Genomic DNA, 110213 nt, shown 5'->3' on the forward strand with positions numbered 1-110213 from the left:
CGATGCGCAGCACCTGCAGACCCTCAAACTGCTCGAAGACCTGCGCATTTACCAAGTCGAGCTGGAGCTGCAAAACGAAGAGCTGCGCGCCGCCCAGCAAGATGCTGAACTGGCGCGCAAGCGTTACCAATATTTGTTTGATCAGCTGCCGCTGGCCGCCCTGGTGGTGGACGGGCAAGGCGTGGTGGACGAGTGCAACCCCTTGGCGGATGCCCTGCTGGGCGAACGCAAAAAATTTGTCCATGCCGACATGCGGCTGTGGAGCCTGTTGACGGGCAAAGACCGCTCAAGGGTCAGTCAGGCCTTGCGCAGTGTGGCCGCAGGCGAAACCCTGGTGATACCGCAGGTGCACCACAAGACGGCGCAGGGCCAGGTCTTGAGTTTTGATGTGCACCTGATTGGTTTGTCGATTGACTACAAGCTTGAGCGCCGGGTGCTGATGCTGTGGGCCGACCGCAGTGCCGAGCTGGCGCGCCAGGCCGACCAGCAGTTTTATACGCTGCTGCTCGATGCCAGCGACGCCTTCATGTATGCCACCGACACCCAGGGCAAGATGCTGCTGGCCAACCACGCCTTGCTGAACTTTGTCGGGCGCAGCCGCGAGCAGGTGGTGGGGCAGCCACGCGAGAGCTTTTTGCCCCTGCGCGATGCCATTTTGCACGCCGAGGCTGACCAAAAAGTGCTGCACAGCAAGCAGGCCATCACCGTGGAAGAGCAAGTGCACGGCGCGCACGAGCGCATGGATTTTTTAACCCGCAAGTTTCCGTTGCGCAACCTGCAAGGCGAGGTCTATGGCGTGGGCGGCATCTCAACCGACATCACCGCCCTGAAAGACCAGCAGCGCCAAATGCTGCTCAGCGAAGCGGTGTTTCAAAACTCTGCCGAAGCCATCATCATCACCGATGCCAGCACCCGCATCTTGCGCGTCAACCCGGCGTTTACCCGGCTGACCGGTTTCTCGGCCGAAGCCGTGCTGGGGCAAAAGACCAATGTGCTCAAGTCTGGGCGGCAAGATGCGGCGTTTTACACCGCCATGTGGCAAGCCATCACCCAAACGGGCACCTGGTCGGGCGAGCTCAACAACCGCCGCTCAGACGGCCGCTACTGCACCGTGTGGAGCACCATCAACGCGGTGCGTGATGCAGAAGGCAATGTGTTGAACTACATTGCCGTGCAAGCCGATGTGACCCCGCTGCACAACGCCAAAATGGCCTTGGTGCACCAGGCCTCTTATGACAGCTTGACCGGCCTGCCCAACCGATCTTTGTTCAACGACCGCATGGCGCAGCTGATGAGCGCCAGCCTGCGCCACAACAGTTCTTTTGCTTTGCTGTTTGTTGACCTGGACCGCTTCAAGGAAGTCAATGACACACTCGGGCACCAAGTGGGCGACCAGCTGCTGCGCGAAGTGGCGCACCGACTGCAGTTGAGCGTGCGCGCCGAAGACACGGTGGCGCGCATTGGTGGCGACGAGTTTGTGCTGCTGCTGCCCGGCAGCGACGTCCCCGGTGCGCAAGCGGTGGCGGCCAATGTGCTGACCAAACTGCGCGAACCCATGCAACTGCAAGACAGTGTCAGCTACCGCCCCATGGCCAGCGTCGGGTTAGCCCTTTACCCGCAAGACGGCCAAACCCCCGACGCGCTGCTGCGCTGTGCCGACCTGGCCATGTACGACGCCAAAATTGAGGGTCGCAACCGCTTTGCGGTCTACACGCCTGAGCTCAGCCGCGTCAATGACAAGCGCTTTGCCATCCAGACCGAACTGGCACAAGCCATAGAGCAGCAACAACTGCGGGTGTACTTTCAGCCCAAATGCCGCTTGAGCGACGGCGCGCTGCAGGGCGCCGAGGCGCTGGTGCGCTGGCAGCGCCCGGGCAACGGCTTGGTGCTGCCTGGCGAGTTCATTGGTGTGGCAGAAAAAACGGGCTTGCTGGTGGCGCTGGACCATTGGGTGATGAACGATGCGCTGCGCCAGCTTGGCAGCTGGCTGGCCAGTGGCCAATGGCAACCGGGCTGGCGCTTGTCCATCAACCAAAATGTGGCTGATTTAAAGCACCCCCGCATGCTGGAAAACCTGCAGCAGCAGCTCAACCAGCACCGCGTGCCTGCCAGCGCGCTGGAGCTAGAGCTGACCGAAGACGCTTTGCTGGAACACACCCCTGAGCAGCTGGCGCAGCTGGCAGACATTCAGCGCCTGGGCGTGTCGGTGTCGATAGACGACTTTGGCACCGGTTACTCCAGCCTGGCTTATTTGCGGCAACTGCCGGTGTCGGTCATCAAAATTGACCAAAGCTTTGTCAAAGGCATGCTGACCCATGAAAACGATGCGGTGCTGGTGCAAACCATTGTCGACATGGCACACAACCTGGGGCACACGCTGGTGGCAGAAGGCATAGAGCAAGAGACTCAGCGCCAACACCTGGCTGGCCTGGGTGTGGAGCTGGGGCAAGGCTTTTTGTTTGACCCGGCACTGGACGCCCAAGCCTTTGCCCAGCGTTGGTTGACGGCCTCCCAACCCTCTTGAAAGTTCAGAGTGTTTTTGGCCTCTAGCGCATGTCAAATAAGCGTGAGTAGCTCTTTATAAGATAGCGTTGTGGCGCCTATTGCGCCAGGCGTGCGGCACGGCTGGCCAGCTCTTGCGCCAGTTGCGCTTTGGCCTGCGGGTAAATCAGCGTTTCTTCGAGCACGATGTGGTCGTGGCACAGGCTCACAAACACCTCTGCGTTGTGCTTGAGCTCGGTTGGGTCAGCCCAGTCTTCGCCCTGCGCCAGGGCGCGCAGCAGGGGCGCCAGCTCCAGCCAGTTTTGCTCAATCCAGCCATGGTCTTGGCGCAACACCTGCACCGCTTGCACCAGCTCGGCATCGCCACTGAGCAGCAGTTTGGGGAACACATGGCGCTCTTCGTCGGCATGGTGGGCACGCGCGGTGTCTGAAAAAAAGGCCTCAATGGTTTTGGCTTTTTGGCGGCAGTGGGCGCTGCAGTCATCGCTTTCAAGGCGCTCCAGCAGGTCAGCCAAGGCTGCCAAGTGCTCGTGAATTTGCTGGTGGCAGGCGTCCAGCGCTTTGAAGGGGTCAGCAGTCGGGGCAGTGTTCACAGGGGTTCTCCTTGGTGTGCAACAGGGGCAGGCATCAAAGCATTTTGGCGGCGACAAATCGGTTTGATTTGCGCCAGATCAAGAAGGCCGTGCAAAGCCTCGGCGTAGGATGCCCCTCACCTGCGGTGCTCAAACCGATGACCCAGCAGGATGAGGAGACAAACTTGCAACCCACCCAAACCTCGAACCCAACCTATTTTCACAAGGTTGTGGACTGCCAATGGGCCTGCCCGGCCCACACCCCCGTGCCCGAATACATCCGCCTGATTGGTCAGGGTCGCTACAGCGATGCCTACATGATCAACTGGGTCAGCAATGTGTTTCCAGGTGTGCTGGGGCGCACCTGCGACCGCCCTTGCGAGCCCGCCTGCCGGCGTGGCCGGGTCGAAGAAAACAACGGCGCCAAGCCCGAACCGGTGGCCATTTGCCGCCTCAAGCGTGTGGCGGCTGATTTCAAAGACGACATCTCGGCGCGCATGCCCGCCATGGCGCCGCCCAACGGCAAAAAAGTGGCCTGCGTGGGCGCGGGTCCGGCCTCTCTCACCGTGGCGCGTGACCTGGTGCCGTGTGGTTATGCCGTCACCGTGTTTGAAGGCGAGTCCAAAGCCGGTGGCTTTGTGCGCACCCAAATCCCCAAGTTCCGCCTGCCGGAGTCGGTGCTGGACGAGGAAACCAATCAGATTTTGAAGCTGGGCGTGAACTTCCAGTCTGGCAAACGCATTGAGTCCATGAAAGCGCTGCTGGCGCAGGGTTTTGATGCCATTTTTGTGGGCAGTGGCGCACCACGTGGGCGCGACCTGGTGCTGCCCGGGCGCAAAGAAGCGGCGGCGCACATCCACATTGGCATTGACTGGCTGATGTCGGTGTCGTTTGGCCACATCTCTACCACCGCCGAGCGCGTGATTGTGCTGGGCGGCGGCAACACTGCCATGGACTGCTGCCGCAGCGCCCGGCGCATGGGTGGCAAAGACGTGAAAGTGATCGTGCGCAGCGGCTTCGAGGAAATGAAAGCCTCGCCCTGGGAAAAAGAAGACGCTGCCCACGAAGGCATCCCGATTCTGAACTACCACGTGCCCAAATCTTTTGAGCACACCGACGGCAAGTTGACCGGCATGACCTTTGAGCTGGTTCGCGCTGAGTACGATGCCAAGGGCAAACGCAGCTTGGTGCCCACCGGTGAACCCGACGTGTTGGTGCCTTGCGACGAGGTGCTGATTGCCGTGGGGCAAGAAAACTCGTTCCACTGGATCGAGCGCGACCTGGGCATTGAATTCGACAAATGGGGCTTGCCGGTTTTGAAAGAAGGCGCGTTCCAGTCCACTTTGCCGCAAGTCTTTTTTGGCGGCGACGCCGCTTACGGCCCCAAAAACATCATCACCGCAGTGGCGCACGGCCATGAAGCGGCGGTGTCGATTGACCGGCTGCTCAACGCTGAAGACGTGACCCAGCGCCCTGCGCCGACCACCAACCTGATGTCGCAAAAAATGGGCATTCACGAGTGGAGCTACAAAAACGCCGTCTCTAACGACCTGCGCTCCAAAGTGCCCTGGACCAGCGCCGAAAAAGCCCTGGCCAGCATCAAGGTTGAAGTGGAACTGGGCTTTGATGCCGCCACCGCTTTCAAAGAAGCCAGCCGCTGCCTGAACTGCGACGTGCAAACCGTGTTCAAAGACAAGCTGTGCATTGAGTGCGATGCCTGCGTGGACATTTGCCCGATGGATTGCATCACCTTCACCGACAACGGCGAAGAGGCTGATTTGCGCACCCGACTCAAAGCCCCGGCCACCCACACCGCGCAAGACCTGTATGTGTCTGACGGTCTGAAAACCGGCCGCGTCATGGTGAAAGACGAAGATGTGTGCCTGCACTGCGGCTTTTGCGCCGAGCGCTGCCCCACCGGCGCCTGGGACATGCAGAAATTCCGCTTGGACACCACGCAAGCCGGCCCGCGTGCACGCGACACCCGCAGCAGCGCTGCCCAACTCAAAACCCCGGAGGCCGCATGAAACGCATTGAAGCCGTGAACGATTTCGTCATCAAGTTTGCCAACATCAACGGCTCTGGCTCGGCCAGCGCCAACGAGCTGTTTGCCAAAGCGGTGATGCGCATGGGCGTGCCGGTGAGCCCGCGCAACATTTTCCCCAGCAACATCCAGGGTCTGCCCACTTGGTACGAAGCCCGGGTGTGCGAAAAAGGCTACCACGGCAGGCGTGGCGGGGTCGACATGATGGTGGCCATGAACCCGCAAACCTGGGATGCCGATGTGGCCGAGATTGAGCCTGGTGGTTACCTGTTTTATGACAGCACACGGCCGATTCCTGAGAACAAGTTCCGCAAAGATGTGACCGTGATTGGCGTGCCCCTGACCGAAATCACCAACACCACTTACACCGACCCACGTCAGCGCCAGCTGTTCAAAAACATCATTTACGTGGGTGCGCTCTCCCTGCTGCTGGACCTGGACGCCAGCGTGTTTGAGAAGCTGTTTGCCGAGCAATTCAAGGGCAAAGAGCGCTTGCTGGCCTCTAACCTGCAAGCCATCAACCTCGGGCGTGATTACGTCAAGCAGCACCTGGCTTACCCACTGGGGCTGACCGTGCGCCAGTCTGACAAGGTGGGCGACCAGATTTTTACCGACGGCAACAGCGCGCTGGCGCTGGGTTGCATTTATGGCGGTGCCACGGTGGCGGCCTGGTACCCGATTACCCCGTCGTCTTCCGTGCCAGAAAACTTTCAAAAATACTGCGACAAGTTTCGGGTGGATGAAAGCACCGGCCAGCACCGCTTTGCCATCGTGCAGGCCGAAGACGAGCTGGCCTCCATTGGCATGGCCATTGGCGCCGGCTGGAACGGCGCACGGGCGTTTACCGCCACTTCGGGCGCGGGTATTTCGCTGATGACCGAGTTTTTGGGGCTGGCTTACTTTGCTGAGATTCCGGTGACCCTCATCAACGTGCAGCGTGGTGGCCCCAGCACCGGCATGCCCACCCGCACCCAGCAGGCAGACCTGCTGGCCTGCGCCTACGCCTCGCATGGCGACACCAAGCATGTGATGCTGTTCCCGCAAGACCCGCATGAGTGTTTTGAGCACGCCGCCGCCGCGCTGGACTTGGCGGACCGGCTGCAAACCCCAGTGTTTGTGATGAGCGACCTTGACATTGGCATGAACCAGCGCCTGTGCAAACCCTTTGTGTGGGACGACGCGCGTGACTACGACCGCGGCAAGGTCATGACCGCCGCTGACCTGGACGCCGGCAAAGACTTTGGCCGCTACAACGACGTGGATGGCGACGGCATTGGCTGGCGCACCTACCCCGGCACACACCCCAGCAAGGGCAGCTTTTTCACCCGTGGCACGTCCAAAGACGCCTATGCGCGTTATTCAGAGCGTGGGCCAGACTATGTGTACAACATGGAGCGGCTGCTGAAAAAGTTCAAAACCGCCGCCACGCTGGTGCCCCAGCCCATCATTCACATGGCGCCGCAAGACACCCGCCTGGGCGTGATCTACTTTGGCTCTACCACCCCCGCCATGCGCGAAGCGCTGGATGTGCTGGAGGCTGACGGCGTGCATCTGGATGCCCTGCGCTTGCTGGCGTTTCCGTTCCCGGCCTCGGTGGAGGCCTTCCTGGCGGCGCACGACACGGTGTTTGTGGTGGAGCAAAACCGCGATGCCCAAATGCGCACCCTGCTGGTCACCGAGCTTGATGCCAACCCCAAACAACTGGTCAAAGTGCTGCACTACGACGGCACGCCCATCACCGCGCGCTTCATCGTCAGCGCCATTGCCGCCAAGCTGGCGCTTTTGAAGGAGACTGTATGACCTACCTTGCCAAACCCCGGCTGCACCACCCCACGCTGACGCAAAACAAGGTGGGCTACACCCGGCGCGACTACGAAGGCCCGGTCTCTACGCTGTGCGCCGGTTGTGGCCACGACAGCATCAGCGCCGCCATCATCCAGGCCTGCTGGGAGCTTGACATTGAGCCGCACCGCGTGGCCAAGATGTCTGGCATTGGTTGCAGCTCCAAAGCGCCCACCTACTTTTTAGGCGCCTCACACGGCTTTAACACCGTGCACGGGCGCATGCCCAGCGTGCTCACCGGGGCGAACCTGGCCAACCGCGAGCTGATGTATTTGGGGGTGTCGGGCGACGGCGACTCGGCCTCGATTGGTCTGGGGCAGTTTGCCAACGCCATGCGCCGCGGCGTCAACATGGCTTACATCGTGATGAACAACGGCGTCTATGGCCTGACCAAAGGGCAGTTTTCGCCCACCGCAGACCGTGGCTCCAAAAGCAAAAAAGGCGCCATCAACACCGACAGCCCGGTCGACCTGGTGGGCATTGCACTGCAACTGGGCGCCACCTATGTGGCGCGCAGTTTCTCGGGCGACAAAGCGCAGCTGGTGCCGCTCATCAAAGGCGCGCTGGCGCATGGCGGCGCGGCGTTCATAGACGTGATCAGCCCTTGTGTCACCTTCAACAACCACGGCGGCAGCACCAAGAGTTATGAATACATCCGCCAGCACGACGAGGCGGTGAGCGTGATTGACTTTGTGGCGCCTGGCTGCGAAATCACCACCAGTTACGCGCCTGGTGAAGTGGTGGAAGTGGCGCAGCATGACGGCTCGGTCTTGCGCATGCGCAAGCTGCACACTGACTACGACCCGACCGACCGTTACGCCGCGATGAGCTACATGAATGCGCACGCCGCGCGCGGCGAAGTGGTGACCGGCTTGCTCTACCTGGACCCGCTGCCCACCGACTTGCACACCTCGCTCAACACCTGCGCCCAGCCGCTCAACAGCCTGGGTGTGCAGCAGTTGTGCCCAGGCTCAAAAGCGCTCGACAAGATCAACGCGGCACTGCGTTAAGTTATACGTCAAAATGGCCTCTAGCGCTTATGAATAGAGCGTGAGTAGCTATTGTTTTTAAGCTAAACCCACAGGAGCACAGCATGACCGAACGCACCGTATTTCAATCCATGGCGCAGCGCCACGTGGTCAGCGTGCAACCCAGCGCCACGGTTTACACCGCAGCTTGTGTGATGACGCGTGCCAACTGCGGCAGCGTGCTGGTGATTGATGCCAACACCACCTTGCTTGGCATCGTCACCGAGCGCGATTTGATGACCCGGGTGATCGCCAAAGCGCAAGACCCAGCCACGCTCACCGTGGCTGACATCATGACGCGCAACCCGATTTGCGTGCCGCCCGAGACCAAAGTGACTGATGCGGTGCTGATCATGATTGAGCGCGGTTTCAGACACTTGCCCATCGTGACCGATGCCAAGAAGATTCTGGGCGTGTTCTCGGTGCGCGATGCCATGCCCAAAGAAGTGCAAGCCGCGCAAGGCTTGGCAGAATTTCACGAGCAAGTGAACGACGCACTGGGGTGAGGGTGCAATTCAAGCTGATGTGCTGCGAGTCTTACGCCCTCTCCCTTTGGGAGAGGGCAGGGGTGAGGGCTCCCCGCAACAAAGTGACACCAACATCCGCCCTCACCCTAACCCTCTCCCAAGGGGAGAGGGAATAAGTCAATGATTTTGTGATGTTTACACCATGTTTGTGAGAATTTTCGCGTACATGGTGAAAGAGATCACTGGGTCAGTGCCACAGCGGTTATCGAAGGGCTTGAGGCTCGGCCCGAATGCGGCGCACGGCGGCGCTGACATGCGGGTCGGTGACGCCGGGGGCGGTGGTGGCGCTCATCGCGTTGCGCGCCATGCGCTCCAGCGTTTGCGCCTGCGGCGTGAGCGGGCCGAAAAAATAGGGGGTGTCGCCCAAGGCAATCAGCAGCGTGGGGAAGTCTTCCACATCCAGTGGGTGCAGCAAGGCTTCGTCGTCTTCAATGTCAATCCAGACAAAACGTGCGTCTGGGTGGCTGGCTGTGAGGGTGGCTTGCACCTGCTCAAAGCGGCTGCGGTAGTCGGTGCACACATTGCACCACGCCGCACACAGGCAAGCCACCAGCAGGGGTGGGGTGGGCTCAATCGCCAAAGCAAATCCCCAGGTCGCGCCCGGTTTGCAGGGCATCGCTGCCCATGGGCACGTTGCGAATATGGCCGGCCACTTCTTCCAGTGCCACATAGTCCACGCCGTTCACGCCCAGCGACACCATCACGCCGCTGTGGCCGGCGTCCAGCGCGCGCACGGCAGCAGCGCCAAAGCGCAGTGCGGCCAAGCGGTCAAACGCGGTGGGGCTGCCCCCGCGCAGCAAATGCCCCAGCACCACCACGCGGGCTTCTTTGCCGGTTTCTCTGGCCAGCGCCTCGGCCACGCGTTCGCCCATGCCGCCCAGGCGCTCGGCGTGCCCCACTTCGGCGGCGGCCAGCAGCTCGCGGTGGCCGTCGCGGGCTTGCGCGCCTTCGGCCACCACCACGATGGAGTAAAGGTGGCCGTTGGCCTCGCGGGCGCGGATTTTGGCCGCCACTTTGTCAATGTCAAAGCCAATCTCGGGGATCAAAATGGCATGCGCATTGCCGGCAATGCCGGCGTGCAAGGCAATCCAGCCGGCGTAGCGCCCCATGACCTCGACCACCAGCACGCGCTGATGGCTCTCGGCGGTGCTGTGCAGGCGGTCCAGGCATTCAGTGGCAAAGCCCACAGCGGTATCAAAACCAAAGGTGGTGAAGGTTTTGTCGAGGTCATTGTCTATGGTCTTGGGCACGCCCACCACGCGCAGGCCTTTTTGGTGCAGGGCGTCGGCAATGGTCAGTGAGCCGTCGCCGCCAATCGACACCAGCGCGTCAATTTCATGGGTAGCAAAGTAGGTGATGATTTCGTCCGAGCGGTCAATTTCGCGCACGCTGCCGTCGGGCATGTTGACCGGAAAATGCAGCGGGTTGCCTTTGTTGGTGGTGCCCAAGATGGTGCCGCCCAGGTGGCCAATGCCGCGCACCCGGTCGCGCGTGAGGCGCATCACACCGCCTTCGGTGTAACGCTCGGGGAACAAGATGCCGTTGAAGCCATCGCGGATGCCAAAGCAGTCCCAGCCACGGTTGTCGGCGGCCATCATCACCGACTGGATGACCGCGTTCAGGCCAGGCGCGTCGCCCCCGCCGGTGTTGACTGCAATGCGTTTGATGGGGTGGGTCATGGTGGCTTCCTTTATTCAATAATAATAGCTGCTTACGCTTGTTTTATAAGCGCTACAGGTCGATTTTAGGCTTGTGATTTGGGTTCCAGCTGGCCCAGCTTGTGGGCCAGCTCCACAGCCGAGCTGACCCCCATTTTCTCGAAAATGTTGGCACGGTGAAACTCTACCGTGCGCGGGGTGATGCCCAGGTGGTCGGCAATGTTTTTGTTGTAGTGGCCGCGAATCAGCTCGTCGAGCACCTCGCGCTCGCGCGGGCTCAGTGAGGCCAGTGCCAGCCGCAGGCGGCGGGTTTGCGCGTCATCTTGCTGAGCGGCGTGGGCCGCAGCCAGGGCTTGCTGCACGCGGTCAACCAGCTCGTTGTCTTGAAACGGTTTTTCTAAAAAGTCCCAGGCACCTTGTTTGACCGCCGCCGCTGCGGTGCCCACATCACCATGGCCGGTTAAAAACAGCACCGGCCAGGGGCAGCCCAGCGCTTTGAGCTGCTCAAAGGTGACGCTGCCTGAGAGCGGTGCCATGCGCATGTCAAGCAGCACCACGGCGCTTTCCCACTGGCCTTGCAGGGCGCGCGCAGCGTCCAGAAACGCCTGGCCTCCGTCCCAGGTGGCGGCCTTGAAACCACGCGAGTCAAACAGCCAGGCCAGGCCGTCGCGAATGTCGGGGTCGTCGTCCACAATGTGTACGCGTGGTGAGGTCATGCAAGCTCCGCTGGGGTGGGGGGTTCAGACAAGGGCAGCCGCACCGTGAAGCGGGCGCCGCCCAGCACCGGGTCGCGGCTGACTTCAATGCGGCCGTGGTGGGCTTCCACAATCGACCTGCAAATGGCCAGTCCCATGCCCATGCCGCCTTCTTTGCGGCTGACAAAGGCGTTGAAGATGGTGGCCTGGGCTTCTTCGCTGACACCTGGCCCGGTGTCGGCCACTGTCAGCTCGGCCATGCCAAGCGCCGCATCCAGCCGCAAGCCCACCCACACTTGCGCCCGCTGCGCCCCTTGGGGCGCCCAGTCTTGCGCGTTGCTCACCAGGTTGTTCACCAAGTGCTCCAGCAACAGCTCGTCGGCATCAATCCAGACGGCGTGGGTGGGCAGCGCCCAGGCGGGGGGTAGTGCGGCGTCTTCGGCCAGCAGCACCAGCACCCGCTGCACGCAGGCCACCAGGTCAAGCCGCTGGCGCGACAACTCGCGCCGGCGGGCAAAGGCGTTGACCCGCTTGATGATGCCGCCCGCGCGCTCGGCCAGCCGCGCCATGCGCTCGACCACCGGCAGCAGGTCGGGCAGGGTGATGTTGCCGGTGTGCAGCCGGTTGAGCAGGCCGTTGGCAAAGCTGCTTAACGCGCCCAGCGGTTGATTGAGTTCATGCGCCAGGGTGGAGGCCACCTCGCCCACCGCCACCAGACGGCCAGAGGCCTCCAGCTTTTCTTGCTGTTGCGCGGCCATGCGCTGGGCGCGCTTGCGCTCGCTGATGTCAAGCACCGAGCTCATCCAGCCCATTTGCTCGCCCGTGGCCGAGTTCAGCGGGGCTTCGTGAATGAGCACGTCAACCAGCTGGCCGCTGCGGTGCTGAAACTGCACCTCCAGCCCCTCGCCACGGGTGCCTTGCGTCATCAGCCCTTGGTGGATTTTGTCGAGCAGGTCGCGCTGGTCGGCTGGCCAGTAAGGGAACGGTGTGGCGCAGCCAATGAGCTCTGCCGCGCTGTAGCCCACCATGCGACAAAAGGCAGTGTTGACATACAAAATCTTGCCGCTCAGGTCCCAGGCACGCAGGCCAATGGTGACCGAGTTTTCCATGGCGGTGCGCAGTGCCACCTGGGTTTGCAACAGCGCTTGCACCTGCTGGCGCTTGGAGAAATCGCGCCGCAGTGCGTACAGGCTGACCAGCATGCCCGCCAAAAACAGCAGCGCCACCAAGAAAAATATGCGCGGCACGGTGGTTGGCTGGGCTTGGGTGAGCGCCACCTGCACAAACAAGTCAACGCCCGGCAAGTTCAGCCCCACGCGGTAAGCGCTGTCGGGCTGCGCCGTGGCCTCGTCGGTGAGCAACTGCACGCTGTGGTCTTGGGTAAACCAGCCTGGCACCAGGGCCGCCAGCGCCTGCTTGACCGCCACCGCCACCAGGTAATTGCCGGCAAACTGGCCCCGCTCAAACAAGGGCACGGCCAGCCAGATCACGTCGCTGGCGCTGCCGTCTGCCTGCCGCATCAAGCCGGCGTAGGCGGCGCGGCGCAGCCCCTGGCTGGTGCTTTGCATCAGCGCCAAGGCCTGCGCGTTGTCTGGGTGGGCGGCCCAGTCTTGCGGCCAGCGCGCCGGGGCGGTGCGTGCCTCAGAGGCGGTTTGAGCGGGTGCGGGGTTCAAGGGCGCAGCAGGCAGCCAGCCGCTTGCCAGCACCACCCCGGGCGCACGCCACAGCAAACCGGCTTTCAAGTCAGCCTCGGCCAGCGGCGCGGGGCTGCTGGCCGGCGCTTGTTGCACCGCCTGGCGTGCCAGCAGCAGCAAGTCGTCTTCCAGCCGGCGAAAGTGGAATTGCACGCTTTGCTCCAGCCACTGCGCGTCTGCGGCGCGGCGCCGGGCCGCCTCTTCCTGCTCAAAATTGTTCAGGTACAGCAGCAGCGTGACCACCGAGCCCAGCAACAGCGCCAACAAGCCCAGCAGCCAGCCCAAGGCGCGCCGGTTGCGCGCACCATGGCGCCCGGCCGACTGGTGCAGCAACGCAAAGTCGAGCGTGTGGTCTACCGCGGCGGGGGCAAGTGGCATGTCAGGGGGGTGTGCGCAAAATGGGCATCATAGCGAGATGGTGTACCATTAAGCGCACCCTGTTTAACCACCTGAAGGAGTTAACCCATGCGCATTCGCAGTCTTTTTTTGATTTTGCTGTTGACCCTGATTGGCGCCTTTACCGCGTTGAACTGGACGGCTTTTTTGACCAACACATCGCTGTCGTTTGGCGTGACCACTTTGCAAGCCCCGCTGGGGTTGATCATGCTGGGGCTGATGATGTTTGTGGTGGCGTATTTGCTGGTGTATGTGCTGTATTTGCAGTCCACCGCTTTGTTTGATGGCCGCCGCAACGCCAAAGAATTGCAAACCAACCGTGAACTGGCTGACAAGGCCGAGGCTTCGCGTTTTACCGAGTTGCGTGGTTTTCTGGAAACTGGCTTGAAACAGCAAGCAGACCAAAACCTGGCCACGCAGCAAGCCGTGCTGGCGCGCCTGGATGCGCTTGAGAAACACCTGCAAACCAGCCTGGAGCAGTCAGCCAATTCGCTCAGCGCCTGTGTGGGTGAGCTGGAAGACCGCTTGCTGCCCGGCGCGGCTCAGCCTGAGCGCCTGCGTTAAGGCACAGCGCCAAGCGAATCATGCCCCGCTGGGCTGCCCACCCACTGCCACGGCGCAGCCTGCTCAAGGCCGGTGCCGCTGGGCTAGCCCTGCCAACGGCGGCATGGAGCCAGCACAAGCCCGACATCACCCTGCGCTTTTCGCATGTGGTGGCCGAAGAAACCCCCAAGGGGCTGGCCGCAGAGCGTTTCAAGGTGTTGGTGGCACAGCGCAGTGGCGGGCGCGTTGGCGTGCAGGTTTACCCCAACGCGCAGTTGTATGGCGACCACGACGAAATGCGGGCGCTGCAGCTCGGCGCGGTCGACCTGGTGGCACCGTCGTTGTCCAAATTTGGGCGCATTGGGTTGCCCGAGTTTGAGCTGTTTGACTTGCCTTTTTTGTTTGACGATCTGGCCGCCGTGCGCCGCATCACGCAAGGCGCGTTGGGGCAAAAACTGCTCAAGGGCTTGACCCACCAAGGGCTAGAGGGGCTGGGTTTCTTTGACAACGGCTTCAAGCAAATGAGCGCTAACCGCCCGCTGCTGGAGCCCAAAGACTTTGTCGGTCTGCGCATGCGGGTGCAGGCCTCGCGCGTGATTGCGGCGCAAATGCGGGCGCTGGGCGCTGTTCCGGTCACGCTGGCCTTTAGCGAAACGCGCCAGGCCTTGGCCAGCGGTGTGGTGGATGGCACCGAGAACCCGATTTCCAATTTTTGGACGCAGGCCATGCACGAGGTGCAGACCGATGTGAGCCTGACCGACCATGGCTACCTGGGCTACGCGGTGGTCACCAACCAGCGCTTTTGGCAAAGCCTGCAGCGCGCTGACCGCGAGTTGATTGCCCAAGCGCTGCAAGAAGCACTGGCGTTTGCCAACCAAATTGCCGACACGCAAAACGACCAGGCGCTGCAAGCCTTGCGCCAGGCGGGCAACATCAATGTCCATCAGCTCACCACTGTGCAGCGAAATCGTTTGCGTCTGGCGGTGCAGCCAGTGCAACAAGCTTTTGTAAATCGCATGGGGTCTGGGTGGACGCAAGCGCTGCAAATGGCCATGCGCGAGTCCAGAAATTGACGTGACCAAGCACAGGGTTAACCCTAGCTGTTGAAGGCCACAGTTGCGTGAAAACTGCAGCGCCTTTAACCTTGGGTTGCTTCGTTTTTCATTCTTAATTATGAGGAGACATCTATGAAATTGAAATTTGTCCTGGCTGCTGCTTTGTTGGCCGTTGGTTTGAGCGCAACTGCTCAAACCATCATCAAGTTCAGCCACGTTGTTGCTGCAGACACGCCCAAGGGAAAAGCCTCGGTATTTTTCGCCCAAAAGGCGGCCGAACTGACCAAGGGCAAGGTCAAGGTTGAGGTCTATGCCAACAGTGCCCTGTACAAAGACAAGGAAGAAATGGAAGCGCTGCAAATCGGCTCGGTGCAAATGCTGGCTCCGTCGCTGGCCAAATTCGGCCCCTTGGGCGTGAAAGACTTTGAAGCCTTTGACTTGCCCTTCATGTTCGACAGCTATGCCGAACTGCACAAAGTGACGCAAGGCCCTGAAGGCGCTGCGCTGCTGGCCAAACTGGAGCCTAAAGGCATCAAGGGTCTGGCTTATTGGGACAATGGCTTCAAGTCGTTCTCAGCCAATTCGCCACTGAAGGCACCGGCTGATTTCAAGGGTAAGAAATTCCGCATCCAGTCGTCCAAGGTGCTTGAAGAGCAAATCCGCTCAGTGGGTGGCATTCCACAGGTGATGGCGTTCTCTGAGGTTTACCAAGCATTGCAAACCGGCGTGGTTGACGGCACCGAAAACCCGATCAGCAACTTTTACACCCAGAAAATGCACGAAGTGCAAAAACACATGACCCTGACCGACCACGGTTACCTGGGTTACGCGGTGATCACCAACAAGAAGTTCTGGGACGGTCTGCCCGCCGACGTGCGTGGCCAACTCGAACAGGCCATGAAAGAGGCCACCGTTTACGCCAACCAGATTGCCAAGGAAGAAAATGACAAGTCACTGGAAGGTGTGAAGAAGAGCGGCAAGACCACCGTCTACACCCCTACTGCCGAGGAACGCCTGGCTCTGAAAAAAGCCATGGCTCCCGTGCACCTGAAAATGGCAGACCGCATTGGCAAGGGCACGCTGCAGCAGTTCTACAAGGCCACCGGCTTCGATCCGGCCAAGCTGTAATCCAGACCCACGCATCCACCCCGGTCGAACCCGTATCGACTGGGGTTTTTGTTGTGCATCCCTTTTTGTAAAAGCATTATTCACTCAGATTTTTGAGGCAAACCTCCCATGAAAATTCTTGATCACCTGGAAGAATGGCTGATCACCTTCCTGATGGGAGGTGCCACACTCATCATCTTTGTTGCGGTGGTGCACCGCTATGCCGCCGGGCTGCCCATCCCCGGCGTACAAGACTGGCTGCTGGCTCTTAACCTGGGCTGGGCGCAAGAGCTGTGCATCATCATGTTTGTATGGATGTGCAAATTCGGCGCAGCCTACGGGGTGCGCACTGGCATTCACGTCGGGGTGGACGTGATGATCAACCGCCTAGACGACAAAATGCGCAGCAAATTCGTCATCATCGGCCTGGCCGCTGGTGCCCTGTTTACCGGCATAGTGGCCACCCTGGCCGCAGGTTTTGTTTGGGAGAACGGCGCTCACCACTGGTGGTTGAGCCTGCTGGGCATGGACGTGGGCGACCTGCCTGAAGGCCCCACCACACCTGACCTGGAGTGGCCCACCTGGATGGTCTACAGCGCCGTGCCGCTGGGCTCCACGCTGATGTGCTTTCGCTTTCTGCAAGTGTTGGTGACCTTCATCAAAACCGGCACCCTGCCACACCATGACCACGGCCATGTGGATGGTCTGGAAGAAGAGGTTGCCAAATGAACGCCGCAATTATTTTTATCCTGTTGCTGGTGCTCATGCTCACCGGCATGCCGGTGTCGATCTCGCTCGGCCTGACAGTGCTGACCTTTCTGTTTGGTTTTACCCAGGTGCCGCTGGAGTCGGTGGCTTTGAAGCTGTTCACCGGCATTGAGAAGTTTGAGATCATGGCGATCCCGTTCTTCATTCTGGCGGGTAACTTTTTAACCCACGGCGGTGTGGCGCGGCGAATGATCAACTTTGCCTCCAGCATGGTCGGTCACTGGTATGGCGGCTTGGGTCTGTCTGGGGTGCTGGGTTGCGCTTTGTTTGCGGCAGTGTCTGGCTCCAGTCCGGCCACGGTGGTGGCGATTGGCTCGATTTTGTTGCCAGCCATGACCAAGGCGGGTTTTCCCAAGAGCTTCGGCGCTGGTGTCATCACCACCTCGGGTGCGCTGGGCATTTTGATTCCGCCCTCGATTGTGATGGTGATGTATTCGGTGGCCACCAACACAAGCGTGGGTGCGCTGTTCATGGCTGGGGTCATTCCCGGCCTGGTGCTGGCCGGCGTGCTGGGCGGTGTCACGTTTTACCGTGCCCGCAAGTTCAACTACCCGCGTCTGCCCAAGGCCAGCTGGGCTGAACGGCTGCGCACCTTCAAGGCCTCGGCCTGGGGGCTGCTGCTGATCGTGATCGTGATGGGCGGCATTTATTCCGGCATGTTCACGCCCACCGAAGCCGCGGCGATGAGTGCGGTGTATGCCTTCATCGTGGCGGTGTTTGTCTATAAGGACATGGGTCTGAAAGACGTGCCGCGCGTGCTGCTGAGCTCGGCCAACATGAGCGCCATGCTGCTGTACATCATCACCAACGCGGTGTTATTCAGCTTCATCATGACCAACGAGAACATTCCGCAGGCACTGGCCGACTGGATGCTCGGTCACGGCCTGGGCATGGTGACCTTCTTGCTGGCGTGCAACGTGATCTTGCTGCTGGCGGGCAACTTCATGGAGCCTTCCAGCATCGTGCTGATTTTTGCGCCAATCTTGTTTCCGGTGGCGATCAAGCTGGGCATTGATCCGGTGCATTTTGGCATCATGATGGTGGTGAACATGGAAGTGGGCATGTGCCACCCGCCGGTGGGGCTGAACCTGTATGTGGCCAGCGGCATCACCAAGATGGGTATCACTGAGCTGACGGTGGCGGTGTGGCCGTGGTTGCTGGCGATGCTGGCCTTTTTGATGCTGGTGACGTATTACCCGCCCTTGAGCCTGTGGTTCCCGCGCATGTTGGGGATGTTGTAGTGACACATTGCCTGACATGATTTTTGGCAAGGCGCTGTAGCTACGCGGGTCAAACCCCGGCTCTCGCAAAAATGCCCGGCTTGTTCCGGGCATTTTTATAAGCCAAATCAACCTCTAGAGCTTATGAATAGAGCGTAAGCAGCTCTTTAATCAATAGCGTCAAACTTCTGTGACATAGGGGTTGGTGCGGCGCTCGCGGCCAAACGTGCTCTCGGGGCCATGGCCGGGGATGAACACGGTGTCGTCGCCCATGGGCCAGAGGCGGGTTTTGATGCTGGTCATCAAATCGGCATGGTTGCCTTGTGGGAAATCAGTGCGCCCCACCGAGCCAGCAAACAGCACGTCGCCGACAAAGGCACGCTTGGCCTCGGGCGAATAAAACACCACATGCCCCGGCGTGTGCCCCGGGCAATGGCGCACTTGCAGCGTGCAGTGGCCCACTGTGACGGTGTCGCCGTCCACCAACCAGCGGGTCGGTTTGAACAACAAGGCCGGTGGAAAACCAAACATCTGGCTTTGCTGCGGCAGGCCGTCAATCCAGAATTGGTCTGCTGTGTGCGGCCCGATGATGGGCAGCCCCAGCTTTTGCGCCAATTCACCGGCTGCACCAGCGTGGTCGATGTGGGCGTGGGTCAGCCAGATCTGCCCCAGCGTCAAGCCCCGGCGCTTGACTTCAGCCAGCAGCACATCCAGGTCGCCGCCGGGGTCAATCACCGCCGCCTGCAGCGTTTGGCTGCACCACACCAGCGAACAGTTTTGGGCGAACGGGGTAACGGGGACGGTGAGGTAATGGAACATGGCAAATGTGCTGGTTGATGTGCGGAGCGCGTATTTTGCATGGTGGTGCAAGCCACAAGACCGCGCAGCAGCAGAAACGGTGATCGCGCCTCAGCCAAAGCTAAAGGCCGACAGGGTGGTCTCCAGCACCCGATCTGAGAATATTTTTCGCCCCACATCAAGACCGGCGGCACCCGCCACAGCCATCAGAGGAATCAGGTGTTCTTCGGCACGTGCCGGGTGGCATTGCCGGGCGCCGGGCGCTTGCTCCCAGTGGGTCAGAAGTTGGTCACGCTCTGGTGGGTTGGATGCAACTGCATGGGTCAGCCATGCGTCAAAGGCATCAGAGATGGGTCCAAAGGCCGGATTGCCATAAGCCCGCATGTTGTGAAAGCTCATGCCGCTGCCAATGAGCAGCACATCCTGATCGCGCAAGGTTTCCAGCGCCCGGCCAGCTGCCAAGTGCTGCGCTGGGTCTAGCGAGGTGTGCAATGAGAGTTGCACCACCGGAATGTGGGCTTCTGGAAAGATCAGTTTGAGCGGAATGAACACGCCGTGATCAAAGCCACGCTGGCTGTTCTGGGCACTGGCAATGCCAGCGGCGTTCAAGGTCTTGACGATTTGATTAGCCAGCGCTGGCGCACCGGCAGCGGGGTACTTGAGTTCATAGGTGTGGGGCGGGAAACCGTGGTAGTCATAAATGAGTTCCGGCTGTGACCCGCTGGTCACGGTAAATCGCGGCGCTAGCCAATGCGCTGACACCACCACGATGGCTTGAGGCGTCCGCGGCAAGGTTGAGGCCAAACGCTTCAAAAAATCCGCCATGGCGTGCCACGCGTCGGGTGGGCTCCAGTCCATAAAGAAACAGGGGCCACCCCCGTGCGGGATGAACCAGGTTGGCATTCTTGCGCTGGTGTGGGTGGGCGTAGGCGTGTTTGGCATCGGGCTGCTTTCTTTGCATTGACATGTTAGTCGCAGGGGGGCCAGCGTGACCAGTGCGGTGTTGGCAAAGCATCTGGCGTGGTCCATTTAACCATGCAAAAAATGCATCTAAATCCTTATAATGCATGGATGATTGATCGCAAGTTGTTCCCTTTCATTCAAACGGCACTGTCAGATTACCCCGCGGTGGTCTTGCTGGGTGCGCGCCAGGTGGGCAAGACCACGCTGGCTCGGTGCATTGGGGACGCACGCGGCGCGATTTACCTGGACATCGAACGCCCCAGTGACCGGCAGAAACTCACCGACTCCGAAGCCTATCTGTCGCTGCACAGCCAGCGGTTGGTGATCCTGGACGAAGTGCAGCACATGCCAGAGCTCTTTCCTGTGCTGCGCAGTTTGATCGACGAAGGCCGTCGTGCCGGGCAAACCACGGGACGTTTCCTGCTGCTGGGCTCAGCCACCGGCGAACTGCTGCGCCAGTCGGGCGAAAGCCTGGCCGGACGGGTGGCCTACCTGGAGTTGCCGCCGCTGCAAGCGCTGGAATTGGCGCAAGATCAGCAAAACACCTTGTGGCTGCGCGGCGGGTTCCCCAACAGCCTGCTGGCCAGCGCTGATGACAAGAGCGTGGACTGGCGGCACAACCTGATCAACACCTACCTGGAGCGCGAACTGCCCAGCTACGGCGCGCGCTTACCCGCACAAACACTGCGCCGCCTTTGGACCATGCTGGCGCACTTGCAGGGCGGCTTGCTCGATGTGTCACAGCTCGCCAAAGGCCTGATGATTGACGCCAAAACCGTGCATCGCTACCTGGACATGCTGGCCGACCTGATGCTGATGCGCAAATTACCACCCTGGCACAGCAACCTGGGCAAACGCCTGGTCAAGTCGCCCAAAGTCTATGTGCGCGACAGCGGTGTGTTGCACGCCTTGCTTGGGCTTGACTCACACGACGCCCTGCTGTCGCACCCGGTGGTGGGTAACAGTTGGGAAGGCTTCGTGATTGAAACCCTGCTCAATGCTGCGCCACGCAACGCCCATTGCGGGTTCTACCGCAGCAGCAACGGTGCCGAGATTGACCTGCTGATGGATACCCCTGGCCTGGGTCTGATGGCCATTGAAGTGAAGAAAGGCAGCAACGCCAAACCGCGCCGTGGTTTTTACAGCGCCTGCGAAGATTTGAAACCCGACCACAAATTTTTGGTGCATGGCGGCGCAGACGGTGAGCCTTACCCGGTTGGGGATGGGGTGATGGCGGTGGGCTTGCGACACCTAGCATTTCGCTTGGCACAAAATTTAGCAATTCAGCCTTGACGTTGACAACACTCTAGCGCTTATCAAATAAGCGTGAGGCACTCCTTTTAAAGGAGCAAATCAATGGCCTGGATCGACTCAATGAGGGTTTTCCCGAAAACGTTGGGGCACATAATGAATTTCTGGCTGTGGCAGCGGCGTTGGCTCAAGCGCTGCGCTGCAGGTTTGGTTCAACTTTTTGGAGTTTTCATGTTTCCTGAATACCGTGCACTCATCACCCAGCTCAAAACCAGCGACGCCCATTTTCACAGCCTGTTTCAGCAGCACAACACGCTCGACCAGCAGGTCAAACGCATGGCTTCGCGCACCGAGCCCAGCACGCCAGCAGAAATTGAAACCCTGAAAAAAGAAAAACTGCGCCTGAAAGACGCCATGTATGTGATCTTGCAAAAAGCCTCACAAAGCGAATGAACGCGTTGCCGGTGGGTGTTTGAGGTTTGTCTTAAGCTGACGCACAAGTGAATTTGAGCTGGGCCCGGCCCAGTTAAAAAAGTCACAGCGTTTTTCTTGAAGGACATCCACATGACCACGGTATACGACTTTGAAGCTTTGGGGATTGACGGCCAAACAGTGGCGCTGAAAGCCTACACAGGCCAAGTGATGTTGATTGTCAACACCGCGAGTGCCTGCGGCTTCACGCCCCAGTTTGCCGGGCTGGAGCAGCTGCACCAAGCCTATGTGGCGCAAGGCTTGGTGGTGCTGGGGTTCCCGTGCAACCAGTTTGGTGCCCAAGACCCCGGCAGCAACAGCACCATTGCCGAGTTCTGCCAGCTCAACTATGGCGTGACGTTTCCAATGATGGCCAAGGTCAATGTCAACGGCTCAGACGCTCACCCACTTTATGCCTGGTTGTGCGAGCAAGCGCCAGGTCTGCTGGGCAGCAAAGCCATCAAATGGAACTTCACCAAATTTCTGGTGGGCAAAGACGGCCAGGTGCTCAAGCGCTATGCCCCCACCGACACCCCCGAGAGCTTGCGCCAGGACATCGCTGCGGCGCTGGCGGCTTGATTTTTTTACCGGCCAGCCAGGCGCTGCGCCGCCTCGCGCAACCCGGCTTCGGTGGCTTCCCAGCCCAGACAGGCGTCGGTGATCGACACGCCGTAGCGCAGTTGCGCTGGGTCGGTGCCTAGCTTTTGGTTGCCTTCCAACAGATTTGACTCAAGCATCACGCCTTTGATGGCGCGGTTGCCGTCCACCATCTGCCCCACCACATCTTTCAGCACCAGGCTTTGCAGCGCGTGGTTTTTGCGCGAATTGCCGTGGCTGCAGTCCACCACGATGTTGACCGGTAGCTTGGCTTTGGCCAGCTCGGCAGCTGCCTCGGCCACCGCCACCGAGTCGTAATTGGGCTGCGAGCCACCGCGCAAAATCAAATGGCCATAAGCGTTGCCACGGGTTTGCGTCAAGGCCACCTGGCCGTCGCCATTGATGCCCAAAAAGGTGTGCGGCTGGGCGCTGGAAAGCATGGCGTTGAGTGCCACCTCCAAGCTGCCGTCGGTACCGTTTTTAAACCCTACCGGGCTCGACAAACCGCTGGCCATCTCGCGGTGGGTTTGGCTCTCGGTGGTGCGCGCGCCAATGGCGCTCCAGGCAATCAGGTCGCCCAGGTATTGTGGGGTGATGGGGTCAAGTGCCTCGGTGCCGCAGGGCAAGCCCATGTGATTCAGGTCAACCAACAGTTGGCGTGCCAGGTGCAGGCCTTCTTCGATGCGAAACGTGTCGTCCATGCGCGGGTCGTTGATCAGCCCTTTCCAGCCTACGGTGGTGCGTGGTTTCTCAAAGTAGACCCGCATCACAATGAACAGCGTGTCACTCAGCGCGTCGGCCAAGGCCTTGAGGCGCTGCGCGTAGTCGCGTGCAGCGGCCAGGTCGTGAATGGAGCACGGCCCCACCACCACCAGCAAGCGCGGGTCTTGCCCGTTCAAAATGCGCGCCACCGTGGCACGCGCCTGGCTCACGGTCTGGCTGGCCTGCGCCGTGGCGGGCACGGCCTCATGCAAGGCGCTGGGTGACAGCAGGGCTTGCTGTGCAACCACATTCAGGTTTTCAAAGGCGTTGGGAAAGGTCATGGTTTTGTAAGGTAAAAATGGGCTCTAGCGCTTATTCTACTTGCATGAGAAGCTATAAAAATAAGAGTTCTTAGAGGTTGTCACTGCGGGCGCTGGCCAGGCGCAATCAAGGCTTCCATCACCGCATCAGGGGCGCCACCTGTGCTGAGGTGAGTTTTATACCAAACGCTCAAAATGTTCGACACCACCGGGCCGGGGTCTTGGCACACTTTGCCAAAGTCAAGCCCGTTGAGCTGGCACACCCGCTTGACCAGGTCCATGTCGAGGTCAATGGCATCGTCGGCACAGCGGCGCAGTTTCAGGTCGGCAAAAGTGCAGCCAACAGGCAGTTTGAGGGTCAAGGGGGAAGGGCTGGTCATGAGGCAATCAAAACGGTGAAGGTGTGAAAGCCATGATTGTCGCCACGCTGCAGGGCGAGCCAGGCCAGCGCAAAGGGCTGCGATCTGGTGGCTGGGTTGCCTGTGCGAGAATGCACCTGCTTTTCAGCGTTGCGGCTGTAGCTCAGTGGATAGAGTATTGGCCTCCGAAGCCAAGGGTCGTGGGTTCGATCCCCGCCAGCCGCACCAGTCATGGGATGGTTCAGACTTGAATCCGCCCAGCTTTTCAAAGGTGTGGCTTAAGTCGTAGCATTTCGTTACGACGACATTCGCCAGCCAGTTGTTTTTCTGTGTCACATCCTTAAGGACACTCTGCACAACTCCCTGCGAGTTGTGGCAGCGCGGCCTCGGGCGGTCTGCTGCGTTGCATTTTTTGCCAATAGCTACGGCTATTGGCTGCAAAACGGCGCCTTGCATCCCATCCCGATCCGCACTACCACACTCTCGCCAGAGTTATGCAGAGTGTCCTTAAAGCAATTTTGCTAAAGCTACCAGTGCCGCGGTTTCAGCGCGCAGCACACGCGGCCCCAGTGTGGTGGGGAGAAAGCCTGTGGCTGTGGCGGCGGTTTCTTCAGCCTCAGATAAACCGCCTTCGGAGCCAGATAAAAAAACGATGTGGGTGCTGGCTGGCACTGCGCTTTCGCCAGATAGGTCGTGCACATGTGTGGTCAAGCTTTGTGCGCCTGCCCGTAATGACAAGAGAAGCTTCAAAATTTGAACATCTTTTGCACCAGGCATGGGCTCTGGAACAGTTTTTAACCACTGAGGCAAGTTCATGACTGCGTGTATGTGAGGTATCCGATTGCCACCACATTGCTCGCACGCCGCCACCGCCACGCTTTGCCAATGCACTTGCTTTTTGGAGGCGCGCTCTCCGCTCAAACGCAACACGCTGCGCTCGGTCATCAGTGGCTGGATGCTGACCACACCCAGCTCGGCGGCTTTTTCTACCAACCAATCCATACGTTCATTGGCCGGCATGCCCACTGCCAGATGGACAGCGTGTTGACTCTCCCGAGCAGTGGCAGTCCATTCACCTACCTGCACTTGCACACTGCTGCGCCCCATGTGTGTCACGCGGGCGGCGCATTCGCCATAGCACCCTTGCGCATCTGGCACACCATTGAACAAAGTGATGGCATCACCTGGCTGAAGGCGAAGCACCTGCACATGTCGTGCGGCACCTTCTGGCAAGTCCAGCAGCGCGGTGCTGACCAGCGGTGTGGGGCAATAAAAACGCGGCATGGGAAAACACAAGACCGTTAGTCGTTGAAATACCAGTAACCAGCGTTGACCCAGTCGGTCAGTTGACGGGCAAACTCGGGGTGGTTCAGCGCCGGTGCCAGCAAGTTGGCAGTGATTTCATCATGGTCACACAGCGCCATGAGGCTGGCGGCCAGGTCAGCGCCAAACGCATAGCGCTCACCGTCGACATAGCACACACCTTGATCGATGGTGGCATCCACATAAAAGCAGCGCAGGCCACCAGTGCGGATCAATGGTTGGTCTTGTAATTGCGCCAGCATGTCGGCTGTGTCGAGCGGGTCATCCAGCGCCTGCAAGTCCAGTGCGCACTTGGTGGCAGAGAAATAACTGCCGGCAAAGTCAGCCATCAGGGCTTCGTTGTCCAGCAGGTTTTGGATATTGGCACGGATCAGCGTCAGGTCGCTGGTGTCAATGCGGCCTTGCTGGTGCGCTATCGGGCGTTTGGGGTCAGCCAGCAGGGTTTTGCCCAGATCTTTGTCAATCACGTGGTCAGCCAGACCGCTGAGCATGTCGCAGCCAGACTTTGCGCGAAAACCCACCGAGAAGCTCAAAGAGCTTTCCAGAGTCACGCCGTCATGCGGAAAGCCCGGCGGGATGTACAAAATGTCACCCGGCAGCAGTTCCACATCGATGATGGCCTCAAACGGCTCGGTGTGCAGCAGCGCGGCATGTGCGGCAAACTGCTTGTGATTGCCAATGTCGCCCACACGCCAGCGTCGGCGGCCAGAGCCTTGGCAAATGAACACGTCATACAAGTCAATGTGCGGCCCGACACCGCCGCCCGGCGTGGCATAACTCACCATCACATCATCAAAGCGCCATTTAGGAATGAAGGCAAAGGGCTTGACCAGCTCAGCTACTTCTGGAGAATAGTGGTTGACAGCCTGCACCACCAGCGACCAGTCAGTTTTGCCAAAACGCTTGTACGACTCAAATGGCCCGCTTTCAGCCTGCCATTTATCGCCTTTTTTGAAGATCAAGCGCGATTGCACCGCTTCTTCCATGGCCAAGCCAGCCAGGTCATTGGCGTTGATAGGGTCTTCAAAATCTTGAAAACCTTGGCGAATCACCAGCGGCTGCTGCTGCCAATAGCAGGCCATGAAGTGTTCAAGGGAAAAGTCAGCCAGGTTGAGAGTGAGCATAAAAAAACCAGCTTTACTTGGCGACCACGCGCACCATTTCCAGGCACTTGTTGGAGTATCCCCATTCGTTGTCATACCAGCTCACCAGCTTGACAAAAGTGCCGTCCAGCGCGATGGAGGCATCGGCATCAAACACGCTGGTGCGGGTCTCGCCACGGAAATCGGTGGCCACCACTTTTTGGTCGGTGTAGCCCAGGATGCCTTTCAAGGCGCCTTCGGACTGGGCCTTGATCTCGGCGCAGATTTCGGCCATGGTGGCGCTGGTGTTGAGTTCGCAGGTCAAATCGACCACCGACACGTCACTGGTCGGCACACGGAACGACATGCCGGTGAGTTTTTTGTTCAGCGCCGGAATCACCACGCCCACCGCCTTGGCGGCGCCGGTGCTGGATGGAATGATGTTTTCAAGAATGCCGCGGCCGCCGCGCCAGTCTTTGTTGCTTGGGCCGTCCACGGTTTTTTGTGTGGCGGTAGCCGCGTGCACGGTGGTCATCAAGCCACGTTTGATGCCAAACTTGTTGTTGATCACCATCGCCAGCGGGGCCAGGCAGTTGGTGGTGCATGACGCATTGCTGATGATGGCTTGACCGGCGTAGCTGGCGCTGTTGACACCAAACACAAACATCGGGGTGTCGTCCTTGCTGGGGGCAGACATGATGACTTTTTTGGCCCCCGCGTCGATGTGCTTTTGCGCACCAGCCTTGTCCAGAAAGATGCCCGTGGATTCGATCACGATGTCGGCACCCACCTCGCTCCATTTCAGGTTGGCCGGGTCACGCTCTTGCGTCAGGCGGATTTTTTTGCCGTTGACGACCAGTGTGTTGCCTTCAACCGAGACTTCGCCCTTGAAACGGCCATGCACGCTGTCAAATTGCAGCATGTAGGCCAGGTACTCAGGCTCCAGCAGGTCATTGATACCCACTACCTCGATGTCGCTGAAATTTTGCAGGGCTGAGCGCAATACGTTGCGGCCGATGCGGCCAAAGCCGTTGATACCAATCTTGATCGTCATGAGGGGAACTCCTTAAAAAACTTGAAAAACAGAAAAATGTGCAAATGACGCAATGGTTAAAGCAGACACGTCATCGCATGGGGGTAACTTTGAGGGTGTTTCAATGCTGGCACAGGGTTCAATGCCAGCGTGACTGCTTTGCTCGGAATGAATGAACTCTTGTTGATTTTATGGCGGGCCAAAAGTGCGCTTTCAGTTACTGGACTGCTTGAGGCCTCCACCACCTGCGTCAAAGGTCAATCGTGTGATGAAACCATTAGCCATGGGCTATGCTTTGCTGCCGGCCTTAACCTGCCATCACCCAACCAGGATTTTTTCATGAGCGAACTCTTTTCTCCCCTGCACCTGCCTTCACCACGCGGCGGGTTGACGCTGCCCAATCGCCTGGTGGTGGCGCCCATGTGCCAATACCAAGCCGATGAAGGCTGTACCACCGACTGGCACCTGATGCATTGGGGCAGTTTGCTCAACAGCGGTGCCGCCATGGTGACCCTGGAGGCCACGGCAGTGCTGCCTGAAGGCCGCATCACACCACAGTGTTTGGGTTTGTGGGACGCCCGCACTGAGGCCGCGTTGGCGGCACATTTGCAGCGGGCACGCGCCTTGGCACCAGCCACCACGGTGTGCCTGCAACTGGCGCATGCAGGGCGCAAGGCCTCCAGCGCCGTGCCGTGGCAGGGTGGGCAATTGCTGTCGCCTGCGCAAGGGGGCTGGCAAACCGTGGCGCCGTCAGCCTTGCCGCATTTGCCATCAGAGTCGCCTCCGCAAGCGCTCACGGCGGCTGGCATGGCTGACATCGTGGCGGCTTTTGTGGCGGCGGCGCAGCGCGCCCAGCGCATGGGGGTTGAGGCCATTGAACTGCACTGCGCTCACGGCTATTTGCTGCACCAATTTTTGTCGCCCTTGGCCAATGTCCGCACCGATGCCTATGGCGGCAATTTTGACAACCGGGTGCGCTTTCCGCTGGAGGTATTTACGGCACTTCGGTTGGCATTTGACGGCGTGCTGGGCGTGCGTTTGTCCGCCACCGACTGGGTCGAGGGCGGTTGGGATTTGCCCCAAAGCATGGCCTTTGCCCAGCGGCTCAAGGCGGCGGGGTGTGACTTCATGCACGTGTCTTCCGCGGGGGTGTCGCCGCTGCAAAAAATCAGTTTGGGTGCAGGCTACCAAGTGCCGTTTGCGCAAGCCATCCGGCAAGCCACTGGCATGGTCACCACTGCCGTGGGCTTGATCACCGAACCCGAGCAGGCGCAAGCTGTGGTGGCCTCAGGCCAGGCTGACCTGGTGGCGTTGGCGCGGGCTTTTTTGTACCAACCGCGCTGGGGCTGGCAGGCTGCTGCGGCGCTGGGTGGTACTGTGCAAGCGCATCCGTCTTATTGGCGCTGCTTGCCACGCCAGGCGCAAAGTGCCTTTGGCCAGGTGTCTGTGAACCAGCGGTGAGTGGGTGGTGGGCATGTTTCCCAGTCAACTCAGCCTAGCGCCAGCTTGGCACCAGATTGCACCATGCGCTCAAACTCTGGCACTGTCACTGGCGGGCTGAACAGATAGCCTTGCAGTTGATCACAGCCCAAGCCGCGTAAAAACGCCATTTGCTCGGGCGTTTCCACCCCCTCGGCCACCAGCTCTTGGCGCAACTGCTTGGCCAGGGTGACGATGGCGCGGGCAATGGCACAGTCGTTTTCATCGGCGGGTACGCCAATGACAAAAGCACGGTCAATTTTGAGCGTGGTGATCGGAAATTTCTTGAGGTATGACAGGCTGGAGTAGCCCGTGCCAAAGTCGTCCATCGACAGCGCCAGCCCCATGGCCACCAGCTCGTTCATGATGCTGATCACGCCTTCTGCCCCACGCACCAGCAGGCTCTCGGTGATCTCAAGTTGCAAAAGTTTGGGCGACAACTGGTGGCGCTCAAGCACGGCCCACAGCCGCTGTGGCAACAAGCGGTCAAACTGGCGGGCAGATAAATTGACGGCAATGGGGGGCATGTGCAGCCCCGCGTCTTGCCAGGCGCGCAGCTGGCGGCAGGCCTCGTCAAGCACCCAGCTGCCAATGTCCAAAATCAGCCCGGTTTCTTCGGCCACCGGGATGAACTTGGCTGGCGACACCATGCCGTTGACCGGATGGCGCCAGCGGATCAAGGCCTCTGCGCCCACAATCTCGCCGGTGTGCAGACTCACTTTGGGCTGGTAATACAGCACCAGTTGCTGCGCCACCAGGGCGTGCCGCAGCTCGCCTTCAAGCTGCCATTTTTCTTTGGCGCGCTGGTTCATCTCGGCGCTGTAAAACAGGTAGCCAGAGGATTCTTCGGCTTTCATGCGGTTCACCGCCACATCGGCACAGCGCAGCAGTGTGGCCACGTCTTGGGCGTCGTCTGGAAACACGGCTATGCCCACGTTCACGCCCACATGCACCAGTTGGCCGGCCAGCTGAAACGCCTCATCCATGGCAGACAGCAGCTTTTTGGCCACAATGCCAGCGTGCTCGCGTTGCTCCAGGTTCAGCAACGCCACCACAAATTGGTCGGCTCCCACTTTGGCCAGCACATCGGCACTGCGCAGTGTCAGGCGAAAACGCTGGCTGATGAGTTTCAGCAACTCGTCTGCCACATCCAGCCCCAACGAGTCACTGATGGTGCTCAGGCGCTCCAAATCCACCATCAAAATCGCGCCCACCTGCTGCGTCCGTTTGGAGCTGGCCAGCGCCACCTCAGTGAGCTGAATAAAGTGGCTGCGGTTGGGCAGCCCGGTCAAGTCATCAAAATTGGCCAGCCGCACAATCCGCGCCTGCGCCTCATGCAGCACGCTGATGTCTGAAAAAATTGAAAACGCGTGGGTAATGTTTCCCGTAGCATCCCGCACCACGCTGATCGACACGTTTTGCGGAAACAGTTCGCCGTTTTTGCGCCGACCAATGATTTCCCCTTGCCAGGGCCCTGCGCCAGCCATGGAGGCGGTCACTTTGGCGCGAAACTCTGCATCGTGAACGCCTGAGCGCAGCAAGTCGGTGGTCTGACCGATGGCCTCATCAAAGCTGTAGCCGGTGATTTTGCTGAAGGCCGCGTTGACCGACACAATGTGCTCGTGCGCGTCTGTGATCAAAATGCCTTGGTCGCTGTCGTTGATGATGCGCGAATGCAGCCGCTGCAGCTCAAGGGGAGAGAGCTCTGGCGGTGTCTGGCGGGGCAGTAACTGGGCGGTCATGTCAAACCCTTTGAATGGCGGTTGTTGTCATGATAACGGGACACAGCCGCCCGCCACCCGCAGGTCAATGGCGCTATGCTTATCTACCCTGTTACACCCTAGCTGCAACCTTGTCACACCCTGCCCCACCCCCATTGCCACTGGCCAGCGCCATGCTGCTGGCTGCTGGCCGCGGCGAGCGCATGCGCCCGCTGACCGACACCTGCCCCAAGCCCTTGCTGGTGGTGCAAGGCAAGCCGCTGATGCAGTGGCACCTGGAAGCCTTGGCGCGCGCTGGCTGCCCGCGTGTGGTGGTCAACACCGCGTGGCTGGCAGACAGCATTGAGCACAAATTTAAGAGTGTTTTTGGCCTCTATAGCTTATCAAATAAGCGTGAGCAGCTATTGAATGCAGAGCATTTATTGCACCTTCACTACTCTTCTGAAGGGCGCGACTTTGGCGCAGCGCTAGAAACAGCGGGCGGCATTGCACGCGCTTTGCCGCATTTGGGCGACGTGTTTTGGCTGTTGGCGGGCGACGTGTTCACCCCTGGTTTTGACTTTGCCCCGCACGCGTTGGCGCGCTTGGCCGCCAGTGACAAACTGGCGCATCTGTGGCTGGTGCCCAACCCGCCGCACAACCCAGGGGGTGACTTTGGCTTGCAACCCAGCGCAGACGGCAGCCACGCGCTGGCACTGAACCTGCCCTTTGATAGCCGTCAAGCGCGCTACACCTATTCCACCATCGGGGTGTTTCGGCGTGCGTTGTTTGAGCCCCCTTGGTGCGACATTGCGCCAGGCAACCCGCTGGGCGTCAAAGCCCCACTGGCACCGCTGCTGCGCCGCGCCATGGACAATGCGTTGGTCACTGCCGAGCTCTACACCGGCTCCTGGACTGACGTGGGCACGCCGCAGCGCCTGGCAGAGCTCAACGCCGCTTGACCCGGTTTGAATTCATGTGAAAACACCACGGTGCCAAATCTATCGCGTGTCACTGCCCTTGTTTATCTGACTGATTTTCTGAAAGCTTTCGCCATGACCACATCTTCTGTTTACGCCCAGCGCCGTGCCCAACTGGTGCAGCACTTGGGCGCCAAAGGCATTGCCCTCATTCCCACCGCGCCAGAGCAGCAGCGCAATCGCGACTGCGACTTTCCGTACCGCCCCGACAGCTATTTTTATTACCTGTGCGGCTTCACCGAACCGCATGCCTGGCTGGTCATCACCGGCGACGGCCGCAGCACCTTGTTTTGCCAACCCAAAGACCCGCAGCGCGAAATTTGGGATGGCTACCGCCTCGGTCCAGAAGCCGCGCCCACCCAGCTGGGGCTGGATGCCGCGTTTTCTGTGGCTGACCTGGACGCCAAATTGCCCGCCCTGCTGGACGGCTGCGACGCGGTGTGGATACCGTTTGCCATCCACAAAGGGCTTGAAACCCGGCTTGAAACCTGGCTGGCCAGCCTGCGCGCCCGGGTGCGCTATGGCGCGCTGTGCCCGCAAACCCAGCGCGACCTGTGCGGTGTGCTGGACGAAATGCGCCTGGTGAAAGACCCGCACGAGCAAGCCATCTTGCGCAGTGCCGGAAAAATCAGCGCAGCGGCACACATTCGCGCCATGCAATGCTGTGCCCAGATGCTGCGCACCGGCCAAGAGGTGCGCGAATACCACCTTGAAGCAGAAATGCTGCACGAATTTCGCCGCCACGGCGCGCAGTTTCCGGCCTACGGCAGCATTGTGGCCGCCGGTGCCAATGCCTGCGTGCTGCACTACCGCGCCGACCGCGGCCGCGTGCAAAATGGCGAACTGGTGTTGATAGATGCCGCCTGCGAGCTTGACGGCTATGCCAGCGACATCACCCGCACCTTCCCCGCCAACGGCCAATTTACCGGTGCACAGCGCACGCTTTATGAACTGGTGCTGGCGGCGCAAACGGCCGCTGTGGCGGCCACCCGACCAGGTGCGCGTTTCACCGACCCGCATGAGGCAGCAGTCAGCGTGCTGGCGCAAGGCATGCTGGACGTGGGTTTGCTAGACAAAAACAAGGTTGGCAGCTTGCAAGACGTGATCGAGCAGCGCGCCTACTTTCCGTTTTACATGCACCGCACCGGCCACTGGATGGGCATGGACGTGCACGACTGCGGTGACTACACCGAGCCCAGCGAAATCGGTCAGGTCAGCCAGCGCCAAGACGCCCTGACTGGCGACACCATCAAAGACCGCCCGGCACGCATCCTGCGCCCTGGCATGGTGCTGACCATTGAGCCTGGTATTTACGTGCGCCCAGCTTACGGCGTGCCCGAAGCTTTTCACAACATCGGCATTCGCATTGAAGACGATGCCATCGTCACACCCACCGGCTGCGAGCTCATCACCCGCGACGTGCCCGTGGCCGTGGACGAGATTGAGGCCTTGATGAGAGGGTAAGGGCTTGTTGTATCTGTTGTAACGGCATGTTCCACGGTGCGCATGCAAGACACATTCAGTCACTTTTTCAGCGCGGCGTGCGCATGGACTGAGCGATGATGACTCCTTTTTTTGAAGCAAGGAGCATGTTCATGTGGACAACAAGTCAGGTCAGTTGGGTTCGGCATGGCGCTTTGTTGGTGAGTGCGCTGCTGTTGGGCGGCTGCGCCAACCTGTCGCATCGCGACCGCAACACCATCACCGGCGCCAGCATTGGTGCAGCCACGGGTGCTATTTTGACGGGCGGCAGCGCCGTGGGCACCGTGGGCGGCGGGGTACTGGGCGGCGTGATTGGGGATCGGGTTGGGCGCAAGTAAACGGGTCGCCCGATTCGCCAACTTTGAAGCTGTGGCGATGCGCAAATTGCAGCAAATTCACGCGGCCACGGTCATCGAGTTTTTGCGGGTGCCGCCTGGTAACCAACTCGAAGCCCTCAAAGGTGACCGCAAAGGCCAGCGTGCTTGGACGCATTGTTCGGCGCGACATGGCTGAAGCCGCATAAGGCCGCAGTGTTGACAGTGCAGGCCCGCTGCCGTGCGCCAGCTTATACAACGGGGGTTATGTCAAGTTGCACCCGCCGATTCCAATGCAGCGCCAGCCGATGGTCGCGAACTGCAACTTCCTGGGAAGTTCACTCTAATACGTAAGTAACGTACAATTTGTCAATGAAAGCTACTTTCGTCGAGCTACCACCTTTCGAGCGAATTCGCAAAGAATACATGGACGACGAAGCCTACAGGCTGTTTCAGCTTGAGCTGATGGACAACCCCACAGCAGGGGATGTCATAGAAGGCGCGGGTGGTTTGCGCAAACTGCGTCAAGCCGATCCGCGTCGAGGTAAAGGCAAGCGTGGTGGGTTGCGGGTGATTTACTACTTTTGGTCAGGCGGTGATCAATTTTGGCTTTTTACGGTCTACGACAAAGATCAGGCCGCCGATTTGACAACGGCACAACGCAAAGTGCTCAAACAGCTTTTGAAAAACGAGTTGACAAACCGTCAAACCCCAGGTGAAGAACAAACATGATGACTCATAAACGCGATATTTTTGCTGAGTTGACTGAAGGCTTTGAAGCCCTGAAATCGGAACGCGAGGGCAAGCTGACGTTGCGCACTTTCAAGACTGAAAGCAAGCCTGTGCCAGTGTTGTTGCCGCAAGACGTGCTTCAGGTGCGCGAACAATTGCGCTTGTCGCGACCGGTGTTTGCGCATTACCTACGCACCAACCCGCGAACGCTCGAAAACTGGGAGCAGGGCCGTGCCAAACCCAATGCTCAGGCATCGCTGTTGATACGAATGGTGGCTCAGTTCCCAGACATGGTGCAGCGATTGGCTGCGCTTTGAAGTCTCAATCCAATGCTTGGGGACATGGGTGTGTCGCCCTGTATTGAGTTGATTGGCAAATCAAAGTGACGAAAACGTATGAGTTGGTATCACCCCGCCGAACACGACTTCGTGTCACCAGCGCCAGGATGGTCAACCATTGCTTTTAATCGGCCAAACCGTCCGCCGCGTCAACAGGTTCTGGCTGGTTCTGCGGTGGAATTTGAAAATTTAAGACAAATAGAGCTCTAGACCATGTTTTATAAGCACAAGCAGCTACTATTTCGATAGTGGCTTGAGCAGCTCTTGCACATCACTTTCACTGAACAGCGGCTGTTTGCGCCCCACTGAGCCGCTGTACATGCTCTCGGCCAAAGCAGCTTTACGGTCTTGCAGCGCCAGAATGCGCTCTTCAATCGTGCCTTGTGCCACCAGTTTCACCACCCACACGCTTTGCGTTTGGCCAATGCGGTGGGCGCGGCCGGTGGCTTGGGCTTCTACCGCCGGGTTCCACCACGGGTCGTAGTGGATGACGGTGTCGGCTTGTGGCAGGTTCAGCCCCACACCACCGGCCTTCAGGCTGATCAAAAACAGCGGCACCTCGCCGCTGGTAAAGCGCTCAATGAGCGCGTCGCGTTTTTGGCTTTGGCCAGTGAGTTTGACCCATTGAATGCCACGTTTTTGCAACTCGGCCTCAATCAGCGTGAGCATGCTGGTGAATTGCGAAAACAGCAAAATGCGCCGTCCCTCGCCCAGCATTTCGGGCAGCATCTCCATCAGCTGCTCCAGCTTGGCCGAGGTCTTGACCTTTTTGGCGGCGTCAAGTTTGAGCAGATGCGGGTCGCAGCAGACTTGGCGCAGCTTCAAGAGCGCATCCAAAATGGTGATTTGCGACTTGGCCAGGCCTTTGGTGTTGAGCGCCTCGCGCACGGTTTTTTCCATGCCCAGGCGAATGGTTTCGTACAGGTCGGCCTGCTTGCCTGAGAGCTCCACACGCATCACGGTTTCCACCTTGGGTGGCAGTTCGTGCGCCACCAGCGCCTTGGTACGGCGCAGCATGAAGGGTGTGACGCGGGCGCGCAGCTGGTGCAGCGCCTCGGGGTCGCCCTGCTTTTCAATGGGGTTGCGAAACAGCTCTTGAAAGCGCTTTTGGCTGCCCAAAAAGCCCGGCATCAAAAAGTGGAACAGGCTCCAGATTTCGCCCAGGTTGTTTTCCATCGGCGTGCCTGAGAGGCACAGGCGGTGGTGGGACTTGAGCTCGCTGGCCACCTGGGCGGCGTTGGTGGCGGCGTTTTTGATGTTTTGTGCTTCATCCAACACCACCAGATGCCACTGCGCCTCTAGCCAGCGTTCGCGGTCACGGTGCAACAGGGAATAGGGGGCGATGACGATGTCGTGCTCGGCCATGGTGTCTGCCGCTTCATGGCGATCCAGGCCGTGGTGCACCAGGCTGCGCAGGCCGGGGCAAAAGCGCTCGGCCTCGCGCTTCCAGTTGCCCATCAGGCTCACTGGGGCAATGATCAGCGCCGGGTGGGTCAGGCGGCCAGCGTCTTTTTCGATCTGGATGTGGGCCAGGGTTTGCAGCGTTTTGCCCAGCCCCATGTCGTCGGCCAAGATGCCGGCCAGGCCGAATTCGCGCAAGAACTGCAGCCAGTTCACGCCGTGCTGCTGGTAGGGGCGCAGGGTGGCGTGCACGCTGCTGGGCAGCGGCACGGCGGGCAGTTCGGCGCGGCCACTTAGGCGTTGCACCAGCTCGCGAAGATGGTGCGCACCCTCCCACACCGCACCTTCGCCCAAGCTGGCGGTGGTGCGCATGGCGTCCAGGCGCGAGAGTTTCAGGCTCTCGCCGGTGAAATCATGGTCGCGGTCGCCCACCAGTTCCAGCAGGGCAGCCAGCCAGGGCAACAGGTTGTCGGTCGGCAAGCGGATGAAGCCGCCAGTGGGCGCGGGCAGGTAGACAAAAGGCGGAATGTGCGGCAGGCCGGTGGCCTCGTCGCGCGGGCTGCTGGCGGCTATTTTGATGAGTTCGGGCAAAAACGGCAAGATGTTGTGGCGCTGGCCATTGATCTCCATGCCCAGGCTGAGGTCAAACCAGGGCGAGGTGGCCTCGTCATCGCCCTGGGCTTGCAGGTTCACGGTCAAGGCTTCGCCGTGTTGAATCCAGTCTTTCAGCGCTTCGTCTTGCGTGACCTCGAAACCTGCATAGCGCAGTTCGGCATAGTCTTCGTCAGCCCAGCGCAGCCAGCGCTGTTGGTTGAGGTCTTTGTCCAGGCCAAACACCCCGTTGCCGTGTGCCACCAGGTTGAGCTCCATTAGGTGGGTGATGGCTTCAAGCTCGGCTTGTGGGTCGCGGTGCAGCAGGCAGCGGCCTTGCGCATCGTCCACCAGCACGGTGGTGCCTTGGCCGACCCACCAGCCGCGGTGGCCGGCGTAGTCAAAGCGCAGCGTGGCTTGCATCAGCCCCATGCTGGGCACGTCTGGCGCGGGCACGGGCGCCAGGTGCAGGCAGGCGCGCGGGGCGATGCCGGTCAGGGTTTTGAGCTGCTCCAGCACCGGTGGCATGGGCACGGGGCCGAGCCGCTCGACCAATTGGGCTTGGTGCGTTTTGAGGGCTTGCGCATTGAGCGGCGGGGTTTTCAGCAGCACGCCCATTTGCCCCAGGCTTATGCCTTGGACATCGGCCAAGCCGCACACGCCGTTGATGCCGTCCAGGTACAGCGGCGGGTTGTTCAGGCACAGTTTGGCAAAGGGGTGGTTCAGATCGGCGCGCAGTGTCCAGGCTGATTCAGCGTCTTTGAGTTTGGCCACTTCGTGCCATTGCCAGCGCACATTCAGCGGCTGCCCCCAGGTCACCGGGTTGCCCGGCTGGCCGTCGTTGCTGCCAGTAAACAGGCGCCCGGTGCTGGCGGCGAGTTGCAGCACCTGCAGGCCAAATTTGCCTTCCAGCGTGACGCGCGATTTGACGCCATAGCTGTAGTAGTAATTGCTGGCCACGCTGCGCATGGCGCGCATCAGCTGAATGATGTCGCGGTCGGCCTCGGTGGCCAGGTCATAGACCGGCTGGCCGCGCTCGGGGTCGAATTTAAGCTGTTTGGCCTTGGCCCAGCCGCCCACGGTTTTGGTGTATGACAGCACCACCTCCAAGGTCAGTTGCGGCGTGGCGCTTTGGGGCGAGAGCACATTGAGCAAATACAAAAATTGCTCTTGCCGCTGCACCGGGGCTTTGGTTTTGGCGGCGGGCGCGGTGTGGCTGGGGTCGAGGGTTTTGCTGCGCTGCTGCTCCAGGTCGTCGAGCCAGCGCAGCACGGTGCGCTCGGCTTCGAGTTTGGCCGCTGCCTCACGCTGGGCAATGTCGGCCAGGCGCTGTGCTTCAAGCTCTTTGGCGCTGGGTTTGCTGCTGAGGCGGACGACGGTGTTGCCCAGCATTTGCTGGCCTTTGTAGGCCGCTTTGATCATCAGCGCCACGCCGTGTTTGCATTGGTAGCCCACCGGGCAGGTGCAGTCGCTGTCCCACTCCAGCACTTTGCCACTGGCACCGCGTTTGATCTCAATCGACACCTGGTAGGGGTGGCGGGCGCTGCCTTGCACGTCGCCCATCAGCAGCCAGACGTCTTTCATGGGCTCGATGTTGAGCGAGAGCACGCGCTGGTTGCGGTAGAGCTCCAGGCCACGGGTGTAGGTGGCGGTGTCGCACTTTTGCACCAGCGTGGCGAGGTCGAGCCAGAGACTGGACTGGGCTGAATAATTAGACATCAAATTGGCCTCTAGCGCTTATGAATAAAGCGTGAGTAGCTATCAAAATTAATTTATATATTAGGCTGCGAAAAGGCATGCCCGGCCTGCTGGTCGGCGTGGTAGCTAGAGCGCACCATGGCGCCCACGGCGGCGTGGCTGAAACCCATCTCGTAGGCCTTGGCTTCAAACATCTTGAACACGTCCGGGTGCACGTAGCGTTTCACCGTCAGGTGGGAGGTAGAGGGCGCCAAATACTGGCCAATGGTCAGCATGTTGATGCCGTGCGCACGCATGTCGCGCATCACGTCAAGAATTTCGTCGTCGGTCTCACCCAGGCCGACCATCAGGCCGCTTTTGGTCGGCACATCCGGGTGTAGCGCTTTGAATTTTTGCAGCAGGTTCAGGCTGAATTGGTAATCTGAGCCAGGGCGCGCTTCCTTGTACAGGCGCGGGATGGTTTCCAGGTTGTGGTTCATCACGTCGGGCGGTGCGGCTTTGAGGATTTCAAGCGCGCGGTCGTCGCGGCCCCTGAAGTCAGGCACCAGCACCTCAATTTGCGTCTGTGGCGACTTGGCGCGAATCTGCTCGATGCATGCGACAAAGTGCCCGGCGCCGCCGTCACGCAAGTCGTCACGGTCCACGCTGGTGATCACCACGTATTTCAGTTTGAGCTGGGCAATGGTGTTGGCCAGGTTGACCGGCTCGTTGGCATCCAGCGGGTCGGGTCGGCCGTGGCCGACATCGCAAAACGGGCAGCGCCGGGTGCATTTGTCACCCATGATCATGAAGGTGGCGGTGCCGTGGCCAAAGCATTCGCCAATGTTGGGGCAGCTGGCTTCTTCGCACACGGTGACGAGTTTGTTGGCGCGCAGCACGTCTTTGATTTCATAAAAGCGCGTGGTGGGGCTGCCGGCCTTGACGCGAATCCAATCGGGCTTGCGCAGCACCTCGCCCTGTACCACTTTGACCGGAATGCGCGACAGCTTGGCGGCAGATTTTTGCTTGGCTGACGGGTTGTAGTCGGCTTGCGACTGGGCTTCGCGCACAGTGGGGTTGGCGCTTGCGGGAACGGTGGGGCTTGGGTTCATGGTGTCGGGTGCCAGGTCGGTGGAAGGGTTCAGGGGGCAAGGTAGGTGGCAAGCTTTTGGCTCAGCACCTGGGCAGCCTCGTCCCAGCTGACGGAAACGCCGATTGTAAAAAGGTCTACCGTTGTCAAGGCTTGGTAGCCGCAGGGGTTGATGCGTGAGTAAGGTTCCAGGTTCATGGCCACGTTCAGTGCCACGCCGTGGTAGGTGCAGTTGCGGCTGACTTTGATACCCAAAGCGCCAATTTTGCCCAGCCCGGTGAAGTCGGGGGTAATGGAATGCGTTGCAAGTGCTGCGGCGGAAGAATGGGGGTCAGATCCGGCCGCAGAGCGGAACGGCTCTGACCCCCATTCTGGAGCGACGTTGACTTTTCTTTGCGGCCGCTGTGGCAGCAGTGCGTGTCCGGCCGGGTCATCCAGCCGCACATAAATGCCGGGCGCACCCGCCACCCGGTGGCCGGTCACGCCAAAGTGCAGCATCGTGCGGATGACGGCTTCTTCAATCCGGTAGACGTATTCCTTGACGAAATAGCCGCGGCGTTTCAAGTCCAGCAGCGGGTAAGCCACCACTTGGCCGGGGCCGTGGTAAGTGACCTGGCCGCCCCGGTTGGTTTGCACCACGGGAATGTCGCCGGGGTTGAAAATATGCTCTTTTTTGCCAGCTAGCCCTTGTGTATAGACCGGAACATGCTCACAAATCCATAGTTCGTCAGGGGTTTCGGGGGTACGCGCTGCATTGAAAACTTGCATCGCCGCATAGGTTGGCTCATAAGCCACCAAGCGGCCTAAATCAATGGGGGTCAGAGTCGAATTGTTTTCCATGTCTATTGCGTCGAATGCGATTTAATTGGAATCTGACCCCAATTAATTTGTTCTGTAAGGCGGCTGCGCGGTTCAGTCAGTCTAGCGTGGGCATGGCTACAGCACCACTTTGACCATCGGATGCGTGGACAAGGTGCGGTAAATCTCGTCAAGTTGTACGCGGCTGGTGGCGTTGATGGTGAGGGTGACACCCAGGTATTTGCCGCCTTTGCTTTCGCGCAGCTCAATTGTGCGGGCGTCAAAAGCGGGGTCAAATTGTTCGGCAATGTGGGTGATGGCGTGCACCATGCCGTCGACCTTGAGCCCCATCACCTTGATGGGAAAAAGGCATGGATATTCGATCAAAGAAGGGGGTTCAACATGAGGCGGTTGGACTGTCATGGCAGATGACTGTGAATTGTGAAAAGCGTTAAGGGGGTTGATGTTGTTGGTTTTCTACGTATAATCGAAGGCTGAACTAGGCAAGCCAACCTGTAAAGTAGGCGTAATGTACATGGCGACAATACCACCTTCAAGAGAATGGCAAGCAGACTTTGACGATGCGTCAGATTTTGTGCCGCTGACCCGAGAGCAAGCCAATGCGCTTGCCAAAGCCCACCCAGTTGTTTCACCTTGGTGGGTTGTTTTGTGTCAGGGGGCTGTGGGCTTGGTGGCTGCTGGTGTGGCTGGGTTGCTGTTTGATGGTGTGGTTGCCAAATCAGTGGCCTGGGGTGCGTTGGCAGTGGTTGTGCCTGCGGCGTTGTTTGCGCGTGGTTTGACCGGGCAGTTTGCCCGCATCAATCCGGGTGCAGCGGTGGTGAGCTTCTTTGTGTGGGAGCTGATCAAGATTTTGGTGACGTTGAGTATGTTGTATGCGGCTCAACGTTGGGTGACACAGCTAAGTTGGCCGGCCATGCTGGTGGGCTTGGTGGTCACGCTCAAGGTGTATTGGTTGGCTTTGCTGTTTAGGCGCAAAGAGAAACCAGTTCAATTCATTCATGGCGAACATTTGCCGCACGGTAAAAGTAACTGATCAAAGAGTAACTGATGGCTGCTGAAGAAAACGCTGTAAAAGAAGTACTGACTGCTGGTGACTACATTGGTCACCATTTGCGTCATTTTCAGGCTGGTCATCAGTCTGGTGTGATTGACATGTCGGTGCTCAACCTAGACTCCATTTTTTGGTCTATCTTGCTGGGTTGCTTGGGTATGTTTGTGATGTGGCGTGTTGCCAAAAGCGTCACGGCGGGTGTGCCCGGGCGCATGCAGGCAGCAGTTGAAATTCTGTTGGAAATGGTCGATACCCAAGCCAAAGGCATCATTCACAACGCTGAGTCACGCAAGTTTGTGGGTCCTCTGGCGCTGACCGTGTTCATCTGGGTGTTTTTACTTAATTCAATGGACTTTTTGCCCGTTGATTTGCTTCCCCTGATTTGGAAAATGATTTACGGCGGCATGGGCTACGACGTTGAACACGCTTACATGCGTGTGGTGCCTACAGCAGATTTGTCCACCACGTTGGCCATGTCGTCTTCCGTCTTGTTGGTGTGCTTGTATTACAACGTCAAGATCAAGGGTGCAGGTGGCTGGGCACATGAGCTGGTCACAGCGCCCTTTGGCACCAGTAAAAATCCGATTTTTGCGTTGATATTGGGTGTGCTGAACTTCAGCATGCAAATGATTGAATTCACTGCCAAAACGGTGTCGCATGGCATGCGGTTGTTTGGCAACATGTACGCGGGTGAGTTGGTGTTCATGCTGATTGCGCTGATGGGTGCGGTTGGTTTTGGCTCCGCCACTGGCGTGGCATTGTGGTTGGGTCATGTGGTGGCGGGTACCGGTTGGGCAATTTTTCACATTTTGATTGTTGCTTTGCAGGCCTTCATTTTCATGATGTTGACCTTGGTGTATGTGGGGCAAGCCCACGACCATCACTGATAGTTTTGTAGGTTAGTTTTTTCTTTTTTCTTTTTTCTTTTCAACTTGAATCCATAGGAGCTTTAAATGGAAAACGTGCTTGGTTTGGTGGCGCTGGCTGCTGGTTTGATCATTGGTTTGGGTGCTGTCGGTGCTTGTATCGGTATTGGCATCATGGGTAGCAAATACCTCGAAGCTGCTGCTCGTCAACCTGAATTGATGAATGAATTGCAAACCAAAATGTTCTTGTTGGCTGGTTTGATTGACGCTGCGTTCCTGATTGGTGTGGGTATTGCCATGATGTTTGCGTTTGCAAACCCGTTCGTTATCCACGTAGGTTAATTTCCTTCGCCTTTCACCAATTAGAGAGGGGTTGTTGTGAGTATTAACGCAACATTCTTCGCGCAAATGGCGGTGTTTTTCATGTTGGTGGTGTTCACGATGAAATTCGTGTGGCCACCCATAGCCAAAGCACTTGACGACCGCGCTCAGAAAATCGCAGACGGCTTGGCTGCTGCAGACAAGGCCAAATCCGAACTTTCATCCGCTAACAAACGGGTTGAAGACGAACTGGTCAAGTCACGCACAGAAACCGCATCTCGTTTGGCTGATGCCGAACGGCGCGCCTTGTCCATCATTGAAGACGCAAAAGCCAAAGCCACTGAGGAAGGCAACAAAATTGTTGCTGCCGCCAAGGTTGAGGCTGATCAGCAGACCGTCAAAGCGCGTGAAGCCTTGCGTGAGCAAGTGGCCACACTCGCTGTGAAGGGCGCCGAGCAGATTCTCCGCAAGGAAGTCAATGCTGGCGTGCATGCTGATTTGCTGTCTCGTTTGAAGACCGAGCTTTAAGAGGTCGCCATGGCTGAACTTGCCACTATTGCTCGTCCCTACGCTGAGGCTTTGTTCAAAGCCAGTGCATCAGATGCAAAGTCTGTGTTGACTTGGCTTGATGAACTTGCCTGCATCACGGCACAAGTCCAGCTGCTGGAGTTTGCAGACAGCCCGCAAGCCACTGATGCGCAGGTTGAAGCAGTCATCACCGGGGTGATGAAGTCGGCGTTGAATTCACACGCTCAAAACTTCATTCAAACCGTGATTGCAAACCAGCGTCTGGCTTTTGTGCCTGAAATTGCGGTGCAGTTTCGGGCACTGGTGAACGCCAAAAGCGGCTCAAGCGATGCCGTGATTTACAGCGCTTTTCCAATGGACAGTGCTGCACTGGCAGAAGCTGAACAAGTCTTGGAAAAGCGTTTTGCACGAAAACTCAATGTGTCAGTTGAGTTGCAGCCTGAGCTCATTGGTGGCATCAAGGTGGTCGTGGGTGACGAAGTTCTTGACACATCCGTCAAGGCTCGTTTGGAACAAATGAAAATGGCACTGACGGCTTGAGGCTTTTGCCCTCAAGTCCCAGGCCTGTTTAACGAAAGAAGGAAAGAGCCATGCAACTCAATCCCGCAGAGATTTCTGAACTGATCAAGAGCCGTATTGAAGGCATGTCAGCCACAGCCGACATCCGTAATCAAGGTACCGTGGTGTCCGTGACCGACGGTATCGTCCGCATTCATGGTCTTTCAGACGTGATGCAAGGCGAAATGCTTGAATTCCCGTCAGATGCTGAAGGTCAAGCCAGCTATGGTTTGGCACTGAACCTGGAGCGTGACTCGGTCGGTGCCGTGATTTTGGGCGCATACGAGCACATCTCTGAAGGCGACACGGTCAAATGCACGGGTCGTATTCTTGAAGTGCCGGTGGGTCCCGAGCTCAAAGGCCGCGTGGTGAATGCCTTGGGTCAGCCGATTGATGGCAAAGGCCCCATCAACGCCAAGATGACCGATGTGATTGAAAAAGTGGCGCCCGGCGTGATTGCCCGCCAGTCTGTCGATCAACCCATGCAAACTGGTCTGAAGTCGATTGACTCCATGGTGCCTGTGGGTCGTGGTCAGCGCGAATTGATCATTGGCGACCGTCAAACCGGCAAAACTGCCGTAGCCATTGACGCCATCATCAATCAAAAAGGTCAAAACATGACCTGCGTGTATGTGGCGATTGGTCAAAAAGCCTCCAGCGTGAAAAACGTGGTGCGCTCGCTTGAGCAAGCCGGTGCCATGGAATACACCATTGTGGTGGCTTCTACCGCCTCTGAGTCTGCTGCCATGCAATATGTGGCTGCCTACTCTGGCTGCTCCATGGGCGAATATTTCCGTGACCGTGGCGAAGACGCATTGATCGTGTACGACGACTTGTCCAAGCAAGCCGTGGCTTACCGCCAAGTGTCTTTGCTGTTGCGTCGCCCACCAGGCCGCGAAGCTTACCCTGGCGACGTGTTCTATCTCCACAGCCGTTTGTTGGAGCGCGCCGCACGCGTGAACGCCGATTACGTGGAAGCCTTCACCAAAGGTGAAGTCAAAGGCAAAACTGGTTCGTTGACAGCTTTGCCCATCATTGAAACCCAAGCGGGTGACGTGTCAGCCTTCGTGCCTACCAACGTGATTTCAATCACCGATGGTCAAATCTTCTTGGAAACTTCATTGTTCAATGCGGGTATCCGTCCGGCCATCAACGCTGGTATTTCGGTGTCTCGCGTGGGTGGAGCAGCGCAAACCAAATTGATCAAGAACTTGTCTGGCGGTATTCGTACCGACTTGGCACAGTACCGTGAGCTGGCGGCTTTTGCTCAGTTTGCTTCTGATTTGGATGAGGCCACACGCAAGCAACTCGACCGCGGTGCACGCGTGACCGAATTGCTCAAGCAAGCCCAATACAGCCCACTGCCAATTTCCCTGATGGGTTCCACCTTGTTTGCTGTCAACAAGGGTTACCTTGATGACATCGCTGTGAACAAGGTGTTGGCGTTCGAGCATGGCTTGCACGGCTATTTGAAAGACAAGCATGCTGCTTTGTTGGCCAAGCTCGAAGCTGCACGTGCCATGGACAAGGATGCAGAAGCTGAATTGAACACTGCTGTGGCTGCCTTCAAGAAGACGTTTGCTTAAGGTCACCTCACACGATTAGGAGACTGATATGGCAACTGGCAAGGAAATACGCGGCAAGATCAAAAACTTCGAAAGCACGAAGAAGATCACCAAGGCCATGGAGATGATTTCTGTCTCCAAAATGCGTAAGGCCCAAGAGCGGATGCGTGCGGCTCGCCCGTACGCTGAAAAAGTCCGCAACATTGCGGCGCATTTGGGTCAAGCTAACCCTGAGTACGTGCATGCTTTCATGAAACCCAACGATGCCAAATCGGTGGGCATGATTGTGGTCAGCACTGACAAAGGGCTGTGCGGTGGTCTGAACACCAATGTGTTGCGTGGTGTGACCAACAAGCTGCGTGAAGTCCAGACGGCTGGCATGACCACCCAAGCGGTGGCCATCGGCAACAAAGGCTTGGGGTTTTTGAATCGCATTGGCGCCAAGGTGGTGGCTCATGTCACGCAACTGGGCGATCGTCCTCATCTTGAACGCCTGATCGGCCCCGTCAAGGTGTTATTGGATGCATATGCCAAGGGTGAAGTCAATGCGGTTTACCTGACCTACACACGCTTCATCAATACCATGAAGCAAGAAGTGGTGATGGAGCAGCTGTTGCCTTTGTCTGCGGTTGAAATGCAAGCCCAAGCCAAGGCCAGCGAACAAGCCACAGGCATCAAACATGGCTGGGACTACATCTATGAGCCAGACGCGCAAACCGTGATTGATGACCTGTTGGTTCGCTATGTAGAGGCGTTGGTTTTTCAGGCGGTGGCTGAAAACATGGCCTCCGAGCACGCAGCACGCATGGTCGCCATGAAAGCGGCCACGGACAATGCTGGCAACGTGATTGGCGAGTTGAAATTGGTCTACAACAAGACCCGTCAAGCGGCCATCACCAAAGAGTTGTCAGAAATTGTCTCTGGCGCGGCAGCCATCAGCGGCTAACCCCACGTCTTCGCACGCACACTTAAATTTACATTGGAGCAGAACCAAATGGCTCAAGATACTCAAACGAACGCAAGCGTTCAAGGCAAGATTGTTCAGTGCATTGGCGCTGTGGTCGACGTGGAGTTTCCACGTGAACACATGCCTCACATTTACGACGCCCTCAAGCTCGCAGGCTCTTCATTGACACTCGAAGTTCAGCAGCAATTGGGTGACGGCATTGTCCGCACCATTGCACTGGGTTCAAGTGATGGCTTGCGCCGTGGCTTGATGGTGTCCAACACGGGCAAGGCCATTCAAGTGCCCGTGGGTACTGCCACACTCGGTCGCATCATGGACGTGCTGGGTGCACCCATTGATGAACGCGGCCCAGTCAATGCCACTTTGCACATGCCCATTCACCGCAAAGCCCCGGTGTATGACGAGTTGAGCCCGTCACAAGAATTACTGGAAACCGGCATCAAGGTGATTGACTTGGTTTGCCCGTTCGCCAAGGGCGGCAAGGTCGGCTTGTTCGGTGGTGCCGGTGTCGGCAAGACCGTGAACATGATGGAACTGATCAACAACATCGCCAAAGCACACAGCGGTTTGTCAGTGTTTGCTGGTGTCGGTGAACGTACCCGTGAAGGCAATGACTTTTACCATGAAATGGCCGACTCTGGTGTGGTGAACCTGGAGAAACTTGAAGACTCTAAAGTGTCCATGGTTTACGGGCAGATGAATGAGCCCCCAGGTAACCGTTTGCGCGTGGCTCTGACGGGTCTGACCATTGCCGAGTCGTTCCGCGACGAAGGCAAAGACGTGCTGTTCTTTGTGGACAACATTTACCGTTACACCTTGGCCGGTACCGAAGTGTCGGCGCTGTTGGGTCGTATGCCTTCCGCCGTGGGCTACCAGCCTACCCTGGCTGAAGAAATGGGTCGTTTGCAAGAGCGTATTACATCTACCAAGGTGGGTTCCATCACCTCCATCCAAGCCGTTTACGTGCCTGCCGATGACTTGACCGACCCGTCGCCAGCCACCACCTTTGCCCACTTGGATTCCACTGTGGTGCTGAGCCGTGACATTGCCTCTCTCGGTATATACCCCGCCGTCGACCCACTGGACTCCACCAGCCGCCAGCTTGACCCGAACGTGGTGGGTCAAGACCATTACGAAACCGCCCGCGCTGTGCAAGGCACACTGCAACGCTACAAAGAGTTGCGCGACATCATTGCCATTCTCGGCATGGACGAATTGGCACCTGAAGACAAATTGACCGTGGCTCGTGCCCGCAAGATTCAACGTTTCTTGTCTCAACCGTTCCACGTGGCTGAAGTGTTTACCGGTTCACCTGGCAAATACGTTTCTTTGGCTGAAACCATTCGTGGCTTCAAGATGATCGTGGCTGGTGAGTGCGATCATTTGCCAGAACAAGCCTTCTACATGGTCGGCACCATTGACGAAGCGTTTGAAAAGGCCAAGAAAGTCTGATGGCTTTACGGGGCGGCTCGTTAGCGCTGCCCCCAACTGATTAGGAAAAAAATGAACACTATTCATGTTGATGTGGTAAGTGCCGAAGAATCCATTTTCTCGGGCGAGGCGCGTTTTGTGGCCTTGCCTGGCGAAGCCGGAGAACTGGGCATTTACCCACGCCACACACCTTTGATCACACGCATCAAAGCGGGTTCGGTACGCATTGAACAAGCGGATGGCAGTGAAGAATTTGTGTTCGTGGCGGGTGGCATTCTTGAAGTGCAACCCAACTGCGTCACCGTTTTGTCTGACACCGCCATTCGCGGCAAAGACCTTGACGATGAAAAAGCCAATGCTGCCAAGCTGGCCGCCGAAGATGCGGTTAAAAACGCCAAGACTGACCTTGACTTGGCTCGCGCCTCGTCTGAATTGGCAGTGATGGCGGCTCAAATTGCGGCTCTGCGCAAATACCGCAACAAGAAATAACCGTCAGAGCTTTGTCTCTCTCAAAAGCCAGCATTCGCTTTGTCGACTGCTGGCTTTTTTTGTGGTCATCGTTTACGGCCACATGACCCTGCACCGTCAGTTCAATATTGGCTCATTGGGTAATTCATCCGGATTGTCTTGCTGGGAGGTGATGGGGAAATAGGTGGCCAAGAGGCGGTTGACTTCCTGCAGTGCCATGTGCAGTCCTGCTTCGGGGGTGCTTGATTTGAATGCGGCACTCATGCGTGCCGACAAATTCACCCAGGTGTTGGGCGGCACTTGTCGGTTCAGCCCTCGGTCGGCCACAATTTCAAGCCGTCTTTCCACCAACAGCAGGTAAATCAACACGCCGTTGTTGTGTTCGGTGTCCCACACCTTGAGTTTGCCGAACAGGCTCAAGGCACGCTGGTGAACCATCTCGGCCACAGGAATGTCTTGCCAAAGGTAGCTGTTGGGCAGCGCAGATTCAATGTGAATGCGGATTTCCCCACTGTGCTGGGTTTCAGATTGAGCTACAGCCTCAGTCAACCTTGCCTGCGCGGCAGGTGGCAGCCATTGGCTGGCCGCATCGTCACTTTGCCAGCGGTGCTTCATCAGACGTACAAATCGCTGCCACATCACCAGTCTCCCGAGGCGCCACCGCCACCAAAATCGCCACCACCACCAGAGCTAAATCCGCCACCTGAGCCGCCGCCAAACCCACCCATGCCAGCGCCGCCGCCACCCCAGCCACCACCGTGGCCACCTCGTCCGCCCCGAGGGGGGTTAAAACTTTGAATCAAGGTGAAGATAAGCGCCAGCACCCCCGCTAGGCCAGCCAACATGAGGCTGGTGGTGAGGATCATGGTGATGAAACCCGCTACACCGCCAGTGGCCACCGCCCCCAACTTTTTCCCTAACATGTTTCGCGTGACCGCACCCACCACAGGCACGGCGATGAACATGAACACGCCCAATTGCATCCAGTCAAAGCCTGTCTCTGCCTGGTTTGCCCCTGTTGCCGCTGCTGCGGCAGGCTCAGGCAAGGCTTCACCTGCAATCAGTGCGGTCAGCCGTGCCACACCTGCTTGCAGCCCACCGGCGTAGTCAGACTGTTTGAAACGCGGCTTGATGGTGTCGTCAATGATGCGCTTGGCGGCCAAGTCGGGCACCGCACCTTCCAGGGTTTTGGCCACTTCAATGCGCAGTTTGCGATCTTGCACCGCTACCACCATCAGCACACCGTCACCCACGTCTTTGCGACCAATTTTCCAGCTGTTGGCCACACGGTTGGCATAAGCTGCAATGTCTTCCGGTAGCGTGCTGGGCACCAGCAGCAGCACTACTTGTGACCCCTTGGTCTGTTCAAAACTGGCCAAAGTGGCTTCAAGTTCAGCTACCTGGGGGGCTGTCAAAGTGCCAGAAGTGTCAACCACATGGCCGGTTAAAGCCGGCACCGCTTGTTGTGCCCAACTGTGCCCGCCCAATGACAGTGCCAGCAGCCAACCGAGCAGCTTCAAGCACCATGCTGCGCGGAGATTCATTTTTTATTGAAATCCACTACCGGCGGGGCAGAAATGGCGGCCTCGTTTTGCACCGCAAAGGCGGGCTTGGGCGCGTAACTGAACACCATGGCGGTCAAGTTGCTGGGAAAGCTGCGCGCCAGCACGTTGTAATCTTGCACCGATTGAATGTAGCGATTGCGTGCCACCGTGATGCGGTTCTCGGTGCCTTCAAGTTGCACCCGTAAATCGCTAAAGCCCTGGTTGGCTTTCAAATTGGGGTACTGCTCAGACACCATCATCAGCCGACTCAGTGCGGAGCCCAACTCGCCTTGTGCCGCCTGAAACTTGCCAAAGGCCGCGGGGTCGTTCAAGGTTTCCGGCGTGACCTGGATCGAGGTGGCTTTGGCGCGCGCCTCAATCACCTTGGTCAACGTGTCTTGTTCAAAAGCAGCTTCGCCTTTGACTGTGGCCACAATATTGGGCACCAAATCGGCGCGGCGTTGGTACTGGTTCAGCACTTCGCTCCAAGCCGACTTGGTTTGTTCGTCCAAGCGTTGAAAGTCGTTGTAGCCACAGCCTGACAACAGCACCGCGGCAAGCAGCATCAAAATCCAGCGTTTCATGAGCACCTCCAGAATAAAAACAATACGTTAGCACACGTCATGCGATCCGCCACCGGCGTTGATGTGAGCTGTCATACGGCTATTGAGGGCATGGCGCGGGCGAGTGTTTCAAATGCGGTCAAAATCAAACGCTTCTACCAGCCACACACCGCCATGTCCAAAGCCAAAAAAATTGCAGCCACCGTGGGCGGCTCAGCCGACGAAATTGAGGCAAGTTTCTACGAAGCTTTGCAAAAGGGCGACCTTGAGCGCCTGATGGCCTGTTGGGCAGACGAAGACGAAGTGGTCTGCATTCACCCTGGCGGCCCTCGCTTGGTGGGGCTGGGGGTGATTCGTGCCGCGTTTGAGTCGATGTTCAGCAACGCCAGTTTGCGCATCAGCGCCCAAGACGTGCGCAAGATTGAAGCCCTGGCCAGCAGCGTGCACAGCGTGCGTGAGCGCATTGAAATCCTCACCCCCGAAGGCCCGGTGGATGCTTTTGTGATGGCCACCAACGTCTACCACAAGACCGCCCAGGGGTGGCGCCTGGTGGCGCACCATGCCAGCCAAGGCAGCCCGCGTGAGACTGAAGACATCACCGAAAAACCGCCTGTGCTGCATTGATGGTCAAAAAATGCCTCTCGTGCCTGTCAATCAAGCGCAATCAGCTCCAAAAGTTATAGCACCTGGCTGGTTGCCAGGTGGTCATGCACAGACCATTTGGCCAGCGTTGCGGGTGCGGCACAGCTGCCCTGCAGCGCTGGCTGCCATTCGCTACGAGCGCCAGCGCTGGCCTACGCCAGATGGCGACTTTGTGGATGTGGACTGGCTCACCCTTAGCCCACGCCCCATGCAAGCGCCGCTACTGGTGCTGTTTCATGGGTTAGAGGGGTCGTCACGCAGCCACTACGCACTGGCATTTGCGCGCGTGGCGCACGATTGCGGTCTGAACTTTGCAGTGCCGCACTTTCGTGGCTGCAGTGGCCAGATCAACCTGGCCCCGCGTGCCTACCATTCCGGTGATTTTGAAGAAGTGGGGTGGCTGCTGTCGCGCTTGCGCCAGCACACGACGCGCCCTTTGTGGGTGGTGGGCGTGTCTTTGGGGGGCAACGTGCTGCTGCGCTGGGCGCAAGAGGCAGGCAGCCAAGCGCTGCAGCTTGCCAGCGCCGTTGCCAGTGTGTCCGCCCCGTTGGACTTGACGGCCAGCGGTCAGGCCATGGGGCTGGGATTTAACCGGTGGGTCTACACCCGCATGTTTTTGCGCAGCATGAAACCCAAAGCGCTGCAAAAGCTGGCGCAACACCCAGGGCTGTTTCAAGTGCAAGACTTGCTCAAGGCGCGCACGCTGTATGACTTTGACAACGTCTTCACCGCGCCACTTCATGGCTTTCAAAACACGCAAGACTATTGGCAGCGTGCATCTGCTCTGCCACACCTGCACCGGCTGCAGCTGCCCAGCCTGGTGGTGAATGCGCAAAATGATCCGTTTGTTCCTGCGGCCAGTCTGCCCCACGCCCACCAGGTCAGCCGCCATGTCACGCTGTGGCAACCCCGCCAGGGTGGCCATGTGGGGTTTGCACAAGCACCGTGGCCGGGACAGATTCAAGCCTTGCCACAAGCCGTGGTGGCCTGGCTGGCGCAGCAGGCCAACTTCAACCTCAAAGGATGCTCAGATGGATGACCTCGTCAAGCAAGCCATGGCCAAATGGCCCAATGTGCCCGACTGTTACGGCTGGCTGGGCTTGGATGCACGTGGCAACTGGTTCATGCGCGACGACCGCACACAGGCGCTGGGTGGGTTTGCCAGCGGGCTGGCGGGCAGCAAAGGCGCTGAATTGCGCCACGACAAGTTGCTGGCCTTCATCGGGCGCAACTACGCGCCCGATGCACGCGGCTGCTGGGCGTTTCAAAATGGGCCACAGCGGGTGTTTGTAGAGCTGCAAGCCACCCCGCTGGTCTGGCGGCTGCAGCCCGATGGCCACGTCCACGACCACATGGGTCACGTCGCGGTGGTGCAGTCCTGCTGGCTTGATGACCTAGGTTGGCTCTACCTGGCAACAGATTTGGGTTTTGGCCTGGTGCACAGCCAAGACGTAGCGCAGGCTGCGCTTCAAATTGAACAAGGCGTTTGGAGCCCTCAAGACACCACTCAAGCCAATCTGGAAACCCAATTCGGCTTTGTCAAAAGCCCTGAATTGCTACATAATAAATAGCTATAAGCGCTTTATTTATAAGCACTATAGGCCTAAAATGCTCTTAAAAAATAACTACTCAGTACGCTATGAATTCATGAGCAAGAATTGAGGCAATGCAAAGCTTGCCCGACCTCACCACACTCAGTCACGTAGAAAAGGACGCGCTCATTGTGACGTTGTGGAATCCGGTGCAAAGCCTGGGCAAGCAATTGGCTGCGATGCAGCAGTCGATCAAGGAGCTTCAAGCTCGCTTAAGCCTCAACAGCAGTAACTCCAGCAAACCCCCAAGTACGGATGGCCTGGCTAAACCAGCGCCGAAGTCTCTGCGTGGCAAAAGCGCAAAACCATCTGGTGGACAGCCCGGCCACAGAGGTGCAACTCTGAGCCAACGTGCACCACTGCCACCGCAGCGCCAGATATGGTTCACCGAGCAATGGACGCTATTGCTGCAGCGTGGTGAGCGCTTCAACCCAGAACAAAAGTACACGGGAGCACCCACTGGCAAGCGGGGCAAACTCAGGCAATGCAAGGCATTCAATCTGCTGCTGCGCCTGCGCAACTACAAAGACGATGTATGGCGCTTCATGACCGATGTGGGCGTACCGTTCATCAACAACTTGGCCGAGCAGGCGCTGCGCATGGCCAAGGTTCGACAGAAGGTCTCGGGGTGCTTGTGCACGATTGAGGGAGCCAAAACGTTCTTCACCATTCGCTCGTACTTGGCCACCATGCGCAAACAAAAAGCCTGTCTGTTTGATTGTCTGGTCAGTGTCTTTCAGGGCCAGCCGATTCAACCTCAGTTGGCTTGAATTCCTGAATTCTTATGGGGGCGTGGGCTGCATGGCTGGGCTGGATACCTGAGTAGTTACGACGATTTATAAGAAAACAGCCTGTAGCCCTGGTTCGCGCAAAAATGAAGTGCAACACCAAGGCGCGCAAAGCCTGCTCGGCTGGGGCTGGGGACTGCCAAGGCGGTGAATTGCGTTCAGCACAGAACGCAGCAATCAACTCTGCATCAACTTTGTCAGTCTTGGTATGCACCAAACGGGACGCGCCAAAAGCCTTGATTTGTGCCGGCCAGCCAATCAGCCAAGTTGTCCAACCTCTTTGCCTCGCACCGTCACAAGCAAGGCCGGCAAGTTTCAAGCCGGATAGTGCCGTCCGCCAAAAATGGCCGAGCCCACGCGCACCATGGTGCTGCCGCTGGCAATGGCGGCCTCCAGGTCGGCACTCATGCCCATGGACAGCGTGTCGAGCGCCAAGCCTTCCGCATTTAATGCATCAAATAGACCTCTAGCCCTACTGAATACTGCACAAGCAGCTACAAAATCAAAAGCAGGCTCTGGAATGCACATAAGTCCGCGCAGGTGCAAACCAGGCAGCAGAGCCACCGCTTTGGCCAGCGCCATAGCCTCTGCAGGTACCACCCCGGATTTGGTTGCGCCGCCGTCCACATTGACCTGAAGGCACACCTGCAGTGGTGGCTTTTCGGCAGGACGTTGCGCACTCAAGCGCTCGGCAATTTTGAGCCGGTCAACCGTGTGCACCCAGTCAAAGTGCTCGGCCACCAAGCGGGTTTTGTTGCTTTGGATGGGACCAATGCAGTGCCACTGCAGCGGCAAATGGTGCAGCAAAGTGATTTTTTGTACCGCTTCCTGGATGTAGTTTTCACCAAAGGCGGTTTGCCCGGCGGCATAAGCCGCTTGCACGGCATCTGTGCCAAATGTTTTGGACACCGCCAGCAGCGTCACAGCATTTGAGGGGCGGCCACTGGCATGAGCGGCGGCGTCTATGCGCTGGTGCACGGCCTGCAGGCGGGTTTGAATCGTGGTCATAATTGTGTGGAGGTTTTTGTCAAAGCGTGACAAGGCCAGAGCGTAACAAACACCAAGGGGAACCCGTGGACATCACCCAGTTGCTGGCTTTCAGCGTGAAAAACAAGGCCTCAGACTTGCACCTTTCGGCCGGGCTGCCACCGATGATTCGGGTGCATGGCGACGTGCGCCGCATCAACGTCGAGGCGCTGGACCACAAGCAAGTGCACGCCATGGTGTACGACATCATGAACGACTCGCAGCGCAAGCACTATGAAGAGTTTTTAGAGATTGACTTCTCGTTTGAGATTGAGGGGCTGGCGCGGTTTCGGGTCAATGCGTTCAATCAAAACCGGGGTTCCGGTGCGGTGTTTCGCACCATTCCCAGCAAAATTTTGACCCTTGAACAACTCAACTGTCCCAAAATTTTTGCCGACCTGGCGCTTAAACCGCGTGGCTTGGTGCTGGTGACTGGCCCCACCGGTTCAGGCAAATCCACCACGCTGGCGGCCATGGTGAACTACCTCAATGAAACCGAGTTCGGCCACATCCTCACCGTCGAAGACCCGATTGAGTTTGTGCACGAATCCAAAAAATGCCTGATCAACCAGCGCGAAGTGGGGCCGCACACGCAAAGCTTTGCCGCCGCACTGCGCTCTGCCCTGCGCGAAGATCCAGATGCCATTTTGGTGGGTGAAATGCGCGACCTGGAAACCATCCGCTTGGCCATGACCGCCGCTGAAACCGGCCACCTGGTGTTTGGCACGCTGCACACCAGCAGCGCCGCCAAAACCATTGACCGGATCATTGACGTGTTTCCAGCGGAAGAAAAAGAAATGGTGCGCGCCATGTTGTCTGAGTCGCTGCAAGCTGTGATTTCGCAAACGCTGTGCAAAACCAAAGACGGCCAGGGCCGGGTGGCAGCGCACGAGATCATGCTGGGCACCAGCGCCATTCGCAACTTGATCCGCGAGGCCAAGGTGGCGCAGATGTACTCCAGCATCCAGACTGGCAATAGCGTGGGCATGCAAACGCTGGATCAAAACCTGACCGACCTGGTGCGGCGCAACATCATCAGCCCGGCCGAGGCGCGTTCCAAAGCCAAAATCCCGGACAACTTCCCTGGCTGACACAAGGACATTTCATGGAACGCGATCAAGCCACTTCTTTTATCACCGACCTGCTCAAGCTGATGATTAGTCGCGGCGGCAGCGACCTGTTCATCACCGCCGATTTCCCGCCGGCCATCAAGGTCGATGGCAAGGTCACCAAGGTGTCGCCCCAGCCGCTCAACAGCACCCACACCATTGCGCTGGCGCGCTCGATCATGAGCGACAAGCAGGTGGCTGAGTTTGAGCGCACCAAAGAATGCAACTTTGCCATTGCCCCGCCTGGGTTGGGGCGGTTTCGGGTCAATGCCTTCATGCAGCAAAGCAAGGTCGGCATGGTGTTGCGCACCATTCCCAGCACGCTGCCCACCATTGACAGCCTGAAACTGCCACCGGTGTTGAAAGACGTGGTCAACAGCAAACGTGGGCTGTGCATCCTGGTGGGCGCCACCGGCTCGGGTAAGTCCACCTCGCTGGCGGCGTTGGTGGACTGGCGCAATGAAACCACTTTTGGCCACATCATCACCGTCGAAGACCCGATTGAATTTGTCCACGCCCACAAAAATTGCGTGGTGACCCAGCGCGAGGTGGGCATTGACACCGACAGTTGGGGCGCGGCTCTGAAAAACACCTTGCGCCAGGCGCCGGATGTGATTTTGATGGGCGAAATCCGCGACCGTGAAACCATGGAGCACGCAGTGACGTTTGCCGAAACCGGTCACCTGTGCCTGGCCACACTGCATGCCAACAGCTCAAACCAGGCGCTGGACCGCATCATCAACTTCTTTCCTGAAGAGCGGCGTGCCCAGCTGCTGATGGATTTGTCGCTGAATTTGCGGGCACTGGTATCACAGCGGCTGCTGCCCAAGCAAGATGGCAAGGGACGAGTGGCAATGGTCGAGATCATGCTCAACTCGCCCTTGATTTCTGATTTGATCTTCAAGGGTGAAGTGGCCGAGATCAAAGAGGTGATGAAAAAAAGCCGCAACATTGGCATGCAAACCTTTGACCAAGCACTGTTTGACGCCTATGAGGCCAACCTCATCACCTACGAAGATGCCCTGCGCAACGCCGACTCCGTGAACGACTTGCGCCTGCAAATCAAGCTCAACAGCCAGCGCAGCAAGCGCCAGGATTTGGCCGCTGGCACCGAAAACCTGACCATCATGTAACCTGCCTTATCCCAAGGAAGCTTTTTTTATCCACTTCATCCCCTCAAACGCCTCATGAACACTCGCACTTATGCCCCCACCCCTACCCGCCGCGTTGCCTTTTTAGGCCTGGGAGTGATGGGCTACCCCATGGCTGGCCACCTGGCGCGCGCCGGCCACAGTGTCACGGTATACAACCGAACCACTTCAAAATCAATAGCTTGGTGCACAGAATACACGGGCGCTACAAGCCAAAATGCCACATTAAATCCGGCCGCAACGCCACGCCAGGCGGCCGCAGGTGCTGAGCTGGTGTTTTGCTGTGTGGGCAATGATGACGACCTGCGCAGCGTGGTGCTGGGCGCAGACGGCGCTTTTGCCGGCATGGCACCCGGTGCCGTGCTGGTGGATCACACCACGGCCTCCGCCAACGTGGCGCGTGAGCTGTATGCCACCGCCCAAGCCCAGGGCTTGCATTTTGTCGATGCCCCCGTGTCTGGCGGCCAAGCCGGGGCGCAAAACGGTGCTCTGACCGTGATGTGCGGTGGTGATCTGGCGGCGTTTGAAGCGGCGCAGCCCGTGGCCATGGCGTTTGCCAAAGCCTTCACCTACCTGGGCGAAAGCGGCGCCGGGCAACTGGCCAAAATGGTCAACCAAATTTGCATTGCCGGGCTGGTGCAGGGGTTGGCCGAAGCCATTGCCTTTGGTGACAAAGCGGGCTTGGACATGAACCTGGTGCTGGACGTGATTGGCAAAGGCGCAGCGCAAAGCTGGCAAATGGACAACCGTGGCAAAACCATGGTGGCGGGTAAATTCGACTTTGGCTTTGCGGTGGACTGGATGCGCAAAGACCTGGGGCTGGTGTTAGACGAAGCCAAGCGCAATGGTGCGCGCTTGCCAGCCACCGCCTTGATTGACCAGTTTTATGCCGATGTGCAGCAGATGGGTGGCCGCCGCTGGGACACCTCAAGCTTGATCAAACGCCTGAAATAACGATCCCCCCTGAGCCGAGCCTGGCGGCGCGTCTCCCCCCGGGGGCAACACCTTGCAGCCCGGCAAAGCCGGTTCTGCGGTGCTCTGGCTTTTGCGCCTCAGTGCGCTTGCTTACTGTGCTGGCTTCGCTTTGGCGTCGTCTGGGGCGGGTTGCGGCAGCAGGTTGCGCAGCTCGTCTTCTGAAATGATCTCAAACACCCGCACCACTTTTTGCACGCCAGAGACAGCGCGTGTAATGTCGGTGGCACGGTCGGCTTCACGCTGGGTGACACGCCCCAGCAGGTAGGTGGTGCCGCGCTCGGTGACCACCTTGAAGGCGTTGGCATAGAGGTCTTTGGCATCCACCAAGCCCGCCTTGACCTTGCCGGTGACCAAGGTGTCTGAAGACCGCTGCCCCAAAGTGGCATTGCCCAACACGGCCAGCTCGTTGACCACAGCCTGGACGTTTTCCACCCCTGAGACCACTTGCTCCACCAGCTGTTGGTCTTGCGCACTGGGCACCTCGCCCGAGAGCAAGACCCGGCGGTTGTAGCTGGTGACGTTGACATGTACCCGGTCGCCCAGGTTGTCACGAATGCGGCTGGCCGCGCGCAACTCAATGCCTTCGTCCTCCAACTGGGTGCCCGAGGTGCGCCGGTCGGTGGCCACCAAGCCGCCACCCACCATGGCGCCGCCCATCATCATGGGCACAGCCAACGGAAAGCAGGCCGTCAAGCTGCTGCCCACGGTGATGGCCAAGGCCAAGGTGGTCAGCACGCGCTTGGTGCTGACTGAAGGTGTGAGGTGATTCATCATGTAGATTCCTGGTCGCCAAGTAACAAAATATCAACCGCATCGCACAGGCAGTGCAGGGTGAGCAAATGCACCTCTTGCACGCGGGCGGTGCGGTCGTGGGGCACGCAAATGTGCACATCGGTGTCGCGCAGGGCTTTGCTCATCTTGCCGCCGCCACGGCCCGTCAAGCCAATGACCACCATGTCACGCTCGTGTGCCGCTTCGATGGCGGCCAGCACATTGGCCGAGTTGCCGCTGGTGGAGATGGCCAGCAACACGTCACCGGGCTGGCCGAGCGCCCGCACCTGGCGTGAAAAAATCACGTTGAAGTCGTAATCGTTGGCAATGGCGGTAAGGATGGAGCTGTCGGTGGTCAAGGCAATGGCAGCCAACTCGGGGCGCTCGCGCTCAAAACGCCCGACGAATTCGGCAGAAAAGTGCTGTGCGTCAGCCGCCGAACCGCCGTTGCCACAGCTAAGCACTTTGCCACCGCTGGTGACGCAAGCCAGCAAGGCCTGCACGGCATCTGCAATGGGTTTGCTCAGCAGTGGTGCCGCCTGGTATTTGAGGTCGGCACTGTCGATGAAATGTTGTTGTATTCGTTGTTCCAGCATGGCCGTGATGATACCCGCGCCACATGGCGCTCAAGGCAGACTCAAGCCGCGTCAAAAGCGCCCTGCAGCCAGATGATGGCGCCATATTCAACCGCCACCACGTCAAAACGGCATGGCGGCAAGCTCGCACAGCGCATCAAATAATGGCGCGCGGCAAACACAATGCGGCGCTGCTTGAGCGCGCTGACACTGGCTGCCGCACCGCCATGGCTGGCCGTGCTGCGCTGGCGCACTTCCACAAACACACAAGTGCCGTCAGGCGCGCGCATGATCAGGTCAATTTCACCGCCGCCTCGTCCGGGGGTTCGATAATTGCGCACCAGCAAGCGCAAGCCCGCCTGCTGCAAGTGCGCCAGAGCGGCGTTCTCAGCTGCATCACCGCGTTGTTTGGTGCTGGGCGGCACGGCCAATTTATTTGTTTGAGGAAACCCCATCAATGTCACACCCTGTGTTGTCGGTAAGCGCCAGTTACGCCTTGGCGTTGCGTGCAGCCTTGGAGGCGGCAGGCAACCAGAATTATCGGCCGGGCACGCTGTTTGTGGTGGCCACACCGATTGGCAACCTGGCAGACATCAGCCTGCGCGCGCTGCATGTGCTGCAGCTGGCCGATGTGGTGGCCTGTGAAGACACCCGCCACACCCAAGCGCTGCTGCGGGCCTATGGCATTGACAAAACTCCCGCACAGTTGCTGGCAGTGCACCAACACAACGAGGCACAAGGTGCGCAGGTGGTGGTTGAGCGCCTGCAACAAGGCGCGCGCGTGGCCTATGTGAGTGATGCAGGCACCCCGGCCATCAGCGACCCGGGCGCCCGACTGGTGCAGGCGGTGCGCCTGGCTCACCTGCCGGTGGTGCCGCTGCCCGGTGCCAGCAGCGTGATCACAGCGTTGAGCGCCGCCGGTATTGCGCCGGGTATTCAGCAGCATGGTGAATTTGTGTTTGTGGGCTTTTTACCCAGCAAAACCACCGAGCGTCAAACGGCTGTGGCGGCACTTGCTGGCGAGTTGCGCGCCGTGGTGTTGCTGGAGGCGCCGCACCGCATTGAAGCCCTGGCCACGGCTCTGGCCACCTTGGGCACACGCCAACTGACGGTGGGGCGCGAGTTGACCAAACAGTTCGAAGACATTGCCAACCTGGCAGCACAAGATTTTCCGGCCTGGCTGGCACAAGATGCCAACCGCCTGCGCGGTGAATTTGCGCTGGTGTTGCACCCCGTGGCGGCACCCCAGGCAGCAGCGGCAGACACCCGCGTGCTACAACTGTTGCTGGCCGAATTGCCGTTGAAAACTGCTGTGAAACTGGCCGCAGACATCACCGGTGAGCCACGCAACGCGTTGTATGAACAGGCGCTGCAGCTTAAAAAGCCAGCAGCTTAATCGGTCAGCTATCTGGCTGGCTGGCCAGTGCTGCGCTGGTAAAGCGGCAACACCTTGGGCAGGTTGGCCTGAATGTCGGCAATGCGGGTGGTGCCAGACGGATGGGTGGACAACCATTGGGGCGGTGCACCTTTGCTGGCTGCCGCCATTTTTTGCCACAAGCTGACACCCGCACGGGGGTCAAAACCCGCCCGGGCAGCCAGCTCCATGCCCACCAGATCGGCCTCAGACTCGTCGCTGCGGCTGAACTGCAAAGTGAGCAGTTGTGCCCCGTAACTGGTCACCGTTTGACCCAATTGCCCCAACCCCAGCACGCTGCTGAGCAAATTGGCACCGATGCCGGTCGCGGCATTTTTGCCCATGCGCTCTCTGGCGTGTTCACGCAAGGCGTGCGCCACTTCATGCCCCATGACGGTGGCCACTTCATGGTCGGTAAGTTTGAGCTGCTCCAAAATGCCGCTGTAAAACGCAATTTTGCCGCCCGGCATGCAAAACGCATTGATCTGCTTGCTGCCAATCAGGTTCACCTCCCAGCGCCATTGCTGAGCACGCGGGTTCCAGCCCATGGCATGCGGGATGATTTTTTGGGCAATGGCGCGCAGCCGCCTTAACTGCGGGTGATCTTTGCCCGCCAGGGCGTTTTTACCAGCCGCTTGCTGCAGCATCTGGGTGTATTGCTGTGCGGCAGATGCCTCGATGGTTTGGGCTGACACCAGCTTGGTAAACACCGAGTTGCCGCCAACGTTGACACCTTCATGCGGTGCGGTTTGCGACCAGCCCAGCGCGGGCACCAGCCACACCAAACCACCTGCCTGAAGCAAGGCGCGACGTTGGTGACAGGAACAATATGAAGTGCAGGTCATGGCGTTATTTGATACAGACTGAGCGAACCATTTTCAAATCGGTCAAGCCCATCATGACTTTTTCCATACCATCCATCTTCAGGGTGCGCATACCACCCTCGACCGCTGCGGCAAACACGTCAGCCACACGGGCGCGCTCCTGGATTAATTTTTTGATGGCGTCGTTAGCGATCAACAGCTCATGCAGCCCGACGCGGCCTTTGTAGCCGGTTTGGTTGCACTTGTCGCAACCGGTGTGGCGGTAAAACTTGATGTTGCCGTTGTCTGCAAACTCTTGCTGCCAGCGCTGCAAGAGTTTGGTCATTTCGCCCTCAAAGTCGGCTTTCCAGACGGCTGAGTGACGCAGTTCCTCGACATACTCGGTGGCAAACAGCCGCAACTCTTGCGCATCAGGCACATAAGCCTCTTTGCACACACACAGTTTTTTAGCCAGGCGCTGCGCCAAAATACCCAGCAGGGCATCGGCAAAATTGAAGGGGTCCATGCCCATGTCAAGCAAGCGGGTGATGGACTCTGGCGCTGAATTGGTGTGCAGGGTGGAGAACACCAAATGCCCGGTGAGTGAGGCTTCGACCCCCATGGCCACGGTTTCATGGTCACGCGACTCGCCGACCATGATGATGTCGGGGTCAGCACGCAAAAACGCCCGCATGATCAACGCAAAGTCGATGCCGGCTTTTTTGTTGATTTGCACCTGCCGCAACCCTTTTTGGGTGATTTCCACCGGGTCTTCAGCCGTCCAGATTTTGGTGTCTGGGGTGTTGAGGTGTTTCAAAATGCTATGCAGCGTGGTGGTTTTACCCGAACCCGTGGGGCCGCAGACATAAAACAAACCGTAGGGTTTTTCAATGGTCTGGATCACACGCGCCATGTTGTGCGGCGTCAGGCCCAGCTTTTCAAGCGGTATGGGCTCGCCCGCGGCCAGAATCCGCATCACCACATCTTCCACCCCCCCGGCAGAAGGAATGGTAGCCACCCGCAGTTCGATGTCAACCGGACCGTATTTTTTGAACTTGATCTTGCCGTCTTGCGGCTTGCGGCGCTCTGAAATATCGAGGTCGCACATGATCTTCAGGCGCGTGACCATGGCCTGGCGAAAGTGAGCCGGCACTTCAATGTAGGGCTGCAAAGAGCCATCAATGCGAAACCGAATGCCGGTTTTGAGCTTGCCTGGCATGGGCTCGATGTGAATGTCTGAGGCACCCTGGTGGTAGGCATCCAAAATGACTTTGTTGACAAATTTGACCAACTCGTTGTCTGCCGCAGCAGACTCCAACGAATCGTCGTTGCTGCCGTCGTCCATGGGTGAGCTATCCATGTCAGCCAGCATTTCGTCAATGCTGCCGCCGGTGGCTTGAATCCCAAAAATTTGACCCAGTGTGTCTTTGAATTCGTTGTGGGTGGTGACCCGGTAGACAAATTTGGTGATCTTGGGGAACACCTGTGCCACGATGCGGGAGCTGCGCACAGCCTCAGGGTCCAGACACATGATGATCAAGCCCGCGGGTGACTCTTCCAGCGGCACCCAACCCTGCTCTTCAATGAATTCACGCTTGAAGACGCCATGCAGCATTTCGGCACGAATGCGCCCCTCAGAAAATGGCTCGTAAGGCACACCAAAAAACTTGGCCAATGACGCACCAATTTGAGCCGGGCGCACCTGGTAGTGCGCAATCAACACCTGTTCTGCTGGGGCACCCTCGGTGCGGGCTTCTTGCAGGCAGGTTTGCAACTCTTGCGCAGTCATGACACCGTCAGAGACCAAACCGTCGTATTTGGTCACCATGCGCCGCACACTCTCTTGTGCCTCGTGAATGCGATGCCGAATGGCTGTGGCCAAAGTCTTGCAAAGCTGAGAGACGCCTTCCACCTCAAGCTCGCCAAACGTTTGATCACTTTTGTTGTTGATGACCTGCAACACACCAAACAAGGTGGCGCCCTCCACAATGGGAGCCACCAGCATTTGCTTGGTGCGATAGCCAGACCGCTTGTCAACCTCTTTGAGGAACGTGAGCGACGGGTGAATTTTTTTCAGCGACTCTTCGTCGTAAACATCTGGCAAGTTGAGCAATTTGCGGCTGTAGGCCACGTAACCCGCAATGCTTTGCGGGGTGATGGGCAGCTTCAGATCGCGGCTGCTGTTGAGCCCTGTTTTGACCTTGGACACAATGGCGGTGTGGTCGTCGTTGACCACATACAGCGTCAGCCGGTCGGAGTTGAACAACTTGCAAATATCTTGGCTGGCTTCAAGCATGATCTGCTCGATGTTGACGGTTTCATGAATTTGCGCCGTCACATGCTGCAGCTGCTTGTAAAAAAGAGCCTCAAAGGTCATGCCCGCACGTTCTCCGCCGTGAAATTTAATGCCAGGTGTCATGCTTATTTGGTCTCGAAATTGGTCACGCCGTCCCAGTCAGGCAATTGGGGAAGAGACTGCTGTGCAGTGACGCGCTGGGCATACAACACATAAAGCGTTTTGCTGCCATCCAGGCGTTGCAGCTGGGCAATCAATTCACTGCTCTCTTCATGATGTTGCGCCCGGTAAGCTGCTAAAAATGCATCCCACAGCGCCAATTCACGCGCCTTCTCTTTGCTGAGCTGCCCGACGGTGGTCAATGGCGTAAAAATGGCAATGGATTGCTGCTTGCCTTTGACGCGCACCAGGTCAAGCTCTTGCCAGACAAAGTTACTGGCCAAAAGCCGAGTGGACTCACTGGCCACCACGCTCACGCCATAGACTTTACACAGGCCTTCGAGCCGGGAACCCAGGTTCACGGCGTCGCCAATGACGGTGTAGCTGCGTCGAATGTTGGAACCCATGTCACCCACAAACATCTGGCCGGTGTTGAGCCCAATGCCCAACCCAATGTCGAAGCCGGTATTGGCAAAAGCACCGGTTTTATAGGCTTGATTGATGCGGCTGATGACTTGCGCCATTTCAAGCGCGGTTTTCACTGCCAACTGGGCATGCGTGGGCGAAACAATGGGCGCACCCCAAAACGCCATCACACAGTCGCCCATGTATTTATCGACGGTACCGCGATTGGCACCAATGACCTGCGTCAGCTCTGAGAAGACATGGTTGAGCAGCTGCTGCAGTTGCAACGGCTCAAGCCGCTCAGACATTTCAGTAAACCCACGCATGTCACAAAACATCACAGTGAGCTCATCACTGCGGGCACGCATGCTGTAGTTGTCAGGGTCTTTGACCATTTCAAGCACCACTTCTGGTGGCACATAGGTGCCAAACAAGGCAATCAACTCGCGGCGCGAGCGCGCTACCAGCATGTAACCATAGCCCACATTCAAAATGAAAATGGCCGCTGCCATCAACCACACGGCAGCCAGTCCAAACACCAGACTGTAGGACTGATACAACCACCCGTTGATGCCCCACAGCGCAGCCAACACTGCCAAGCTCAAGGTCACCGCTAACGGCGCGCGCAACATGGGTAAAACCCATGTCAACGCCAAGCCCACCACCAAAATCAACAGCGCTTCATAACTACCAGAATGCGCTGGTTTGACCAGAAAACGCCGATCCAACAAACCGCTCAACACGTTGGCTTGCACCTCAATGCCTGGGTAGACGGCACTGACGGGAGTGGCACGCACATCGCCAATGCCTGGTGCGGTGGTTCCCAGCAGCACAACTTTGCCGTTCAACTGCGCTGCGGGTACGCGCCCTGACAACACATCTCCGGCTGACACATACTTGAAAGACCCGCCCTGAGGCCCCCCCTTGCCACGGAATGGCACCAAGATGCCCCCAGCGTCATCCACAGGAATAGTGAATGTTTTATCTGGCCACTTGAGCACAATGCTTTCCAACACCGGGTTGGTGCTTTCTTGGCGCAATTGCGCTGGCAAACCAGGTGTGACTTGTGGCATACCCACCAGACGGCGAAACATGGCCAAAGCCAAAGACTCGTAATACTGCCCAGCATACCTTGCCACCAGTGGCAAGACTCGCACCACACCGTCGGCATCTGTGCGTGAGTTAAAAAAACCTGCCAAGGGTGCGGCTTGCGCCACTGTGGCTATGTTGGATCCAAAACCACTCCAATCAAGCTGCGGCACGCTGCGATTCGGTTGCGTTTGCGCCGGCATGACTGGCGTTGGCAACACCCCATTGGTGCGCCCTTGCTGATCGCTCGAGAAGTAATACCCCATCACCACAGGGCGGTCTTGCAGCGACTTGGCAAACATTGCGTCAAAGTCAAGAGACGGCGCTAGTTGCTCAAACTGCGCCAAAAACTCGGTGTCATGGCTGAGTTTTTGCGCCGCAAGCCCCTTCAAATGATTCAAGCCAGAGCTGACATCAGGTTCAGCAAACACCACATCAAAACCAAGCAAAGCAATGTGATACTGACCAAACAGCGCCTGGGTCAGATCGGCTATTTTGTTGCGAGACCAAGGCCAGCGACCAAATTCAGCCAGGCTTTTTTCGTCCACATCCACAATCACAATGCGCTCATCGCGGGTGTTGGGCATGGCAGAGCGCAAGCGTGCGTCATAGACCATGGCATCGAGCCGATCGACTGCATCCAGATGCCACACACCCAGACTGTGCATCAAAGCCAGCAACAGCGGCAGCAATGACAGCAGCAAGCGCTGCCAATGCCGTTTAATGAATTGCATGGTGGGCGGTTTTGACAGGGGGCTAATACATCAAAGGCGCATCAAGACTGAATGAACTGCATCTGGGTTCCAGCCAGCTCAATTTGGTCTCCCGACTTCAGCACCACCGGCTCACTGCCCACCAACACACCATTGAGCTTGGGCTGGGCACCGCCTTCCACATGACAAATCTGAAAATGATGTTGCCTTTTGGTGATGGCCGCCACAGCCACCCCTGGTTTACCAATGGTAGTGACAATTTTTGTCAAGGTCATTTCTCGACCGGCCGCGGGTCCCGACACCACTTTGATGGCACCATGAATTTCAACAGGCATCACGGGCGCGGGCGATGCAGCGGGTCGGGCTTTGACCAGCATGGTCTTTTCAAAATCATCAGCCACCGGATGACCTTCAAACTTGAGTTTGTACTTGCCCAGCTCCAACACATCACCATGCGCCAGCAGTTGCTTTTTGATGGCTTTGCCGTTGACAAAAGTGCCATTGGTGCTGCCCACATCTTCCGCAGTGACCTGGCCGGCAACCAAATACAGAACGGCATGTTCGCCACTGACCGCCAGGTTATCGATCACGATATCGTTGTAAGGACGTCTGCCGACCGTGGTTTTATCTTTGGTCAGCTGGACTTCCTTGATCACAACATCATCAATCGTGACAATGAGCTTTGGCATGATGGCCTCCTGAAATTTTGTGGTTTAAAACTCGATTTTTCATGTGGTTGAGTGCTTGGCTCGGCCAAACAGTGACGACATCAACCCGGCTGGCACGTCAGTCGGCAAAACTTTCGTCAAAAGTACAGCAATGTTATCGCGTCCACCTTTGGCATTGGCTTGCGCCACCAGCTCGGCACCAGTGGTTTCAAGCGTGGCAGCGGTTTTCAAGACATTGGCAATGTCGGCGTTGTCAAGCATGTCTGTCAGACCATCAGAGCACATCAAATAAATGTCTTCGGCCAGCACCGGATAGGTGTTGACGTCCATTTGCAACACTTCTTCGGAGCCCAAGGCACGGGTGAGTAAATTTTTGCCAGGCGCCACAGCGGCTTGTTCGAGCGTCAACAAACCAGCATCCACCTGCTCTTGCAGCATGGAATGGTCTTTGGTGAGCTGCACCAGTTCACCTGAACGAAAACGGTAGCAACGTGAGTCGCCCACATGCCCCAGCGTCACTCGGTCAGCTTGAAAAACACCCACTACCAGCGTGGTGCCCATGCCGGTGTACTGAGGGTTGGAGATGGCCGCCTGCAAAATAGATTGGTTGACTTTGTGGGCGCAGATGTCGATGGCTTTGCCAATGTGTGCTGGATCAGCATTTTGCGCGCCAGCCGACAACCAGCGCACCAGTTCTGATTTCATGAACACGGTGGCCATGCCACTGGCCACTTCACCTGCGTTGTAGCCGCCCATGCCATCTGCCAAGACTGCCACACCGTGAGACTCATCAAAAGTGACCGCATCTTCATTGTTGGTGCGCACGCGCCCCACATCGGTGAGTGCAAAAAATTTGAATTTCATAGACAAGCTTAAATTTCCAGATCAGGGGGTGTTGCTTTGGGGGGATGGGGGGAAGCCGCCGCAGCAGGCCACACATCGGTTTTTTCAAAAGACAAACCTGTCGCGGGTACGGTGGCGGCAAACGTTTGGGTTTTCTCAAAAGCCGGTGCGCTGGCCTGGTTCAAAGCTTGGGGCGGCAAAGCGGGTGCGGCCGTGGGCTCTGCTGCCAAAGTTGCCAACACCGCGTTGAGGTCTTTGGCAAACGCGTCACCATCGGCATAGCGCAACTGTGGGTTTTTGATCAAGGCGCGTTGCACCACTGCAGCCAGACTCAAAGGCAGGTCAGCGCGCACAGTGCACACATCAGGCGCTTCCTCGTTGGCAATTTTGTACATCAACTCCGTCATGGACTCGCCACGGAACGGCAGCACACCGGTGAGCAACTGAAACAGCATCACCCCGAGCGAATACAGGTCGCTGCGACCGTCCACCCGTTTGCCAGCCAATTGCTCGGGCGACATGAAGCTGGGCGTGCCCAGCACCAGCCCGGTTTTGGTTTTGCTGGAGTCTGTGATGCGGGCAATGCCAAAGTCTGTGACCTTGACCGTGTCACTGGCCGCCTCATACATGATGTTCGCTGGCTTGATGTCGCGGTGCACCACATGTTGGCTGTGCGCATAAGCCAGCGCCTGCGCCACCCGCGCCACGATGGAAATCACTTGCGGCACAGGCAACAAATGCCCCGCTTTGGTGAACTCGGTCAGGTCTTTGCCTTTGAGGAATTCCATGGCAATGTAGGCCAGGTCATGCTCTTCCCCGGCATCGAAGATGGTCACAATGTGCTGGTGTTGCAGCCGCCCAGCCGTTTCAGCCTCGCGGAAAAAGCGCTCACGGGCATCGACCAGCTCGTCGCCTTCAAATTCGTTGCTCAGTGCCAGGGTTTTGATGGCCACCACGCGACCAATTTTGGGGTCTTTGCCCAAATACACCACACCCATGGCACCCTTGCCCAGCTCTTTTTCGACCTGATAACGCCCCAGCATGGGTTTTTCAACCGCCCCTTCGGTCAGCAACAGGGTGCCGCCCGGGTGCGCACTGCCACCGCCCAGCATCACCGTTTCAGAGAGGTTTTTGGCGCGGTTGAGCTTAACCTTCAAGTCTTTGAAACCGGCGTTGAAGCTGGCCATGTGTTCATAGACCGTTTGCGCTTTGTTGAACTGGCGTTTGCGCTCAAAGTCAAGTGCCAGGTTATAGAGGTTGTCCATCACGTCAGGCGCCAATGGCACGCGGCGAAAGCGGTCAAACGCCATGTCCAGCTGCCCCTGACCCTGCAGTGCCAGACCCATCATGCGGTTGGTTTCGGCTGACTCTTCATCGGCTTTGATCTTGCCCGCCTCGGTGAACAAAAAGCGCTTGGTCGTCAAAGCCAAATGACCCAACACCAGCAAAGTAGCAGGAAACACCAGTGGCAGCCAAACCGCCTGGCTTGAAAGCAAAGCAAATTCCGCAATCAGCAACAGCAAAAACATCGCACTGGTGGCCGCTGCAGCGGCACCTGCAGAGAGTCTGGGCAAAGCCAAAATCAGGTACAAGCTGACCCCGCACAGCAGCAAAGGCCCCACCCAGCTGCTCCATGCCGGCTGCACAATGAAATGCTCTTGCAAAATGCTCGACGTGATGTGTGCAATGGTCTCGGCCGGTGACAGCGCGGGGTTGCCAGGTACCGGAAACTGGGTTCCAACACCCGCGGCAGTGGCACCGATGACCACCACCTTGCCCGCGTATTTGGCCGCTGGAATCTTGCCAGAGAGCACGTCATAAAAAGAATCCACGACAAATGCTGGCCGACCGTCTTTGCTGGGGTAAAACTGGGGCTGCATCAACGCCTGCGCATCGGTTTTGATGCGCAGGCGGCCTATTTGAACCGATTCACCCGGCACCAAGGTGATGTCTTTGGTGGTCAAGTTCAAGCTGTTGAGCGCTGCCAGCAAGGCCATCGAAGGTACCGCGTGACCAAAATAATTGACCAACAGCGGCTCTTGCCTGACGGCGCCATCCACATCTTGAATCTGGTTCAGGTGACCCACGCCTGCTGCCACTTGCCCCAAGCTGGCCATCGGCCACTGGCCTTTGTTGGCCGGCAGCGAAAAACCTAGGTTTTCTTCAACTGCACTGCGGCTTGCAAAGTCTGGCAGCGCCACGTCTGGATTGCCTTGGGGTTGACCCAGCTGATAAACCGAGGGCACGATCACGTTGCCCGCGGCTTTGAAACTGCTCACCAGTTGGCCATCGGTATCAAGTGCAGACTCGGCTTTGGCAATGACCTCTGACAAAGCCTGGTGCTGCACTTCGGTTTCTGGACTGACACTTGAAGCCAGCAACACTTCTTTCATTTGCCGAATGAAAGTCAGACCCCGATCCACTTGGGGCTCAAAAAAGAAGGCCGTGTGAACTATGGTTTTGGCCTTGGCTTGAGCCAGTTGGTCAATCAGCTTGGCATGCACATCCCGCGACCAGGGCCAGCGCCCAATGTTGGCAATGCTTTGGTCATCAATGGCGATCACGGCAATCTGTGGCGATGGCTGGCGCGATGTGCTGGTGCTGGCAAAGTCATAAAAACGTCGCTCCAGGGTGCTGATGGTGTCGGTTGAAAAATGCAGCACCACCACGGCCATGACCAACACCAAGGCCACCAGCGCATCCGAGCGAAAAAATGAAGTTATTTTGGAGTTTGACACCATCGTTCCTGTGTTGAGGGGTTCAGCGCAAATGCGAGGCCTGATTTTTCATCCGCCGACTCAAGGCGGTGCCCAACAACCCCACCCCCAGGGCACCACCCAAGGCAACAATGTAATGCCAACTGCCAGCCTGAGGCAACCACAAAACCAACGCCGGGTCGGTCACCGCCATGCTGGCGGCGATCCACCCCAGCAACATGCCGCCCAAAGTGACGATGGATGGAAACCGATCCATCAGTTTCAAGATCAGCTGACTGCCACCCACAATGACGGGAATGCTCACCATCAAGCCAAAAATCACCAACGGCATTTGATGCTGCTCACCGGCATTGGTGGCGGCACCCGCGATGGCAATCACATTGTCAATGCTCATCACCAAGTCCGCCACAATGACGGTTTTCACGGCCGCCCAGAGCTTGTCGCTGGTGTGAAACTCTGAATGCCCCTCGTCTTGTGGCAACAACAATTTCACCCCGATCCAAAACAGCAAGGCCGCGCCGACCAGCTTCAAATAGGGCACCTGGAGCAAAGTCAAGGCAAACGCAATCAAGATGACGCGCAACACGATGGCGCCCAGTGTGCCAAAAATAATACCCTTCAAGCGCTGTGTGGCGGGCAATTGGCGGCAGGCCAACGCGATCACCACCGCGTTATCACCCCCAAGCAAAATGTCAATCAAGACAATTTGCCCAACTGCCAACCAAAAATGAGGGGTTAAAAATGCATCCAATCGAACATCCCAACACGCGGCACACGCGCAAACCTGTCAAAAACAACAAAGCCGGATTGTCCACGAAATGGGCATCCGGCTTGCATGGCGCTGCACCTCATATGCAGCTGCATTGGCTCAACTTTTTACAGCATGGCCTTGAGCAGTTTGGCCATTTCAGACGGGTTGCGTGTGACTTTGAAGCCACATTCTTCCATCACTGCCAGCTTGGCTTCAGCGGTGTCAGCACCACCAGAGATCAAGGCACCGGCATGGCCCATGCGCTTGCCTGCAGGGGCGGTCACGCCGGCAATGAAACCCACAATGGGTTTTTTCATGTTGAGCTTGCACCAGCGAGCGGCTTCGGCTTCGTCCGGGCCACCAATTTCGCCAATCATGATGACGGCATCGGTGTCGGGGTCGTCGTTGAAAGCCTTCATCACGTCGATGTGCTTCAAACCGTTGATGGGGTCGCCACCAATACCGACTGCGCTGGACTGACCCAAGCCGATTTCAGTCAACTGCGCCACGGCTTCGTAGGTCAGCGTGCCTGAGCGGCTGACCACACCAATGCGACCTTTGCGGTGAATGTGACCCGGCATGATGCCAATCTTGATCTCGTCAGGCGTGATCAGACCGGGGCAATTGGGGCCGAGCAACAAGGTTTTCTTGCCACCAGCAGCTTCTTTGGCCTTCATGCGGTTGCGCACTTCAAGCATGTCCTTGATCGGGATGCCTTCGGTGATGCAGATGGCCAAGTCCAAATCGGCTTCAACCGCTTCCCAAATGGCCGCAGCTGCGCCTGCGGGAGGCACATAAATCACGCTGACTGTGGCACCAGTCTCAGCAGCTGCTTCTTTGACCGAGGCGTAGATCGGGATGTTGAAAATCGACTCGCCAGCCTTCTTGGGGTTCACACCCGCCACAAAGCAGTTTTTGCCGTTGGCATATTCCTGGCATTTTTCGGTGTGGAACTGACCCGTTTTGCCGGTGATACCTTGGGTGATGACCTTGGTGTCTTGATTGATAAAAATTGACATGATGATTCCTAATCAGCAAATTACTTGGCCACCGCTTTGACAGACGCTTGCGCAGCCTCTGCCATGGTGTCCACGGAAATGATGGGCAAGCCACTGTCGGCCAGCATTTTTTTGCCTAACTCTTCGTTGGTGCCCTTCATGCGCACAATCAAAGGCACATTCAGGTTGGTGGCCTTGCAAGCGGCAATGATGCCGGTGGCAATGGTGTCGCACTTCATGATGCCGCCGAAGATGTTGACCAAAATGGCCTCAACCTTGGGGTTTTTCAGCATGATCTTGAAGGCTTCAGTGACCTTCTCGGGGGTGGCACCGCCGCCCACGTCCAGGAAGTTGGCGGGTTCTGCACCAAACAACTTGATGGTGTCCATGGTGGCCATGGCCAAACCAGCGCCGTTGACCAGGCAGCCGATGTTGCCATCCAGGCTGATGTAGGCCAGGTCAAACTTGCTGGCTTCGACTTCGGCCGGGTCTTCTTCATCGAGGTCGCGGTAGGCCACGATGTCAGGATGACGGAACATGGCGTTGTCGTCAAAGTTGAACTTGGCATCAATGGCCTTGATGTTGCCATTGCCTTCCAGAATCATTGGGTTGATTTCAACCAGCGAGGCATCGGTGTCCATGTAAACCTGGTAGACCTTTTGCAGCACATCCACCGCTTGGGCGGTAGAGCCAGCAGGCACGCCAATGGCGTTGGCCAGCTTGGTGGCTTGTGCCACGGTCAGGCCGGTGGCTGGGTCAACAATTTCAGTGATGATTTTCTCGGGCGTGTCGTGCGCCACTTCTTCAATCGACATGCCGCCTTCAGACGAGGCAATCATGGCCACGCGCTGGCTGGCGCGGTCGGTCACAGCCGATACGTAGTATTCTCTTTGAATGTCGGCACCGTCTTCAATCAGCAAGCGGCGCACTTTTTGACCTTCAGGGCCGGTTTGGTGCGTGACCAACTGCATCCCCAAAATTTCACCGGCCAGTTTGCGCACGTCGTCAATTGAACGCGCCAGCTTGACCCCACCCCCTTTGCCGCGGCCACCGGCGTGGATTTGCGCCTTGACCACCCACACTGGGCCGCCGAGTTTTTGCGCGGCTTCCACCGCCTCTTGAACGGTGAATGCCGCAATGCCGCGAGGCACCGGTACACCAGCTTGACGCAAGATTTCCTTGCCTTGGTACTCGTGAATTTTCATGAGCTCTCTCTCAGGAATAAAGGGGGGAAACAGCCAACTGACAGGCGCTCTAGACAGCCGCAGCGGCACCAGAAAATACAACTTAGAACTGTATCATGCTGATTTAGATCAATCTTGTATAAGACTTACAAGCAACCCACTTTTTAAGACGCGAGTTCACAATGCGAAAAATTTTCATCGATGGCGAAGCCGGCACCACTGGTTTACAAATCCGTGAGCGGCTCCACACCTTGCCCGGCATTGAACTCATCAGCATTGCCCCCGAGCAGCGCAAAGACCCCCAAGCCAAACGCGAACTGATGGCGCAAGCCGATTTGGTGGTGCTCTGTCTCCATGACGAAGCTGCTATTGAATCAGTAGCTATGATTGATTCATTGATAAGCACCACAGGCCAAAAAGGCCCTAAAGTCATTGACGCCTCCACGGCGCACCGCACCGCGCCGGGCTGGATCTATGGTTTTCCTGAACTCGCCCCTGGCCAAACCCAGGCCATTGCGCAAGCCCAACGCGTGGCCAACCCCGGCTGCTACGCCACCGGCGCCATTGCGCTGCTGCGCCCGTTGGTGGATGCGGGCTTGATTCCGGCAGATTTCCCACTGTGCTTGCCTGCAGTCAGCGGCTACTCGGGCGGCGGGCGCAGCATGATTGAAGCCTACGAGCAAGGCCACGCAGCCGCTTTTGAGCTCTACGGCCTGGGTTTGAAGCACAAGCACATTCCCGAGATCATGGCCTGCGTCGGCCTGACCCGCCGCCCTTTGTTTGTGCCCTCTGTGGGCAACTTCAAACAAGGCATGCTGGTGCAAGTGCCGCTGCACCTGGACTTGTTGCCCAGCCAGCCCAGCGCCCAAGACCTGCACAATGTGCTGGCAGCACATTACCAAGGCTGCGCTTACGTCAAAGTTTTGCCAGCCACCCCAGAACTCAAGCTCGATGCCATCGCCTTGGCCAACACCAATCAGCTCGAATTGCGGGTGTTTGCCAACCCAGATGCGTCTGACGGTTTTCGCCACGCGGTGCTGGTGGCGCGCCTGGACAACCTGGGCAAAGGTGCCAGTGGGGCGGCGGTGCAAAACATGAAACTCATGTTGGGCTTGCCAAAATGATGTTTTTGATAGCTACTAGCGCTTATTCCACGAGTGCTAGAGCCATTTTTAGTTAATAAAAACCGCATCTGCGCGGCTGCCTGGCAGCGTGCGGGCAAAGTTTGAACACAGCTAATTTGTCGCGCATGCAAGCCCGGTGGCAAAGGCAAGGACAAAGGCAAGCTGATCAACGCAGCCTCAGTCAGGTCAGGTCTATCGTCTCTGCGTCAAATCCATCAACATCGCCAGCCCCCTTGACCACGCGTCGGATCACGTCGCCGCCAAAGCCACGTGCGGCGAGAAACCGCATCTGGCGCGCGGCCTCTGAAGCCTCGGTGGGTGCTGCACCAAATTTTTTCAGCCACACCGCTTGCGCACGCGCCAGCTCGGTGCTGCGCAGCGCGGCCACGGCCTCTGCCACCCGCAGTGGATCGAGCCCTTTGGTCTGCAGCTCTTGCTTGATGCGCTGCGCACCCAGTTTGGCAGCGCGCCGGTTCAGCACCGACTCCACCACCCGCTGCTCGCTGATAAAGCCTTTGGCTTGCAACTCGTCCAGCGCCAGCGCCAAGCTGCCAGGCTCATCCTCAAAGCGGGCCAATTTGCGCTCCAGCTCTTGGCGCGAATGCTCGCGCCCGCTCAACAAGCGCAGGGCGCGCCCTTTCAAAGACGGCTGGTCAAACCCCACCATGCACCCTGTGGAGAAAATTCAAGGCTTGAGAATTTTCAAAAAACATAGCTGCTTACGCTTATTCAATAAGCTCTAGAGTGCTTTTTTGCTTGTGGTTTTGGTGGCCACCTCAGGCACCTCGCCACCGGCCATCAAGGCAATGCCCAGCGAGGCGCGCACCTTGTTTTCAATCTCACGTGACAGCGCTGGGTTTTCTTTCAAAAACTCACGCGCGTTGTCGCGCCCTTGGCCAATTTTTTCGCCGTTGTAGGCGTACCAGGCGCCAGACTTGTCAAGGATGTTGGCGTTGACCCCCATGTCGATGATCTCGCCCTCGCGGCTGATGCCCAGGCCAAACATGATGTCGAACTCGGCCGTTTTGAACGGCGGCGCCACCTTGTTCTTGACCACTTTGACCTTGGTTTCATTGCCAATCGACTCGTCGCCTTTTTTGATGGTGCCGGTGCGACGAATGTCCAGCCGCACCGAGGCGTAAAACTTCAGCGCGTTGCCGCCGGTGGTGGTTTCAGGCGAGCCAAACATCACGCCAATCTTCATGCGAATCTGATTGATGAAGATCACCATGCAGTTGGTTTTCTTGATGTGCGCAGTGAGTTTGCGCAGCGCCTGACTCATCAAGCGGGCTTGCAGGCCGGGCAGGCTGTCACCCATTTCACCTTCTAACTCGGCCTTGGGGGTCAATGCGGCCACCGAGTCCACCACAATCAAATCGACCGCGCCAGAGCGCACCAGGCTGTCGACAATTTCGAGCGCTTGTTCGCCGGTATCGGGCTGGCTGATCAGCAGGTCTTGCAGGTTCACGCCCAGGTTTTGCGCGTACTGAATGTCCAGCGCGTGCTCTGCATCGACGAAGGCGCACTGGCCACCGGTTTTTTGCATCTCGGCAATCACTTGCAGCGTCAAGGTGGTTTTGCCAGAAGACTCTGGGCCATAGATTTCAACCACCCGGCCGCGTGGCAGGCCGCCTACGCCCAAGGCAATGTCCAACCCCAGTGAGCCGGTGGAGACCACCTGAATGTCTTCAATGACTTCGCCTTCACCCAGACGCATGATGGTGCCTTTGCCAAACTGCTTCTCGATTTGGGCCAGCGCCACTTGCAAGGCTTTGGCTTTTTCGGCGTTGATGGGGGTCGGGGCTTTGACGGGTGCGTCCATGGCGAATCTCCTGAAGTTGATACAAATGGTGATGAAAGCGAAGGGTTTGCATCTTCTGTTTTTAATGACAGGCTGGATGCTTGAACAGTAGTTTAACCACAAGCTTTGATTCAATAAACTGTTTTTATAGTCAATTTGGTTTACTATTTGGCACATGATGACCCACTCAACACCCAACACTTGGCGCCAAGCGCATGTGGGGCATTGGCTGGCGCAGGCCAGTCGCCGGTTTGATGCCCGGGTGCTGGTGCTGATGGCGGGCAATGACCGCATGCCATTGGCACTGGCCAACTTGGCGCGGCGTGGCAAGCTGACGGCCTCGCACGTCCACATCACCCGGCATTTGCCGCTGGCAGGCGCACGCTTGACTGAGCTGGCCAGTCTGGCCGGTGTCAGCAAACAAGCCATGGGCAAGCTGGTTGACCAATGTGCGGCCTGGGGGCTGGTACAGCGCCAGCCCGACCCGCGCGACGCACGCGCCTGGCGGGTGGTGTTCAGCGCTGGCGGACTGAGCTGGCTGCAGGCTTACCAAGAAGCAGTGCAACAAGCGCAAGCTGAACTGCAAGCCGCCATTGGCGACGATGTGGCCACCGTGCTGTGCCTCGGTCTGGAGGCTTATGCCGCCTAGAATGCAAAACCCAGAGTGCTGATGACAAGCACCGCCACCTGATCCGTTCGACCCCCCAAGAGGAGACATGTATGCGAATTCTGATAGCTGAAGACGACCAGGTGTTGGCTGATGGATTGCTGAGAACCCTGCGCAACTCTGGCGCAGCGGTTGACCACGTGGCCAGTGGCACCGAAGCCGATGCCGCCTTGATGACCAACACCGAGTTTGACCTGCTGATTCTCGACTTAGGCCTGCCTCGCATGCATGGCCTGGAGGTGCTCAAGCGCCTGCGCTCGCGCGGCTCGTCGCTCCCGGTGCTGATTTTGACCGCCGCCGACAGTGTGGAAGAGCGCGTCAAAGGGCTCGACTACGGTGCCGATGACTACATGGCCAAACCCTTTAGCCTGCAAGAGCTTGAAGCCCGGGTGCGCGCCCTGAGCCGACGTGGCATGGGCACCGCCAGCAGCACCATCAAGCATGGCCCGCTGATTTACGACCAAGGTGGCCGCGTGGCCACCATTGACGGCGTGATGGTGGAGCTTTCCGCCCGCGAACTGGGTCTGCTAGAGGTGTTGTTGCAGCGCGCCGGCCGCCTGGTCAGCAAAGACCAACTGGTGGAGCGCCTGTGTGAATGGGGTGAAGAGGTGAGCAACAACGCCATTGAGGTCTACATCCACCGCTTGCGCAAGAAGATCGAGAAAGGGCCGATTCGCATTGCCACGGTGCGCGGCCTGGGCTACTGCCTGGAAAAAATCCCTAACTAATCGACTGCCGTCACGCCGTGGTGTCCACCTTTCAGCGCGAACAGCGCTCGCTGTTTGGCGAAATCCTGGACTGGATGCTGACGCCGCTGCTGCTGCTGTGGCCAGTCAGCCTGGTCTTGACCTGGCTGGTGGCGCAAGGCATTGCCGGCAAACCCTTTGACCGGGCGCTTGAATACAACGTGCGCGCCATGGCGCAGCTGATCACCATCCAGCGCAGTCGTGCCAGATTTTCATTGCCCCGCCCGGCACGCGAGCTGCTGCGCGCCGATGACTCTGACACCATTTACTACCAAGTGCTAGGCACCCGGGGCGAGTTTCTCAGTGGCGAAAAAGACATTCCACCACCGCCAGGCGTGGATGCCGTGGTGATTGACGAAGTGCGTATCCGTGACGAGGTGATCAAGGGCTTTGATGTCAAGGTGGCCTACATGTGGGTCAGTTTGCCCATTGCAGACAGCAAACCGGCGCTGGTGCAAGTGGCTGAAACACTAGAGAAACGCTCGATTTTGGCCACCGAGATCGTCAAAGGCGTGATGCTGCCGCAGTTTGTCATCTTGCCGCTGGCGGTGTTGCTGGTTTGGCTGGCACTGGTGCAGTCCATCAAGCCATTGAATCAGTTAGAAGAGCGCATTCGCGCCCGCAAGCCCGATGACCTCAGCCCAATTGATGCCCAGGCAGTACCGATGGAGGTGTCGCCACTGGTGGAGTCGGTCAACGACCTGCTGTTGCGCCTGACCGACTCCATTGCCACCCAAAAGCGCTTTCTGGCCGATGCCGCGCACCAGCTGAAAACCCCGCTGGCGGGGTTGCGCATGCAAGCCGAAATGGCTCAGCGCGAGGGTGCCAGCGCTGACGACTTGAAACATTCCCTGCGCCAGATTGGCAAAGCCAGCGTGCGTGCCACCCACAGCGTGAACCAGTTGCTGGCCCTGGCGCGCGCCGAGAGCAACGGTGCCGCCATGCCGCGCACGGTATGTGACTTGCCTGAACTCACCATGGAAGTGGTGCGCGACTGCGTGCCGCGCGCCCTTGAAAAACACATTGATCTGGGCTACGAGGGCACCGAGCCCGGCAGCCCCAGCTGCAGCGTGCTGGGCAATGCCACCTTGCTCAAAGAAATGGTGCGCAACCTGGTGGACAACGCCATCAACTACACGCCGTCCAGCCTGGCTGCGCCTGGCATCATCACCGCCCGAGTGCTGACCGACCCGTTTGGCCGCACCTTGGTATTGCAAGTGGAAGACTCCGGCCCGGGCGTGCCAGAGGCCGAGCGCGAACTGATTTTTCAGCCGTTTTACCGCGCCTTGGATACCGAAGCCGATGGCTCTGGCCTGGGCCTGCCGATCGTGCTTGAAATTGCCCAGCAGCACCAGGCCACCATCAGTCTGGAAGAAACCCGCCCCGGCCATACCCCACCCGGGGCGCGCTTTGTATTGCGCTTTAGGGCGCTAGAGGTGCCGGGCGCGTAGCCGGCGGGCAGTTCAGCAAAGGCAGCCCACCCAGCGCTTGGCGCACTTTGGGCAACAGGGCTTGCATGCCGTCATCAACAGCGGGCAAACGCAAACGCCATGCCGTGCGCTGAGGCTGCTCTTGCAACACCCGTGCAGTGCGCACGCCGCGCTTGGACAAGGCCTCCAGCGCAGCGGTGGCCTGCTGCTGCGTGGCAAACACCCCCAACGACAGGCCTGGTGCCAAGGCCGAATTGGTCAGCGGCTCAAAGGTCAGGCGCAGGTTGTCAAGCTGGGCACGCTTTTTGGCCAGCTCAGCGGCATTGGCGTATTTGCCCATGTAAATGATCCAGCGCTCGGGCGCCATGACCTCCAGCAATTGCCAGCTGGGCGCTGGCATGGCGGCGGCCAACAGCGCGCGCACGGTCTGCGCTCGCGGTGAATCAATCAACGCAGACTGCAAACACAGCGCAGTGGCCTCAGCGACTGATGCCACGCCAGAAGCGGCAGAGGCTGGGGATGATGCAGGTGCCGCAGACGCTGCAAGCTCAGACGCGGCAGTTGCAGCGGCAGACGCCGCCACCTGGCTGGCATGCGCTTGGGCATCGCTGAGCACCACCAGGGCTTCGGGGTGAATTTGCTGCTGCAGCCGGTGCGGCTCGCGTTGCTCAACCGGTCCCAAGCCATAGGCGCGCAGCCAGCCTTGCCCCCAGGCGAAATAGCCACTGTTGAGCAACACCAGCAACAGCAACACCACGCGCAGCATCAACCCTCCTTGCCTCTGACTGTGTCAGGCACACTCGGCAGTGGTTGCCCAACCGGGCGCACGCTGACCTCCGCGCTGGTGACCCGCTGCACTCCGTGCGCCGTCTCCAGCAGCAACGCCCCAGTGGCGTCGACCCCGCGTGCCAGGCCGGTCATGCCGTCACTCAGCACCACAGGCAACTGCGCCAAGGCATCCGTGGCGTTGAAGCTGGCTTGCAACGGGGCAAAGCCCTGCGCCTGAAACACCAGCAGCGTGCGCACCAGAGGCTCGGCCACCCACGCCAGCGCCTGCGGTGCGTCCATGCCAGGCAACAGCTCAGTCAAGCCCGCGGGTGGGGTCGACAAACCAGCTGCGAGGGGCGGGTGCAGGTTGATGCCCACGCCAATCACGGCGTAACGGCTGGCGTGTGCCGCGCCCCAGTTGGCGGTCTCAATCAAAATGCCTGCCAACTTGCGCCCGTGCCACCACAGGTCATTGGGCCACTTCAGGCGAATGTCAGGGTGCAAGCTGTGCGCCACGCTCAAGCCCACCGCCAAAGACAAGCCAGACCAATCTTGCGGTGCCAACGGTAAACCCAAGGAAAACGTCAGCGCAGAGCCATCGGTGTGAGCCACATCACCCGCCACGGCTGCATGAGGTGCATCGCTGAACCACTGCCGCCCCAGGCGGCCACGCCCGGCGGTTTGGCGCTGTGCCACCAGCAGCACGGGCTCGGTGCGGCCAGCACGGGCACGGCGCATGAGCTCGGAGTTGGTGGAGTCAAGCTCTGGCAACAGCTCAATGGTGAAGCCCGGCAAGCGCGGGCTGATGGCCTGCCAAAGGGCTTCCAGCGGCCAGTGCAGGGGCGCCATCTTCACAAGCGGCGCTGGCGTTTGGGTGCCAGCAGCGTGCCACGGCATTGCGCCGCACCGCACCAGCACGGGTATTGCGCCTTGAGCTTGGGGGTGTAGCGCTCGTCGAGCATCAGGCCGTAGTCGTAGTGCAACTCTTCACCAGCGGCAATGTCGCGGCGGGCTTGGATGAAAATGCGACCATCGCGCTCTTGTGCTTCGCAATTGCCGTCGCATGAATGGTTGATCCAACGCGACGAGTTGCCACCATGCAGCGCGTCAATCACCCGCGTTGCGTCAATGTGAAAATAAAACGTGTGCTGGGGGTTGGCCGCGTCGTGCGGGTGGCGCGCCTGCGCTTCTTGCCAGGTGATGACTTCGCCCACGTATTCCAAAATGACATCGCCCGCCGCCATTGGCTGCAACGCAAATACCCCTTTGCCGTGAATGCCCGAGCGGCGCACCTGCACGCGTCTGCCCGACGTGACCCGCGCCACAGGCGTGCACTGTGTGGCAGGCTGCGGCGGCGAGGTATGGGCTGGGGTGGTGTTGGACACGGTCAAAAATTTGGTATCGTGAACTCGTATGGGTGCGCGTGTGCGTGCCCACCTGTGTGTGCGCCCGTGTGGGCGCGAGAAAAAGGATTGTAGTCAGATGAAAACTGCTGAAGTTTCGAAAACGCTGGTGATTGCTGAAAAGCCCTCTGTGGCGCAAGACATCGTGCGCGCCCTGACCCCGGTGTCAGGCAAGTTTGAAAAGCACGACGAACATTTTGAAAACGACACCCATGTGGTGACCAGCGCGGTGGGGCACTTGGTGGAAATTCAGGCACCTGAAGCCTTTGATGTGAAACGTGGCAAATGGAGTTTTGCCCACCTGCCGGTGATTCCACCGCACTTTGATTTGAAACCGGTCGACAAAACCAAAACGCGGCTGAATGCCGTGGTGAAGCTCGCCAAACGCAAAGACGTGGGCCAACTCATCAACGCCTGCGATGCTGGGCGCGAGGGCGAGCTGATTTTTCGGCTGATCGAGCAATACGCCGGCGGCGCCAAGCCGCTGGGCAAACCGGTGAGCCGCCTGTGGCTGCAAAGCATGACCCCGCAAGCCATCCGCGACGGCTTCGATCACCTGCGCTCTAACGCCCAAATGCAGCCGCTGGCCGATGCCGCGCGCTGCCGCTCTGAGGCCGATTGGCTGGTGGGCATCAACGGCACCCGCGCCATGACGGCGTTCAACTCGCGCGACGGCGGCTTCTTTCTGACCACCGTGGGTCGGGTGCAAACCCCGACGCTGAGCGTGGTGGTGGAGCGCGAGGAGCAAATTCGCAAATTCATCAGCCGCGACTACTGGGAAATTCACGCCAACTTTGCCGCCCAAGCGGGCACCTACCCGGCCAAGTGGTTCAACCCAGCGCACAAAAAAGATGCGGATGATGCCGAGAAAAAGGCCGACCGGGTGTGGAGCGAAGCGCAGGCGCGCGCCATTTGCGATGCCGTGCAGGGCAGCACGGCCAGCGTGACCGAAGAAAGCAAACCCACCACGCAAGTCTCGCCCCTGCTGTTTGACCTGACCAGCCTGCAGCGCGAGGCCAATGGCAAATTTGGCTTCAGTGCCAAGGCCACGCTGTCGATTGCGCAAAGCTTGTATGAGCGCCACAAGGCCCTGACCTACCCGCGAACTGACTCGCGCGCACTGCCCGAAGACTATGTGCCAGTGGTCAAACAAACCTTTGAGATGCTGGCCGACAGCAGCTTCAAACACCTGGCACCGCACGCCCTGACCGCCCTCAACAACAACTACATCCGCCCCAGTAAACGGATTTTTGACAACGCCAAGGTGAGTGATCACTTTGCCATCATCCCCACACTGCAAGAGCCTGGAGCGCTCTCAGAAGCAGAGCAAAAAATTTACGATTTGGTGGTGCGCCGCTTCATGGCGGTGTTTTTCCCGGCAGCCGAATACCAAGTCACTACCCGTATTTCTGTGGCCGCGGGTCACAGCTTCAAAACCGAAGGCAAGGTGTTGGTCAAACCCGGTTGGCTGGCCATTTACGGCAAAGAAGCCGCCCTGGAGGTGGAAGGCGGCAAAGACGGCGACAAGGGTCAAAACCTGGTGCCCGTGGCGGTCGGTGAGCGGGTCAAAACCGACAGTGTGGAACCTAAAGGCCTGAAAACCCGCCCCCCAGCACGCTACTCTGAAGCCACCTTGCTCGGCGCCATGGAGGGTGCCGGCAAAACCGTGGAAGACGACGAACTGCGCGAAGCCATGCAAGAAAAAGGCTTGGGCACGCCGGCCACCCGCTCCAGCATCATTGAAGGCTTGATCTCCGAGGCCTACATGTTGCGCGAAGGCCGCGAGCTGATCCCCACCGCCAAAGCCTTCCAGCTGATGACGCTCCTGCGTGGCCTGGACGTGCAAGAGCTGACCAAAGCCGAACTCACTGGCGAATGGGAATTCAAGCTGGCACAGATGGAGCACGGCAAGCTCAGCCGCACGGCCTTCATGAGCGAGATTGCCGCCATGACCGAGCGCATGGTCAAAAAAGCCAAAGAGTACGACCGCGACACCATCCCCGGCGACTTCGCCACCCTGCAAACACCGTGCCCCAACTGCGGCGGCATCGTCAAGGAGAACTACCGCCGCTACGCCTGCACCGGCATGGACGGCCAGAGCGACGGCTGCGGCTTCTCGTTTGGCAAAACACCCGCCGGGCGCACCTTTGAAGCCGCTGAAGTGGAGCAGTTTTTGCGCGACCGCAAAATTGGCCCCTTGACCGGTTTCCGCTCCAAAGCGGGCTGGCCGTTTGTGGCCGAAATGGTCATCAAATTTGACGAGGAAAGCCAAAACTACAAGCTTGAGTTTGACTTTGGCGACGACAAAAAAGGCGAAGAAACCGGCGAGCTGGTTGACTTTTCAGCCCAGGAACCGCTGGGTGTCTGCCCTCAATGTGGCTCAAATGTGTTCGAGCACGGCAAAAACTACGTTTGCGAAAAATCCGTCCCGACCGAGGCTCAACCCACGCCCAGTTGCGACTTCAAAACCGGCCAGATCATTCTGCAGCAACCCATTGAACGTGAGCAAATGACCAAGCTGCTGGCCACGGGCAAAACCGAGGTGCTCGACAAATTCGTCAGCATGCGCACCCGGCGCCCGTTCAAGGCCATGCTGGCCTGGGATGCTGAGGCGGGCAAGGTGAACTTTGAATTTGCACCCAGCAAATTCCCGCCCCGCAAGACCGCCGCCACACCTCTGGTGAAAGCCGCAGTTGCTGCTAAAAAAGGAGCTGCTAGCGCAGGTAGAACAAGCGCCACAGGCACAAAAGGCTTAAAAAAACCAGCCATGAAAGCAGCCCAGTCAACCGCCGCAAAAACCCCCAAAGCGCCGCGCAAAACGCCTGCGGCAGGCACGCCTGGGTCTACCCCCAGCGCCGCCTTGGCAGCAGTCATAGGCACCGAACCGGTGGCACGCGCCCAGGTGATCAAAAAACTGTGGGATTACATCAAAGCCAACAACCTGCAAGACGCAGCCAACAAACGCAACATCAATGCCGACGACAAACTGTTGGCCGTGTTTGGCAAACCGCAGGTCAGCATGTTTGAAATCACCGGCATTGTGGGCAAGCACCTGGGCTGATGTTGATGGCTGGCGCAAGGCAAGTTGCGCCGCTATTCGTCGCTTGAACCCACCAGCCCACCCAGCAAGCTGCCGCCCAAAACGCCACCGCCGAGCAGCGAGCCCTGCTCGGCCGAGCGCCCGCCTGCCGCGGGTGCTGACAAGATGATGCGGTTGGCCAAGCGAGACAGCGGCAGCGACTGCAGCCAAATCTTGCCCGGCCCGCGCAGCGTGGCAAAAAACAAACCCTCGCCACCAAACAGCGCCGACTTGATCTTGCCCACGTACTGAATGTCAAAGTCCACACTGGGCTGGTAGGCCACCACGCAACCGGTGTCCACCCGCAGCACCTCGCCAGCGGCCAGCGTGCGCGCCATCAGCGTGCCGCCCGCATGCACAAAGGCCAGGCCGTCGCCGTCGAGCTTTTGCATGATGAAGCCCTCACCCCCAAACAAACCCACGCCGAGCTTTTTTTGGAAGCCAATGCCCAGCGAAACCCCTTTGGCCGCACACAAAAACGAGTCTTTTTGGCACAGCAGCGTGCCGCCCAGCTCACTCAAATCCAACGCAATGATCTTGCCTGGGTAAGGGGCTGCAAAAGCCACGCGCTGTTTGCCAGACCCTTGGTTTTGGAACACGGTGGTGAACAGGCTCTCGCCCGTGACCAGGCGTTTGCCAGCCCCCATGAGCTTGCCAAAAAAGCCACCCTGCTGCGACCCGTCGCCAAACACCGTGTCCATTTGAATGCCGTCTTGCATGTACATCATGGCGCCAGCCTCGCCCACGGCGGCTTCGCCGGGGTCGAGCTCAACCTCCACATACTGCATGTCGTTGCCAAAAATCTCGTAATCCACTTCATCCATGGCCATGGTTTGCTCCAATAAAAACCGCACCCCCAGCGGATGCGAGACACAGAAGATAGCAAACAAACTCGCAAAAATTCACCGACCTCAGCGAGCGGACAAAACGCCTGCCTGCCCTCTCTGCCCTAACTGCGCACCTCAGCCGCTATCTGGCGCAGCGCCTGGGCAAACACTGCCATCGGCTGCCCGCCTGAGATCAGGTGCTGGCGGTTGATGATGACCGCCGGCACCGAATGGATGCCCTGGCCGGTGTAAAACGCCTCTGCCTCGCGCACCTCAGCGGCAAATTCGTCACTGGCCAAAATGCTTTGGGCACGCGCCACATCCAGCCCGGCTTGCGCCACGGCGGCCAGCAACACCTCGGGCGATTCCATCACTTGGCGCTGGCCGTGGCAGGCCACCAGCAGCGCTTTTTTCAGTGCCAGTTGCTGCGTCGCGGATTCCAGGCCCGCCCAATGCAGCAGCCGGTGGGCATCCAAGGTGTTGTAAATGCGACCGCGCCCGTCGGGGTTGAAGCCAAAGCCCACATCCGCGCCGCGCTGCGCGATGGTGGCGCGAATCTGCGCCTGCTGCTCAGGTGTGGAGCCATACTTTTGCGTCAGGTGCTCGCCAATGTCCTGGCCACCTGCGGGCATGTCCGGGTTGAGTTCAAACGGCTGGACGTGAATGTCTGCCACCACCTCGTCTTGCACGTCGGTCAGCGCTTGTTCTAGCGCGGTCAGCCCAATGGCGCACCACGGGCAGGAGATGTCGGATACAAAGTCAATATGAAGAGGGGAAGCCATGGCAAATCCGTCGGTAATGGGACAAGCCGCCATTGTCTGGGTTGGCTGAAACACTTGCTGGGGCCAGTGAATGGCACACAGTGTCAGACGGCTCCATGGTGCGATTCGGACCGTGGTGTTTGCACCGCCACCCTGCTGACACCACGCTGTCAGTAGCCCCGCCGCATCATCAGGGCTTCTTCAACTCACAGGAAAAAATCCTCATGAAAAACGCCATCAACTGGTTTGAAATCAGCACCACCGATCTGGACAAAGCCCAGGCCTTTTACGAAGCCGTGTTGGGCAAACCCCTGCGCCGCGAGGCCATGGGGCCGTCCAGCTTGGCGGTGTTCCCCTACGACCCGGCCAGCAACGGGGTGGGTGGTGCGCTGCTGTGTGACCCCAGCGCCCCCAGGCCGGGCAGCGGTGGCACGCTGGTGTACCTGGATGCCTCGCCTTCGCTGGACGCGGCGCTGGCACGGGTCACCCCGGCGGGCGGCCAGGTGGCCTTGCCACGCCAGGCTTTGCCACCGGGCATGGGTTTCTTTGCCCACTTCATTGACCCGGACGGCAACCGCGTCGGCTTGCACGCGCTGGCTTGAGGCATGGTCACGCGCAACAACTGGATTGCGGTCGCCTGTGCCGACCATGCCCGCCGGGGATGTGCCCAGCCAGCGCACGGTTTCATGCAGGTCTGCCACGGCAAACGTGCGCCTTTGATGCGGGTGCTGCCGGGCGACCTCGTCACCTACTACGCACCCACCCTCACAATGGGTGGCAAAGACAAACACCAGTGCTTTGTGTCGATGGGCATCGTGCAGCCGGGCCTGCCCTATGCCTTTGACATGGGGGGCCGGTTTGTACCGCATCGCCGTGATGTCGTGTATGTGCCGGCGCAGGAGACACCCATCGCGCCGCTGTTGGATCGGTTGGCGTTTGTTGAAAATCGCCGCCGTTGGGGCTACCACTTCAGATTTGGCTTGTTCAAGGTGAACGACCACGACATGGCGTTGATTGCGCAGGCCATGCAGGCTGACGCGGTGACCCTGGGGTTGGCGGCAGCAACGCTGTGACAACTACATTTTGATAGCTACTTGCGCAAGTATTATGTGGGCTAGCAGCCTCAAACATCACTAACCCATGCGCCGCGCCGACCGCCTGTTTCAAATTGTCCAGCTCATCCGTGGGCGGCGTTTGACCACGGCGGCCTTTCTGGCGCAGCGGCTGGAGGTGTCTGAGCGCACCGTCTACCGCGACGTGGCTGACCTGCAGCACCAGGGCGTGCCGATTGAGGGCGAGGCTGGTGTCGGTTACCGGCTGGGCGCGGGCTTTGACTTGCCGCCGCTGATGTTCACCCACGACGAAGCGCGGGCACTGGTGGCCTCGGTGCGCATGGCGCAGGTGTGGCAAGACCCGGCGCTGGCACGCGCCTCGCAGGCGGGCTTATGCAAAATCTTGTCGGTGTTGCCCGCCACAGCCAGAGCCGCAGCGCAAAGCATGGCGGTTTACGCGCCACCCTTTGGGTTGGAGCCTGCGGTGCAGGCCACTCTGCAAACCCTGCGCGAGGCAGTGCAGACGCACCACAAGCTGCGGCTGCAGTACAGCGACGCCCAGGGTCAGCCCAGTGAACGCACCGTGCGCCCGCTGGGCTGCTTTTACTGGGGCAAGGTCTGGACGCTGGTGGCTTGGTGCGAGACGCGCCAGGCGTTCAGAAGTTTTCGGATGGACCGCATGGCGCAGGTGCAGTTGGTGGACGGCGCGGGCGGTGTCTTTCGTGATGAGCCCGGCAAAACGCTGGCTGACTTTTTGAGAAACGTCTTGCCAGCAGACTGTCAGACACCATTGACGCTCTATTTTGAATAGCTGCTTGCGCTTATTCAATAAGGGCTACAGACCAATTTGGCTTATAAGCCCAGCGTCTGCAAAAGCTGCTCCACCTGCGCCTTGTTCAGTCGCTGTCTGGCAGTTCAAAAGCAAGTCAACTTGCCGCCCATCCTCGCGCCAGCGTTGCAGCAGTGAGGCCAGTGAACCACCGGAACTGACATGTGCCACCACAATCTTTTGGGCCAGTTGCGCCGCCAGCGCATTGCGCGCATCAGCCAGTTGACGAGTTAGCCGGTTCGCAGTTGTCACATGACTCACCACAGCCAGATTCCCTTGCGCCAACGGCTCAGTCCACTCAGGCGGCAGTCTGGCACCTTGCAGCGGCCTGGCCAACACCACCACCGCCGGGCTGCGCGCGGCAATTAAAACTTTTAATACCGACTGCTCCAGTGGCGAGTGGAACCCGCTGATAACCGCCTGTCTGGCACGGGCTTGCTGCAAAGCCCAGTCCATCGCTGCGCGGATGGCACTGCCAGGACATTGGCGAGACGCAAAAAACGCTGTCAACTCGCCGGTCAAAAGCCCTCGGCTCCCACAGCCAGAAAGCTCACCTTCAGACCCATGCACCCAGACATCCAATGTCAAGGGTTTACCCTTTGTTAAGTCAGCTCCAGATAATGATGACATCAGAAAGTTATTGATTTATATAGGTTTTAAGTCGTCTTCAATTTCATTATCCAAGCCAAAAGATAATGAACGTGTCAGATCCAACAGGCCAGCCAACTCTGGTTTGGTGTAACTGGCTTGCTGGCGTGACGGCGCTGGCAAGGCAACCAGCACACCTTGCGCAACCCATTGACGCAACTGCTTGGAAGCTGCCAGTGTGTCCAGGTTCGAAATCTCGCGCAGTTTCCCGTTGGCAATGGAGCCATTGCGGTCAATCCAGTCACTCACCTGCGTCCACAGAGGTGGCCGCTCTTCATTGAGCAAAGTCACCAGCAACGTGGGCACAGCGCCGTCCAGTTGCTCCCGATACAGCGGCTCGTACAAATTAGCCTGCGCCATCTGCGCAAACATCATCGGCACGCCCTCGCCCGCGTCCACATTGGGGGGCGCTGGGAACTCGCGCAAATTTCTTGCCAGCAGGCTGTTGCGTGGCACTGACCCGGCCATGTCAATGGTGGCGGGTGTCAAATTGCCGGGCAGCCGCCCAGGGCTTTCAACTTCTACACGGTCATCAAAAATGCGAATATGAATATCCCGGTTCAACCGGTAGTCACGGTGTACCACGGCATTGGTAATGGCTTCTTTGATCACCCGCTCCGGGAACTGGTAGCGCGTCTTGAAGCCCGAGCCCACCATCGTCAGCCCTACCGCCAACCGATCCAGCACATAGGCCTAAAGTCGAGCGTGCGACTTTCGTACACGGCCAAAAGTGCGGTGATGCGGTCGGCGGAAAGGTCGACCATGAGTGGGCACCCGTTGGTAGCGTGACATGCCGGTCTTGATTTGGTTTGCTGTGGCTTTTATTGCTATATTTAGAGTAGCTGTTTACGCATGTTTTATCTGGGCTAGAGAGTGTTTTTATGCATAACATTTGAGCGGCATAGTTGGAGGACTACGTTTGTAATGAGGTTTGGAAAAAATCGATCATCGTCAATCCAGATACCTGCTCAGCAGCAGAGATGCCACTTAACAAACCTTTATTAATGAATGCCCAAATTTCTTGAATGAACCCAATTTTCCAAGCTGCCCAAAGTTGGCTGGGATTTGCTCGGCAATTCGAATGGCTGCCAGTTTGGGCTGGTAAGCGCCCTGCATCGGCTGTGGGCCAAACGGAACGTTGTGCTGCTCGAAGAGTTGTTCGAGCCGCTTTTTGGGATTGGCTACCGTGTCGGCGTTCTTGGTATGCGCAATTGCCACTGGGTGCGCGGGCCGCGACAGCACGGCGGAGAGCGCCGTGCCATCTGCCAGCAGCCATGCCTCCAACTCTTTGTGAATGGCGATCAAAAACAGGCAAGGGTGCGTAGCAACCCCTGCATTCACCAGCGACGGCAGCAGGTCTAGCCGGTCTTGCGCTTCTCCATCGGGCTTTTCCCAGCGCGGCAATATGTCCCAAATGATCAGCACCTTGTTGTAACCAGTGGTAAACAATGTTTTGGCGACCTCGCCCGCCTTGGAAAACAACTCTGGTTTAGTGCCTTGGGGAAATGTCTTGACTGCTGCACCGGGCGCAATGCGTTTGGCAAAGTGTTCAAACACTTGCGCGTCCTCTCCGGCTAAACGGCCTTCGCACACAATGGCTACCTTCATTCGCCGTCTCCCCAACCGCCCGCTGGGGCTTCGCCATCGGTGGCGGCAGGCGCGCCAGCGCTAGGCGAGGGATCACGCTGCAAAGCGTTCATGGTGTACAGCCGCCCAGGCATAAAGCTCTGGCGCCAGGCCTGCATCTCAGCCCGGCTGCCCGGCCAGGAAAACTCTGGCCCCTTCTCGCCACGCTCACACAGCAGCACATCGTCCAAATCCAGCATGTCAAGCAAATAGGGGGAGTGGGTGGTGGCAATGATCTGGGAGCGGCCACTTTGCGCTGCGGAGCGCATCAAGTCCACCACCAGCCCGACGGTGCGCGGGTCCAAGCCGTTCTCCACCTCTTCAATAAACACCACCGGTGGCGGGTCAGGGTCCAGCAACGTTGCGATGAGCGGCAGCACCCGCAACGAGCCCGACGACATCAACCACCCCGGAATCTCGTACTTGCTTTCCAGCAACTGCACATAGCTGCGGCGGATGATGCCTGCGTCAAGCACCTTGGGCTCCACGTCGCTGGCGTACGGCAGCACATAACGCAGCGCGTGGGTAATTTGCTCAAAGGCTGAAGGCGAGCGTTCACGCAGGTCGATCAAATACTCAGCCACGTTCGAGCCATCACTTGCCAACCGGATACGCTGACCACTGCGGCTGACAGACTGCAACTGGCCAATAGCATCTGGATTGAGCCGCAAAAACAGCGTGTTGCGCAAACTGCGCGTGACCTTGTCGAAAGCTCCCAAGAAGGGCAACAGCGTGTTCGCGCCGCCGATGCTCCTGGACGCGCCTTCGATATTCGCCTTCAGATCGTCCGAGTATTTGAGTCCCGAAAAACTTGAGTTAACGTTTTTCCCGACAACATTGCGTTCAAATTTGGTTGAAGCTATTTGCCCGTGCTCTTGCTGGATAAACAGCAGGTTTCCTTTGTCTGCGGTATTGACTGCCACGGACACTTTAGCGTTGACTTTGTCAAGTTTGAGGTTCAGCGTCAGCTTCATGGGGTTGGGCTGCTTGGAAAGCGGTGCACTGCTCGCTTTGCCTGCTTGTGCACCCTTGTGCCAGATGTGCTCAAACCCCTGCCAATGCTTCATGGCACCTTCCACCCCAAGGTCCAGGATGCGCACATAAGTCTCAGCAGCCTCCAGCAGGCTTGACTTGCCACTGCCATTGTTGCCAATGATCACATTCAGCGGCTTCAGTCGAATGGTGCCGGATGAACGCAACGCCTTGAAGTTTTCTACAGCTATAGATGTGATTTGCATGGCGTTCTCGATCAAGTGTTTTGGCTAGCTAGTCCACCAGCCCATTTGCTACCCGACGGTAGGCGTTGTGGGCATCCACCTTGACGGCATCGGCCACCAGCGGGAAGGTGCCCAGAATGTAGACGAACTCGGTTTCTGTCAGGCCGTAGAGGTGGGCGACCAAGCCGTCCAACTCGGCACGAAGTTTGGCGCGCTCGGTAGGATCGGTGGTGCCAAAGGCCACCACTGTCCCTGGTTGCGGCTTCAAACCCACCTCTTTGGCAAGGTCGTCGAACTCGGGGGCGGTACAGATCAGGCGCGCGGCTCTGCTGACAATGGCTCGAAAGGCTCCGCTACTTGAGGCAGGACTCGGCACTGGCAACAGGTGAATCGCAAACTGACTGACGTTGGAGGTCACTTGTTGCCGGATGAAGTAGTCGGCCACAAACGAATTCAGTGCGGCGCACAGATACAAGCTGGTTTGCGGATCAAGCAACTTGTCCACATTGACAAACAGCGAATGCACGACGACTGAATTGGGCGGCAGCACGGTGCAAATAAGTGTCCGTTCGTTGGTGCTGCTGGCAATACGCCGAATTGCAATGCGGTAGTGGTGCCAGTCGTCGCGTGGGTAAAAACGGGTGGTTTTGAACGTCGCCTCAGAAATCCACCATTTTGGTTTTTCCAGCTGGCCATCAAACTGGCCCATCATCTTGCCCTCCCAAACCACCAATCCCTGGCCGTCGTAGTTGAACAGAGGGTGATCAGACGAAGACATGAACTCGCGCGAAATAGATAGCGGCTCACCCTTGACCCACTTGCCCAGCGGGGTGAATTGGGTCAGTTTTTCTGCAATGCCAAGTTCACTGGTTTGCTTGAATTCCATCACCGAATGGCTGTCGGGCGACAGGCGTTTGATCAGCTCGACATCCAGCCACAGCGCGCCCTCGTTGGGAAAACGGGCAAGTTCCTCGACATCGTGGCGCATGAAAGCTGCCGGAAAACGTTTGGTGCCGCCCCCGCTGCTGTCTTCGACCGCCAGCGGTGCCAGCAAGTCATCAGGCGGCGCACTGGCATTTGCCTCACCGGTTTGCTGGAGGCGTAGCGTCGCAGACTTTTCAAACGTCAGCACGACAAACTTGAAGCTACTATGCACACCTTCGAAAATCGTTTTGCGGTTCTCGAAACAAAACAGACCCTCAATTTGCGTCTGTGAAAACAGCAGGTCGCGCAACCCCTTGGTGCCCAGGTCGTTGTAAATGCCACTGGGAATCACGATGCCGCAATGGCCGCCAGGCCTGAGCAGGTGAAAACTGCGCTCGACAAACAGCTTGTAGAGGTTGACATCGCTGCCTGCCTTTTTGCCACCGACCATAGCGCTTTGGTGTTTGAACTCCGGCGCTGACCTGAACCAACTGCTCATGTGGGGAAAACGGCTTTCGTAAGCCAGCCACGCTTGTCTGATCTCGGTTTTTTGCAGCAATTTGTCTTGCTCTTTTTCAAAGTCCGCGATGGCCATCTTGTTGGTGGTGACCAAGCTGGAATATTCTGAAAAAAACTCTTTGGCCTGCGGTTTGAAAATTTCCCAAGGCGGGTTGGCCAGAATGATGTCAAAACCCCCGCGCCGCTGCACGATGTCGTCAAACACATACCCCCAGTGAAACGGTGTTTGGGCGGCAATGTCCCTGGTCTCGATGGGGCGCTTTTTGACTTTGCCCAACGTTTGCTTGGCTGTATCCCAGGTCGGTTCTTCAAACTTAATTTTGAGTTTTTCAAACTGGTCACGCAGCAACTCATTCATGATGCCGCTGGCGGCTTGCATTTCTTTGTCGATGTTGTCGCGCAAATCTTGCATGCGCACCGCCTTACCAAAAACTTCAACGGCGTGGCGGTAGGTGTCTAAGTCACGGTTTTTGGCACTTAGCAGCTCTTTAAAGGGCCTGGGCTTGGTAGCGGCAAACAGGCTGAGCTGGGTGTTGGTTTGGTTGAACTCCACCTCATCCACCCGCATCAACCCCACCAACGAGTTGCCGGGCAGGATGTTGAAGTCGATGTTGGGCAGCGGCTCCAGATCTTCCACATTTCGCACGCTGGACACCATGGCCAGAAACAGCCGCAGTTTGGCGATTTCGCAGGCTTCTTCCATGATGTCCACGCCGTGCAGGTTGTCGGTGACGATGCGGCGTTTGATGTAGTAGCCCACGCTGGGGTGGTCATTTTGAATGCCGCGTAGCCAATTTTCCAGGTCTTTGCTGGCACCCATGCCAGCCCGACCCACCACGGCGTAGTAAACGTTGATCAGGCATTTGAGTGCCGCCACCAGAAACGCGCCCGAACCCACCGCCGGGTCCAGGATGGTGATGCTGGGCAACACAACGTTGACCAGTTTCAGCGCAGTGCGCGCGTCCATGCGCGCCAGCAGATCGGACACGGTGTCGAACTTGATTTCTTTCAGACCCAGCTCGGGCATGGCGGGCTCGTGTACCCGCTCCAGAATCATCTGGTGAATGCTGCGCTCGGCCAGATAGCCAGTGATCTCGGGCCGGGTGTAATAGGCACCAAAGGCTTTCTGGTTGATGTATTTCTCAAAGATGTAGCCCAGCACGTCGGGGTTGATCTCGTCTGCGTCGCCACCGGGGGTGTCGTCCAAGTGCCATGTGTAGCTGGCGAACAGCTCAAAAATGCCTTTGAAAGCGGCATCGGCCACGGTCAGCGTGGTGCCGACGCGTGGCACATGATTGGCGTCCAGCTCCAGCTTGTGATGCAGGAACAGACCACCGTTGAGGTAAGGGATTTGGCCAGTCAGGGCTTTTGCCGCTGGGCTACGGTCAGTCTCCGGCTTGGCGAAGGCTTCAAAAAACAGGGCGTTGAGGAATTCGCCAAAGAAACGGTCTGGCCCGCGTTGCTCGCTTTTTTGTAGCTGCTCACGCAGGTAGTCAAAGGACTGGAGGTCTAAAAAGCCCTTTTTCTGCAGAAACCATACAAACATCAGCCGGTTCAGCAGCACGCTGGCGTACCAGCGTTTGTCGCGTTCGTTGCCTATGCCTTTGATGTGGCTGAGCAGTTCCAGATGTTGCTGCTGGTAGGCGGTGAAGAACTTTTTGGTGGTTTTATCCACGTCCAGCGCCGCCTGGATGCGCCGCGCGGCTTCCAGCACCGGTAGGCGACCGGATGCGTCCAACTCTGACAATTCCACCACCATGGCTTGCAGCTTGCTGGCGAACAAGTCCACCGGCTGGCCCTTGAAGTAGTCGTGGCGGCGCGATGTCAGGCGCGGTTTGCCGGAATCGGGGTGTTTGTCGCGCTTGACCCAATACCACTGGCTTTGGCTGGCACCCGTCTGTTTGTCGGTAAAGATCAGCAGGTTTTCGGCATGGGTGTGGACGATGTGTTTCCACACCCGCAGGTGCTGCTGTTCGTCAGGCCAGCCACCATGCACCACCACCTGAATGGCGACCACGCCGCCCAGCTCGGCCACGGTGCGGCGGGTGAACGGGGTTTCACCTGCTGCGTCGCTGGCCCAGGCGGCTTCTGAACTGGCGTGGTTCCAGCCCAGGACATCTGCGAACAGCCGGGGGAAGTCAAACGCTGACAGGTATTTTTCGAAGCCGGGAAAGTCAAGGTGGGCCATTCAACGCACCCCCAGTTGTTTGATGGTTTGCAGCCCCAGCAACGAGCGCATTTGGGTGATGGCCATGGTGTTAAGTACCAGCAGGCGTTGTGGCGCACTCTGACCTTGGTGGATCAGCATGGCATTGATGCTTTCCAGGTTGGACAGCACAACCAGTTGCTCTAGCGTTGCGGTATCGCGCATGTTGCCAGGCTGCTCCGGGTTGGCATCACGCCATTGCTTGGCCGTGATGCCAAACAGCGCCACATTCAGTAGGTCGGCCTCGCTGGCATAGGTGCTGCTCTTTTGTTCAGCGGTCAACTGCGTCGGAATCAGCCGTTCTTTGATGGCATCGGTATGGATTTTGTAGTTGACCTTGGACAGGGTGGGCTGAAAGTTCCACTCCAGTTTTGATGTTTGCGACTCTTCATCTTTCAGCCGCTGGAACTCTTTGATAAGGTAAAGCTTGAATTCGGCGCTGATCCACATGCCAAACTCAAAGGCAATGTCTTTGTGTGCATAGGTGCCACCATACCGACCGGTTGCAGCATAGATGCCAATGGCGTTGGTTTGCTTGACCCACTCCTTGGCGCTCAGTTTGTAGCTGTTGAGCCCGGCCTTGCTTTTAATTGTGGCGAATTCGCCATAATTAAAGTTGGGGTTGTAGATGCTTTCCCAAATGCCCAGAAACTCAACGGTATTGCGGTTGCGCAGCCAGTCCGCGATAAAAAAGTCGCCGTCTTTGGCTTTGAGCATATCGGTCAGCGAGATGTAGTCTTGCGCATGCCGCGTGGCAATGGTGACTTCAGCACCTTGAACTGTAATGACCCGATTTTTCATATTTCGTTTCCTACTTTGCGTTCACTAGGGCACCAGGCCCATGGAGCACACCACGCGCGGCTCGCGCAAGGCAGTATCGTCTTCGGTGTAGGTCAGGCGGGCTTCTTCGCGCAGGGATTTGACGGCTCCGGCCAGCTCTTCGTCGTTGATGCCGCTGCGCATCAGGCGGTTGAGCAGGTCGGCGGCGGTTTCCAGCAACGGGCGCTGGTAGAGGTCGTCCAAGGCGCGCTCCAGTTCTTCGTCGCGGAACAGCGTTTTCATCTGCTCGGTGGCGTAGGGCTTGAGGCGCTCGTAGGCGCGCCTGCGCGGGCTGCTGGGGCGGCCCAGGCCGCCACCTACCGCTTTGTCCTGGCTCACGGCGAGTTGCAGGCCGTGCGCGACCAGCTCATGGTGCTGCGCCAGTCGCGGCACGGCCGCTGTGCCCGGCGCACATTCGGCGGCGCGGAGCACGGCAAAGTGGGATTCGGTCACGGTTTTGCCGTTGGCACCCACCCAGGCCAGGTGGTCATTGCCTTCGGGGGACTTGACGTAAACCAGCGCGCCACCTTGGGTTGCGTCCGTCCCCAATATAGGAAACCGTGCCTCATCCAGCACAAAGGCCTTGGCGCTGTAAACCACGGGCGGCAAGGCTTCCACGGCACTGGCCAGGTTGGGGTCGTCTTGGGTGGCTTGCTTCCAGATTTGCCAGGCGTAAGAGGCCAGGTCTACCTCGTCGTCGTTGTCGTCCAGCACACCTTGTTGTTCGGTGTAAAGGTTGCGGATGGTGTTGGCCTCTTCGTCTTCAAAGAAAGATTCGTCAGTGCCCACCACTTCGGCGTTTTCTTGCAGTCGCTGGCGAATGCGCGAGCGCAGTTGGATGAGCTGCTCGACCCCATCGGCTGGCAAGAACGAGTAGCAATGAATCTCTTCGGCGCGCTGGCCAATGCGGTCCACCCGACCCGCACGCTGAATCAAGCGGATGATGGCCCACGGCAGGTCAAAGTTGACCACCACGTTGCTGTCTTGCAGGTTTTGGCCTTCTGAGAGCACATCGGTGCAGATTAGCACCCGAACTTCGTCCGCCTTGGGGATTGTTTTGTTGTTGGACTTGGGGCTGAACCGGCAAGCCAACGCGTAGGGGTCGGCGCTGACACCGGTGGCAACTTCAACATGGGTTACGCCAGCATGGCGCAGTTCACGGGCCAGGTAGCGCGCGGTATCGGCAAATTGGGTAAAGACCAATACCTTGGTTTTGGCGTGCGTTTGGGTCACAAGGTGCTGCAAGGCCAGCAGTTTTTGGTCGTGCGCCGGGTTCCACTGGCCTTGTTGTCTGAGCAGTTCAGAAAGCGTTTGCGTGTCTTGCGCCAGGTTGGCAGCCAGCGATGGCTTGAACAGGTTGGGGCGTATCCACTTGAACCGCTTTTTATACGGGCCTGCGTATTGTGCGTAAACGGCCTTAGCGCGCGCCATGTCGTCCAGCAGACCATTGGCTTCAGTGGCGGTGTCCACCATACCGTCGAGCAAATCTTCCGGGTCGCCTTCAACACCGTCGGCATCTTCGTCCACACGTTCCAGGTCCAGCAGGCCAGCGTCCAGCACGCCCAGCGGCAAGTCCAGCCCTTGCTCGATGGCGTACTGGTAAATCTGGTTGCGCAAAATGTGCCGGTCGATTGACTGCAAGAAGGAAAAGCCGTTGGATTCCAGCCGCTTGAACAGGTTGGTGCGGCAAAAGCCCATCAGGCGTTTGCCAGCGCGGCCCAGGTTGTCAATGATCTTGCGCTCTGGGCCGGTGGCCTCTTTTTCTGCCAACGGGTCAACATACAGGCCCAGTCCATAGCGTGGTACATGCAGGGCGTTGATCTGGTCAACCACCGCCGCAGAGTAAAGCCGGGCATAGCGGTCAGCTGGGTTGGCCTCATCCACCGCAAACTGCAAGGACACGGGCTTACGCACCGGAAAGTAGCGCTTTTCGCCGTCTTTGCCCGCAATAAAACGGCGGCCTTGGGCATCAGCCGCGGTGTAGTGCTGGATGATGAAACTGCGGGTGCGGCGCACCATGTAGAGGCGAATCAGCTCGCGCCAGTCATCAAATTCGTCGCTCTTTTCAATCGCCAAAATGGAGTTGACGCGGCATTGGTACTTCCGCTCGAACTCGGCCTCGCCCATGCCAGTTTTGCGCATGTGGTGCTCTGGGCGGAGGCCGATGTTGGCTTTTTCGTCAATGAACAGGCGCAACTGGGCTGACAGATCAGCCTTGGTCTTGTTGTAAGGTGTGGCGGTGAGCAGTATCACCTTGGCATCGCAGCTTTTGATGTAGTCGGCAATGGCCTTGTAGCGCCTGCCCTCGCGGTTGCGCAGGTTGTGGCTTTCATCAATCAGCACCAACCGGTAGCGTTTCAGGCTAGGTAGCTTTTTGGTGACCTGTGAGATGGGCAACACCGTGCCGCGCAGGCCATAACTGGTGCGGTAACTCTCCCACATGGGTTCCAGATTTTTCGGACAGATGATGAGCGTCTCGTAGCCCAGATCGTCCTCAAACATGCGCGCCAGTGCCGTGGCCATGATGGTTTTTCCCAAGCCCACCACGTCGCCAATCATCACGCCGCCACGGCGGTGCAGGTGGCGGGCGGCGATCTTGACAGCGCCTTTTTGAAACTCAAACAACTCCTGCTCAAAGCGGACCGGTAGCCGGAACTGGCTCAAACCGGCACGTGCCTCAGTGCTGAGGTGGTAGGCGATGTTGAGATAAATATGGTGTGGCGGGATGGCATCCTCTCGTGCCCAGCTGGTCTCGATGATTTGCGCCAGGTCTTCTGACACATCCAGCGCCCAGCGGTCTCCCCAACGGGCATCAAACCACTTGGATAGTTTGTCAGTGGCCAGATGATCGAGCACGTCAACGTTAAGTTCACCTTGCTTGGACAAGCCCGACAAAGTGAGATTGCTGCTGCCCACAAAACCGGTGATCGGGTTGTTGATGTCGTCCCGAAACAAAAGGTAAAGCTTGGCGTGCAGCGGGTATGGCAGAAACAGCTTAACGACCAGTTGTTTGGCGCGCAGTTGTCGGGCCAGGCGGCGCAAACCGGCTTCATCTTGTCCGGTGGGAATACCCAGTGTGATCTGCTCACGCAGGTGCGCTGCAAACTGCATCTTCAAACGGCTGGCGGTTGCGTTGTCGATCAATCCGCCGTCTGCGGTCTGTCGGTACAAATCGCGAATCTCGTCATAAGGCGGGCGCTGCATACCCACCAGCACTCGGCACACTTGGCCCTCAAGCGGGTTCCAGGGCTGCACCAAATCGTCCACCGCCTGCCAACCGCGAAGATTGAGATACCCCACACAAAAGTCGGCCCGCTTGGAGACTTGCATGGTGCCGCGCAGCGTGCTGAGCAGCTCTTGGTCGATGTTGTCAAAGATGCGTGTCATGGGCTGGCTCGTTGTTTCCCTGGAACCCCGATTGTGCCCAAAGAATTTTGCAATCCCAATGACACGTCTGTCAAACTGAATGCTTCTTTTTAAATAGCTACTTACGCTTGTTGAATAAGCGCTAGAGACCAATTGTTATCATAAACCCAGTGTCTGCCAAACCTGCTCCATCCGCGCTGTGACCTCCGGGCTCATGGTCAGCGGTTTGCCCCATTCCCGTGTCGTCTCCCCGGTCCATTTGTTGGTGGCATCCAGCCCCATCTTGCTGCCCAGACCACTCACCGGCGAGGCAAAGTCGAGGTAATCAATGGGCGTGTTGTCGGCCAGCAGCGTGTCGCGCACCGGGTCAACGCGGGTGGTGATGGCCCAGATCACTTCCGTCCAATCGCGCACGTTCACGTCGTCGTCTACCACCACAATGAACTTGGTGTACATGAACTGGCGCAGAAAACTCCAGATGCCAAACATGATGCGCCGCGCGTGGCCGGGGTAGGCTTTTCGGATGCTGACCACCGCCATGCGGTAACTGCAACCCTCGGCAGGCAGGTAAAAGTCGGTGATCTCGGGGTATTGGCGTTGCAGCAGCGGCACAAACAGCTCGTTCAAGGCCAGCGCCAGCATGGCGGGCTCATCCGGTGGTTTACCGGTGTAGGTGGAGTGGTAGATGGGGGCGCGCCGCTGCGTGATGCGGTCAATGGCGAACACCGGGAACTCGGCGCACTCGTTGTAATAACCGGTGTGGTCACCAAACGGGCCCTCCAGAGCGTGTTCAAAACCGCTTTTGTGCTTAACGTCGGGGTAAATATGGCCTTCTAGCACGATTTCGGCAAAGGCGGGCACGCGCAAGCAGCTGCCCAGCGCCTTGACAACTTCGGTGCGGCAGCCGCGCAAAAGCCCGGCAAACTGGTATTCACTCAAACTGTCGGGCACGGGTGTCACCGCGCCCAAAATGGTGGCCGGGTCGGCACCCAGCGCCACACACACCGGGTAGGGCACACCGGGGTTTTGCTGGGCGTGGTCGCGGAAGTCCAACGCCCCACCGCGGTGCGGCAGCCAGCGCATGATGACCTTGTTGCGGGCCAGCACCTGCTGGCGGTAAATGCCCAGGTTTTGTCGTGCCTTGTGTGGCCCCTGGGTGATGACCAGGCCCCAGGTGATGAGCGGAGCCACGTCGCCCGGCCAGCAGTGCTGGATCGGCAGCTTGGCCAAATCCACATCCATGCCTTCCCAAACCACGTCCTGGCAGGGTGCGCTGCTGAGTTCTTTGGGCGACATGCTCCACAGGGTTTTGACCAGGCCGCGCATGCCGACGAGTTCCTTGAAGCCTTTGGGCGCTTCGGGCTCTTTGAGGTTGGCCAGCACGTGGCCAAACTGGCGCAGTTCGCTCACGTCCTTCACGCCCATGCCTAAAGCCACGCGGCGGGTGGTGCCAAACAGGTTACCCAGCACTGGCATGGTGTGGCCGGTGGGGTGCTCAAACAGCAAAGCCGGACCACCGGCGCGCAGAACCTTGTCGCACAGCGCCGTCATCTCCAAATGTGGCGAAACTTCTGCTTGCACGCGCTTGAGCTCACCCATTTGTTCTAGCTGGGTGATGAACTCTCTTAAATCTCGGTAGGCCACGGCAATGCTCTTAAGGTTGATGTGGAATGCTTAATTAGGGCCTGACCCTCATGGCGCTACCTTAAAGGCGTGGCCTTAAAAAAGTGATTGGGCTGACCAAGTTTTCTGATGCTAAGCTGAAGTTGTTCAAGGACAGCAACCAGCTTCAGAAGAAGGGGAAGGGCCAGTCCAAATGCATAGTACCAAGATTGGCAGAATAAAACATCACATACAGCTACTGCGCCAACAATTTGCACAGACTGAAACCTATCCTATAACGCAGGCATTCGACCCAGAAAGTAACTCGGTTATAGAACTCCTCACGAAGTTTTTATGGAGCAGCTAGAAATGCATAATCACGATGTTGCACTTCAGACTTGAATCCGCCGCTTTTTGTAGTGTGCCGGATCACAACATAGGAACGATCATGTTGCCCTTACAGTCATTATTTGCTATTGATTAAAGAGCGGTGTACGCTTAAATAGTGGGCGATAGAGGCCTATTTCTTTTAAGATAATTGTACTCTGACCCCAATTACTCTGACCCCAATTAGATCTAGAAATATTGTTTGGCAAAGTTAGCTATTGCAACGGCCAAAACGGCGGCCAACATCCACTGCAAAAGCGAGAACCTGCCGTCATGTTCGAGCATCTTGCGTTCAAGTCGCTCAATGTCAGAATGGACTGACTTTTCAAGAGCCTGAACGTCACCACGCGTCGCCAGCGATATCTCCATCACTTCGGTCAAGATGTCACGCTGGGCCTTGACAAAGGCTTCAACCTGCGCAGAAGCAATGCTGGATGCTTCAAGCTGTTTGACGTATTTCAGAGTATCAAAAGTGATGGTTGACATGCCTGGAAGGCTAACATTGCGACAAGCATGGCTCGCGGCTTTTTACAGTGTGCCGAACAACTACATGGGAACGATCATGCTGTCCTTGTGGTGATTATTTGCTATTAATTAGAGAGCTACTCACGCTTTACTGACGTGCGATGAAGGCAGATTTCTTCTGAATTAATTAGAATCTGCCTCCAATTACCTTATTTAGCAGGTTTTGGTTGGGAAAGGGTATAACGTCCCCTTTCCCCCCCCGCTTTTCTCAGCTACAAAAGCTTGACCAGGGCAACGGTCGTACCAGTCGCTACTGTGATGAATGCACCAAGTTTCATAGTAAGACGAAGCTCCATGGCTTGCATATCTTTGCTCATCAAATCAATACGGTTTTCTACCTGCAATATGTCCGCCTTAGTGGAGAGAGTTGATTCAAGCGCTTCCGACAGTGAGTCCTGCTGTGCTTGTGCGAAAGCAGCAGCTTGCTCACGTGGCATACCCGCTTTTTCAAGCCGATCAACGAATTTGAATGTATCGAATGTGATGGTGGACATACTTCAAAGTGTACAGCAGAGGCTCAAAGCAGGGAATTATTTCATTCATATGGGTGAGTTCAGATTCAAAAAGGGAAGCATCCCTTTCTATCTGCCAATTAATTGGAATCTGACCCCGATTAATCCCACCAGGTTGATGGTCGTCATGCATGGAAGTCTAAAATTGCGACAAGCATGACTTTTTACAGTGTGCCGGATCACAACATAGGAACGATCATGCTGTCCTTGTGATGCTTATTTGCTTTTAATCAGAGAGCTGCTTGTGTTTTACTGGCGGACGCCGGAGGCAGATTTCTTTTAAATTAATTGTACCCCGACCCCAATTAATTCATTATTTTTAAAAGCGCTGCAGTAATGCCACCAACGGCGATGGTCGTGCCAACAAACCATTTGACCATCTCGACCTTGAGTTCCGCTACTTCACGGCGAACAGATTCGATGTCTCCACGGGTTGCCAGTTGCTGCCCGTGTGACGTGTAGCGTTCGTCTATTTCTTTTTTAATGGATTCGGCTGCACGACGTGCGTTGTCGGCCGGCACATTGATGGCAGTTAAAGCTTCAAATATTTCGAGTTCCATTCGGTCGAGTCTAGCATTGTGAATGCGTATCTGCGTGATACACCTGAATAAAAAACCCTACCAGGTTACCCAGGCGGGGGTTTGTGCATGAATGCTATTGATTAAAGAGCTGCTTACGCTTGACTGGCGGGCGCTGAAGGCAGATTTCTTCTGAATTAATTAGAATCTGACCCCAATTACTCATTGCGGCAAGCATGGCTCTTTGTAGTGTGCCGGATAACAACATAGGCACGTCTTAATGCAGCACTTTGATCAGAGCCGCAAAGACGCCTACGGCGGCAAAATAGCGGTGGTAGTCCAACACTGGGATTTGGCTATGGCTTTGATCAGTTCTACCTTTAGCTCGGCAACCCCTTTGAGTACAGCCTCCACATCGCCATGCGTGGCAAGTTGCGAAGAGTGCAGCGCAAAACGTTTGTCAATTTCCCGATTGATCGACTCAACTGCGGCTTTGGCATTTTCTGGAGCAATGCCTGCACTGACGAAAGCGCTGTCAATTGCAAGTTCCATGAAAGTCAGTTTAATGCATCTTGCGGATTGCCTGAGCAGACGTCCATGAAAAACCCCCGCCAAGCTACCCAGGCGGGGGTTTGAGGTTTTTACCGTTAACTGGCTTGCGCCAGCGTCAGATTAAAACGTATGTTTAACACCAAAAGCAACGGCACTCACATCAGTGTCAGCAACCAGACCAGGATTGTCATATGTCATCATCTTCAGACCACCATAAACCGTGGTGCGCTTAGACAAGCCGTACGCTACAGCCAAACCGTAGCTTGAACGTTTTTGATCACCAGCTGTAACATTGTCTGATGATTTAGCGTAACCAACACCTAACGTCATATTAGCCGACACAGGAATGTCAGCACCAATAGCAAACTCAGTAGTGTCAGCACCAGAAACATTAGCTACGTTAGACACTTTGCCATACTGAAGCTTAGCTTTTGCAACGCCAAAATCGTACGCACCACCCAAGCGGGTGTATGCGACATCATTGGCATTGTTATTAAGATCTTCTTTCTGATATGCCAACTCTGCGCCCAGAGGGCCACCAGAGTATGTCAAATTGAATGCCGTGGTCGCCTTAGCACCAGCTGGGAGACCATTTGCGTCTTCAGCCAAAGCGTAAGAAACAGCGCCTGAGAGTCCACTCATGTTAGGAGCTTGGTAGTGAATTTGGTTTGTTGCCTTGCCGGCGTGCTGAACTGAGCGAAACACTGCACCAGCATTTTTCAAACCACTTGCCATTGTGAAACCATTGGCAGGGGCCAGGTCAGAATCGAAAAGAGAGGCAGAACGAGCCTGAGCATCATCAAATGCAGTACCAGCCACACCAAACTTCACGGCGCCAAAGCCACCAGAAAAACCAACATTTGCTGCGCGAGTGAAACCAGTACCAGCGCCATCATCCATATTGAAGCCTTGCTCTAATTGGAAATTAGCTTTCAAGCCGCCACCCAAGTCTTCAGAGCCACGCATGCCCCAACGAGAAGAAGAAACGCCGCCAGAAACCATCTCTGTTGTGCGAGTAGTTACACCGGCAGTTTTGGTGCTAATGGAGCCAACCCAAACGTCAGCGATGCCATACAAAGTTACAGAAGATTGAGCCATTGCGGCGCCAGAAGCAGCCAGAACGGCCATTGCGATTAGGGATTTTTTCATTTCAAATTTCTCCAAGGTTAAACATAAAGGCTTTGAAATCAAGTCGTTTCAAAGCCCTGAGCCAACCTCCTGTTTAAGGAAGTTAGACGTATTGAAACAGATGCCAATCGTTTTTATCGGAATAACGTCTAAAAACGCTGCCGAAAGCTGCGCAAGCGTGGTGATCTTGCAACAAATTGCAACCAAACAAGGTAATTCAATGACAAGCACTCCTCTTAAATAGAAAAAGCCGCCCGGGGGCGGCTTTTTCTTCGTCAGCTTAGCTGAATAGGTTATCAGAACGCGTGGCGAATACCAACAGCCATCAAGCTGTGCTTGACATCGTTTGTTCCCGCTTTACTGATTTTGTCTGATTCATAACCACCATAGACAGATGTACGCTTAGACAAGCTATAGGAAGCACCAAACCCGAGACCATCACGCTTGAAGTCGCCAGCTGTAACGTTGTCGTTGGAGCGGGCATAGCTAGCTGAAACCGTAAGGTTACTAGACACAGAATAGTCTAAACCAAACTGCCATTCAGCAACATCAGCACCACTGACATTGGCAACATTGGTAACTTTTCCGTAAGATGCCATGATGGTTGCCACGCCAAGATTGTAAGAACCACCCAAGCGTGTGTAGGCTGTATCGTTGACTTGATTGTTGAAGTTATCAACTTGGTAGCCGAATTGCAAAGCCAATGGACCGTTGCCATAAGTCAAATTCAAACTGGTAACGGATAAAGCGCCTGCAGGCAAGCCATTAGCATCTTCAGCCAGTGAATAGCTGACTGCACCACTAAAACCACCCATGCTTGGAGCTTGGTAGAAAATGCCGTTGTTTGGACGCCCGGTATAACCTCCGCTTATGAATACGCCGTTATTGGCTGGTGACAATGCAGAGTCAAAAACCGCGTCAGCAGAACCACCTACGTCGTCAAAGGCAGTTGTCATGCGGCCCAAGCGCACTTCACCAAAACCACCAGAAAAGCCTACCCACGACTGGCGTGAAAATGCCAGCGTTGCAGCACTGGCCGCACCAGTATCAAGAGCAAAGCCTTGCTCCAAATTGAAATTGGCTTTTAAGCCCCCACCCAAATCCTCAGAGCCTTTAACGCCCCAACGCGAAGAACTTACACCACCATCACCCAAGGTAGTTACAGATTGACTGGTAACACCGTTGTCATTTTTGACTGAACCTACCCATGCATCCACAACCCCGTAAACAGTCACAGTCGATTGTGCAAACGAAGCACCAGAAGCAGCCAACACGGCCAATGCCACTAAACTTTTTTTCATGAAAAACTCCTAAGGTTAAAAATCACCAAACAGACTTTGTGACTGGTTTGGTGCAGCGAACAAAAATTCACATAACTTATTTCAGCACAGAACCCGTCTTCAGCCCTTGTTCTGCTGGATTACACGCAAGTTACATTCCAACCTTAACTGAATGTGTGGCAAGGATGCCACATTTGAGTTTCCATCAGTGCGTTCTTTTGGATTAGCCATACGACTGGCCAGCCAAGCAAAATCATTGACCCTTTCAAAATCACTAAAGTGAGCACCAGAGTCGCACCAAACAAGGGAAAACCCTTGTGGGGTAAATCCCCAAAGCAGTGCAGATGAGGTGCATGGAGAGCCGCAAAACTTTTACACTGGTTATTCAAAACGCATAGTCGAACTGCTTAATTTTTTATTTTTTCATCAATGAGCCACAAACATCATGATCAACTTTGACACACCCCATGCTCGAAATTTCAAAACGCGCCGTCTGGCTTTGGCTTGCGTATTGTGTGCCGCGCCCCTGGCGCAAGCGCAAACTGGCTCGGGTGTCACGCTTTATGGTCTGGCCGATGCTGGCATCACCTCTGTGAGCGGTTTGAAAGCGGGCACGGTGACGCAGTTGGCCAGCGGCATCATGGAGGGCTCGCGCTGGGGCATGAAGGGCAATGAAGATTTGGGCGGCGGCTACAAAGCCATTTTTTCGCTCGAGAGTCGCGTGGAGCTGGACACGGGAAGCAACAGCAGTCGACCGATTTCAGGCAATCAAATTTCTGATCGTTTCTCAACGGCCACGCTTTTGGGCTTGCCAGCCGCTTATCAACCGTTTGTGAATGGTGTGGTGGGGGCGGCTGGTGCGCCTGGCACTTTATTGAATGAATATGGCGTGAACGTGGGAACTTACGGTAATCGCTTGTTTGACCGTCAAGCTTATGTGGGCTTGGTGACACCCGCAGGTGCTGTTTTGGCTGGCCGCCTGTACACACCTGCGTTCGAAACCCATGCGGCTTACGACATTATGGAAACACAGTCTGGCCTGTCTTCCGGGCAAATTGTTGCTTTTCCAGCAGTTCTGGAAATTCGCAAATCTAATTCGCTTCAATATCGTTTTGTGAAAGACGGTGTGTCTGGTGCGTTGATGTATTCTTTGGGCGACAGTGGAGAAAATGCCAATAATTCCAGCAAGATGTTTGGCTTGAATGCCAATTACAAAACTGGCGATTTTTCGGTGGGATTGGGCTACAACAAGGCCAACAACGAGTTGGGGCAAGCTTCTTTGACGACCTCTGTATTGGGCGCGTCAATGCAATTTGGTAGCGATAAGTTGACCGGTATGGTGATCAAGATCAATGACGACAACCCCAGTTCGTTGTCTGGCATTGCTGCTGCGCTGACTCCAGCTGCAACCGCTGCACTAGACGCAACGTTTGGCGCAGGTGCTGGAGCTGCTGCAGCCAGACAGATTCAAGCCGCCTATGTGAATGCCTTTAAACAAGACGGTACTTTGATCCACATTGGTTACCGTCATGTGGTTGGGAAAAATACGATTTCTGTCGCTTACAGCGATTACAACGACAACCGCCCCGCCAATGCGGACGTATCCTCATATGGTGCAGCCTATACCTATGCACTGTCTAAGCGTACTGATCTGAACGCTGTTTGGGTGCGATTCAACAACAAAAATCTGGCTCAAGTTGCACCCGGCGGCAATGGCTATATTGGTGGTGTCACGGCAACTGCCGGCACCGATTCCACAGGCATCGCTTTTGGCATTCGCCACCGCTTTTAAATTGCGCGAATGTTCATGTCAAAGGCTCCGAAAGGAGCCTTTTTTTATTAGGCCGTTTTGACAAATTGGCTCAATGGCGTGCTTGGACTTGAGATCACCCATCGTGCAACAATTCAGCATTATTTGACGTGAGACCGACATGATCGACCGCTTTTTCACCACCCTAGACTCCGCCCTGCGCACCGTTTTCACCACCCACACCGGCGCGCAGCCTTGCCCCACCGTGCCGGGCGATGCCACTGAACTCTCAGAACTTGATAAAAAGCAGGCTGGCGCCCTGATGCGCGTCAACCACGTGGGCGAGGTGTGCGCCCAGGCGCTTTACACAGCGCAGGCTTTTGCTACACAAAACGAAGCACTTCGTGCACATTTCATAAGCGCTGGAGCCGAAGAAACCAACCATCTGGCATGGACGGAGCAGCGCTTGAAAGAACTCGGCGACCGGCCATCTTTGCTGAACCCCTTGTGGTACGCCGGAGCGTTTGGCATTGGGCTGATGGCCGGGCGGCTGGGCGACAAAGTGAGTTTGGGCTTTGTGGTGGAGACCGAAAACCAGGTTGAAGCACACCTGGACAGCCACTTGAGCCGCTTGCCTGCCGGTGACCATGCTTCGCGCGCCATCGTGGCGCAAATGAAGGACGACGAGGCGCGCCATGCACTCAATGCCAAAGAGCTGGGGGCGGTGGATTTGCCCGCGCCCGTCAAAGGCCTGATGACCGCCGTGGCCAAGGTCATGACCACCGTGGCGCATCGGGTGTGAGCCCAATCGCCAGCGCCAGCTTGGCGTCGTTGTTCAACCCAAAGGGGTGGTGTTCATGTCAGGAAACTTTGTCTTGAGTGCAAACAGTCCGTCAGCAGCGCGTTTTCGCCACCCTGGGCCACGTTCCATGAGGTCAACCCAGGTCTCATGCAGAAGGTCTGCATCGTTTTCAGCCAGATAGTCGATAAGGCCCGCTGCCTGTTCAATATCTTTGGCTGCTTTGATGCGCATGTTTTGAGGGCGCTCACCATAGACCAGCAGTTTGTGCAGGGCGTATTTTTCTGGCGGTGGAGCGTTGACCGTGATCGGGCCACGCTGCGCCAGTAGTGTGATCTGAATGGGGGCCACCATGGAAAATTCCATGAACTTGAGCGGCTGCATGGTCGCGTTCAAAGACTTGATCAATATGGGCGTGTCGCCCCCCCTGTGCAGCGATGTGACAAAATCAATTTGCAAGTCGGTTTCGTCTGATTTGACGTAGGTGGTTAGGCTTCTAACTGGTACAAAGCCCATTTTCAGGGCTTCGATTTCGCTGCCCATGTCCATCGTTACATCTGAAGGAATGGCCACCGAAACATTGCGACCAGCGTGCGCAAAATCTAAATCTACCGTCTGCGCAGCAGATTGCCAGCGAACGCCCAGGTAGTTTTGGTACGCCATGTAGACGTGTGTACCGACAAGGATTCCCCCGGCTCTGAAAAACCCAGCATCCGCCAAACGTTCGATGATCTTCGCATGACTGCTGACGATGGCGGGGCAACCCGCTGCAATCGCTTGGCGTGTGAGTTGCCGCAGATGCGTTTTTGTTCCATCACCGCAGCGGTGTTGCGCAATGAGTTGCGTCAACTCATCCGATGCAAGCCCCAAAAAAATTTGCGTTTGCTTACCGGTCAAGTCTGGCGTCTGGTAGTACCAGTAGGCATGACCTTTGACCAATTTTCTGGAAAAACTTCCGGGCAGCGATGCCACTGAGCGCACCCCTTCCAGCATGCTCGCGCTGTTGAGTGAGGCATACGCAGTTTGGGCTGCGGTTGACAGGGGGGTATAGAACACGAAAGTTATACTGAGAAAGATAAATTTCAGTATAACCACATCCCAGCTCAAAAATTCAACCGTGTCAACGCTTGTTTAAGCGCTGGCAAAAACCATGGTGCACCGCGTTTTGAGGGTCAATGACTGAGTAGTTTGACAAGCACTGCAATGATGCCGCCAATGACCAAACCAAGCATCCACTTGATCTGAGAAACTTCCGTTTTAAGCATGGCCATGTCAGTTTTTAGGGGTGACAGTGCGGTATCGAGTCCTTTGTTGGTAACCAACTCGTCCTGAGCTTCGGCAATGACGCGCAAGACGGTCTCTGCCTGATCTGCAGAAAATCCTGCCGATTTCAGCCGATCAGACAATTTCAGGGCATCGAAAGTGATTCTGCTCATGTCGCTAATTTATGCTAAATCTCCAGCACCTCAAAGCTGGTGGTGATCTGCGCGGTCTTACCCAGCATGACGCTGGCTGAGCAATATTTGTCGTGGCTCATGGCAATGGCGCGCTCGACTGCGGCGGCGGGTACGTCCTTGCCGCTCACGGTGAAATGCATGTTGATTTTGGTGAACACCTTGGGGTCAACTTCAGCGCGTTCGGCTTCCAGTTTGACGCTGCAGCCCAGCACGTGGTGGCGACCACGCTTCAAGATCAGCACCACGTCGTAAGCGGTGCAGCCGCCAGCACCAGCCAGCAGCGTCTCCATGGGGCGCGGTGCCAGGTTTTGGCCACCGTTTTCGGGCTTGGCGGCATCTGGGGCACCGTCCATCACCAGCGTATGGCCACTGCCGGTTTCGGCCACAAAGCCCATGCCAGAGCGCGTGCCCAAAGCGCCGGTCCAGTTGACTGTGCATTCCATGCTGTTACCTTTCAAATTCATAAGTCGATTGTGTCGCAGACAAAACTGATGCGTTTACATGCTTTAATAGATGCTAATTAAAGCATTGTTTTTAGTGCAAAGGAGTCCTGATGGATACCGTTTTATCCCATTTTGCAGTCAGTGTGACTGAACTCAAACGCAACTATGCTGATATTTTGAAGCAAGCCGACGATGCCCCTGTGGCCGTGCTTAACCACAACCGCCCCGAGGCCTACCTGTTGCCCGCCAGCCATTACGAGCGTTTGATGGCCTATCTGGAAGACCTGGAAGATGCCAAGCTGGTGCGCGAACGCGCCAACGGGCCCTTTGTCGAGGTGAGTCTTGACGCCTTATAGGTTGCGTTTTCACACCCTGGCGCTGCAAGAATGGCAGCAGCTTGATGCCAGCGTGCGCACGCCCCTCAAGAAAAAATTGGCCGAGCGCCTGGCCTTGCCCCGTGTGCCCGCAGCTGCACTGCATGGCCTGCCCAACTGCTACAAAATCAAATTGCACAGTGTGGGCTACCGGCTGGTGTACCGTGTGGATGATGATGAAATTTTTGTCACCGTCATTGCCGCTGGTCGGCGCGACAAAAGCAAGGTCTACCAAGCTGCCGCCCAGCGTCTGAATTAATTGATCCCCTCTTTGAACTTTATTAGCCATGTCCAGCAACCCTAGCCCAGCGTCTAACCTCACCCCTTCTGACTACCTGAAAAAAATCCTCACCGCCCGGGTCTATGACGTGGCGGTAGAAACCCCGTTGGAGCTGGCGCAGGGCTTGAGCCAACGCCTGCACAACACCGTGCTCTTGAAGCGCGAAGACCAGCAACCGGTACACAGCTTCAAGCTGCGCGGCGCCTACAACAAAATGGCGCACCTGACTGCGGAGCAGCTCAAGAAAGGCGTGATTTGCGCCTCAGCCGGCAACCACGCGCAAGGCGTGGCGCTCAGTGCCCAGCGGCTGGGCGCACGCGCCGTCATCGTCATGCCCACCACCACCCCGGCGCTTAAAGTGGATGCGGTGCGCGGCTTTGGTGGCGAGGTGGTGCTGTTTGGCGACAGTTACTCTGACGCCTATGGCCATGCGCTGGCACTCGAACTCGCCGAGGGTTTGACCTTTGTGCACCCATTTGACGACCCCGATGTGATTGCCGGCCAAGGCACCATTGCCATGGAAATACTGCGCCAGCACCAAGGGCGACTGGATGCGGTGTTTGTCGCCATTGGCGGCGGCGGCCTGGTCAGCGGCGTGGCCAACTACATCAAGGCGGTGCGCCCAGAGATCAAGGTGATTGGCGTGCAGATGAACGACTCTGATGCCATGGCGCAGTCGGTCGAGGCGCAAGCCCGCGTCACGCTGCCCGATGTCGGGCTGTTTTCAGATGGCACTGCCGTCAAGCTGGTGGGCGAAGAGACTTTTCGGGTGGCCAGTGACCTGGTCGACAGTTACTTGCGGGTTGATACCGACGCCGTGTGCGCCGCCATCAAAGACGTGTTTGTGGACACCCGCAGCATTGTCGAGCCCGCCGGTGCCTTGGCCGTGGCGGCCATCAAACAGTACGTGGCACAGCACAAAACCCAAGGCGAAACCTACGCCGCCATTTTGTGCGGTGCCAACATGAACTTTGACCGACTGCGCTTTGTGGCCGAACGTGCCGAAGTGGGTGAAGAGCGCGAAGCCTTGTTTGCCGTGACCATCCCTGAAGAGCGCGGCAGTTTCAGGCGCTTTTGCGAGCTCATTGGCAACCTGCCCAGCTTTGGCGG

General features: G+C 57.6%; 105 protein-coding genes, 1 tRNA gene and 3 pseudogenes. 52 read left to right on the forward strand and 57 right to left on the reverse strand.

Annotated features, from left to right (window positions below):
• Positions 1-2524 (forward strand): bifunctional diguanylate cyclase/phosphodiesterase (locus PHT20_RS04040; RefSeq protein WP_301019539.1); only part of this gene is annotated, 2524 nt, incomplete at its 5' end.
• A 76-nt stretch (positions 2525-2600) separates the two neighbouring features.
• Here PHT20_RS04040 and PHT20_RS04045 read toward each other — a convergent pair.
• Positions 2601-3095, reverse strand: a complete 495-nt coding sequence (locus PHT20_RS04045; protein WP_300086538.1) for a hemerythrin domain-containing protein — start codon at positions 3093-3095, stop codon at positions 2601-2603.
• A 164-nt stretch (positions 3096-3259) separates the two neighbouring features.
• Here PHT20_RS04045 and PHT20_RS04050 point away from each other — a divergent pair, with 164 nt between their 5' ends.
• The 4 genes from PHT20_RS04050 to PHT20_RS04065 all read left to right on the forward strand — a co-directional run bounded on the left by PHT20_RS04050 (position 3260) and on the right by PHT20_RS04065 (position 8494).
• The gene (locus PHT20_RS04050; RefSeq protein ID WP_301019540.1) at positions 3260-5101 is read left to right on the forward strand and encodes an FAD-dependent oxidoreductase; all 1842 of its coding nucleotides are present in this window, start codon (positions 3260-3262) and stop codon (positions 5099-5101) included.
• Complete coding sequence (locus PHT20_RS04055; RefSeq protein ID WP_301019541.1) at positions 5098-6918, forward strand: 2-oxoacid:acceptor oxidoreductase subunit alpha; 1821 nt, start codon at positions 5098-5100, stop codon at positions 6916-6918. The genes PHT20_RS04050 and PHT20_RS04055 overlap by 4 nt, the downstream gene beginning before the upstream one ends.
• Positions 6915-7970, forward strand: a complete 1056-nt coding sequence (locus PHT20_RS04060; protein ID WP_301019542.1) for a 2-oxoacid:ferredoxin oxidoreductase subunit beta — start codon at positions 6915-6917, stop codon at positions 7968-7970. Before PHT20_RS04055 ends, PHT20_RS04060 begins: the two co-directional genes overlap by 4 nt.
• Positions 7971-8053: 83 nt before the next feature.
• The gene (locus PHT20_RS04065; RefSeq protein ID WP_300085129.1) at positions 8054-8494 is read left to right on the forward strand and encodes a CBS domain-containing protein; all 441 of its coding nucleotides are present in this window, start codon (positions 8054-8056) and stop codon (positions 8492-8494) included.
• 223 nt (positions 8495-8717) lie between these two features.
• Here the strand turns inward: PHT20_RS04065 and PHT20_RS04070 are convergent, their stop codons facing one another.
• The 4 genes from PHT20_RS04070 to PHT20_RS04085 all read right to left on the reverse strand — a co-directional run bounded on the left by PHT20_RS04070 (position 8718) and on the right by PHT20_RS04085 (position 12940).
• Positions 8718-9095, reverse strand: a complete 378-nt coding sequence (locus PHT20_RS04070) for a thioredoxin family protein (RefSeq protein WP_300085127.1) — start codon at positions 9093-9095, stop codon at positions 8718-8720.
• Entirely contained in the window at positions 9085-10194 is a 1110-nt protein-coding gene (locus PHT20_RS04075) for an ATP-dependent 6-phosphofructokinase (RefSeq protein ID WP_300085125.1), read from the reverse strand. Before PHT20_RS04075 ends, PHT20_RS04070 begins: the two co-directional genes overlap by 11 nt.
• A 65-nt stretch (positions 10195-10259) precedes the next feature.
• Positions 10260-10889 (reverse strand): response regulator, encoded by a 630-nt coding sequence (locus tag PHT20_RS04080; protein ID WP_301019543.1) that lies wholly within the window; start codon positions 10887-10889, stop codon positions 10260-10262.
• A complete protein-coding gene (locus tag PHT20_RS04085; RefSeq protein ID WP_300085121.1) occupies positions 10886-12940 on the reverse strand; it encodes an ATP-binding protein in 2055 nt (684 codons plus the stop codon). Before PHT20_RS04085 ends, PHT20_RS04080 begins: the two co-directional genes overlap by 4 nt.
• Positions 12941-13027: 87 nt before the next feature.
• Between PHT20_RS04085 and PHT20_RS04090 the strand changes: the two genes are divergently transcribed.
• The 5 genes from PHT20_RS04090 (at position 13028) to PHT20_RS04110 (ending at position 17672) form a co-directional block, all read left to right on the forward strand.
• Complete coding sequence (locus PHT20_RS04090) at positions 13028-13522, forward strand: LapA family protein (RefSeq protein WP_300085119.1); 495 nt, start codon at positions 13028-13030, stop codon at positions 13520-13522.
• A 20-nt stretch (positions 13523-13542) separates the two neighbouring features.
• Positions 13543-14574: a DctP family TRAP transporter solute-binding subunit gene (locus PHT20_RS04095; RefSeq protein ID WP_300085117.1), complete on the forward strand. Its 1032-nt coding sequence runs from the start codon at positions 13543-13545 to the stop codon at positions 14572-14574.
• Between the two features lie 114 nt (positions 14575-14688).
• Entirely contained in the window at positions 14689-15684 is a 996-nt protein-coding gene (locus PHT20_RS04100) for a TRAP transporter substrate-binding protein (RefSeq protein ID WP_300085115.1), read from the forward strand.
• A 108-nt stretch (positions 15685-15792) separates the two neighbouring features.
• Positions 15793-16392 carry a TRAP transporter small permease gene (locus PHT20_RS04105; protein ID WP_300085113.1) on the forward strand — a complete coding sequence of 200 codons (600 nt, stop codon included), beginning with the start codon at positions 15793-15795 and terminating at the stop codon, positions 16390-16392.
• Complete coding sequence (locus PHT20_RS04110; RefSeq protein ID WP_300085111.1) at positions 16389-17672, forward strand: TRAP transporter large permease subunit; 1284 nt, start codon at positions 16389-16391, stop codon at positions 17670-17672. The genes PHT20_RS04105 and PHT20_RS04110 overlap by 4 nt, the downstream gene beginning before the upstream one ends.
• A 159-nt stretch (positions 17673-17831) precedes the next feature.
• Here PHT20_RS04110 and PHT20_RS04115 read toward each other — a convergent pair whose 3' ends face one another.
• On the reverse strand, positions 17832-18470 hold the full coding sequence (locus PHT20_RS04115; RefSeq protein ID WP_300085109.1) for an MBL fold metallo-hydrolase: 639 nt from the start codon (positions 18468-18470) through the stop codon (positions 17832-17834).
• Positions 18471-18560: 90 nt separating this feature from the next.
• The gene (locus tag PHT20_RS04120) at positions 18561-19391 is read right to left on the reverse strand and encodes a class III extradiol ring-cleavage dioxygenase (protein ID WP_301019544.1); all 831 of its coding nucleotides are present in this window, start codon (positions 19389-19391) and stop codon (positions 18561-18563) included.
• Positions 19392-19520: 129 nt separating this feature from the next.
• On the opposite strand from PHT20_RS04120, the gene PHT20_RS04125 reads away from it, so the two are divergent.
• The 3 genes from PHT20_RS04125 to PHT20_RS04135 all read left to right on the forward strand — a co-directional run bounded on the left by PHT20_RS04125 (position 19521) and on the right by PHT20_RS04135 (position 21713).
• Positions 19521-20705 carry an ATP-binding protein gene (locus PHT20_RS04125; RefSeq protein WP_300085105.1) on the forward strand — a complete coding sequence of 395 codons (1185 nt, stop codon included), beginning with the start codon at positions 19521-19523 and terminating at the stop codon, positions 20703-20705.
• Positions 20706-20894: 189 nt separating this feature from the next.
• Complete coding sequence (locus tag PHT20_RS04130; RefSeq protein WP_301019545.1) at positions 20895-21116, forward strand: YdcH family protein; 222 nt, start codon at positions 20895-20897, stop codon at positions 21114-21116.
• Between the two features lie 111 nt (positions 21117-21227).
• Positions 21228-21713: a glutathione peroxidase gene (locus PHT20_RS04135; protein WP_301019546.1), complete on the forward strand. Its 486-nt coding sequence runs from the start codon at positions 21228-21230 to the stop codon at positions 21711-21713.
• Positions 21714-21718: 5 nt separating this feature from the next.
• Here PHT20_RS04135 and PHT20_RS04140 read toward each other — a convergent pair whose 3' ends face one another.
• Positions 21719-22774 carry a 3-deoxy-7-phosphoheptulonate synthase gene (locus PHT20_RS04140; protein WP_301019547.1) on the reverse strand — a complete coding sequence of 352 codons (1056 nt, stop codon included), beginning with the start codon at positions 22772-22774 and terminating at the stop codon, positions 21719-21721.
• Between the two features lie 80 nt (positions 22775-22854).
• Positions 22855-23133, reverse strand: coding sequence for a hypothetical protein (locus PHT20_RS04145; protein ID WP_301019548.1), 279 nt, complete (start codon positions 23131-23133; stop codon positions 22855-22857).
• A 131-nt stretch (positions 23134-23264) separates the two neighbouring features.
• Between PHT20_RS04145 and PHT20_RS04150 the strand changes: the two genes are divergently transcribed.
• Positions 23265-23340 (forward strand) — tRNA-Arg (locus PHT20_RS04150).
• A gap of 279 nt (positions 23341-23619) precedes the next feature.
• Here PHT20_RS04150 and PHT20_RS04155 read toward each other — a convergent pair.
• The 3 genes from PHT20_RS04155 to gap are packed head-to-tail and all read right to left on the reverse strand — an operon-like array spanning position 23620 to position 26571.
• The gene (locus PHT20_RS04155; protein ID WP_301019549.1) at positions 23620-24396 is read right to left on the reverse strand and encodes a 16S rRNA (uracil(1498)-N(3))-methyltransferase; all 777 of its coding nucleotides are present in this window, start codon (positions 24394-24396) and stop codon (positions 23620-23622) included.
• A 17-nt stretch (positions 24397-24413) separates the two neighbouring features.
• The gene (locus PHT20_RS04160) at positions 24414-25559 is read right to left on the reverse strand and encodes a cupin domain-containing protein (RefSeq protein ID WP_301019550.1); all 1146 of its coding nucleotides are present in this window, start codon (positions 25557-25559) and stop codon (positions 24414-24416) included.
• A gap of 13 nt (positions 25560-25572) precedes the next feature.
• Positions 25573-26571 (reverse strand): type I glyceraldehyde-3-phosphate dehydrogenase, encoded by a 999-nt coding sequence (gene gap / locus PHT20_RS04165; protein WP_301019551.1) that lies wholly within the window; start codon positions 26569-26571, stop codon positions 25573-25575.
• A 318-nt stretch (positions 26572-26889) separates the two neighbouring features.
• Here gap and PHT20_RS04170 point away from each other — a divergent pair, with 318 nt between their 5' ends.
• Positions 26890-28011 (forward strand): NADH:flavin oxidoreductase/NADH oxidase, encoded by a 1122-nt coding sequence (locus PHT20_RS04170; protein ID WP_301019552.1) that lies wholly within the window; start codon positions 26890-26892, stop codon positions 28009-28011.
• Between the two features lie 29 nt (positions 28012-28040).
• Here PHT20_RS04170 and PHT20_RS04175 read toward each other — a convergent pair whose 3' ends face one another.
• A complete protein-coding gene (locus PHT20_RS04175; RefSeq protein WP_301019553.1) occupies positions 28041-29771 on the reverse strand; it encodes a GGDEF domain-containing phosphodiesterase in 1731 nt (576 codons plus the stop codon).
• Positions 29772-29923: 152 nt separating this feature from the next.
• Here PHT20_RS04175 and PHT20_RS04180 point away from each other — a divergent pair, with 152 nt between their 5' ends.
• The 6 genes and pseudogenes from PHT20_RS04180 to PHT20_RS04205 all read left to right on the forward strand — a co-directional run bounded on the left by PHT20_RS04180 (position 29924) and on the right by PHT20_RS04205 (position 33554).
• A complete protein-coding gene (locus PHT20_RS04180) occupies positions 29924-30691 on the forward strand; it encodes a nucleotidyltransferase family protein (RefSeq protein ID WP_301019604.1) in 768 nt (255 codons plus the stop codon).
• Between the two features lie 93 nt (positions 30692-30784).
• Positions 30785-32173 (forward strand): aminopeptidase P N-terminal domain-containing protein, encoded by a 1389-nt coding sequence (locus tag PHT20_RS04185; protein ID WP_301019554.1) that lies wholly within the window; start codon positions 30785-30787, stop codon positions 32171-32173.
• A gap of 131 nt (positions 32174-32304) precedes the next feature.
• Entirely contained in the window at positions 32305-32529 is a 225-nt protein-coding gene (locus PHT20_RS04190) for an osmotically-inducible lipoprotein B (RefSeq protein ID WP_301019555.1), read from the forward strand.
• A pseudogene (locus tag PHT20_RS04195) lies at positions 32504-32674 on the forward strand (excinuclease ABC subunit A); the annotation flags it as partial. The gene PHT20_RS04190 and the pseudogene PHT20_RS04195, both read left to right, overlap by 26 nt.
• Before the next feature lie 203 nt (positions 32675-32877).
• Positions 32878-33237, forward strand: a complete 360-nt coding sequence (locus PHT20_RS04200; RefSeq protein ID WP_301019556.1) for a toxin — start codon at positions 32878-32880, stop codon at positions 33235-33237.
• On the forward strand, positions 33234-33554 hold the full coding sequence (locus PHT20_RS04205) for a transcriptional regulator (protein WP_366520889.1): 321 nt from the start codon (positions 33234-33236) through the stop codon (positions 33552-33554). Before PHT20_RS04200 ends, PHT20_RS04205 begins: the two co-directional genes overlap by 4 nt.
• A gap of 258 nt (positions 33555-33812) precedes the next feature.
• Here the strand turns inward: PHT20_RS04205 and PHT20_RS04210 are convergent, their stop codons facing one another.
• From PHT20_RS04210 to PHT20_RS04225, 4 genes are all read right to left on the reverse strand, one after another.
• Positions 33813-37286, reverse strand: a complete 3474-nt coding sequence (locus PHT20_RS04210) for a DEAD/DEAH box helicase (RefSeq protein WP_301019557.1) — start codon at positions 37284-37286, stop codon at positions 33813-33815.
• 53 nt (positions 37287-37339) lie between these two features.
• A complete protein-coding gene (gene lipA / locus PHT20_RS04215; RefSeq protein ID WP_301019558.1) occupies positions 37340-38356 on the reverse strand; it encodes a lipoyl synthase in 1017 nt (338 codons plus the stop codon).
• 29 nt (positions 38357-38385) lie between these two features.
• Positions 38386-39102: a lipoyl(octanoyl) transferase LipB gene (lipB, locus tag PHT20_RS04220; RefSeq protein ID WP_301019605.1), complete on the reverse strand. Its 717-nt coding sequence runs from the start codon at positions 39100-39102 to the stop codon at positions 38386-38388.
• 168 nt (positions 39103-39270) lie between these two features.
• Positions 39271-39555 (reverse strand): DUF493 family protein, encoded by a 285-nt coding sequence (locus PHT20_RS04225; protein ID WP_300085993.1) that lies wholly within the window; start codon positions 39553-39555, stop codon positions 39271-39273.
• A 112-nt stretch (positions 39556-39667) separates the two neighbouring features.
• Between PHT20_RS04225 and PHT20_RS04230 the strand changes: the two genes are divergently transcribed.
• From PHT20_RS04230 to PHT20_RS04270, 9 genes are all read left to right on the forward strand, one after another.
• Positions 39668-40186, forward strand: a complete 519-nt coding sequence (locus tag PHT20_RS04230; RefSeq protein ID WP_300085990.1) for an ATP synthase subunit I — start codon at positions 39668-39670, stop codon at positions 40184-40186.
• Positions 40187-40200: 14 nt separating this feature from the next.
• Complete coding sequence (gene atpB, locus PHT20_RS04235) at positions 40201-41091, forward strand: F0F1 ATP synthase subunit A (protein ID WP_300085987.1); 891 nt, start codon at positions 40201-40203, stop codon at positions 41089-41091.
• 66 nt (positions 41092-41157) lie between these two features.
• Positions 41158-41412 (forward strand): F0F1 ATP synthase subunit C, encoded by a 255-nt coding sequence (gene atpE / locus PHT20_RS04240; RefSeq protein WP_300085984.1) that lies wholly within the window; start codon positions 41158-41160, stop codon positions 41410-41412.
• A 36-nt stretch (positions 41413-41448) separates the two neighbouring features.
• The gene (locus PHT20_RS04245) at positions 41449-41919 is read left to right on the forward strand and encodes a F0F1 ATP synthase subunit B (protein WP_300085979.1); all 471 of its coding nucleotides are present in this window, start codon (positions 41449-41451) and stop codon (positions 41917-41919) included.
• A gap of 9 nt (positions 41920-41928) precedes the next feature.
• The gene (locus tag PHT20_RS04250) at positions 41929-42459 is read left to right on the forward strand and encodes a F0F1 ATP synthase subunit delta (RefSeq protein ID WP_300085976.1); all 531 of its coding nucleotides are present in this window, start codon (positions 41929-41931) and stop codon (positions 42457-42459) included.
• A 50-nt stretch (positions 42460-42509) separates the two neighbouring features.
• A complete protein-coding gene (gene atpA, locus PHT20_RS04255; RefSeq protein ID WP_300085973.1) occupies positions 42510-44063 on the forward strand; it encodes a F0F1 ATP synthase subunit alpha in 1554 nt (517 codons plus the stop codon).
• Between the two features lie 28 nt (positions 44064-44091).
• Positions 44092-44988 carry a F0F1 ATP synthase subunit gamma gene (atpG, locus tag PHT20_RS04260; RefSeq protein WP_300085970.1) on the forward strand — a complete coding sequence of 299 codons (897 nt, stop codon included), beginning with the start codon at positions 44092-44094 and terminating at the stop codon, positions 44986-44988.
• Between the two features lie 48 nt (positions 44989-45036).
• Positions 45037-46461, forward strand: coding sequence for a F0F1 ATP synthase subunit beta (gene atpD, locus PHT20_RS04265; RefSeq protein ID WP_300087345.1), 1425 nt, complete (start codon positions 45037-45039; stop codon positions 46459-46461).
• Positions 46462-46512: 51 nt separating this feature from the next.
• The gene (locus PHT20_RS04270; RefSeq protein WP_300087343.1) at positions 46513-46929 is read left to right on the forward strand and encodes a F0F1 ATP synthase subunit epsilon; all 417 of its coding nucleotides are present in this window, start codon (positions 46513-46515) and stop codon (positions 46927-46929) included.
• 96 nt (positions 46930-47025) lie between these two features.
• Here PHT20_RS04270 and PHT20_RS04275 read toward each other — a convergent pair whose 3' ends face one another.
• The 3 genes from PHT20_RS04275 to PHT20_RS04285 are packed head-to-tail and all read right to left on the reverse strand — an operon-like array spanning position 47026 to position 49036.
• Positions 47026-47547, reverse strand: coding sequence for a TPM domain-containing protein (locus PHT20_RS04275; RefSeq protein ID WP_300087341.1), 522 nt, complete (start codon positions 47545-47547; stop codon positions 47026-47028).
• The gene (locus tag PHT20_RS04280; RefSeq protein WP_366520890.1) at positions 47547-48428 is read right to left on the reverse strand and encodes a TPM domain-containing protein; all 882 of its coding nucleotides are present in this window, start codon (positions 48426-48428) and stop codon (positions 47547-47549) included. The genes PHT20_RS04275 and PHT20_RS04280 overlap by 1 nt, the downstream gene beginning before the upstream one ends.
• 20 nt (positions 48429-48448) lie before the next feature.
• Positions 48449-49036: a LemA family protein gene (locus PHT20_RS04285; protein ID WP_300087338.1), complete on the reverse strand. Its 588-nt coding sequence runs from the start codon at positions 49034-49036 to the stop codon at positions 48449-48451.
• A gap of 153 nt (positions 49037-49189) precedes the next feature.
• Between PHT20_RS04285 and PHT20_RS04290 the strand changes: the two genes are divergently transcribed.
• The 5 genes and pseudogenes from PHT20_RS04290 to PHT20_RS04310 all read left to right on the forward strand — a co-directional run.
• Entirely contained in the window at positions 49190-49639 is a 450-nt protein-coding gene (locus tag PHT20_RS04290; RefSeq protein ID WP_300087347.1) for a nuclear transport factor 2 family protein, read from the forward strand.
• Positions 49640-49649: 10 nt separating this feature from the next.
• Positions 49650-50696 (forward strand): alpha/beta fold hydrolase, encoded by a 1047-nt coding sequence (locus tag PHT20_RS04295; RefSeq protein WP_301019559.1) that lies wholly within the window; start codon positions 49650-49652, stop codon positions 50694-50696.
• Positions 50689-51228 carry a DUF2946 family protein gene (locus PHT20_RS04300; protein ID WP_301019560.1) on the forward strand — a complete coding sequence of 180 codons (540 nt, stop codon included), beginning with the start codon at positions 50689-50691 and terminating at the stop codon, positions 51226-51228. Before PHT20_RS04295 ends, PHT20_RS04300 begins: the two co-directional genes overlap by 8 nt.
• A gap of 95 nt (positions 51229-51323) precedes the next feature.
• Positions 51324-51593 (forward strand): annotated as a pseudogene (locus PHT20_RS04305) (DUF6444 domain-containing protein); the annotation flags it as partial.
• A 117-nt stretch (positions 51594-51710) separates the two neighbouring features.
• Positions 51711-51950 (forward strand): annotated as a pseudogene (locus PHT20_RS04310) (transposase); the annotation flags it as partial.
• Positions 51951-52352: 402 nt separating this feature from the next.
• Here the strand turns inward: PHT20_RS04310 and PHT20_RS04315 are convergent.
• Positions 52353-53045: a YggS family pyridoxal phosphate-dependent enzyme gene (locus tag PHT20_RS04315; RefSeq protein WP_301019561.1), complete on the reverse strand. Its 693-nt coding sequence runs from the start codon at positions 53043-53045 to the stop codon at positions 52353-52355.
• Between the two features lie 65 nt (positions 53046-53110).
• Here PHT20_RS04315 and PHT20_RS04320 point away from each other — a divergent pair, with 65 nt between their 5' ends.
• Genes PHT20_RS04320 through PHT20_RS04330 form a run of 3 tightly spaced genes read left to right on the forward strand, consistent with a single transcriptional unit; the run spans position 53111 to position 56277 of the window.
• Entirely contained in the window at positions 53111-54154 is a 1044-nt protein-coding gene (locus tag PHT20_RS04320) for a type IV pilus twitching motility protein PilT (protein ID WP_301019562.1), read from the forward strand.
• Positions 54155-54168: 14 nt separating this feature from the next.
• Positions 54169-55305: a PilT/PilU family type 4a pilus ATPase gene (locus PHT20_RS04325; RefSeq protein WP_301019563.1), complete on the forward strand. Its 1137-nt coding sequence runs from the start codon at positions 54169-54171 to the stop codon at positions 55303-55305.
• Between the two features lie 54 nt (positions 55306-55359).
• The gene (locus tag PHT20_RS04330; RefSeq protein ID WP_301019564.1) at positions 55360-56277 is read left to right on the forward strand and encodes an NAD(P)-dependent oxidoreductase; all 918 of its coding nucleotides are present in this window, start codon (positions 55360-55362) and stop codon (positions 56275-56277) included.
• Positions 56278-56388: 111 nt separating this feature from the next.
• Here the strand turns inward: PHT20_RS04330 and PHT20_RS04335 are convergent, their stop codons facing one another.
• From PHT20_RS04335 to PHT20_RS04345, 3 genes are read right to left on the reverse strand one after another with little or no spacing between them, the layout of a single operon-like run.
• A complete protein-coding gene (locus PHT20_RS04335) occupies positions 56389-57069 on the reverse strand; it encodes a BON domain-containing protein (RefSeq protein ID WP_301019565.1) in 681 nt (226 codons plus the stop codon).
• Positions 57069-57665 carry a phosphoheptose isomerase gene (locus PHT20_RS04340; protein ID WP_301019566.1) on the reverse strand — a complete coding sequence of 199 codons (597 nt, stop codon included), beginning with the start codon at positions 57663-57665 and terminating at the stop codon, positions 57069-57071. Before PHT20_RS04340 ends, PHT20_RS04335 begins: the two co-directional genes overlap by 1 nt.
• 41 nt (positions 57666-57706) lie before the next feature.
• The gene (locus tag PHT20_RS04345) at positions 57707-58099 is read right to left on the reverse strand and encodes a YraN family protein (RefSeq protein WP_301019567.1); all 393 of its coding nucleotides are present in this window, start codon (positions 58097-58099) and stop codon (positions 57707-57709) included.
• Positions 58100-58101: 2 nt separating this feature from the next.
• On the opposite strand from PHT20_RS04345, the gene rsmI reads away from it, so the two are divergent.
• A complete protein-coding gene (gene rsmI, locus PHT20_RS04350; protein ID WP_301019568.1) occupies positions 58102-59040 on the forward strand; it encodes a 16S rRNA (cytidine(1402)-2'-O)-methyltransferase in 939 nt (312 codons plus the stop codon).
• Between the two features lie 8 nt (positions 59041-59048).
• On the opposite strand, the gene PHT20_RS04355 is transcribed toward rsmI, so the two are convergent.
• From PHT20_RS04355 to sucC, 9 genes are all read right to left on the reverse strand, one after another.
• The gene (locus PHT20_RS04355) at positions 59049-59903 is read right to left on the reverse strand and encodes a M48 family metallopeptidase (RefSeq protein WP_300087765.1); all 855 of its coding nucleotides are present in this window, start codon (positions 59901-59903) and stop codon (positions 59049-59051) included.
• Positions 59904-59907: 4 nt separating this feature from the next.
• Positions 59908-62280, reverse strand: a complete 2373-nt coding sequence (locus tag PHT20_RS04360) for an ATPase, T2SS/T4P/T4SS family (protein ID WP_301019569.1) — start codon at positions 62278-62280, stop codon at positions 59908-59910.
• 2 nt (positions 62281-62282) lie between these two features.
• Positions 62283-64544, reverse strand: a complete 2262-nt coding sequence (locus tag PHT20_RS04365) for an adenylate/guanylate cyclase domain-containing protein (RefSeq protein ID WP_301019570.1) — start codon at positions 64542-64544, stop codon at positions 62283-62285.
• Positions 64545-64585: 41 nt separating this feature from the next.
• Positions 64586-65212, reverse strand: coding sequence for an FHA domain-containing protein (locus PHT20_RS04370; protein WP_301019571.1), 627 nt, complete (start codon positions 65210-65212; stop codon positions 64586-64588).
• Positions 65213-65251: 39 nt separating this feature from the next.
• A complete protein-coding gene (locus tag PHT20_RS04375) occupies positions 65252-66055 on the reverse strand; it encodes a Stp1/IreP family PP2C-type Ser/Thr phosphatase (RefSeq protein WP_301019572.1) in 804 nt (267 codons plus the stop codon).
• A gap of 8 nt (positions 66056-66063) precedes the next feature.
• Entirely contained in the window at positions 66064-68772 is a 2709-nt protein-coding gene (locus tag PHT20_RS04380) for a serine/threonine-protein kinase (protein WP_301019573.1), read from the reverse strand.
• Between the two features lie 22 nt (positions 68773-68794).
• The gene (locus tag PHT20_RS04385; protein ID WP_301019574.1) at positions 68795-69502 is read right to left on the reverse strand and encodes a TerC family protein; all 708 of its coding nucleotides are present in this window, start codon (positions 69500-69502) and stop codon (positions 68795-68797) included.
• A 125-nt stretch (positions 69503-69627) separates the two neighbouring features.
• Complete coding sequence (gene sucD / locus PHT20_RS04390; protein WP_300086175.1) at positions 69628-70521, reverse strand: succinate--CoA ligase subunit alpha; 894 nt, start codon at positions 70519-70521, stop codon at positions 69628-69630.
• A gap of 20 nt (positions 70522-70541) precedes the next feature.
• Positions 70542-71705 (reverse strand): ADP-forming succinate--CoA ligase subunit beta, encoded by a 1164-nt coding sequence (gene sucC / locus PHT20_RS04395; protein ID WP_301019575.1) that lies wholly within the window; start codon positions 71703-71705, stop codon positions 70542-70544.
• A gap of 161 nt (positions 71706-71866) precedes the next feature.
• On the opposite strand from sucC, the gene argC reads away from it, so the two are divergent.
• The gene (argC, locus tag PHT20_RS04400; RefSeq protein WP_301019576.1) at positions 71867-72808 is read left to right on the forward strand and encodes an N-acetyl-gamma-glutamyl-phosphate reductase; all 942 of its coding nucleotides are present in this window, start codon (positions 71867-71869) and stop codon (positions 72806-72808) included.
• Positions 72809-72989: 181 nt separating this feature from the next.
• Here the strand turns inward: argC and recX are convergent, their stop codons facing one another.
• Together recX and recA are read right to left on the reverse strand one after the other, a co-directional pair.
• Positions 72990-73472, reverse strand: coding sequence for a recombination regulator RecX (recX, locus tag PHT20_RS04405; protein WP_301019607.1), 483 nt, complete (start codon positions 73470-73472; stop codon positions 72990-72992).
• Between the two features lie 75 nt (positions 73473-73547).
• Positions 73548-74630: a recombinase RecA gene (gene recA, locus PHT20_RS04410; protein ID WP_301019577.1), complete on the reverse strand. Its 1083-nt coding sequence runs from the start codon at positions 74628-74630 to the stop codon at positions 73548-73550.
• Between the two features lie 157 nt (positions 74631-74787).
• Here recA and PHT20_RS04415 point away from each other — a divergent pair, with 157 nt between their 5' ends.
• The 3 genes from PHT20_RS04415 (at position 74788) to PHT20_RS04425 (ending at position 77473) form a co-directional block, all read left to right on the forward strand.
• Complete coding sequence (locus tag PHT20_RS04415; protein WP_301019578.1) at positions 74788-75258, forward strand: helix-turn-helix domain-containing protein; 471 nt, start codon at positions 74788-74790, stop codon at positions 75256-75258.
• Between the two features lie 71 nt (positions 75259-75329).
• Positions 75330-76004 carry a response regulator transcription factor gene (locus PHT20_RS04420; protein WP_300086157.1) on the forward strand — a complete coding sequence of 225 codons (675 nt, stop codon included), beginning with the start codon at positions 75330-75332 and terminating at the stop codon, positions 76002-76004.
• Positions 76005-76024: 20 nt separating this feature from the next.
• Entirely contained in the window at positions 76025-77473 is a 1449-nt protein-coding gene (locus PHT20_RS04425) for a sensor histidine kinase (protein ID WP_301019608.1), read from the forward strand.
• Here the strand turns inward: PHT20_RS04425 and PHT20_RS04430 are convergent.
• From PHT20_RS04430 to PHT20_RS04440, 3 genes are read right to left on the reverse strand one after another with little or no spacing between them, the layout of a single operon-like run.
• Positions 77445-78218 carry an SPOR domain-containing protein gene (locus PHT20_RS04430; protein WP_301019579.1) on the reverse strand — a complete coding sequence of 258 codons (774 nt, stop codon included), beginning with the start codon at positions 78216-78218 and terminating at the stop codon, positions 77445-77447. The genes PHT20_RS04425 and PHT20_RS04430 overlap by 29 nt on opposite strands.
• Positions 78218-79069, reverse strand: coding sequence for a biotin--[acetyl-CoA-carboxylase] ligase (locus tag PHT20_RS04435; protein ID WP_301019580.1), 852 nt, complete (start codon positions 79067-79069; stop codon positions 78218-78220). Before PHT20_RS04435 ends, PHT20_RS04430 begins: the two co-directional genes overlap by 1 nt.
• 2 nt (positions 79070-79071) lie before the next feature.
• Positions 79072-79545 carry an SET domain-containing protein-lysine N-methyltransferase gene (locus PHT20_RS04440; RefSeq protein ID WP_301019609.1) on the reverse strand — a complete coding sequence of 158 codons (474 nt, stop codon included), beginning with the start codon at positions 79543-79545 and terminating at the stop codon, positions 79072-79074.
• A 157-nt stretch (positions 79546-79702) separates the two neighbouring features.
• Here PHT20_RS04440 and PHT20_RS04445 point away from each other — a divergent pair, with 157 nt between their 5' ends.
• Entirely contained in the window at positions 79703-82684 is a 2982-nt protein-coding gene (locus PHT20_RS04445) for a DNA topoisomerase III (RefSeq protein ID WP_301019581.1), read from the forward strand.
• Positions 82685-82716: 32 nt separating this feature from the next.
• Here PHT20_RS04445 and PHT20_RS04450 read toward each other — a convergent pair whose 3' ends face one another.
• Both PHT20_RS04450 and PHT20_RS04455 read right to left on the reverse strand, forming a co-directional pair.
• On the reverse strand, positions 82717-83532 hold the full coding sequence (locus PHT20_RS04450; protein ID WP_301019582.1) for a TIGR00266 family protein: 816 nt from the start codon (positions 83530-83532) through the stop codon (positions 82717-82719).
• A gap of 119 nt (positions 83533-83651) precedes the next feature.
• On the reverse strand, positions 83652-84311 hold the full coding sequence (locus tag PHT20_RS04455) for a DsbA family oxidoreductase (protein WP_301019583.1): 660 nt from the start codon (positions 84309-84311) through the stop codon (positions 83652-83654).
• A gap of 203 nt (positions 84312-84514) precedes the next feature.
• Here PHT20_RS04455 and PHT20_RS04460 point away from each other — a divergent pair, with 203 nt between their 5' ends.
• The 3 genes from PHT20_RS04460 to PHT20_RS04470 all read left to right on the forward strand — a co-directional run bounded on the left by PHT20_RS04460 (position 84515) and on the right by PHT20_RS04470 (position 86153).
• A complete protein-coding gene (locus PHT20_RS04460) occupies positions 84515-84892 on the forward strand; it encodes a VOC family protein (protein WP_301019584.1) in 378 nt (125 codons plus the stop codon).
• A 3-nt stretch (positions 84893-84895) separates the two neighbouring features.
• Entirely contained in the window at positions 84896-85363 is a 468-nt protein-coding gene (locus tag PHT20_RS04465) for an EVE domain-containing protein (RefSeq protein ID WP_301019585.1), read from the forward strand.
• Between the two features lie 67 nt (positions 85364-85430).
• Positions 85431-86153, forward strand: a complete 723-nt coding sequence (locus PHT20_RS04470; RefSeq protein ID WP_301019586.1) for a YafY family protein — start codon at positions 85431-85433, stop codon at positions 86151-86153.
• Positions 86154-86177: 24 nt separating this feature from the next.
• Here PHT20_RS04470 and PHT20_RS04475 read toward each other — a convergent pair whose 3' ends face one another.
• The 14 genes from PHT20_RS04475 to PHT20_RS04540 all read right to left on the reverse strand — a co-directional run bounded on the left by PHT20_RS04475 (position 86178) and on the right by PHT20_RS04540 (position 104021).
• Complete coding sequence (locus PHT20_RS04475; protein ID WP_301019587.1) at positions 86178-86759, reverse strand: DNA-processing protein DprA; 582 nt, start codon at positions 86757-86759, stop codon at positions 86178-86180.
• A 57-nt stretch (positions 86760-86816) separates the two neighbouring features.
• Positions 86817-87506, reverse strand: coding sequence for an ATP-binding protein (locus PHT20_RS04480; protein ID WP_301019588.1), 690 nt, complete (start codon positions 87504-87506; stop codon positions 86817-86819).
• 300 nt (positions 87507-87806) lie between these two features.
• Positions 87807-88427: a hypothetical protein gene (locus PHT20_RS04485; protein ID WP_301019589.1), complete on the reverse strand. Its 621-nt coding sequence runs from the start codon at positions 88425-88427 to the stop codon at positions 87807-87809.
• Positions 88424-89683 carry an ATP-binding protein gene (locus PHT20_RS04490; RefSeq protein WP_301019590.1) on the reverse strand — a complete coding sequence of 420 codons (1260 nt, stop codon included), beginning with the start codon at positions 89681-89683 and terminating at the stop codon, positions 88424-88426. Before PHT20_RS04490 ends, PHT20_RS04485 begins: the two co-directional genes overlap by 4 nt.
• A gap of 28 nt (positions 89684-89711) precedes the next feature.
• Positions 89712-93293, reverse strand: coding sequence for a DNA methyltransferase (locus tag PHT20_RS04495; RefSeq protein WP_301019591.1), 3582 nt, complete (start codon positions 93291-93293; stop codon positions 89712-89714).
• On the reverse strand, positions 93294-94112 hold the full coding sequence (locus PHT20_RS04500) for a KilA-N domain-containing protein (RefSeq protein ID WP_301019592.1): 819 nt from the start codon (positions 94110-94112) through the stop codon (positions 93294-93296).
• A 24-nt stretch (positions 94113-94136) separates the two neighbouring features.
• Positions 94137-97517, reverse strand: coding sequence for a helicase-related protein (locus tag PHT20_RS04505; RefSeq protein ID WP_301019593.1), 3381 nt, complete (start codon positions 97515-97517; stop codon positions 94137-94139).
• Positions 97518-97655: 138 nt separating this feature from the next.
• Complete coding sequence (ubiD, locus tag PHT20_RS04510; RefSeq protein WP_301019594.1) at positions 97656-99140, reverse strand: 4-hydroxy-3-polyprenylbenzoate decarboxylase; 1485 nt, start codon at positions 99138-99140, stop codon at positions 97656-97658.
• A 534-nt stretch (positions 99141-99674) separates the two neighbouring features.
• The gene (locus tag PHT20_RS04515; RefSeq protein ID WP_301019595.1) at positions 99675-99971 is read right to left on the reverse strand and encodes a hypothetical protein; all 297 of its coding nucleotides are present in this window, start codon (positions 99969-99971) and stop codon (positions 99675-99677) included.
• Between the two features lie 251 nt (positions 99972-100222).
• Positions 100223-100504 (reverse strand): DUF1640 domain-containing protein, encoded by a 282-nt coding sequence (locus PHT20_RS04520; RefSeq protein WP_300088475.1) that lies wholly within the window; start codon positions 100502-100504, stop codon positions 100223-100225.
• A gap of 323 nt (positions 100505-100827) precedes the next feature.
• On the reverse strand, positions 100828-101082 hold the full coding sequence (locus tag PHT20_RS04525; protein ID WP_300088477.1) for a hypothetical protein: 255 nt from the start codon (positions 101080-101082) through the stop codon (positions 100828-100830).
• A gap of 270 nt (positions 101083-101352) precedes the next feature.
• Positions 101353-101592, reverse strand: coding sequence for a hypothetical protein (locus PHT20_RS04530; RefSeq protein WP_301019596.1), 240 nt, complete (start codon positions 101590-101592; stop codon positions 101353-101355).
• A 120-nt stretch (positions 101593-101712) separates the two neighbouring features.
• Positions 101713-102741 (reverse strand): porin, encoded by a 1029-nt coding sequence (locus tag PHT20_RS04535; RefSeq protein WP_301019597.1) that lies wholly within the window; start codon positions 102739-102741, stop codon positions 101713-101715.
• Positions 102742-103016: 275 nt separating this feature from the next.
• A complete protein-coding gene (locus tag PHT20_RS04540; RefSeq protein ID WP_301019598.1) occupies positions 103017-104021 on the reverse strand; it encodes a porin in 1005 nt (334 codons plus the stop codon).
• 424 nt (positions 104022-104445) lie between these two features.
• Here PHT20_RS04540 and PHT20_RS04545 point away from each other — a divergent pair, with 424 nt between their 5' ends.
• A complete protein-coding gene (locus PHT20_RS04545) occupies positions 104446-105792 on the forward strand; it encodes a porin (protein WP_300088559.1) in 1347 nt (448 codons plus the stop codon).
• A gap of 139 nt (positions 105793-105931) precedes the next feature.
• Positions 105932-106552, forward strand: a complete 621-nt coding sequence (gene coq7 / locus PHT20_RS04550; RefSeq protein WP_301019599.1) for a 2-polyprenyl-3-methyl-6-methoxy-1,4-benzoquinone monooxygenase — start codon at positions 105932-105934, stop codon at positions 106550-106552.
• A gap of 33 nt (positions 106553-106585) precedes the next feature.
• Here coq7 and PHT20_RS04555 read toward each other — a convergent pair whose 3' ends face one another.
• The 3 genes from PHT20_RS04555 to PHT20_RS04565 form a co-directional block, all read right to left on the reverse strand.
• On the reverse strand, positions 106586-107656 hold the full coding sequence (locus PHT20_RS04555) for a nucleotidyltransferase domain-containing protein (RefSeq protein WP_301019600.1): 1071 nt from the start codon (positions 107654-107656) through the stop codon (positions 106586-106588).
• Between the two features lie 65 nt (positions 107657-107721).
• The gene (locus PHT20_RS04560) at positions 107722-107985 is read right to left on the reverse strand and encodes a hypothetical protein (protein WP_301019601.1); all 264 of its coding nucleotides are present in this window, start codon (positions 107983-107985) and stop codon (positions 107722-107724) included.
• Positions 107986-107999: 14 nt separating this feature from the next.
• Entirely contained in the window at positions 108000-108449 is a 450-nt protein-coding gene (locus PHT20_RS04565; protein ID WP_301019602.1) for an OsmC family protein, read from the reverse strand.
• Between the two features lie 110 nt (positions 108450-108559).
• On the opposite strand from PHT20_RS04565, the gene PHT20_RS04570 reads away from it, so the two are divergent.
• The 3 genes from PHT20_RS04570 to ilvA form a co-directional block, all read left to right on the forward strand.
• Positions 108560-108805, forward strand: coding sequence for a type II toxin-antitoxin system Phd/YefM family antitoxin (locus PHT20_RS04570; RefSeq protein WP_300088085.1), 246 nt, complete (start codon positions 108560-108562; stop codon positions 108803-108805).
• On the forward strand, positions 108792-109082 hold the full coding sequence (locus tag PHT20_RS04575; RefSeq protein ID WP_300088087.1) for a type II toxin-antitoxin system RelE/ParE family toxin: 291 nt from the start codon (positions 108792-108794) through the stop codon (positions 109080-109082). Before PHT20_RS04570 ends, PHT20_RS04575 begins: the two co-directional genes overlap by 14 nt.
• A gap of 28 nt (positions 109083-109110) precedes the next feature.
• The coding region (ilvA, locus tag PHT20_RS04580; protein WP_301019603.1) for a threonine ammonia-lyase, biosynthetic at positions 109111-110213 on the forward strand (1103 nt) is incomplete at its 3' end.

Source organism: Rhodoferax sp., assembly GCF_028715765.1.
Taxonomy (GTDB): domain Bacteria; phylum Pseudomonadota; class Gammaproteobacteria; order Burkholderiales; family Burkholderiaceae_C; genus Rhodoferax.

What these genes read in the sequence shown, in the direction of transcription:
- PHT20_RS04055 (WP_301019541.1), top strand. Translation starts at nt 5,098, where the DNA reads ATGAAACGCATTGAAGCCGTGAACGATTTCGTCATCAAGTTTGCCAAC.
- PHT20_RS04060 (WP_301019542.1), top strand. Translation starts at nt 6,915, where the DNA reads ATGACCTACCTTGCCAAACCCCGGCTGCACCACCCCACGCTGACGCAA.
- PHT20_RS04065 (WP_300085129.1), top strand. Translation starts at nt 8,054, where the DNA reads ATGACCGAACGCACCGTATTTCAATCCATGGCGCAGCGCCACGTGGTC.
- PHT20_RS04075 (WP_300085125.1), bottom strand. Translation starts at nt 10,194, where the DNA reads ATGACCCACCCCATCAAACGCATTGCAGTCAACACCGGCGGGGGCGAC.
- PHT20_RS04080 (WP_301019543.1), bottom strand. Translation starts at nt 10,889, where the DNA reads ATGACCTCACCACGCGTACACATTGTGGACGACGACCCCGACATTCGC.
- PHT20_RS04085 (WP_300085121.1), bottom strand. Translation starts at nt 12,940, where the DNA reads ATGCCACTTGCCCCCGCCGCGGTAGACCACACGCTCGACTTTGCGTTG.
- PHT20_RS04090 (WP_300085119.1), top strand. Translation starts at nt 13,028, where the DNA reads ATGCGCATTCGCAGTCTTTTTTTGATTTTGCTGTTGACCCTGATTGGC.
- PHT20_RS04095 (WP_300085117.1), top strand. Translation starts at nt 13,543, where the DNA reads ATGCCCCGCTGGGCTGCCCACCCACTGCCACGGCGCAGCCTGCTCAAG.
- PHT20_RS04100 (WP_300085115.1), top strand. Translation starts at nt 14,689, where the DNA reads ATGAAATTGAAATTTGTCCTGGCTGCTGCTTTGTTGGCCGTTGGTTTG.
- PHT20_RS04105 (WP_300085113.1), top strand. Translation starts at nt 15,793, where the DNA reads ATGAAAATTCTTGATCACCTGGAAGAATGGCTGATCACCTTCCTGATG.
- PHT20_RS04110 (WP_300085111.1), top strand. Translation starts at nt 16,389, where the DNA reads ATGAACGCCGCAATTATTTTTATCCTGTTGCTGGTGCTCATGCTCACC.
- PHT20_RS04115 (WP_300085109.1), bottom strand. Translation starts at nt 18,470, where the DNA reads ATGTTCCATTACCTCACCGTCCCCGTTACCCCGTTCGCCCAAAACTGT.
- PHT20_RS04120 (WP_301019544.1), bottom strand. Translation starts at nt 19,391, where the DNA reads ATGCCAAACACGCCTACGCCCACCCACACCAGCGCAAGAATGCCAACC.
- PHT20_RS04125 (WP_300085105.1), top strand. Translation starts at nt 19,521, where the DNA reads ATGATTGATCGCAAGTTGTTCCCTTTCATTCAAACGGCACTGTCAGAT.
- PHT20_RS04130 (WP_301019545.1), top strand. Translation starts at nt 20,895, where the DNA reads ATGTTTCCTGAATACCGTGCACTCATCACCCAGCTCAAAACCAGCGAC.
- PHT20_RS04135 (WP_301019546.1), top strand. Translation starts at nt 21,228, where the DNA reads ATGACCACGGTATACGACTTTGAAGCTTTGGGGATTGACGGCCAAACA.
- PHT20_RS04140 (WP_301019547.1), bottom strand. Translation starts at nt 22,774, where the DNA reads ATGACCTTTCCCAACGCCTTTGAAAACCTGAATGTGGTTGCACAGCAA.
- PHT20_RS04145 (WP_301019548.1), bottom strand. Translation starts at nt 23,133, where the DNA reads ATGACCAGCCCTTCCCCCTTGACCCTCAAACTGCCTGTTGGCTGCACT.
- PHT20_RS04155 (WP_301019549.1), bottom strand. Translation starts at nt 24,396, where the DNA reads ATGCCGCGTTTTTATTGCCCCACACCGCTGGTCAGCACCGCGCTGCTG.
- PHT20_RS04160 (WP_301019550.1), bottom strand. Translation starts at nt 25,559, where the DNA reads ATGCTCACTCTCAACCTGGCTGACTTTTCCCTTGAACACTTCATGGCC.
- gap (WP_301019551.1), bottom strand. Translation starts at nt 26,571, where the DNA reads ATGACGATCAAGATTGGTATCAACGGCTTTGGCCGCATCGGCCGCAAC.
- PHT20_RS04170 (WP_301019552.1), top strand. Translation starts at nt 26,890, where the DNA reads ATGAGCGAACTCTTTTCTCCCCTGCACCTGCCTTCACCACGCGGCGGG.
- PHT20_RS04175 (WP_301019553.1), bottom strand. Translation starts at nt 29,771, where the DNA reads ATGACCGCCCAGTTACTGCCCCGCCAGACACCGCCAGAGCTCTCTCCC.
- PHT20_RS04180 (WP_301019604.1), top strand. Translation starts at nt 29,924, where the DNA reads ATGCTGCTGGCTGCTGGCCGCGGCGAGCGCATGCGCCCGCTGACCGAC.
- PHT20_RS04185 (WP_301019554.1), top strand. Translation starts at nt 30,785, where the DNA reads ATGACCACATCTTCTGTTTACGCCCAGCGCCGTGCCCAACTGGTGCAG.
- PHT20_RS04190 (WP_301019555.1), top strand. Translation starts at nt 32,305, where the DNA reads ATGTGGACAACAAGTCAGGTCAGTTGGGTTCGGCATGGCGCTTTGTTG.
- PHT20_RS04200 (WP_301019556.1), top strand. Translation starts at nt 32,878, where the DNA reads ATGAAAGCTACTTTCGTCGAGCTACCACCTTTCGAGCGAATTCGCAAA.
- PHT20_RS04205 (WP_366520889.1), top strand. Translation starts at nt 33,234, where the DNA reads ATGATGACTCATAAACGCGATATTTTTGCTGAGTTGACTGAAGGCTTT.
- PHT20_RS04210 (WP_301019557.1), bottom strand. Translation starts at nt 37,286, where the DNA reads ATGTCTAATTATTCAGCCCAGTCCAGTCTCTGGCTCGACCTCGCCACG.
- lipA (WP_301019558.1), bottom strand. Translation starts at nt 38,356, where the DNA reads ATGAACCCAAGCCCCACCGTTCCCGCAAGCGCCAACCCCACTGTGCGC.
- lipB (WP_301019605.1), bottom strand. Translation starts at nt 39,102, where the DNA reads ATGCAAGTTTTCAATGCAGCGCGTACCCCCGAAACCCCTGACGAACTA.
- PHT20_RS04225 (WP_300085993.1), bottom strand. Translation starts at nt 39,555, where the DNA reads ATGACAGTCCAACCGCCTCATGTTGAACCCCCTTCTTTGATCGAATAT.
- PHT20_RS04230 (WP_300085990.1), top strand. Translation starts at nt 39,668, where the DNA reads ATGGCGACAATACCACCTTCAAGAGAATGGCAAGCAGACTTTGACGAT.
- atpB (WP_300085987.1), top strand. Translation starts at nt 40,201, where the DNA reads ATGGCTGCTGAAGAAAACGCTGTAAAAGAAGTACTGACTGCTGGTGAC.
- atpE (WP_300085984.1), top strand. Translation starts at nt 41,158, where the DNA reads ATGGAAAACGTGCTTGGTTTGGTGGCGCTGGCTGCTGGTTTGATCATT.
- PHT20_RS04250 (WP_300085976.1), top strand. Translation starts at nt 41,929, where the DNA reads ATGGCTGAACTTGCCACTATTGCTCGTCCCTACGCTGAGGCTTTGTTC.
- atpA (WP_300085973.1), top strand. Translation starts at nt 42,510, where the DNA reads ATGCAACTCAATCCCGCAGAGATTTCTGAACTGATCAAGAGCCGTATT.
- atpG (WP_300085970.1), top strand. Translation starts at nt 44,092, where the DNA reads ATGGCAACTGGCAAGGAAATACGCGGCAAGATCAAAAACTTCGAAAGC.
- atpD (WP_300087345.1), top strand. Translation starts at nt 45,037, where the DNA reads ATGGCTCAAGATACTCAAACGAACGCAAGCGTTCAAGGCAAGATTGTT.
- PHT20_RS04270 (WP_300087343.1), top strand. Translation starts at nt 46,513, where the DNA reads ATGAACACTATTCATGTTGATGTGGTAAGTGCCGAAGAATCCATTTTC.
- PHT20_RS04275 (WP_300087341.1), bottom strand. Translation starts at nt 47,547, where the DNA reads ATGTGGCAGCGATTTGTACGTCTGATGAAGCACCGCTGGCAAAGTGAC.
- PHT20_RS04285 (WP_300087338.1), bottom strand. Translation starts at nt 49,036, where the DNA reads ATGAAACGCTGGATTTTGATGCTGCTTGCCGCGGTGCTGTTGTCAGGC.
- PHT20_RS04290 (WP_300087347.1), top strand. Translation starts at nt 49,190, where the DNA reads ATGTCCAAAGCCAAAAAAATTGCAGCCACCGTGGGCGGCTCAGCCGAC.
- PHT20_RS04295 (WP_301019559.1), top strand. Translation starts at nt 49,650, where the DNA reads ATGCCTCTCGTGCCTGTCAATCAAGCGCAATCAGCTCCAAAAGTTATA.
- PHT20_RS04300 (WP_301019560.1), top strand. Translation starts at nt 50,689, where the DNA reads ATGGATGACCTCGTCAAGCAAGCCATGGCCAAATGGCCCAATGTGCCC.
- PHT20_RS04315 (WP_301019561.1), bottom strand. Translation starts at nt 53,045, where the DNA reads ATGACCACGATTCAAACCCGCCTGCAGGCCGTGCACCAGCGCATAGAC.
- PHT20_RS04325 (WP_301019563.1), top strand. Translation starts at nt 54,169, where the DNA reads ATGGAACGCGATCAAGCCACTTCTTTTATCACCGACCTGCTCAAGCTG.
- PHT20_RS04330 (WP_301019564.1), top strand. Translation starts at nt 55,360, where the DNA reads ATGAACACTCGCACTTATGCCCCCACCCCTACCCGCCGCGTTGCCTTT.
- PHT20_RS04335 (WP_301019565.1), bottom strand. Translation starts at nt 57,069, where the DNA reads ATGAATCACCTCACACCTTCAGTCAGCACCAAGCGCGTGCTGACCACC.
- PHT20_RS04340 (WP_301019566.1), bottom strand. Translation starts at nt 57,665, where the DNA reads ATGCTGGAACAACGAATACAACAACATTTCATCGACAGTGCCGACCTC.
- PHT20_RS04345 (WP_301019567.1), bottom strand. Translation starts at nt 58,099, where the DNA reads ATGGGGTTTCCTCAAACAAATAAATTGGCCGTGCCGCCCAGCACCAAA.
- rsmI (WP_301019568.1), top strand. Translation starts at nt 58,102, where the DNA reads ATGTCACACCCTGTGTTGTCGGTAAGCGCCAGTTACGCCTTGGCGTTG.
- PHT20_RS04355 (WP_300087765.1), bottom strand. Translation starts at nt 59,903, where the DNA reads ATGACCTGCACTTCATATTGTTCCTGTCACCAACGTCGCGCCTTGCTT.
- PHT20_RS04360 (WP_301019569.1), bottom strand. Translation starts at nt 62,280, where the DNA reads ATGACACCTGGCATTAAATTTCACGGCGGAGAACGTGCGGGCATGACC.
- PHT20_RS04365 (WP_301019570.1), bottom strand. Translation starts at nt 64,544, where the DNA reads ATGCAATTCATTAAACGGCATTGGCAGCGCTTGCTGCTGTCATTGCTG.
- PHT20_RS04370 (WP_301019571.1), bottom strand. Translation starts at nt 65,212, where the DNA reads ATGCCAAAGCTCATTGTCACGATTGATGATGTTGTGATCAAGGAAGTC.
- PHT20_RS04375 (WP_301019572.1), bottom strand. Translation starts at nt 66,055, where the DNA reads ATGAAATTCAAATTTTTTGCACTCACCGATGTGGGGCGCGTGCGCACC.
- sucD (WP_300086175.1), bottom strand. Translation starts at nt 70,521, where the DNA reads ATGTCAATTTTTATCAATCAAGACACCAAGGTCATCACCCAAGGTATC.
- sucC (WP_301019575.1), bottom strand. Translation starts at nt 71,705, where the DNA reads ATGAAAATTCACGAGTACCAAGGCAAGGAAATCTTGCGTCAAGCTGGT.
- argC (WP_301019576.1), top strand. Translation starts at nt 71,867, where the DNA reads ATGCGAAAAATTTTCATCGATGGCGAAGCCGGCACCACTGGTTTACAA.
- recA (WP_301019577.1), bottom strand. Translation starts at nt 74,630, where the DNA reads ATGGACGCACCCGTCAAAGCCCCGACCCCCATCAACGCCGAAAAAGCC.
- PHT20_RS04415 (WP_301019578.1), top strand. Translation starts at nt 74,788, where the DNA reads ATGACCCACTCAACACCCAACACTTGGCGCCAAGCGCATGTGGGGCAT.
- PHT20_RS04420 (WP_300086157.1), top strand. Translation starts at nt 75,330, where the DNA reads ATGCGAATTCTGATAGCTGAAGACGACCAGGTGTTGGCTGATGGATTG.
- PHT20_RS04430 (WP_301019579.1), bottom strand. Translation starts at nt 78,218, where the DNA reads ATGCTGCGCGTGGTGTTGCTGTTGCTGGTGTTGCTCAACAGTGGCTAT.
- PHT20_RS04435 (WP_301019580.1), bottom strand. Translation starts at nt 79,069, where the DNA reads ATGGCGCCCCTGCACTGGCCGCTGGAAGCCCTTTGGCAGGCCATCAGC.
- PHT20_RS04445 (WP_301019581.1), top strand. Translation starts at nt 79,703, where the DNA reads ATGAAAACTGCTGAAGTTTCGAAAACGCTGGTGATTGCTGAAAAGCCC.
- PHT20_RS04450 (WP_301019582.1), bottom strand. Translation starts at nt 83,532, where the DNA reads ATGGCCATGGATGAAGTGGATTACGAGATTTTTGGCAACGACATGCAG.
- PHT20_RS04455 (WP_301019583.1), bottom strand. Translation starts at nt 84,311, where the DNA reads ATGGCTTCCCCTCTTCATATTGACTTTGTATCCGACATCTCCTGCCCG.
- PHT20_RS04460 (WP_301019584.1), top strand. Translation starts at nt 84,515, where the DNA reads ATGAAAAACGCCATCAACTGGTTTGAAATCAGCACCACCGATCTGGAC.
- PHT20_RS04465 (WP_301019585.1), top strand. Translation starts at nt 84,896, where the DNA reads ATGGTCACGCGCAACAACTGGATTGCGGTCGCCTGTGCCGACCATGCC.
- PHT20_RS04470 (WP_301019586.1), top strand. Translation starts at nt 85,431, where the DNA reads ATGCGCCGCGCCGACCGCCTGTTTCAAATTGTCCAGCTCATCCGTGGG.
- PHT20_RS04485 (WP_301019589.1), bottom strand. Translation starts at nt 88,427, where the DNA reads ATGAAGGTAGCCATTGTGTGCGAAGGCCGTTTAGCCGGAGAGGACGCG.
- PHT20_RS04490 (WP_301019590.1), bottom strand. Translation starts at nt 89,683, where the DNA reads ATGCAAATCACATCTATAGCTGTAGAAAACTTCAAGGCGTTGCGTTCA.
- PHT20_RS04495 (WP_301019591.1), bottom strand. Translation starts at nt 93,293, where the DNA reads ATGGCCCACCTTGACTTTCCCGGCTTCGAAAAATACCTGTCAGCGTTT.
- PHT20_RS04500 (WP_301019592.1), bottom strand. Translation starts at nt 94,112, where the DNA reads ATGAAAAATCGGGTCATTACAGTTCAAGGTGCTGAAGTCACCATTGCC.
- PHT20_RS04505 (WP_301019593.1), bottom strand. Translation starts at nt 97,517, where the DNA reads ATGACACGCATCTTTGACAACATCGACCAAGAGCTGCTCAGCACGCTG.
- PHT20_RS04515 (WP_301019595.1), bottom strand. Translation starts at nt 99,971, where the DNA reads ATGTCAACCATCACTTTTGATACTCTGAAATACGTCAAACAGCTTGAA.
- PHT20_RS04520 (WP_300088475.1), bottom strand. Translation starts at nt 100,504, where the DNA reads ATGTCCACCATCACATTCGATACATTCAAATTCGTTGATCGGCTTGAA.
- PHT20_RS04525 (WP_300088477.1), bottom strand. Translation starts at nt 101,082, where the DNA reads ATGGAACTCGAAATATTTGAAGCTTTAACTGCCATCAATGTGCCGGCC.
- PHT20_RS04530 (WP_301019596.1), bottom strand. Translation starts at nt 101,592, where the DNA reads ATGGAACTTGCAATTGACAGCGCTTTCGTCAGTGCAGGCATTGCTCCA.
- PHT20_RS04535 (WP_301019597.1), bottom strand. Translation starts at nt 102,741, where the DNA reads ATGAAAAAATCCCTAATCGCAATGGCCGTTCTGGCTGCTTCTGGCGCC.
- PHT20_RS04540 (WP_301019598.1), bottom strand. Translation starts at nt 104,021, where the DNA reads ATGAAAAAAAGTTTAGTGGCATTGGCCGTGTTGGCTGCTTCTGGTGCT.
- PHT20_RS04545 (WP_300088559.1), top strand. Translation starts at nt 104,446, where the DNA reads ATGATCAACTTTGACACACCCCATGCTCGAAATTTCAAAACGCGCCGT.
- coq7 (WP_301019599.1), top strand. Translation starts at nt 105,932, where the DNA reads ATGATCGACCGCTTTTTCACCACCCTAGACTCCGCCCTGCGCACCGTT.
- PHT20_RS04560 (WP_301019601.1), bottom strand. Translation starts at nt 107,985, where the DNA reads ATGAGCAGAATCACTTTCGATGCCCTGAAATTGTCTGATCGGCTGAAA.
- PHT20_RS04565 (WP_301019602.1), bottom strand. Translation starts at nt 108,449, where the DNA reads ATGGAATGCACAGTCAACTGGACCGGCGCTTTGGGCACGCGCTCTGGC.
- PHT20_RS04570 (WP_300088085.1), top strand. Translation starts at nt 108,560, where the DNA reads ATGGATACCGTTTTATCCCATTTTGCAGTCAGTGTGACTGAACTCAAA.